Genomic DNA, 114,542 nt, shown 5'->3' on the forward strand with positions numbered 1-114,542 from the left:
CGTTCGTTCTCCCCCTTTTGTAAACGCTTTCGAATATCTCTGCTTGGGCGACCGCAACTCGGCCGCCCAATTCTCGCCAGGCACGTTGGTCCGGGGCTCCAGTCAGGCAGCCGACGTCACGTCCGCCTCTTTCGCCTTCGACCGGGCGGCTTCCATTCGGGCCGCGCCCAACGTGTTGGCGAGCAGACACGCGATGGTCATCGGCCCGACGCCGCCCGGGACAGGCGTGATCGCGCCGGCGACCTCAATCGCCTCGTCGAAAGCGACATCGCCGACAAGCCTCTGGGCTCCTGAACCGGACTTGATACGAGTGATGCCGACGTCGATGACCGTTGCGCCCGGCTTGATGAAATGACCGCGGATCAGGCCTGGAACGCCGGTTGCGACAACGAGGATGTCGGCTTCCCTGCAGCGCCGTTCCAGATCGGTGGTCCGAACGTGCGCGATGGAGACCGTGCACATCTCTTGCAACAGCAGCCGCGCCATCGGCCGGCCCACGACGTTCGATGCTCCCACGACCAGTGCTCCGAGGCCGGCGATGTTGTCGTGCACCGATTTGATCAAACGCAGGATGCCTAGAGGCGTGCACGGAACCAAGGCGCCTTCCATTCCGGCGGCCGTCCGCCCCACGTTCAACGGATTGAATCCATCGACATCCTTGTCGGGCCGGATAGCCGTCACGACGCGCGCGGCATCGATCTGAGGGGGCAACGGAAACTGAACCAATATCCCGCTCACCGCGGGATCGCGGTTCAACTGCTCGATCAAGTCGAGCAACAACCGCTCCGGCGTGTCCGCAGCGAGCACGAACCGGCGTGATCGCATGCCAACAGCTTCGGTCTGCCGCACCTTGTTCGAGACATAGACGTGGCTGGCGGGGTCGTCGCCGATCAGCACGACGGCCAACTCCGGGACCGCCGCGCCGCCGGCAACCAGGGCGGCGACGCCTTTGGCCACTTCATTCCGAACCTCGGCAGCGAGCGCCCTTCCATCGATGATGCGCGCGGACATGGGCAAGTCAGACCTTGGAGAGATCAGCGCGACGGTTGTCCTTCTTGTAGGGCGCCGGCGCCACCTTCGCGCGGATCTGCTTTTGCCGACGTCCGGGCTCGCCCCAGACCACGACGACCTCATTGCCAATCTCGGAATGATCGACGTCGATGGTGCAGAGCGACAACATTTCGCGGAAGAAGTAGCTATATCCCCGCGACGTCGTCACGCCGACGTCCTTTCCGCCACTCAGCACGCGGTCGGCGTACATGAAGCCGCGCTGGTCGCGAGGCATCTCCATGTACTGGTACGGGTCATGCTCCTTCTGAAAGAGGGAGGCGTGAACGTCGGCCACGTCGTCTCCGTTCCAGACGAGCGTGCGGATCACGCGCTTTGGATGGGCAACTTCGTCCTCGAGCGCCGCGCGTCCGATGAACTCATGATCGAACTTGATGTTCTTGGCCCAGCCCAGCTCGACCGGGCTCCGGTACCAGTCACGGACGTCGTCCGACTGGAAGCTGCCTGCGATGTTGAAGGTCGACGCGAACCCCGGCATCGCTGCGCGGAACTCATCCTCATACTCCTTCATGTCCTCGTCGAAGATCGCGGGCATGTAGTCGGTGACGATCGTCGGGAAGCAGGCCTCGAGATGGTTGATGAAGATCGCGCGGCCGCCTATCCGGCGCAGGCCGAACTCCTGGCCGGCGGCGACGATGGCGTCGTAGACGGCCGCCGCCTGCCCCATAGGCCCCTGAAGCTCGAAGCCGATCTCGCCAGACATGCCCTGTCGCAGCGCGAGCATCTTGCAACCGGCAATCTCGATCTCGCCCGAATGCATGAACTTGACGTCTCGCAGCGACTGCTTCGCGACTTTTTCAAGAAGCGCGAGCGACGTCGGCCCCTGGACCTGAAAATTGAACCAGTCATCGGCTGCGGACGTCACCCTGTAGTCGCCGTGCCGGCGGATGTAGTCGACCCAGAATGTGCCGCGCCCGAACAACATGAACTCGTCTTCGGACAACCGCGTCAGGATGCCCTCGGCGATGACTTTTCCCTGCTTTGTCGTATGGACGACGTGCTTGGACTGACGGATGTCGAACTTCTGGAAGCTGTTGACGGAAGTATCCGAGAAAAGCTTCAGGGCATCGGGTCCCTTGAAGCGCCGCTCCCAGAGGAACGACCAGTCGCCGATCGCGCAGGTCTCCTTCCACGACATGCTCTCGTCGATCCAGTCCGTGTATTCGGGAAGGCCCCAACGCGAGGTGAAATAGCCTTCGGGTGTCTTGCGCATGCCCTTGGGGGTCGACATCGTCGTGCTCCGTTTCTCAATTAGAGAAGACGATCGTTCGATCGCCGTTGATGATGACGCGGTCCTCGAGGAAGAGATGGACCGCGCGCGAAAGGACACGCCGTTCGATGTCGCGCCCCTTCCGGACCAGATCGTCCGGCGTATCGCGGTGGCTGACCCGTTCGACGTCCTGTTCGATGATCGGCCCCTCGTCCAGATCGCTCGTCGCGAAATGCGCGGTCGCTCCGATCAGCTTCACGCCGCGCGCGTGCGCCTGGTGATAGGGTTTTGCGCCCTTGAACCCCGGCAGGAAGCTATGGTGGATGTTGATGCAACGGCCATGGAGATGGCGCGAGAGATCATCCGAGAGGATCTGCATGTAACGCGCGAGAACGACGAGATCGGCATTCGTCATCGCGACAAGCGCCTTGATCTGCGCTTCCTGCTTCATCTTGGTTTCCTTCGTAACCGGAAGGTGATGGAAAGGGATGTCGCCGACGAGACTGACGGCAAGGGCCGAACGCGGATGGTTGGAAACGATTCCGACGACATCCATCTGAAGTTCGCCGAGCCTGTGGCGATAGAGGAGATCGCCCAGGCAGTGATCGAATTTGGAGACGAACAGGAGCACGCGCTTGCGTTCGGCCTGGGATCGGAGCTTCCACTCCATGCCGAACCTCCGGGCAATGACCTCAAGGCCTGCTCGCGCCTTCTGCGCGCCCCCTTCCGACAGTGTGACACCGACCCTCATGAAGAAGCGTTCGCTCATGATCTCGTCGACCTGCGCCGCCTCGATGATGTTGCCGCCGTTCTCGAACAGACAGCGCGAAACGTCGGCGACAATCCCCGGCACATCGCGGCACGACAGGGTCAGGATGTATTGAGAGCTTCCAGCAAGTTCAGGCTGCATCTACGGACGATTCCTCGCGCCACGCGCGGTCGTGGTCCGACGCACCGACGTGGTGAGCGGATGTGGGAAAGGTGAGAGTCTGACTGAGGCAGGGGACCGGACCAGCCTGTACGGCCGGCGACCTACGGCTTTGATTTCACTCCCAAAGTCGCCCCTGCGGGGGCGTTGCGGAGACCATCGCGCATAAAGCCGTCATTGAAAATCCGGTATTATTCAATACAAGCTATCAATGTGATGGATATCAGACGGCTCGACCTGAACCTTCTTCTGCTGCTCGACGGGCTCTTCCGCACCCAGAACCTGTCGGCGCTCTCCCGTGAGCTCGGAATGAGCCAGCCGATGGCCAGCACCGGTCTGCGAAAGCTGCGGGATTTCTTTGGCGATCCCCTGTTTCTCTCGACCGGGCGCGGCATGCGGCCAACGCCCTTCGCGGAATCAATCGCGGAGGCCGTGCGGACAGTGCTCTCCACCGTCGATCAGCAGATACTCCGCAAGCCGCGTTTCGTGCCGGAAGAGAGCGACCGCGTGTTCACGGTCACAACCTCGGATATTGGCGTCCTGATTTTCATCCCGCCGATCCTCCAACGCATTCGCAGCATGGCTCCCGGAGCGAGCTTGCGGTGCCTGCCGACGTCGCACGAGGATCTGGAAGACGCGCTCGAAAGCGGCGAGATCGATCTGGCGATAGGCTATTTTCCGGACCTCGTCGGTCCGAACATCGTGACAGAGGATCTGTTCGATCATCCCTTCACCAGCATCGTCCGAAAGGATCATCCAACGATCGGCGACACCCTCTCGCTCGAACAGTTTCTCGCCGCGGACCATATCGTCGTAAACCAGCAGGGGCGCAGTCAGGAGATCTTCGAAAGGCGCGTTCGCGAGCTCAAGCTGCAACGCCGCGTCGTGCTGCACCTGCCGCATTTCATGAGCGTGCCGCAATTGATTGCGACGAGCGACATGATCTCCACCGTGCCGTTCTCGCTCGGGGCCTGGTACGCGAACGCCGGGCTGAAGCTGCTGCCCCCGCCGGTCTCGATACCTCTCATCGAGTTGAAGCAGCACTGGCACCGGCGGATGGACAACGAACCCGCCGTGCGATGGCTTCAAACAATCGTGGCCGAGGAGCTCCGGGACCGCGACCCCGCGCTGGCGATGTCGGCCGATTATGCCAAGTCGCGCGCCAAAGCCGCGGCACCCGTCGCCGGGCGGTCTGCGACAACGATCGCCTCACGGCGGCGGTAACACCCCGCTGCCGAGCTGGACGATCTTCAACCCTCGCACGGTGGGACAGTGATCTCGTACATCAGCGGGGAAAATGCAGTGAACGCGGTCTTGGCATTTAACGCTGCTGGAAAGATCAAGACCCTGAGCTGTGGTCCGCCAGCACCAACTCATGCGTCATGTCGTCTTTGACGCGGTGCGGCGCCGGCGACCATTTCATCCATATTCCGGTGCCAGACGCCAGTTCGCGGTGCGGGTGGCCGGTTCGTCGACCCAGGCTTCCCGCGCGAACCACGCGTGATCGGTGCGGCAGATCGGACACCGGGTGCGGGAGAAAAACACCGCGCGGCGTCCAAAGCTCTCGCGATCAGTCTTGATGCCGGTGGGAATCGCGTGTCCGGTTTGTGGACATTTGACCATGACCATTCCCATGTTGCCCTCCCTTGCGATTTGTCTTTGTTGTGGTTTGCAGAAAAGCACCGACCGGTTGGAATGCGCCTCTCGTCGGTGCGAGGCCTGATAGGCATCGCGCACCTTGTTGGTCGAGCATGGGGCAGTGGGGCGTGCTCGCTCAGTTGGGCGTGATCCAACCAGCCGGATCTCCTCTTCAAACGAATCCGAATGTGAAATTGAACGCGCTTTTAGCCGCCTGGGTGGAGGACCCTGGTGAAGTGCTTCCTGATCGGCTCACCCGTTTCCGTCGCGAGCTTCTGGGCAAGCCCCCACAACTCCCTGTTCTGGTCAGAGGCGGTGTCGAAAGCCTTGCGCGCGTGCGCCGCCGACAATGTATAGGCATCGGTCGCGGACTTGCTGCCGAACAGATGGACGAAGAAATCGAGCGCAGAAGCGGCATTGGCGTTTGAGATTTCGAACACCTTGAGCCCGTAGTCGGTCGTGCATCTCGCATTGCTCGAATAGGTCTCACGCAGCGTCTGCGTCATCTCTTCCGATGCGGCCTTGATCTTCTCGCAGCCTTCCCGTGCGCGGGCGAGGCCCTGCTCGGCAAGCTCGCGCCCCACGCCAGGCAACATGACCTTCGAGAAATCCAACCATGGCATCGCGAAAACGTTCGTTCCGTTCGGCGGCAGTTTCGTTTGGCTTTCAGTCACGCAACATTTCCTTTCTCAAGCGAAAGCATTCCTCGCAACGCTCGCTTGCGTCACGAGAGCTCACGCTCCGTGTTCGATCAGATTTTGGATGAGCCTTGATCCAGCCCCGACCCGGCACGACTTTGTGCTGCGAGAAGCGGGAAGTCGGTTCGGTTTGTGACTCTCGCTCAAACTTTTTTTGGGATTGTCAACACAGACGAAGGTATGTCGCGGAGTGACTGTGCATAACAGGGAAATCGCAAGGGGCAGGAAGTTCCTTCCTTAGCGCAAGCCTTGCAAAGGAGCTTCGCGCTAGCTGCGTTGGGATGCGCTACGTTTGCGCAAGAACGGACATCACGCGACGTGCCGGCGACGGTAGCTTGCAAGCCTCGAGCCGCTACCCTTCTGCTTCACCCTGCCTATCGCTCACGGGCTACTTTCGGACCAAACGAAACCGGCGGAGTGTGCTGGCGGAGTTCCTGAACGGCCCCTTCAGTAGCTTGTGCTCATCATCGCGCCGATCGCGGTGAAGGGCATGGTTCGCGCAACTCTCTCACCGCAGCGTTTGCCGCGCCCCGGAAATTGGAACCCCTATGGTGTTACCCATACGCATTTTGCAATTGTGCCACACAGCGCTTGAATCTAAGTCCTGAATGATGGCGTAAGACAAAACGTCGCCTCGCGGCCGCGTGTGTTCGGAGTTTTATTTTTGAAACTGAGAGCTTACGCGGCTGGATTCGATTTCGGAGCGCGAGGCGTACGCGGTTTCAAACAAAGTTCGAGTTTGCCGTCCTGTGCCGCTCGAAATGCGGTTCGCGGTGGACTACGGTGACGCATCCCAGCGGAATTGGTAACCGACTTCTCGCAGCCCTACCGGTGGCAGATTTCGGTCTGCTTGCATCCGAGCTGGAGATGGTCGCGCTCGATCGGGACGCGGTCATCTCGCGGGCGGGTGACCAGACCGAGCACGTCCTCTTCCCTCATAGTGGGGCCATTTCGGTGATGATCGACATGGCGAACGGGCAGACGGTCGCCAGCGTTGCGATAGGGCGCGAGGGAGCAGTAGGCACCCTTTCCGTTCTGGGGCCGTCCCCTGCGGCCGTTACCGCCGTCGTTCGTGCAGCCGGCACCGCCTCGCGGATCCCCGTATCGCGATTCCACGCGGCTTTTAGCCGTAGCCCCGCGATCCGCCACGCTGTCCAGCTTCACTTCAAGGCGATGCTGATACAGCTACAAATCGGCGGAGCCTGCAATGCGCTGCATCCGGTCCAAGCCCGCATGGCACGCTGGCTGCTCCATCTTCACGACCGCGTCGACCACGACGTCCTCCCGCTCACGCAGGAGACGCTTTCGCAAATACTGGGTGTGCGACGGACGACGGTGACGCTCCTGATGCGCAATCTGCGTGCTTCCGGAGCGATCAGATCTGAACGGCGAGGCGAAATCGAGATCGACCCATCGCGGCTCGCAGCGGCGGCGTGCGAATGCCGCGACACCATGCGTCTCGAAGTCGACGATATCTTTTCTATCGATCCAGCCTGAACTCGCGTTTGGTTCTGCCGAGGCACATTTGAGCGTGACGATGACCGGTTTAGCCCGAAGTGCCGACGCCAAAGCGAGGATAGACATCCGGCGCCAGGGGCAGAGGTCGACAAGGCGCGCGGGCTGTTGCCGTCGCAGCGTCTGACTATCTCTCCTCGGTCGGATGCACCCATTTGTACGGCGTGATGCTTCGCGTGGCCGTCAGCTTGATCATGTGGACGGGCGGCGCGGAACGTCCCTTTCGGCATGACCGGCACTTGAGCGAGGCTTCCAGCTTCCAGATCGGCGTATCGCGGGGACGGCGGATTGCGTCGAGCGGCAGGCTCGCACGCGCCTTGCACCTGTTGCACTCGACCTCGAGCCAGCCCATGCCGCCGTTCAGGCATTGGCCGATCGTCGGCGAGGGCTGTGAGGGACCACCATAACCTTCCATGCGGACCGACCAGGCTTCGGCTTCGGCGCGGTCGGCCTCGCGAACGGCCTTTTTGGCCTCCTCGCGCGCGTGCTTGGCCGAAATTTCCGCACCCAGAATTCGGCCGCTCCAGATGACCTCGCGTGATTTGGTGCTCATGCCGTCATCAAAGCTGCGCCCGATGGCGCTGGCAAATTATCGATCGCTAGTAGGTTGAGCGCGCAATTCGATACTGCGGGTCGTGGGTGTGGAAAACTGAGGCTGAAGATCCCGTGGCGAAGCCGCGGCACCGGCGATGGCGGAGCGCCACCATCGAAAGTCGTCACGCCCGCGGGGAACAATCCGGCGTAGGGCTTCTATGCCGAAGCAAGTGGGCTCACGATGGCTGCTTGCCGGCATGGTCCCGCCGCGACCACAGCAACGCCAGCGGCCCCAGCGCGATTCCGGCTGCCAGAACGATAAACACCAGCAGCCAGCCGTTCGCGCTCTGCGGACCGCCGGCCATGTCGAGTGCGACGCCGGTTCCCCATGCGCCGGCGGCTGACAAGCCGAAGCCGACCGTGGAATGCAGGGCCAGCGTTGCACCGCGATGCTCGGCGATTGCCGCGGCCGACATCCCTGCGGTCAACGCACCCGAATCTGCCGGCACCGTCAGGCCGTAGAGCATCAGCAGCAGCGCGAGCACCCATGCCGGTGCCGTTGCGTTGAGGCCGATCACGAGCGCGACGCTGGCTGACGCGATCATCACCACCGTGATGGCGCGATGCCGTCCGAACTTCAGGGCTGCCTCGTTGCCGAGGATGCTTGCGGGCATCGAGATCACCGCGAAGCAGAAGCTCATCAGCACGGGCGTCATCCAGGACGGCCCGCCCTGATGCGCAACGACGAAGGTCCAGAACCCGACCAGCCAGGTGCGAATGCCATAGAGCTCGAAGCAGTGCGCGCCGTAACCGAGGATGTAGCCGAGCGCCTCGCGATTGGCGAAGACAGGCGCGAAATTCAGCAGCCGCCCCGTCTTCGGGACAGGCCGGCGGCCCTCGATCAGGAGGCACGCAACCACCATCGCGATGGGGCCGACGCCGGTGACGTAGAACGCGGTCCGCCATCCCCAGCGATCGGCGAGGACTTGCGCAACCAGGAACGACAGGCCGACGCCGACCGAGAAGCTCGAGGTGTACAGCGTCACCGCCCGCGAGGTGTCGCCGGCAGGCAACCGGTCCGTCAGCGCCTTCAGCCCCGGCATGTAGGCGCCGGCGAAGCCCAATCCTGCGAGCGACCAGATCAGTGTGCCCGACCAGAACCCCTGGGCAAAAATGCCGAAGGCCATGGTCGCAAGTCCGCTAACGATGGAGCCCCACAGCAGCACGATCCGCGCGTCGATGCGATCGGTCAGCGTCGTCAGCACCGGCACCGCCAGCATGTAGCCGAACGCATAGCCGCTCGCCATCAGCCCGCCTTCGGCGGCAGACAGCCCCCACGCCGGCATCAGATGCTGCGCCAAATTCGCCGACAGCGTGACGTGCGGCAGCAGATTGCCGAGCTGGCCGATACACATCACCGCAATCAGCGCCCGCCCGCTCAAGCTCCGAATGCTCGCCTCCCCTCAGTCCCTATCTCGTCTGGTCTGCACGCAGCAACAGAAGCGCAAAAAACGCGGAGATAGAAGCCAGCGCGCTGATCCATAGCGCGCTGCTGCCAAAATGCTCCACCATCAGCCCGAGTGCGAGTGGCGCGAGCGCGCCGGTGGCCCGCGACGGCAACGAGATCATGCCGACCCGTCTGCCAAAGCCCGCCGGCCCGAACAACGCCAGGGGAAGCGTACCGCGGGCAATGGTGATGATGCCGTTGCCCGCGCCATAGAGCACCGTGAAAGTCGATGCGAGGAAGGGGCCGCCCGCGACCAATGCAACAACCCCGATCGGATTCATGAGCATGGCGAGCCGCGCCGACAACAGCGGATGAAACCGGCCGAGCCATCCTGCTTCCAGCAGGCGGGCACCGACCTGCGCGGGCCCGACCAGGGCTCCTGCGAGCAAGGCCTGCGCCGGCGTCGCGCCGAACGCGACCAGCATGGTCGGCAGAATGGCCGAGACACCCGAGCTGACGAAGCTTGCCGCCGCGAACATGTAAGCCAGCAGCACCATCGCGAACGTCTCGCTCTGCCGTCCGGATCTTTGGCTCGCGCCAGGATCCGATCGCGGCTGCTGGTCCAATGGAACGGCGCGCGGCAGCGACAGATTGAGCGGCAACGCCAGGCAGAGATGGATCGCCGCCCACACCTGGCAGGCGACGCGCCAGTCATACTCGGAGGCCAGCCACGTCGTGAGGGGCCAGCCAAGCGTGCTGGCGAAACCCGCGATCAGGGTGATGCCGGTGATGGTTCGCCGCGCGTTGCTGCCGTAGATGCGCGCAAGCGTCGCGAAGGCCGCTTCGTAAAGGCCCATGCCCATGCCGATCCCGAGCAACACCCAGGCCGCAACCAGCACCGCAATGCCATGAGCCACAGACAGGAGGAGCAAGCCTGCGACGAAGACGAGGTTCGAAACGGCAAGCAGACCGCGCCCTCCGAACGTATCGATGGCATCCCCACGCGCGGCCCGAGCAGGCCGGAGATGACGAGCGCTCCCGACAGCGCGCCGAACACATAGGTCGGCGCAAGACCGAGATCGCGCGCAATCGGCGCGGCCAGGATGGCAGGGAGATAGTAGCTCGACGCCCACGCAATGGTCTGCGCGGTTCCGAGTGCGACGACAATGGCGAGCGGACCGGCCACCCGGTCCGCCGGGACCTGCGTCATGAGCAGCCGCACCCCGCGCGACCTGCCTTCTTGGCGGTTTCATCGTCAGCACAGCAGGCTGACGGCTCCTCCTTCGCCGGCCCGCCGCAGCATCCCGCTCCCGCCGTCTCGACACCGCCGCGCGTGCAGACGCCGGTCTCCGGCAGCACGAGCTCGACCCGTGCCGCAGCCGCCTTGTCGCCGGCGATGTCGGCGACGATCGAGCGGACCTGCTCGTATCCCGTCATCATCAGGAAGGTCGGCGCACGGCCGTAGGACTTCATGCCGGCGAGATAGAAGCCCGGCTCGTCATGCGCGAGCTCGCGCGCCCCGTGCGGCCGAACCGTGCCGCAGCTATGCTCGTTGGGATCGATCAGGGGCGCGAGCGCGGCCGGAGCCTCGATCGCCGGATCGAGCCGCAGCCGCAGCTCGGACAGGAACGAAAGATCGGGACGGAAGCCGGTAGAGACGATCAGTTCGTCGGCCACCACACTCTGCGCACCGCAGCAGCTGCCTGCCGAAATCCTGAGACGGCCTTCGGAGTCCGACAGATGCGTGACGCCGAAGTCTGTTTCGACCCTGATCTTTCCGGCTGCCACGAGCGCGGCGAAGGTGGAGCCCAGCTCGCCGCGCGCGGCAAGCTTGTCATTGCTGCCGCCCCCGAACGCCTTTGCGGGATCGGTGCCACGCAACAGCCAGATCGCTTGCGTGCCTGATACCTCGCCCGCGAGCCGCACGAGATCGATCAGAGTGCCCAAAGCGGAATGGCCGGCACCGAGCACGGCAACGGTCTTGCCGGCATATCTGGCGCGCTCAGTGCCCTGCACATCCGGCATGCCATAGGCGATGCGGCCGGCGCGTTCGCGTTCGCCGATCGCGGGCAAACCGTTGCTGCCGGCGGGGTTGGGAGAGAACCACGTGCCTGACACGTCGATGACGGCATCGGCGCGAAGCACCTCGGGGCCTTTGCCATTCTGATAGCGAATTTCGAACGGCGCCTGCTCCCTGCCCTTCGTCTTCGCCTTGTCGAAGCCGGCGCGGCTGATCGCCGTGACCCGGCTCGACGTCCGGATCGCCTCACGCAGCGGCGTGCGCGTTGCGAGCGGGGTGAGATATCGGTCGATCAGCTCGCCGCCGGTCGGATAGGCGTGAGGGTCCGGTGAATTCCACCCCGTCGGCGCGAGCAGCCGCGCCGCCGCCTTGTCGACATTGTATTCCCACGGCGAGAACAGCTGGACATGCTGCCACTGACGGACCGCGTGGGCGGCTTCGGGCCCGGCCTCGAGCACGATCGGAGACATACCGCGCTCGAGCACATGCGCAGCTGCAGCGAGGCCAACAGGCCCGGCTCCGATGATGGCAACCGTCTTGGCGTTCATTCCGACTTCTCCCATCTTTCTAGAATCATCGAATAATTCGCCCGAAAAATCAGGCCGCCGTTTGTGTATTCTTGCATCCGACTTCGTCCGCGCAGCACTCCGAGGCCAGGAAATCCACCAAGCCCCGCATCGCGTCAAAGTTCGCGTGGCAGATCAGGGTCGTCGATTCCCTGACCTGGCTGACGAGCCCGACCGCAACCAGGGTCTTGATGTGATGCGACAGCGTCGAGGCCGGGATCTTCAGCTTGTCCTGCAGGCGGCCGACGGGCATGCCCGAATGCCCGGCCCGAACCAGGGCCCGGTAGATTTGAAGCCGGGTTTGATTGCCCAGGGCCTCCAGACGTGCTGCTGCGTCGGCGATCTTCATGGTGCCAGGCTGCGCTCGTTCACGCCGGCTGTCAAACCATATTTCTAGAATATTCGAATTATGTTCTGACCGGCATGAATCAGATTCAGATTGACGGCCCCACTTGACGGCCCCACAACATTTCCATAAATCTGGATATATGGAAAACGAAGAAGCCGTCCTCGCCCTCGCCGCACTGGCCCAACCGACCCGCCTGGAGGCATTCCGGACGCTGGTCAGGCACGAGCCCGAAGGCCTTGCAGCGGGCGAGCTCGCCCGCCTGCTGGAAGTTCCCCAGAACACGCTGTCGGCGCATTTGGCGATCCTGACCCGGGCACGCCTCGTCTCCTCCGAGCGGCACAGCCGCTCGATCGTCTACCGCGCCAATCTCGGCGAATTCCGCGACGTCACGCTCTTCCTGCTGCGCGATTGCTGCGGCGGACGGCCGGAGGTCTGCGATCCCGTCGTCGAGACACTGCAAGCCTGCTGCTCGCCAAAACGGAAGGAGCGAAGCCGTGCCTGACCAAATCTACAATGTGCTGTTTCTGTGCACCGGCAATTCGGCGCGATCCATCCTGGCCGAGTCGATCCTTTGGAAAGACGGCGCCGGCCGCTTTCGGGCCTTCTCCGCCGGCAGCGCGCCAAAGGGCGCGGTGCATCCGCTTGCGCTGCGCACGCTTGAGAGCACGGACTACCCTGTCGACGGGCTACGCTCGAAAAGCTGGCTGGAATTCGCGAGCGCCGATGCGCCCGTGATGGATTTCGTCTTCACCGTTTGTGACAACGCGGCCGGAGAAGCCTGCCCGATCTGGCCGGGCCAGCCGATGACGGCGCATTGGGGCATTGAGGACCCTGCCGCGGCCGAAGGTTCCGAGCTGGAGAAGCAGGCGGCGTTCGTCACTGCGTTCCGATATCTCAAGAACCGGATCGACACCTTCGTGAACTTGCCGCTGAGGAGCATCGACAAGCTGTCGCTCGGCACCAGGCTGCGCGAGATCGGCCGCTCCGACGGCGCGACGTCAGGCAGAAGCGACGTGGCGTGACAATGAGCATCTTCGAACGATACCTCACTCTGTGGGTTGCACTGTGCATCGTCGTCGGCGTCGCACTGGGACACGTCATGCCCGGTTTCTTCGGCGCGATCGCAGCCGCCGAGGTCGCCAAGGTCAACCTGCCGGTGGCGGTGCTGATCTGGCTGATGATCGTGCCCATGCTGCTGAAGATCGACTTCGGCGCGTTGGGCGAGGTGCGGAAGCATTGGCGCGGCGTCGGCGTCACCCTTTTCATCAATTGGGCCGTAAAACCGTTCTCGATGGCGCTGCTGGGCTCTTTCTTCATCGGCCACCTCTTCGCACCGTGGCTGCCGTCCGGCCAGATCTCGTCCTACATCGCCGGCTTGATCCTGCTGGCGGCGGCGCCTTGCACCGCGATGGTGTTCGTGTGGTCCAATTTGTGCGAGGGGGAGCCTCACTACACGCTGAGCCAGGTCGCCCTGAACGACGTGATCATGGTGTTCCTGTTCGCGCCGCTGGTGGGACTGCTGCTTGGCGTGGCCTCGATCAGTGTCCCCTGGGGCACGCTGCTGCTCTCCGTTCTGCTCTATATCGTGGTTCCCGTAATCGTTGCTCAGCTGTGGCGCAAGGTGCTGCTGCGCGGAGGCGACGACGGCTTCAACCGCGCCATGCGGATGCTGCAGCCTGTGTCGCTAGTTGCGCTCCTCGCCACATTGGTGCTGCTGTTCGGCTTCCAGGGCGAGCAGATCGTCCGGCAGCCACTCGTCATTGCCATCCTTGCCGTGCCGATTCTGGTGCAGGTTTATTTCAATGCGGGCCTCGCCTATTGGCTGAGCCGGCGGTTCGGCGTGGCCTGGTGCGTTGCGGCTCCGGCCGCTCTCATCGGCGCGAGCAACTTCTTCGAGCTGGCGGTCGCCGCCGCGATCAGCTTGTTCGGCCTCGACTCCGGCGCTGCGCTGGCGACCGTGGTCGGCGTTCTCGTCGAGGTCCCGGTGATGCTGTCCGTCGTCCGCATCGTCAAGGCGACAAGGGGCTGGTACGAGGCCGGCGCTGGCAAAGTCCCGACGGCCTTGGAAGCCCACCGGTGAGGCATGGAGACCGACCATGAGCGTCACGATCTACCACAACCCCGACTGCGGCACCTCGCGCAACACGCTGGCGATGATCCGGCAGAGCGGCGCCGAGCCCGTCGTCATCGAATATCTGAAGACGCCGCCGTCCCGCGAGAAGCTGCTCGAGCTCGTCAAGGCTATGGGCATTTCCGTCCGCGCGCTGCTGCGCGAGAAGGGCACGCCGTTTCGCAATCTCGGCCTCGATGATCCCAAATGGACCGATGACGAGCTGATCGATCAGATGCTCGCGCATCCCATCCTGATCAACCGCCCGATCGTGGTGACGGCGAAGGGCACGCGATTGTGCCGGCCCTCGGAAGCGGTCATCGATCTGCTGGATCATCCGGTCGGCCGGTTCGTGAAGGAAGACGGCGAAGTGGTCGGAGCGCGCTGAGCCGGCTCCGATGGCAGCAGCTGTCAGGCGACAGTAGGACGCAACTTCAAATCGCTTGCAGCGTTGAAGCCGCACCTCTCGAGAGCTATCGATCGGCAAGATCGATCCATCGGGAGGAACGCATGAGCACCATCACCGGCGGCTGTCACTGCGGCGCAATCCGTTACGAGGTCGAGGGCGACGCGATCGTGCATGCGCTGTGCCACTGCCGCGACTGCCGGCTTCACGCCGGCGCTCCGGTCGTCGGCTGGACGATGTATCCGGAGAGCGCACTCAAGGTGACCAAGGGCGAGCCCAAGATCTACAATTCCTCGGAACACGGCCGGCGGCACTTTTGCGGCCATTGCGGCACCGGCCTGTTCTATATCAATGCCGACATGCTGCCGGGGGTCATCGACATCCAGAGTGCGACTTACGATGATCCCGAGGTCGTGCCGGCGACGATGCACATCCAGGTCGCCGAGCGGCTTCGCTGGATGGAGCATGCGCACGAACTGCCGGCGTTCGAGCGCTATCCTCCCCAGCCGTAGCGGCGAGAGGCGATGCCGGCACAGCTCCGCATCAGCTCCTCGTGCTGGCCGTCTTGTCCAGCGCGGCACGCAGGCCATTCGCCAGCTTGACCGCGTCGTCGTTGGCCCAGAAATGCATGAAGAACAGCCGCGGCTGCTCGTCCAGCATGTGGCTGTGCAGCGCCGTCACCTCGATGCCGTGCGTGCGCAGCGCCACGATGACCGGGTTCACCTCGTCGCTGGTCAGGACGAAATCGCCGATGATGGCGGCCTTGCCTCCTCCGGTCGGCTGGAAGTTGATGGCGATCGCAACGCCCATCGCACCGACGGGGGTCAGCAGCATGCCGTCCTCCGTGATCGGGTCGCGCCGCTTGACGTTGAACTGGTAGACGCCGCCGTTGGCCTGCCCCTTGACGCCGATGACCTGATCGAGCTTGGCGGTGTCGAGGTCGATGGCAGGCGGCGGGCCCGCCGGCGCCGCGACCGTCAAGGGAGTCTTGCTTTCGGCCAGCGCATCGTGGATCGCCGAGGCCAGCTTGACGGGATCGCCGTGTCCGGCGACGTGCATGTAAAACGTCGCCGGGCTCGCGCGCAGCAGATGATTGTGCACGGCGGTGATCTCCAGACCGCTCGCGATCATCTTCGCCATCACGGGATTGATCTCGGTCTCGAGGAGCACGAGATCGCCCATAACCATGGCACCGCCATGCGCGGGCTTGAACGCGAGCCAGCCGCCGAGCGCCAGCGCCGGCTTGATCGTCACCCCGTCCAGGGTCACGGTGAGATCGGTGCGGGGAAAGCCGTAGCGGTGGACATCGTCCGCAACGGCGGGCTTGCGGCCCAGCGTCTCGTCAACCTTATTCCAATCGAGATCCTGCGCATGAGCGCCCGCGATGAGGCAGGCACTGACGCCGATCAGCGCCGAGATGGTCTTTCGCATTGCTCTGCTCCTCAAGCTGGATTCAGCCGTCAGCGTCTCACTTCTGCTCCTTGATCTGGCCGGCACTGTCGACGACGAGCCGCACGTCCTTGCCGTTCTTCACGGCTTTTGCGGTCGTGCCCTCGGCGGTCGATTTGATGTCGCTGACCTGCGTGTAGCCGGCCGCCTGGATTTTGGCGACGACCTCCTCTCGTGTCAGAGCGCGTGCGCTCGACAGCCCGCTGGCGATCGCCAGAAAGAGGATTGTGTGAAAGATGACCTTTGTCCGCATGACATTCTCCTGGCGTCTCCTGCCCCAGGTGAAGTCGTTTTCGGCGCGGCGCGACGAGACGACGCCAACGCGCTTCGGCGCCGCCGCCGCGCACGAATGGAAAATTACGATTTGTCTGATGAGATTGGGAAACGATGACATGCTGCGCCCTTGGTGATCAGGACGCGATGCTTGGGCATGTCGCCTCGCGGGGAGATCGCAAATCCCCGTCACGTCGAATAGAAACCCGGGTGGCCCAGCTGTCAACACGCGCATGGCCGAGGCGCGTCACGAAGAGTTCACTCGGAACGGAACCGCACCAACCGGCATCTTGAAACGACCGGACGATCTCATTAGGGTTGGTCACGTGGGGACGAAGCAGACTCCCCGTGAGACCCCGGTCCAAGCTCTGCGCAGCACGCCATTCGTGGAGCTTGCGCATGGACACCGAACGACACCCTTCCCCCCGCCAAACACTGGCCATCCTCTCACGCGGCGATGCCGCCGCGTGCCGCGACACGACGGCGCAAAACAGCCGCTTCGTCCGCGTCTTCGAGGCCCTCGCCGCCCTCGGCATCGACGCGCACCCCGTGATCTACGACGAAAGCTTTGCCGACGCAGTCCGCGACCAATTGCTCGCGGCTGACGGCGTGCTGGTCTGGGTCGATCCGATCCACCAGGGCAAGACGCGCGCCGAGCTCGATCCCCTGCTGCGCGACGTCGCGGCGCAGGGACCGTGGGTGAGCGCCCATCCCGACGTGATCCTGAAGATGGGCGTCAAGGAGGTGCTCTACCGCACGCGTCACCTCGGCTGGGGCGCCGACACGCATCGCTATGACAGCGCCGCGGCGTTCCGCGCCGAATTTCCCTCGCGCCTTCGCGCGCACGGCCCTCGCGTGCTCAAGCAAAATCGCGGCAATGGCGGCCAGGGCGTCTGGAAGGTCGAAGCGCTTCCGCACACGAACGAGACGGTTCGTGTACTCCATGCCCAGCGCGGGAGCCGGCCCGAGGACATCAGGTTCGACGAGCTGGTGGCGCGCTGCGAGCCGTATTTCGGATGGGGCGGCTGCATCATCGACCAGGCGTTTCAACCTCGCCTGCCCGACGGGATGATCCGCTGCTACATGAGCGGCGCGAGGGTCGCGGGCTTTGGGCACCAAGTGATCAAGGCCCTGATCCCGCCGCCGCCGGAAGGCCCCGACGCGCCCGAGGCGCAACCGGGGCCGCGCATCATGCACGGGCCTGATGCTCCGCCGTTCCAGGCGCTGCGAAGGTCGATGGAGGACGAATGGACGCCGCAGATGATGGAAACGCTCGGTATCGATGAATTGTCACTGCCGGTGATCTGGGATGCGGATTTCCTGTACGGGCCGCCGGATGCGGCGGGCGCCGACACCTACGTGCTGTGCGAGATCAACGCGAGCTCCTGCTTTGCGATCCCCGAGGAAGCGCCGGCGGCGATCGCACGAACGGTGACGCACCGCCTGCTGCGGAGCCAGGAGGCACGGTCCGGCTGAGAGCCGGACGACGTCTCGCGATCCTATTCGGCGGCTTGCGGAGCGCGCATGCCGTTCTCCGTTTCAACGGCAGGCTGGTCGGCGAGCGCCGGTTGCTCGCCATCAGGCAGCCCCCGCCCCTTCACCAGCCCGAAGATCGCCGGGATCACGATCAGCGTCAGCAATGTCGACGAGATCATCCCGCCGATCATCGGCAGCGCGATGCGCTGCATGATTTCGGATCCCGCGCCGGTGCTCCACATGATCGGCAGCAGGCCCGCCATGATGGCGACCACCGTCATCATCTTGGGCCGGACGCGCTCGACCGCGCCCACCATGATGGCGTCATGGAGATCGCGCCGGGTGAAGACCCCGCCCTCGGCGTCGCGCCTCGCCTTCATCTCGGCCAGCGCGTGATCGAGGTAGATCAGCATCACGACCCCGGTCTCGGCAGCAACGCCGGCGAGCGCGATGAAGCCGACGGCGACCGCGACGGACAGGTTGAAGCCAAACCACCACATCATCCAGATGCCGCCGACCAGCGCGAAAGGCAGCGACAGCATCACGATCAGCGTCTCGGTCAGCGCCCTGAAGTTCAGGTAGAGCAGCAGGAAGATGATCGTGAGCGTGACGGGCACGACGATCTTGAGGCGCGCCGCCGCGCGCTGGAGATATTCGTACTGGCCGCTCCAGACGACATAGGTGCCGGCGGGAAACTGGATGCTCTCCGTCACCGCGCGTTGCGCGTCCGCGACGTAGCTGCCGATGTCGCGATCGCGGATGTCGACATAGATGTAGGTCGCCAGCTGGCCGTTCTCGGTCCGGATCGAGGTCGGCCCCCGCGCCGGCTCGACCTTGGCGACCTCGCCGAGCGGCACGGCGCCGCCCGCCGGCATCGGCACCAGGATATCGCTCGCGATCGCCTTGGGATTGTCGCGCAGGTCACGCGGATAGCGCATGTTCACCGTGAAGCGCTGGCGGCCTTCCACGGTCGTCGTGACCGTCTGGCCGCCGAGCGCGGCCGCGATGGTGTCCTGAACGTCCTGGATCAGGATGCCGTAGCGCGCGAGCGCCTCGCGGTCCGGGACGATCTCGAGATAGTAGCCGCCGATACCGCGCTCGGCGTAGGCCGACGACGTGCCCGGGACAGTCTTGATCACCCGCTCGACCTGCCGCGCCAGCCGGTCGATCTCGACGAGGTCGGTGCCCATGACCTTGACGCCGACAGGCGTGCGGATGCCCGTCGACAACATGTCGATGCGGGCCTTGATCGGCATGGTCCAGGCGTTCGAGACGCCGGGGAACTGCAGCGCCTTGTCCATCTCCGCGATCAGGCTGTCGAGGGTGACACCGGGACGCCACTGCTCTTTCGGCTTCAGATTGACCACCGTCTCGAACATTTCGGTCGGTGCCGGATCGGTCGCGGTCGCCGCCCGTCCCGCCTTGCCGTAGACGGAGGCGACCTCGGGGAACGACTTGATGATGCGATCCTGCGTCTGCATCAACTCGGCCGCCTTGGTCACGGAGATGCCGGGCAGCGTCGTCGGCATGTAGAGCAACGTGCCCTCGTTCAGCGCCGGCATGAACTCGGTGCCGAGCTGCCGCGCCGGCCATGTCGTGACGGCGAGGATTGCGAGGCAGGCCAGGATCACCAGCGTCCTGGCGCGAAGCACGCCCTTGATCACGGGCCGGTAGATCCAGATCAGGAAACGATTGATGACATTCCGGCTCTCCGGGACGATCCGGCCGCGGACGAAGATCACCATCAGCGCCGGCACCAGCGTGACGGACAAGAGGGCAGCGGCGGCCATCGAGAAGGTCTTGGTGAACGCCAGCGGGCTGAACAGCCGCCCCTCCTGCGATTCCAGCGTGAAGATCGGCATGAACGACACGGTGATGATCAGCAGGCTGAAGAACAGCGCAGGCCCCACTTCGGAGGCGGCATCGATCAGGATCTGCACGCGCGATTGGCCGGGCTCGGCGCGTTCGAGGTGCTTGTGGGCATTCTCGATCATGACGATCGCGGCATCGACCATGGCGCCGATCGCAATCGCGATGCCACCTAAGCTCATGATGTTGGAGCCGAGGCCGAGCAGCTTCATGGCGCCGAATGCCATCAGCACGCCGACCGGCAGCATCAGGATCGCGACCAGCGCGCTGCGGACGTGCAGCAGGAACACGATGCAGACCAGCGCGACGACGATGCTCTCCTCGAACAGCGTGTGCTTGAGCGTGTCGATGGCCGCGTAGATCAGGTTCGAGCGATCGTAGACCGGGACGATCTCGACCGATGCCGGCAGGCTGCTCGCGATCTCCTTGAAGCGCTTCTTGACGTTCTCGATGACGTCGAGCGCGTTGACGCCGAAGCGCTGCAGCACGATGCCGCTGGCGACTTCGCCCTCGCCGTTCAGCTCGGTGATGCCCCTGCGCTCGTCCGGTCCGAGCTCGACATTGGCGACGTCGCGGAGCAGCACCGGCGTTCCGCCGGAGGTCTTCAGCACGATGTTGCCGAGATCGTTGATGCTCTTGATATAGCCCTTGCCGCGGATGACGTATTCGAACTCGGCGAGCTCGACGGTGCGCCCGCCGACATCGGCGTTGCTGGCGCGGATCGCCTCACGAATTTTTTGCATGCTGATGCCGCGATCGCGCATCCGCTGCGGGTCGAGCACCACGTTGTACTGCTTGACGAAGCCGCCGATGCTGGCGACCTCGGCGACGCCTTCGGCCTTGGCCAGCGCGAACTTCAGATTCCAGTCCTGGATCGTGCGGGTGTCCGCCAGGTTCAATTCCTTCGACAGGACCGCATACTGGTAGACCCAGCCGACGCCGGTGGCGTCGGGACCGATGGTCGGGGTGACGCCGGCAGGAAGCCGCGAAGCCGCGCCGTTCAAAAATTCCAGGACGCGCGAGCGCGCCCAATAGATGTCGGTGCCGTCCTCGAAGATCACGTAGACGAACGAGGCGCCGAAGAAGGAGAAGCCGCGCACGACTTTCGATTTCGGCACGGTCAGCATCGCCGTCGTCAAGGGATAGGTGACCTGGTCCTCGATCACCTGCGGCGCCTGGCCGGGATATTCGGTGTAGACGATGACCTGGGTGTCGGAGAGATCAGGGATCGCATCCAGCGGCAGGTGGATCAGCGCATAGAGACCGGCGGCGGCCGCAAAACCGGTGCCGAACAGCACCAGCAGCAGATTGCGCGCCGACCAGGCGATGATGCGGGCGATCATTTGCGCTCTCCCGCCGCATGGCCCGCATCGGACGCCTGAGGCGCTCCTTCCGCAAAACCCTTGAGCGCGGCCTTCAGATTGCTTTCCGCATCGATCAGGAAGGTGGCGGATGTGACCACCGCCTCGCCGTCGGCAAGCCCGTCCCGCACCTCGATGTAGCCGCCGCCACGCCGGCCGAGCTTCACCTCGCGCGGCTCGAAGCGCCCTTTCCCCTTGTCCACGAGGACGGCCTGCCGCGTGCCGGTGTCGAGCACCGCGCTATCCTGGATCGCCAGCACGGGCGCGGCGTCGGCCGTGTCGATCTCGGCATCGACATACATGTCCGGCAGCAGCGCCGCATCGGGATTGGCAAGCTCGATCCGGACGCGAACCGTCCTCGTGTCGCGGTTCACCTGCGGATAGACGATTGCGATCTTGCCGCTGAAGATGCGGCCGGCAAAGCTCCGCGCGCGCACCGCCACGGACTGCCCCACCGCGATATGACCGAGATCGCGTTCGGCGATATCGACGAGGGCCCAGACGACCGAGGTATCCGCAATCCGGAACAGCACGTCGCCGGGATTGGCGCGCATGCCTTCGATCGCGTTGCGCTCGAGCACGATGCCGTCGCGCGGCGCCGACCAATGGATGGTGACGGGCGCGCGGCGCGTCTTCTCCATCTCGGCGATGACCTGCTCGGGCACGTCGAGATTGACCAGCCGTTGCCGCGAGCCGCGGCCATACATCTCGACGCCGCCCACCGTCTTGGAGGTGATCGTCGCAAGATATTCCGCCGCGGCGGACGCAACCGCCGAACTGTAGATCTCCATCAGCGGCTGGCCCGCCTTCACACGCGTGCCGGTGGTGACGTCGGCGACCTTCTGCACGAAGCTTTCGGCGCGCATCGCGATGACAGAGACGCGGCGCTCGTCGAGCTGGATCGTGCCGGGTGCCTTGACCGTGACGCGGATCGTCCGTCGTTCGACCGGCTCGGACTTCACGCCGGTGCGCTGGATCTTGCCCGGCGAGAGCTTGACCGTGCCGTCGTCGGCCTCGTCGCCTTCGTAGACGGGGACGTAGTTCATCCCCATCGGGTCCTTCTTCGGCACCGGCGAGGTGTCGGGCAGGCCCATGGGGTTGCGGTAGTACAGGATTTTTCGCCAGGAAGTCGCCTGCGGTGGCTTTGGTGCCGTCGCAGGCGCCTGACCGTCTTCATAGACCGGCAGATAATCCCGGCCACGGTCGTCCTGCTTCGGACTAGCGGACCAGAGTGGCGCGCCGCTGGGGTCACGATAGTAGAGCGGAGTTCGGTCCGCTTGAGCTGCAGCCGGGGTCGCCTCGGCATGAGCGGACCAGCGTCCGTGCGAGGACCAGTATGCGCCCACGGCCAGGCCACCGGCCAGCGCGAGAAGTGTCAGGAGACGCAGCGTCTTCATGGTGTGTCTTCGCGCGCTTGGCACGCGTCCATGTGAGGGGAAGGAGAAAATTCGGACGCCGCAAGCAGCGTCCGCACGCTCACTTGGTCGCCGTGACGATCACCTTGCCGGTGACGGTCTCGGGCTCGCCCTGCACTTTCGCCGACAGCGTCACCTGATAGCGGCCGGCCATCGGCAGGTCCGTCCGGAAGGCGTAGACGCCCGGCTCCTGCGACGGAAGCGGCGCGACCGCCGATTCCATCTCGGCCATCCCGTCCGGGGCCATGTCGACGCGGGTCTTGAAGATGACGGCGTCCGCCACCGGCTTGCCGGTTTGCTTGTTGGTCAGGCGAATCGAGAGCGTGACGTCGTCGCCCTTCTTCATTTGCGCAGTGACGGGCTCGAAGGCGTAGTCACTGGGGCCCGCCATCGCGGCGGAGGCGGCAAGCGAAAGGGTGGCGGCGAGCGCCGCGGTGCTGAATTTGGAAAGCATTGTCCTGTCCTCATGATCTGATTTTTCGCCGTGGCGCATGAAGCGCGCACGTCAGTTGTCGTCGCGCGCAAACGTGCTGCGCGCGTTCGGCTGTTGCGAGATCAGATTCGAGGAGGTCGGAAGGGAGGACTGCTGCCGCGGACGGAGACGACCTGATCCTCGGGGATGGCGATCGTGCTCACCGCTACGGCGAAATGCCCGAAGACGACGGGCCTGATGGCATCGAGCGCGATGGTGCCGCCGACGCAGCAGAAACCCATCCCGCATTTGTAGCCGATAGTCTGGGAGGGCGTCCCCTTCATGTCGGGGCAGCAATCGTCCATCGCCATCCCGGCGTCGCTGCCCATCTGCATGGTCGCCGGCATATCGTCCGACGACATGGCAAGCCCGGATGCGGACGCGCCAACGGGCAGCATCGCCAGGGATATGGCGATTGCGAATGCCAGGATGGTACGGACGAGGCGCATCTTTATCGAGTTACCTTATCAAGGTCGCAGCGTAACTCTCGTAGCATATCCCAGTGCCGGTGGCGCTTGTTGATCCGGATCAAGCATTCGTGACCAGGGCCGGCCGGTACCGACCCTGCCGCCGGCCCGGGTCAGATCTTCGGGATCTTCGCGCGCTCGACCACGCCGGTCCATTTGGCGATCTCGGTCTCGATCAGCTTCTTCATCTCCTCCGGCGAGCTGCCGCGGACCTCGCCGCCGACGGCGGTCTCCAGACGCTGCCTGAGCTCGGGATCCCCGAGTGCGTCCAGCGTCGCGGCATTGAGCGCGGCGATGATGGCGGACGGCGTTCCCTTGGGCGCCAGCAGGCCAGCCCAGGTGCGCACGTCGTAGCCCTTGATGCCGGCTTCCTGCACGGTCGGGACATCGGGCAGCAACGCAGTGCGCGTCGGCGAGGTCACCGCCAGGCCACGGATCGCGCCGCTCTGGATCTGCGGGGCCAGCAGCACGGGCGTGCCGACGATGACGGGAACGTCACCACCGAGCAGCGCGGTGGTGGACTGCGAATCGCCGCGATACGGCACGTGCACGATCTCGATGCCGGCTGTGGCGTTGAGCAATTCTCCCGCAAGATGATGCGTGCTGCCGAAGCCGACCGATCCGAAGCTGAGTGAACCCGGCTTGGCCTTGGCCATGGCGATGAGCTCACCCAGCGATTTTGCGGGATAGTCGCTGCGCACGGCGATGACGAGCGCGTAGTAGACCAGCGTCGAGATCATCTCGAAGCTTTCGGCCGGCTGATAGGCGAGGCTCTTGTAGGTCGCCGCGGAAATCGCGTGCGCGCCGGTGACGAGGCCGAGCGTATAACCGTCGGGCGCCGCCTTGGCGACCGCATCCGCCGCGATGTTGCCGCCGGCGCCCGGCTTGGCCTCGACGATGATCGGCTGCCCGAGCTTCTTCGACAGCCCGTCGGCGATGATTCGCGACAGCGTGTCGGCGGCGCCGCCGGCGGCAAAGCCATGCAGCAGGCGGATCGGACGCGACGGATAATTGTCCGCCCATGCAGGGCCGGTCACCAGACAACCGCCGAGAAAAACGCCAAGAAAGACGCCGAGCAGAAAAATGGCCGCAGCAAGCCGCTTCATCCCTCGCATGGATGCTTCTCCCTCAATTGTCATGTCGTTGGCCGCAACGCGCGCGGCGTCGTTCAGGTCGAATTGAATTCGCTAGCGCGCAAACTCCGTGCATTCAGGCGATGGCGGCATGCCCCAGACGTCGCGCGGCAGCCCGACCCATACCTTCGGCCGCTGCGGACGATCGCGATGCCAGGGACGCGGCTCGAAATAGCCGAGCTCCTCGTCCACCATCCGGTCGAGGTCATGAAACAACTCGACCAGATGCCCATCGGGATTGCGGTGATAGATCGCCGTGTTGTGCCCGGGGCCGTGACGCACCGGTCCCCAAAGCACCGGGAGCTTGTGACGCGCGAGATGGTCGCAGGCCCGATGCATGTGGTCGGGGCCCCGCAGCTCGAACGCGAAGTGATGAAGACTGCGGACCGGGGCGCGGGCGAAGTTGAGCGTGTGATGCTCGAAGCCGCTGCGCATGAAGACGAAGCGATCCTCGATCCAGTCTGAGACGCGCAGGCCCATGAATTTGGCATAGAACTCCGAGGCCGCGCGCGGATCGGGCGTGCGAAGCGCGACATGGCCGAGCTTGGCGACCGCGAGGGCGCCGATCCGCTCCTGCGCGGGCGTGGGCGTCCAGCTCTGGATCAGCTCGAAGCGCGTGCCCTCTGGATCCGTGAACGACAGCAGCCGGGACACACCAGGCAGGGGATCGCTCCGAAGCTCGGGCCGTAAGTCCGCCTGCTTCAGCGCGGCGCCCAGCGCCTCGATCTGGACCTCCGGGGAGATCTCAAAGGCGATGCTGCTAAGTAGCGCATCGCCGGGCTCGATCACGAGCGAGAGCTGCTCGGAATCGCTGGCGAGGAAAATGCGGTCTCCGTCGCGGGCAACGAGGCCAAGTCCGATCACGCCGCGATAATAGTCGAGCAGCCGCTCCGGATCGGGCGAGGTGAAGGTCGCGTGTCGCAGCCGGGTGAAGCGTGCAATGGGTGCTTGTGTCATCGTGCGGTCCATCCCCTCATGGAATCATGATGATCTTGCCGAGCGCGGAGCCCTGCTCCAGCAACGTATGCGCCTTGCTGACTTCGTCGAGCCTCAGTACCGCCGAGATCGCCGGCTTGATCGCATTGCGGCTCAAGGCCTCGATCACGCTGCGCATCAGGGCACGGCGTCCGTCACGATCGTGGTCGTAGATGTGGAAGGAGAAGCAGCGGATCGCCGGACAGATGTCGAGATGATCGCGCATCGCCGCCATCAGATTTTCTTCCGGCAAACCGGCGAAGGCGTTGTAGGACAGCAGCGTGCCCCATTTGCCGAGCGCGCCGAGATAAGAGGTGAACTCGGGCCCGCAGACGTGATCGAGCACGAGGCCGACGCCCTCGCCATCCGTCAGCTCGCGGGTGCGCGCCACGACATCCTCGCTCCGGTAGAAGATGACGTGATCGGCGCCGTTCGCCCTGGCGAACGCGGCCTTCTCTTCAGTCGAGACCGTGCCGATGACGGTCATCCCGGCAAGCTTGGCCAGCTGCACCAGCGCCGTGCCGACGCCGCCGGCAGCTCCAATCACCAGCGCGCTTGCGGGCGCGCGCGGATGGCGGCACTCGTGCAGCAGTGCGTAAGCGACCTGGTAGTTCGACAAGCACACGGCCGCTTGCAGATCGACATTGTCCGGCAGCGCGTGAACGGCATCCGCGGGCGCGACCACGACGTCGGCATAGCAGCCGCCGCGCTGGGACAGATCGCGCGCGCTCAGCAGCACCTTCTGGCCGATGGCAAAGCCCTCGACGCCGGACCCGAGCGCGGAAATGCGCCCCGCGACGTCGTTGCCGGGATTGGCCGGCAGCGGCGGCATCCATTTGTAGACGCCGCGCCGGATCAGCACGTCGGGTTGACCGACCCCGAACGCCTCGGCCCGGATTTGCACCTGGCCGGCTCCGGGCAGAGGCACCGGAAGCTCGACCAATTCGAGTGCATCCGGCCCACCCGGCTGACGCACCAGCACCGCCCTCATGACTTCACGCGCTCCCTGGGACCATATTTTCGAAAATCATACCGTTTACGAAAATTATTGCAAGATGGTCGTTAGCGCGGCATGTTGAGGCATCGATTCAGCGACAGGTCCCATGCCCGAGAGCGCCGTCCGCCCCCGCAAGGAATTCGGCAAGACCATCGCCGCCGACATCACGCATCGGCTGCGCGAGGAGATCATTGCCTGCGCCCTTCCGCCCGGCGAGCCGCTGCGCTTCGACGTGCTGCGCGAACGCTTCGGCGCCAGTTTTACCACGCTGCGCGAGGCGCTGACCGCGCTCGCCGCCGAAGGCCTGGTCGATGCCCAGGAGCAGCGCGGCTTTCGCGTGGCGCCGGTCAGCCGCCAGGATCTGGTGGAGGTCACCGATGCAAGGGTGCTGATCGAGGTGGAATTGATCCGCCGCTCGATCGAGCGGGGCGATGACGATTGGGAAATCGCCGTGATCTCCACACTGCACCGATTGAAGCGGATCGAGCAGCGCGATCCCGAGCATCCCCTGCGCGATCCCGAGTGGAAGATCGCGCATCGCCAGTTCCACCAGGCGCTGGTCTCCGCCTGCGGCTCGGCGACGCTGCTCGCCATTCGCGCCGAGCTGTTCGACCGTGCCGAACGCTACCGGCATCTCTCCGCCAATTTCAGGCCGCGCCCGCGCGACAAGGCCGGCGAGCACCAGGCGATCATGCAGGCCGCCATCTCACGCAACGCGGATCTCGCCGTGCAGTTGATCGAGACCCATATCCGCTCGACCTCCGACAACGTCGCCAAATACGCCGGCCATCTGCTCGACGCCGAATAGGAGACCTGCATCTTCACGCGGTGGGCTTGCGCCCGGCCTAATTTTCGAAAATAATACATCAGATCGAAAATCGAAACCGTTAGGGCGAAATCATGAAGCTGCTGTCGTTCTTGGATGGAAATCGGGAAAGCTGGGGCGCCGTTGTCGAAAACCGCGTGGTGGATCTGGGCCGCGCCCTGCCCCAGTACCCCACGCTCGCGGACTTTCTCGGCAGCGATGACTACGCCAGGCGCGAGGCGATCGTCGCCGGGCACAAGCCCACGCTGGCGCTGAGCGACGTCAAATACCTGCCGGTGATCCCGCGGCCTGAGAAGATCGTCTGCGCCGTGCGCAATTATCTCGACCACCACAACGAAGCCGTGGCGTTCGGCATGAAGCGCGAGATCACGGAATTTCCGCCGATCTTCCTGCGGGTCTGGCGTTCCCAGGTTGCGCACAACGCGCCGGTGATCCGGCCGAAGGTCTCGGACAATTTCGATTGGGAGGGCGAGCTCGCCGTCGTCATCGGCAAGGGCGGCCGTCATATCAGCCAGACCGATGCATGGAATCATGTCGCGGGCTATTCGATCTACAACGACGTCAGCGTGCGCGACTGGCAGCGCCACGCCCAGCAGATCGCCTCCGGCAAGAACTTCGTCGGCACCGGCCCGTTCGGACCGTGGCTGGTCACGCCGGACGAGATCGGCGATCCCACGAAGCTCAAGCTGGAGACGCGCGTCAACGGCGCGACCGTACAGTCCTCCGACACCTCGATGCTGATCTTCTCGATCCCGCGGCTGATCGAATATTGCTCGACGATCTTCGATCTCGTCCCCGGCGACGTCATCGCCACCGGCACGCCGGCCGGCGTCGGCTTCACCCGCAAGCCGCCGATCTTCCTCAAGCCCGGCGATTTGGTCGAGGTCGAGATCGAGAACATCGGCGTGCTCAGCAATCCCGTCGTGGACGAGGCCTAGCTTCAGCATGTCGTCCTACGATATTCGAAAGACCGCGCTCAGCGTCGAGACCATCTGGCATGAGCGCGGCCCACGGCTGGAGAAGCCGCTGCTGGTCGGAACCGCCGTCGCGGTGATCCGCAATCCCTTCGCCGGCCGCTATGAGCCCGATCTGATGCCGTTCCAGGCGGCCTTGCGTGAGCTCGGACGCGAGCTCGCTGGCGCGCTGATCGCACAGCTCGGCGGTGCGCCGCGGATCGAAGCCTATGGCAAGGGCATCATCGTCGGCGAAGACGGCGAGCTCGAGCATGGCGCCGTCTGGCATGAAGCCGGCGGTCACGGCATGCGCGAGGTGCTGGGTCAACCCAAAGCAATCGTGCCGGCGGCGAAGACCATCGGCGGTCCGGGCACGCGCCTGATGGTGCCGCTCGGCCACATCCACGCCGCCTATGTCCGCAGCCATTTCGGCACCGCGGAGATGACGCTGTGGGACGCGCCGCGGCGCGACGAGATCGCCTTCGGCCTCGTGATGGCGACCGGCGGCCGCCCGCATGCCCGCATCGGCGGCCTCGAGGCGTCGGAGATCTCCGTGCATGACGGGCAGCGCTGAGCGCCGCCCGTCTCCGCGTCACAGGAAGCCGGTCGAGATCCACGGGATCGCCGCGACGATCAGCGTGCCGATCAGCAGGGCCACGATATAGCCGACGATCGGCTTGATACCCTCGTCGGGACTGATGCGGCTGATGGCGCAGGCCGCGTAATAGCCGACCCCGAATGGCGGGGCGAACAGGCCGATACCCATCGCGAGCACGACGACCATCGCGTAGTGCACTTCGTGCACGCCGACCTGGCGGGCGATCGGAAACAATAGCGGCCCGAACAGGACGATGGCGGGGATGCCTTCCAGCACGCTGCCCAGAATGACGAAGGCGAGGATCGTCACGCCGAGAAAGACAGGCGTTCCGCCCGGCAGCGCCGTCATGAACTTTGCAAGCGAGGCCGAGAAACCCGATTGCGTCAGAGCCCACGCCATCCCTGTCGCAGCGCCGATGATCAGCAGGATCGCGCCGGACAATGACGCGGTCTCCACCAGCATTGGGTAGAGGCGGCGCCAGGAGAACTGACGATAAATCAGGAGCCCGGTGAGCACCGAGTAGACGATGCCGATGGTCGAAACTTCGGTCGCGGTGGCGACGCCCTCGACCACCGCGGCGCGGATGACGAAGGGCAGCGCCATTGCCGGGATGGCAATGACGAAGGCGCGGCCGATCTCCCTCCCCGTGGCCCGCTTCACATGCGACAGGTCCTCGCCCCGGTATCGCCACCAGACCACGGCGCAGAGACCGATGGCGAGCACGATGCCGGGCAGCAGCCCCCCGGTGAACAACGCCGCGATCGACACGCCCGTCACCGAGCCGATGGTGATCAAGACGAGCGACGGCGGAATGGTCTCGGTCTGGGCCCCGGTCGCCGCGAGCAGCGCCACGAGATCACCGGGCCTGGCGCCGCGCTTGGTCATCTCCGGAAACAGCACCGGCGCCACGGCGGCCATGTCCGCCGCCTTCGAGCCGGAGATGCCCGACACCAGGTACATTGCGCCGACCAGCACATAATGCAGGCCGCCGCGCACGTGGCCGAGCAGGCTGGCGAGAAAGCCGACCATGGCCCGCGCCATGCCGGTCATCTCGATCAGCAGGCCGAGGAACACGAAGAGCGGCACGGCCAGCAGGATCAGATGGCTCATGCCTTCGTCCATGCGACCAATGATGACCGCATCGGGCGTGTTCGTCGTCAGCGCCAGATATCCGACGGTGGCAAGACCGAAGGCAAAGGCGATCGGCACCGCCGCCAGCACCATGGCGCCGACGATGACCACGAAGAAGATCAGCAGGTTGAGATTGCCGAGCGGTTTCAACACCGGCGCGATGAGGACGAGCGCGGCGATGATGCCGGCGACGAGCGCCCCAGCCGCGAGCAGGCTGCGCAGGCTCGAGATGCGGGCGAGCCGCAGGACCGCCGCGACCAGCATCAATCCGATGCCAACGGGTAACGCGGCAGCCCGCCAGCTGTTGACGATTTCGAGCGCCGGCGTCGTGACGAACACCTCGTCGGCCGCGAACTCGTAGGCAGGGTGGACCACCAGCAGCAGGAATGCCAGCGATGCCGCGGCGGCAACGACGTCCAGGAAGGCACGTGCGTCGGGACGGAGCATGCCGATGATGGCCGTCATCCGCATGTGCTCACCGCGCTGGAACGCGATCACCGATCCCAGCATGGCGAGCCACAGGAACAGGATGCCGGCAAGCTCATCCACCCAGATGATCGGAGCGTGAAAGACATATCGTCCGACGATGCCGGCCGACAAAACGACGATCTCGGCGAGCACCAGGAGCGCCGCCGGGATCGCAACCACATGACCAAGCACCCTGTTGGCCGCGACGGCCCAGCGGTGCACACCGGATTGAGGCGCCGCACCCGCGGCGCCTTGATCGATCCCAGGCATATGGTTGATCGCGGTCATGACAGCTTGCCCGCCGCTTTCTCGAGCTGAGTCCAGGCCTCATCGCCGAACTTGGCCCTCCAGTCGGCGTAAAAGCTGGTCTTCGCCAGGGCCTGGCGGAATGCGCCGCGGTCGACGTCGATGAACTGCATGCCCTTGGCGGTCAGGTCGGAGCGCAAGGACTCGCTGAGCTTGGCGACGTCCGCACGCTCGTCCTTGGCCGAGCGATCCAGCTCGCGTGTCACGATCTGCTGCACATCCTTCGGCAGCTTTTCGAAGGCGCGCTTGTTGCCGAGGATCCAGTAATTGTCCCAGACATGCCCGGTCAGGGAACAGGTCTTCTGCACCTCGTACAGCCGGGCCGTCGCGATGATCGGCAGCGGATTTTCCTGACCGTCGACCACCTTGGTCTGGAGCGCGGAGTAAACCTCGTTGAAATTGATCGGCGCGGGGCCTGCCCCGAGCGCCTGGAACAACGACGTCAGATTGGGAGCGGCCGGCACGCGCAGCTTGAAGTTCTTGAGATCGTCCGGCGTCCTGATCTCGCGGCCGGACGACGTGACGTGGCGGAAGCCGTTATCCCAGGGGCTCGACACCGCCATGATCGGCGTGCGCGCGATCTGCGCGCGGATATAGGCGCCGAGCTCGCCATCCATCGCCTTCCAGACCGCGTCATAGTTCGTGAAGAGAAAGCCGAGGTTGACGATGCCTGCGGCCGGCACCAGCGTCGCGAGGATCAGCGAGGACAGGTTGAAGAACTCGACGCCGCCGTTGCGGACCTGCGTCAACAGGTCGGTATCCGATCCGAGCTGGTTCGCCGGGAACAGATTGATCTCGAGCCGGCCGCTCGTCGCCTCGCGAATGCGGTCGGCAGCTTCCTTGGCGCGGATGTTGACGGGATGCGTCGGATCCTGCCCCGTCGCAAGCTTGTAGGTGAATTCCGCGGCCGAGGCCGGGCGGGTGAGAATGGCACATAGCGGCACGGCGGCGCCGGCCATGAGCAACTTGCGGCGGCTGAGAGTTATCGGCTTGCGCAAGGTCATCGTTTCCTCCTGTCGAGCATGGATTGGTTGATGCAAAGGCGGCTCTTCACCGCCCGTGTTGCTGCTGGCCGGCTCTCGATGCGCCGGCATTGGACAGCAGCCGTCGTTCTTCGCAGCGGCGCGACGAAGCATGTCCGTCGTGGATCGGGAAGACGGGCTGCTAGCGCAGCCACTCCTTGATCTGCCGCTTCACTTCCGCGGTCGAGATGCCGTAGCGGTCGTGCAGCGTCGGCAGCGCGCCGGCGGCGAGAAACTCGTCGGGAAGTCCGATCTGCCGGAACGCGGGATGAACGCCCGCGCGCATCAGCAGCGTCGCCACGGCCTCGCCGAGCCCGCCGATCACTGTGTGATTCTCGGCGACGACGACGAGGCGGCCGGGCTTGCCCGCTTCGCGCAGGATCGCTTCGGTGTCGAGCGGCTTGATGGTCGGAACGTGCAGGACAGCCGCATCAATGCGGTCGTCCGACAAGGCCTGGGCCGCCTCCAGCGCGCGCATGGTCATGATGCCCGAGGAGATGATCAGGACGTCGCCACCGTCACGAAGCAACGCAGCCTTGCCGAGCTCGAACCGGTAATTGTACTCGTCGAGCACCAGCGGCACCTGTCCGCGCAGCAGGCGCATATAGACCGGTCCGCGATGCGCGGCGATCGCCGGCACGACCTGCTCGATCTCGTGCGCATCGCAGGGATCGATCACCGTCATGTTCGGCATCGCGCGGAACAGGGCGAGATCCTCGGCCGCCTGGTGGCTGGGTCCATAGCCCGAGGTCAGGCCGGGCAGCGCGCAGGCGATCTTCACGTTGCGGTCTTCTTCCGCAATGGTCTGGTGGATGAAGTCGTAAGCCCGGCGCGAGGCGAACACCGCGTAGGTCGTCGCGAACGGCATGAAGCCTTCGGCGGCGAGCCCCGAGGCTGCGGCGAACAGCAGCTGCTCGGCCATGCCCATCTGGTAGTAACGATCGGGAAAAGCCTGCGCGAAGATGTGCAGGTCGGTGTATTTGCCGAGATCGGCGGTCATGCCGACCACGTCCTCGCGGCTGCGGGCGAGCTCGACGAGCGCGTGGCCGAAGGGCGCGGGCTTGGTGCGCTGGCCCTCCGCTGCGATCGAGGCGATCATGGCCGACGTGGTCAGGCGCGGCTTTGCCGAGGGGGTCGATCCGGCGGACTTCATGACTGGTCTCCCGCGTTCAGTGCAGACAGCGCGAGCTGCCATTCATGCGGCTCGACGCGAATGAAATGGTTCTTCTCACGCTGCTCCAGGAAGGGAACGCCCTTGCCCATCAACGTGTCGGCGACGATCATGCGAGGCTTCGGCTCGGCATGCGCCGTCGCGGCATCGAAAGCCCCCACCACTGCGTCGAGATCGTTGCCATCGACGCGCTGCACGAACCAGCCGAAGGCTTCGAGCTTGTCGACCAGTGGCTCGAAGCCGAGCATCTGCTTGGAGGGACCGTCGGCCTGCTGATTGTTGACGTCGACGACTGCGATGATGTTGTCGAGCTTGTGATGGGCCGCCGACATGATGGCTTCCCATTTCGAGCCCTCGTCGAGCTCGCCGTCGGAGAACAGCGTGAAAATGCGCGCCGCCGATTTCTTGCGCTTCAGCCCGAGCGCCATGCCGACGGCAATGCCGAGGCCAAGGCCGAGCGAGCCGCCGGACATCTCCATGCCCGGGGTGTAGGAGGCCATGCCGGACATCGGCAGACGGCTCTCGTCGAAGCCATAGGTCGCGAGTTCCGCTTCCGGAATGATCCCGGCCTCGATCAGCGCCGCATAAAGTGCGATCGCATAGTGTCCGTTCGACAGCAGAAAGCGGTCGCGGCCTTCCCAGACCGGATCCTCGGCGCGAAAGCGCATCGCGTGGAAATAGGCCACCGCCAGCACGTCGGCGATGTCGAGCGCCTGGGCGATATAGCCCTGGCCCTGAACCTCGCCCATCAGCAAGGCGTTGCGGCGGATATTGCGGGCGCGCTGTGCCAGCGTCGGTGCGTTCGGGAGTGTCGGTTTTGCCATGTATATCTCCTCCTCGCCTAGTGGATCAGCATGCCGCCGTTCACGTCGATGACCGCACCGGTGACGTAGGCCGACAGGTCCGAGGCGAGGAAAGTGTAGATGCCCGCGACGTCGGCGGCCTCGCCGAGGCGGCCGAGCGGTATGCCCTCGAGGATCTTCGTCCGCATCTCGTCGGTGAGCTTGCCCGCGGTGATATCGGTGCCGATCAGGCCCGGCGTCACGCAGTTGACGCGGATACCGTCGGGCCCGAATTCGCGGGCCATCGCCTTGGCGAGGCCGAGCACGCCGGCCTTGGCTGCCGAGTAATGCGGTCCGCCGAAGATGCCGCCGCCGCGCTGGGCGGAGACCGACGACATGCACGCGATCGACCCGCTCCTGCGCTTGCGCATATGCGGGATCACCGCCTGCGACAGGAACAGGATGCCCTTCAAATTGACGTCCTGGATACGGTCCCAATCTTCAGGGGTGATGTCGAGAAGCTTCACCGGCTGCGTCACGCCCGCATTGTTGATGAGGATGTCGATCTGACCGAATTTCGCGATGACCGCTTCAACGGTCTTGATGCAGGCCTGCTTGTCGGTGACGTCCAAGGCGAGGCCAAGATGCGGCGCGCCAGTGCCGGATTCGAGTCCGCGCGCGGCGACTTCCGCGGCTGAACCGTCGATGTCGAGAATGGCGACCCGGGCGCCTTCGGCCGCAAAGCGGCGGGCCGTTGCAAGGCCGATGCCCCGCGGCGAGGCCGCTCCGGTGATGATGGCTGTCTTGCCGCGTAGCAGCATTGTGATCCTCCCTGAATGGCTGTTGCCGGCACCGACGGCGTCACTGTTCTTGACCCGTTGATTATGCCCCTGCCTCGTTTCCGACAAACGCGCTGTTGTCTTGCATAGGTGAATTTGGTTCACTCGTCGGATGCTGCTGTCCAGTATTCCGATATCATCCATCCGCGCGTTCGAGGCGGCCGCACGCACCGGCTCGTTCCGGGATGCGGCGAACGAACTTCATTTGACGCCGAGCGCGGTGAGCCACGCCATCCGCAAGCTCGAAAGCGCGATGGGCACGATATTGTTCGAGCGGAGCGCCCGCGCCGTCCGTCTGACGCCGGCGGGCGAGAACCTGATGCGTCATGCCGGCGCCGCCTTCGACAATCTGCGCCGCGGGATCGAAGAGGTCGCGGGCCGCGGCCCGCAATTGCTGAGAGTGCACTGCGCGCCGAGCTTTGCCGCGCAGTGGCTCGCCCCGCGCCTTGCCCGCTTCATGGCCGCAGAGCCCCAGCTCGAGGTCCGGCTCGCCGCCAGCACGGAATATGCCCGGTTCAGCAACGACGATTTCGACATCGACATCGTCTACGGGCAGCCGAGAGCCGAGGGAGTCGAGGTCATTCCGCTCGGCGAAGAGACCGTGACGCCGCTCTGCACGCCCGAGCTCGCGAAGAAAATCCGCAAGCCGAAGGACCTGCTCGATCAGGTGCTGATCCGCTCGGAAGTGAAGCAGGTGCAGTGGCACCAATGGTTCACCGCCAACGGGCTCGAGGCGCCTGCCATTCATGGCATGCGCTTCGATCGCAGCTTCCTGGCGATTGCGATGGCGTCGAGCGGCCTCGGCGTGACGCTGGAGTCAACCCGGCTTGCCGAACGCGAGATCGCCACAAGGCGGCTGGTTGCCCCCCTCGCCGGACGCTCCGTCGACATCCGCTATATCGGCCACCATCTGGTGTTCCCGCGCGCGAGCCAGCAGCGGCGACCGATCCGCGTCTTCGCCGAGTGGATCACGCGGGAGGTCGCGGTTGCCGGCCCGGCTTCAAGCCGATCGAGAGTCAAGTCGACGGGCTGACGGCTCCGACCGCTCAATACGTGCCGCCGAAGCGTCTTTTCTGCTCAGCCCTTCGAAACCACCGCGCGCCCATAGGGCGGTTGTGCCTGGACCGGCGGATTGGCGGTCTGGGCGGCGAGCTCGCCGATCAGGCGGTCGGCATCGGCGGCCATGCCGTCGGGGGCCTGGATCACCAGGCGCTCCAGTGCCCAGCGATAGGACGAGATGCGCTGCTCCAGACATTGCTGCACCCACTGCACGATCAGCGAGTTCTCCTGCATCCGCGCGACCGCGTCGTCCCTCTCTCTCGGCGAGAGCGCGGAGACGCGCGCCATGCTGGCGTTGCGCTTCCTGTCGAGGTCGATGACGCGGATCGCGGATGCGAAGAACGGCTCGAAGCGGGTGATGTCGTTGCGGACGTCCTCGATCAGCTGCGCATAGCGCGAGGAATGCGAGCGGTGCGGCTCGTCGATCAGCGTGCGGCCGTACATGGTGCGGTCGAACACGATCTTCTGCCGCCAGGGTGACGGCATCGCCTTGTAGTCGCCGAACACGCTCTTCCAGGCGGGGCGCGACAGCGGCGGCTCGATCATGGGATAGGCGAGGTCGCGCAGCTGGCGCTCCTCGTCGGTGAGCTGGAATTGCGAGGGTTTCAGACCGACGCTGGAGGTGACCTCCTCGCCGAGCCAGCGATGCATGTCGTCGCTGCGCATGTCGGCGCGGGTGCGGCCGAAATCGCCGCCGCTACAGGCACCGAGCGCAGCGCCAAGCATCGTGAGCAGCACGGCCGATCGGACAGACCGGATCTGGCGGATGGTGTCCGGCATTGCAAGAGCCCGGAATCAGCGACGGCGACGACGGCGCCCCGGCGCTGTGCCCTGCTCCGGCCCGTGATCGCCGCTGGTTTCGTCTGCCTCGCGCTCGATACGGATGACGGGAAGGATCAGGATCGTTCCCATGTCCGCGCGCGGAGCGACATCCCCCGACGAGCCCACCCGGCGACCGGCCGGAAATTCAATGATGGTCCCCATGTCAGCTCTCTTCAATTGCCGCGCGACCGAGCGCGCTCATGCAACATGCATTCATTAAGATCAGTTCATGGTTAACGGGGTGTAAACGTCGCGGTCGGACCGTAACCGCACGGGCCGCCCGCGACGTCCCGTTGCGGCACGAGATCGCTCCAAATCGAGCGTTCGGCTTCACGCCTCGTTTTCCTTAACGAGCCTTTAAAGGAGCCTGCGATAGGCTGGCGGGCAGTATCTCTTCCAGGTCGCGTATCTCTCCATGACCAAGTCGCTGTTTCCCGGATTCGACGGGCTGATGTCGCTCTCCCGTCGCGAAGGCGTCGATGTTCGGCCGACGCTGCTGCGCGTGCTGACCGACCTCTATGTGCAGACCCGCATCCACAGTGACGACGAGCAGCGCCAGTTCACCGAGCTTGCAACCCGGCTGATCGACCAGGTCGACGATGCGACCCGCGCGGCCATCAAGGCCAAGCTCGCGATCTATCCGTCGACGCCCGTCCCGGTTCTCCAGAAGCTCGGGCTGGTTGCCGCACATGAAGGCCGCAGGGTTCCACTGGCGCGTGAAATCCCCACGCCCGCACCCGCCCCCGCGCCGGCCCGCACGCCGACCGACGCCGAGCTGCGCATGGCCGCGAACATGGCGATGCAGCCGAAGGACGCCGCCGAGATCCACGACATGTTCTTCCGCGCCGGCGCCTCCGAGCGCGCGCTGATCCTGCACAACCTGGCGCAGACCCCGCTGAAGGCGGCGCCCCGCATTCCGACCGTGCGCGCCAAGCGCGCGATTCAGATCCTGGAGATGGCGGCGATCGCGGGCGACGTCGAGAATTTCACCCTCGAGCTCGGCGACAGCCTGATCCTGCCCTCGCGCGTCGCGGCCCAGATCGTCGACGATGCCGGCGGCGAGGCGCTCGCGGTCGCCGCGCGCGCGCTCGACATGCCGAGCCCCAACTTCCAGCGCATCCTGCTGTTCTTCAAGCCGGAGATCGGCACGTCCGTGAACGAGGTCTACCGGCTATCGCGGCTCTACGATCGTCTCAACGACCGCTCGGCGCTGGTGATGCTGGCAGCCTGGCGCGGCTCGACGCTCGCCGTCACCCGCGCAAAGTACCAGTCGTCACTGCATGACGGCGAACGCCAGCGCGCCCGCGCGGGCGCAAGCCAGACGCGGCCGGGCGTGCAGCCCGGCGCAATGCCGCCGCGCCGCACCGGCACCGACGGGTCGTCGGAGCGTTGAACGACTCGCGCTGAGGGAGATCCCGCGTCGTCCAAGCTCGTCATTGCGAGCGCAGCGCGCAGTCGTGCCCCGGACGCAGCGCAGCGCCCCTCCGGCGATGAGCTGCTGAGCCGGGGCCCATCTCTCCGCCTTCGTTGATGCAGCCTTATGGGTCTCGGCTCTGCACGGCAACGCTGGCGCGTCGCCGCTTGTCCGGGACACAGCTACGCCTTCGCAAGCTCGAGGAAATGCCGTCCGGCACGATCCTCGGTCTCGACGATCCAGGCGTCCGGATCGAAGCGGATTTCCTTCGTCAGCCGCTCCTCGATCGTGTGCTCGGGCAGAGGTTGCTGCGCGACCGGCACGAAGAAGCGATCGACGGGGCGACCGTCGTCGTAAGAGGTCTGCGGCGCCGGCGCGTACAGCATCGCATGGCCGTCGAGCAGCGACACTTTCACGAACACCGCGCCCGCCTCCTCGGCACCGCGACGGCGCACCGCGCCGAACACGCCTTCGGTCTGGCACCGGCGCAGGTAAGCCGCCACCCATATGTTGGATTTCAAACGCATGAGTCGAACGATAGGCCAGCGTGACGCGCGCCGCCAGTCTCAGCGTCCGATTGTCACGCCTTGCTTACACCTTGCCCGCCGTTGATCTGGCGTGCGACGAGGTATGACAGCGGCATCGCAAATGCGAATCCCACGGCGACCGCATAGGGGATGTTCCTGATCGCGTCGGCGGCGAAGCTCGGCACCATCAGCACGACGATCAGACTGACGCCCGCCAGCACCGTACCCAGCATGATCCAGACCAGAACCGAGACCTTGAACATGACAACCTCTCTTCTTCGTTGAAGATGAGCGATCATGTTCCCCGAAGCCGTCGGCCGTCATTGATCCCAAGCAAATCGCCCGCGCGCGGGCGCGGCGGCGCGCGATGCCCGGAATTGATCGGCGTCAATGACAGCGGGCGGTGGGGTTATTCGACGGGATGGCCGATCGCGGCGCCGAGCTCGCGCAGCAGCCGGTCGGACAACTGGCCGGTGACCTGCATCTTGTGCTCGCGCTCAAACTTCTGGATCGCGGACTGGGTTTCGCCGCTCATCGTGCCCGTGATCTTCAAATTCCCGTAGCCATATTCGGACAGCGCGCGCTGAACGCCGGCGATACGCCGTGCGGCGGGGCTCTGCGGCGCGGGAATCGGCGCGGGCGGACGCATGGCGGACGGCGGCGTCGAGGTCGTCGCCTTGACCAGATTGGTCATGGGATCACTGCCCGCGCGCGGCGTCGATGCGGTCGCCTCGACCGGTTTCTCCGGCGGCTTCTCGGCGGCTCGCTCGGCAGGTTTCGGCTCGGCGCGGAACTCCGTCGCGCGCGGCTCCAGCGGCGAGGTATCGGCGCCGACCGGGCGCGGACGCGGCATTGGGTTCGACAGCGCCACGGAGGACGGTGCGGGAAGATTGATCACGGTGCCGAACATCGGCGCCGGATGGCGGCCGGTCTGCAGGAACAGCGCATTGGCAACGATCGCGCCGATCGCGGCGACGGCGACGAGACCGGCCAGCGTGTCCTTGGGGCTGTGCAGCAGCACGCGCATCACGAGGTTGCGCTCGGTCTCGACATCGACAACCGCGGCCTTGGCGCCACGGCGGCGCGGAGCGGCTTCGTCCTTGGTAGACTTCCTAGGCACTTTTCTTCACCAGAGCGGGTTGGTCCTGAGACTGGTCGTGAGTTTGGTCCTGAAGATCCTGGCGCAGCACCGGCGTCAGCGTCGCGACCTTGCTTTCGACCGGCTTGACTTGCGGCGGCGTGTAGACGAGCGGCAGCCTGACGGTGACGGCTGTGCCCTCTCCCAAACTGCTTTGTACCGTCAATTCGCCGAGATGCAACGCCACGAGACTCTTCACGATCGAAAGTCCGAGGCCGGTTCCCTCGTGACGGCGCTGATAGGTCTTGCCCGCCTGGAAGAACGGCGCGCCGATGCGCTTGAGATCGTCGGGCGCGATGCCGACGCCGGTGTCGCTGATGCGCAGCGTCAGCTGCGAACCCAACACCGAAGCGGTCACGGAGACCTGACCGCCACGCTCGGTGAACTTGATGGCGTTGGCGACGAGATTGAGCACGATCTGCTTGAACGCCCTGGGATCGCCGGTCATGACGGGCAGATCCTGCGGCGCATCGGTGATGAGATCGATGCCGTTCTCCCGTGCCTTCAGCGCCAAGAGATTGCAGCAATGCAACAGCGAGGCCCGCGGCGCGAACGGCTCGGACGCGATCTCGAAATTGCCCGACTCCATCTTCGACATGTCCAGGATGCCGTTGACGACCGACAACAGGTGCTGGCCGGAATCGTTGATGAGCTGCGCGTATTCCTGGCGCTGGGCCGCACCCAGCATCAGGGTCTGCTCCTGCGCGATCATCTCGGAGAAGCCGATGATGGCGTTCAGCGGCGTGCGCAGCTCATGGCTCATGGTGGCGAGGAAGCGGGTCTTGGCGGCATCGGCAGCTTCCGCGGCGCTGCGCGCCTGATCCAGCGCCTGCTCGGACAGCTTGTGGTCGGTGACGTCGCGCATCACGGCGACGACCTCGGCCTCGCGCGTGACGTCACTGTGATAATTGTGGCCGATATCCCGGTCGAGCGGGCGGCAGCGCATCTCGACCCAGAGGAAATCGACCTGGCCGCGCTCCGAGCCGTCGGGCTCACGCCGCAGCCGGAACTCGATGCTGCGCACGTCGCCGCGCGCGGCATCGGAGAGCGCGGTGAGATAGGCCGGGCGATCGGCGACATGGACGCGGTCGAACAGGCCATGCCCCAGCAGTTGCGCCACCGGCATGCCGAGCATGGCTTCCGCCGCCGGCGAGATGAACTGCACCGCACCGTTGCGCTGATGCCGCGAGACGACGTCGCTCATGTTGCGGGCGAGCAGGCGATAGCGCTCCTCCTCGCGCGACAGCAGCGCAACGCTGGTGCGCGCCAGCGATTCCGCGCCGAAGGCAAGGCCGGCGGCATAGAGCGTCGCCGAGACGACGCCGCACGCCATCAGCACGCCGCGTTCAGCAGTGCTGGTGTCTGCAACCGGCAGCCAGCCGAGCTGGCCGACGAGAATCAGGAGTCCCGCACAGGACAGCGCGAGCAAGGAAGCAAAGGCCGCGACGCGGCGCGAGGCCGACAGCGCGGCTTCGAGGGGAACCACGACCAGCCAGACCGCGGCGAATGATTCGATGCCGCCCGTGGTGCCCGCGACCGCCATGATCAGGCCGGCGAGCGCCAGCGACGACAGCACATGGGCGCCTTCATAGCGGCCGGTGCGCGACAGGAACCAGGACAGCAGGATCGGCGCGATCAGCCAGGCGAACGCGGCGACCTCGACCGCGCTCGGTGCGCCGCGCATGGCGAGATAGACCGGGAATGCGGCAAAGGCGGCCAGGCTGCCGAGCAGCCGCGGCGCCATGAAGGCACGATGACGCGCCCGCATCAGCGCATCGTAACGCGCGGAGGGATGCAGCAGTGCATCGAGACAATCGCGGATGATACTCAAAACTGTCACGGGTCTCGCGCTTCGGCTCAATCGTCTTTGGAAGACGCGCCGCAACGCCTCCTTGTCGTTGAGCCACCGTGTCAGAGCGACCTTAAACGAGTGCTAAGGCGGCTCGGTGTGGGGCCGGACGCCGAGACATCGCGGGGCTTTTTAGACGATTTGGCGACGTCTTCGGCGAGGATGGTGAACACAGGGTTTCACACATCCCGGCATGGTTTCGAATTGGTGGATACGCATGCCAGCAGAATCACGGGCGCCGGCGTCAATCGAAAATTTACGACACCGTCGATCTCGAAGAATTTTGCGTAAATTTTCCGCGAATTAAGCTCAAGGCAATCACTTGCGATTTATCGAGAGTTGCTAGGTCGAAACGCGCGCGGACCATCGCCGCGGGCGGGATCTAACGAACAGGTCGATAAGATGCGCTTTCTGCTCCGCATCACATTCTGGCTCGGGCTGGTGCTGGTGCTCCTGCCCAGGGACAAGACGCCCGAATCGGAGAAGCTGCCCCAGATCGGTGCCGCCGACGCGGTGCAGGCTGCGACCGCGGCCGTCTCCGACATGACCCAGTTCTGCAAGCGCCAGCCGGCGGCCTGCGAGGTCGGCGGACAGGCCGCGACCATCATCGGCCAGCGCGCCCAGGACGGCGCGCGCAAGATCTACCAGATCATCAACGACAAGAAAGAACAGATCTCCAACGACAAGAACGAGAAGAACGACAAGAAGGCGCCCGACCATACCGGCTCGATCGCGATGGCCGGCGAAGGCGATGCCGCATCGACCGAGGCACCGCGCGATACCCTGAGCCAGGACGACCTCGCGCTGGAATGGCGCGGCCCGGCGGCGGCGAATTAGCGCCCAAACCCTATCGATTTCATCTCCTCGCATCCTTATATTGGCCCTAACGGGAACACGGGCCAACATGACGACGATCGACGAAATCAGGGACAATTTCGAGCTTCTGGACGAGTGGGACGACCGCTACCGGTACGTCATCGAGCTCGGCCGCACCCTGGAACCGATGCCGGAGGCGGAACACTCCGCCGAGAACAAGGTCAACGGCTGCGTCAGCCAGGTCTGGCTGCAGAAGCTGGTCGACCGCGGCCATGGCGCGCCGATCCTGAAATATCGCGGCGACAGCGACGCGCATATCGTGCGCGGGCTGGTCGCGATCGTGCTCTCGCTCTATTCCGGCCGCACGCCGCAGGAGATCATCGATACCGACGCGATCGCCGTGTTCAACGAGTTCGGCTTTCGCGATCATCTGACGCCGCAGCGCTCCAACGGCCTGCGCTCGATGGTCGAGCGCATCAAGACCGATGCGAAAGAGGCGCTCGCGGAAGCGTCGTGAGATGCTCTCGTAGGATGGGCAAAGCGGAGCGTGCCCACGATTGCGTGTGACTGGAGAGAATTCGTGGGCACGGCGCGCAAGCGCGCGCCTTTGCCCACTCTACGAGATCCGAAGCCTGGTCTACTTCCGCTTCCGCTGCTGCTGTCCGAGGCCCATCTGCTTGGCCAATTGCGAGCGCGCCACCGCATAGTTCGGCGCGACCATGGGGTAGTCGGCCGGCAGGCCCCATTTCTCGCGGTATTGCTCCGGCGTCATGTTGTACTGCGTGCGCAGATGGCGCTTCAGCGACTTGAAGCGCTTGCCGTCTTCCAGGCAGACCAGATAGTCGGGCGCGATCGACTTCTTCAGCGAGACGGCCGGCTTGGCCGGCTCGAGCGGCGCGGTCTCGGTGCGGCCTGACGACACCCGCACCAATGCGCCATGCACCTGGCTGATCAGGTTCGGAATCTCCGCCGCAGGCGTCGGATTGTTGCCGAGATAGGCCGACACGATGCTCGCCGTCAGCTCGATGAAATTCTTAGCCCCGGCATCCGACATGGGCCCGCCCTCTCTGCACCTTGCGCTTCACGGGATAGACGACGCCGAACCTTTCCGTGTCAACAATACGTTCGGCTGAAACAAGGGACTGACGAGGCGACGACGATTGCGGCGCTTGACTGCTGCGCGGCAGAGCTCAGGACCGCTGGTCGAGATGGGCACGCAACTCGTCGATCGACGCAAAGCGCATCATGCCCTCCGGCATCTGCGCTTCGATCGAGCCGTCGGAATAGAGCGAATAGGCCATGCCGTCGACGATGCCGGATTTGAGGACGGTCACGGGCGCCTGCTCGACGGGTGGTGGTGGGGGCGGCGGCTCGGGTGCAGGCGGCGGAGCGGCCTCCGCAAAGGTCGATGGCGAGCGCGGCGGCGGCCGGCGCAGGGCGGCCGGCGGCTCCGACGGACGCATGCGGTCCGGCTTCGGCCAGGCATCGTCAAAGCTTGCAGGCGGAGTATCCAGGGCCTCACCGGGCTCCGCAGGTAGCTGCGGCGGCGCGTCCTCGATGGCCTTCGCCTCCGCACGCTCCCGCTCCTTGCGCGAGGTCGAGGCGAACAACAGGTTGCGCCGGCGCGGCGCTTCCGGAGCCGCGGGCGGCGTTGGAGCTTCCGGCACCGGCGGAGCCTCGACGCGCGGACGCTCGCGCGCGGCAGCTTCGCTCTGCCACGGCGGCGGGCCTGCAGCAGGTGGCGGCGGCGGTGGCTGCTCGATCCTTCCTTCGGCCCTTCCCTCGATCCTTGCCGCCGCAGCGGCAGGCATCGACTCGGGCGCAGCGCCTGATGCAGCGAGGCCCGGCAGCACGGGCCTGACCCGAACCTCGGACGGCGCACCGGCCAGCCGACGCGCGAGGCCCTTCAGTTCCGTGACCACGACATAGAGGCCGGCCAGTAACATTCCGGAGCAGACGGCGATCGTGCCCGAGATTATGAGGGGGCTGCCGAGGCTGAACTCCCTGACGGAGAAGCCAAACAGGATCGAAAGGAAGCCCGCCACGACGGCGAAAATCCCCGCGATCAACAATGCCAGATTCATCGAACTCACCCCCGGTCGCCATCCACACGCGACAACCGCTACGCCACGATACCGTCATCCGGTGTTCCACGCCAACGAGGAATCGTCGGTAGCGTTCCTAAAGGGAAGGAAATCAGGGACTTATTCACATTCCCTTCAGCTACGGCTCGCTACTGCTTAGACTGCTCTCAAGTAACCGGAATTGCTGCGTCGCATCAGGAATTTAGCCATAATGCCCAATTACTTGGTAATGGAACTGCGCTATAGGGAGTCCGGGGAACAGGCCCGCGCGCACCAGCAGGGCCAAGAGGGGATTCCGGGGCACCGATAGCCATGACATCCATCACGACTTCGGCGATCGACACGCCTCTGCGGCGCTCGGTCGAACGGACTTGCGACGATCTCGCCATGCTGGTGCTGGCCGCGGTCGCGGTCGTTGCAGGCCTGACGTTCCGCGACTACGGCCTCGGCTGGGACGACTACACCCACGCTGAATATGCCGATTTGCTGCTGCGCATGTTCGGTTCCGGCTTCAAGGATACTGCGGCGCTCTCCTTCGCCAATCTCTACATGTATGGCGGCGGCTTCGACATGGTCGCGGCCCTCCTGCACAAAATCATTCCGCTCGAGCTGTTCGAGACGCGACGTCTGGTCGGCGCCATTGTCGGCGTGGTCGGACTTGCGGTGACGTGGCGGCTCGGCCGTCGCATCGGCGGGCCCCTTGCCGGTCTTGCCTCGCTGCTGCTGCTCGCGCTGTGCCCGATCTTCTACGGCCACATGTTCATGAATCCGAAGGATGCACCCTTCGCGGTGGCCATGATCATCCTGATGCTCGGCCTGGTCCGGCTCGCCGAGGAATATCCCAAGCCGTCGCCGCGCACGATCCTGATCGTCGGCCTGGGTGCCGGCCTTTCACTGGGCTGCCGCGTTCTCGGCGGGCTCGCGCTGGTCTACGCCGTGCTCGGCTTCGTCCCGCTGTTCCTGGAGGAACTGCGCAGCGAGGGCCTGCGCGAGTCGGTCCGCCGCTTCGCCCATGTCGTCTATGTGCTGCTGCCCGGCTTGGCGTTCGGCTACCTCGTGATGGGCCTGATTTGGCCGTGGTCGATCATGGAGCCCGGCAATCCCTTCGAGGCGCTGACCTACTTCTCGCACTTCTTCGAGAAGCCGTGGAAAGAGATGTTCGACGGCGCGATCGTGTCCGTGCCGGACATGCCCTGGTCCTATCTGCCGACGCTGTTCGCGCTGCAGCTGCCCGAGGTGATGCTGGTGCTGATGGCCGGCGCCGTGGTCAGCACCTTCGCCATGCTGCCGCGAAGCGAGGTGCCGGCGCGGCGCAAGACCATCATGCTGATGCTGACGCTGGCTGCGACCCTGCCGCTCGCGATCGCGATGGTGAAGCGGCCGGCGCTGTACAACGGCATCCGCCATTTCGTGTTCGTGATCCCGCCAATGGCGGTGCTCGGCGGCGTCGCTTTCGCGTGGGCCATGGAGCGCCTGCGCGCCAATCACCGCACCTGGCAGCCGGTCGTGCTCGCCACGTTCTGCTTTGGCCTTGCGCTCTCGCTCGCCGAGATGATCCGGCTGCATCCCTATCAGTACACCCACTTCAACCATATCGCCGGCACCGTGCGCGGCGCCGACGACCGCTTCATGCTGGACTATTGGGGTCTCGCGCTGAAGCAGGCTTCGGATGAGCTGCGCGAGCAGATCGTCGAACGCCAGGAAGTGCCGCCGACCAATCGCAAATGGAAGGTCGCGGTCTGCGGTCCGCAGCGCCCCGCCCAGGTCGCGCTCGGGCCCGACTTCACCATCGGCTGGGATTCCAACGCGGCCGATTTCGCGATGACGCTCGGCGAGTTCTACTGCAAGGGCCTCACCGCGCCCGTGATGGTCGAGATCAAGCGCGACGACGTCGTGTTCGCCCGCGTCTACGACATCCGCGGCCGCAGCATTTCCAGCCTGCTCTCGATCCCGGCGCCGTAATAATTTTCTCTAGGGCGAAACCCGGATGAGCGAAAGCGACATCCGGGATTTCTCTCTGAGCGGCCCCCATGTCGCTCCGCTCATGCGGGCTGCGCTTGACTGCCGCGCGCTTGTCGCGCCTTGCTGCTTGCCACGAGCGGTACTACGCTCCCTCCCCGCAACAACGATGTTCGGAGAGATCAGCCATGTCGCCAGCGGAAGCGCGCCTGAAGGAAGTGCCGTCTGATATGACGGAGGCTGAGTGGCAGCAACGGGTCAATCTCGCCGCCTGCTACCGCCTTGTCGCGCTGTACGGCTGGGACGATCTGGTCGATACCCACATCTCCGCGCGGGTGCCCGGCCCCGACCATCATTTTCTCATCAACCCCTACGGGCTGATGTTCGACGAGATCACCGCCTCGAGCCTCGTCAAGGTCGATTTGCACGGCAACCAGCTCTCCGAGAGCGAATACAGCATCAACCCGGCGGGCTTCACCATCCATTCGGCGATCCACGAGGTGCGCGAGGACGCGATCTGCGTGCTGCATCTCCACACCCTCGACGGCACCGCGGTGTCGAGCAGCGCGGAGGGCCTCTTGCCGCTGAACCAGACCGCCCAGCTCGTCACCCACGACCTCGCCTATCACGACTATGAAGGCATCGCGCTCGATCACGACGAGCGGCCGCGGCTGCAGAAGGATCTCGGCGACCACAACCACATGCTGCTGCGCAATCACGGCACGCTCACCGTCGGCCGCTCGGTCGCCTCCGCCTTCGAGCGCATGTATCACCTCGAGCGCGCCTGCTCGATGCAGGTGCGCACGCGCGCGCTCGGCACGCCGGTCTATCCGGTCGACGATATTGCTATCGACAAGAACACCGAGCTGCTCGCCAACCGCGACCGCGCCGAGCTGCGCGCCACCAACCTCGTGTGGCCGCCGCTGCTGCGCAAGCTCGACCGCGAGCTTCCGGGCTACCGGTCTTGAGATTTTCGGGATTTGGTGTAGGGTAGCGCCCAACGAACCTCTACGCCTTTTGGAATGAAACGCCGCCCAATTCCGGGCGGCGTTTTTATTTTGGGGCGGTGGTCGCCACGACAACAGAGCCGTAGGGTGGGCAAAGCGGAGCGTGCCCACGTTCTTTCATAATCACTGAGAGATTGGTGGGCACGGCGCTTCGCGCCTTTGCCCACCCTAATGCAGCTCCCTACGGCCCCGTGCCCTACTTCACCTCCGCCAGCGCCGCGAGGATGCGGGCCCAGGAGCGGATGCCCTTCTGGAAGCTGCGAAGATCGTACTTCTCGTTCGGCGAATGGATGTTGTCGTCGTCCAATCCGAATCCGACCAGCAGCGAGTCGAGGCCAAGCGTGCGCTTGAAGTCGGCGACGATCGGGATCGAGGCGCCGGAGCCCATCAGCACGGTCTCCTTGCCCCATTCCTCCGTCAGCGCCTTGCTGGCGGCGGCGAGCGGCTTCATGTTCCAGTCGAGCGCGACAGCGGGCGCGGCGGAATGGTCGCCGAACTCAACCTTGCAGTCGCCGGGAATGCGCGCCGTCACGTAGTCGCGGAACGCCTTGCGGATCTTTTGCGGGTCCTGCCCCTCGACCAGGCGGAACGAGACCTTGGCCGAAGCATGCGACGGGATCACCGTCTTGGAGCCCTCGCCGATATAGCCGCCCCAGATGCCGTTGACGTCGCAGGTCGGGCGCGATGAGGCCTGCTCGATCAGCAGGCGTCCCTTCTCGCCAGCGGGGATCGACAGGCCGATCGGCTTGAGGAACATCTCCGGCGTCAGATTGAGCTTCTTCCACTGCTCCAGGATATCGGGCGGCAGGTCCTTCACGCCGTCGTAGAAGCCGGGAATGGTGATGCGGTTGTCGTCGTCGAACAGGCCGCCCAGAATTTTGGTGAGCACCCGGATCGGGTTCATCGCGCTGCCGCCGAACACGCCGGAATGCAAATCGCGATTGGCGGCGGTGATCTTCAGCTCTTCGTAGAGCAGGCCGCGCAGCGAGGTCGTGATCGCCGGCGTGTTGCGGTCCCACATGCCGGTGTCGCAGACCAGCACGTAGTCGGCCTTGAACTCGTCCTTGTTGGCCTCAATGAAGGGCACGAAATTCTTCGAGCCGACCTCCTCCTCGCCTTCGATCAGGAAGGTGATGTCGACCGGCAGCGAGCCCGTCACCTTCTTCCAGGCGCGGCAGGCTTCGACGAAGGTCATCACCTGGCCCTTGTCGTCCTCGGCGCCGCGCGCGACGATGATCTTGCGGCCGTCGGCATGATCGGTGACGACGGGCTCGAACGGCGGACGGTGCCAGAGATCGAGCGGGTCGACCGGCTGCACGTCGTAATGGCCGTAAAAGATCACATGCGGCCGTCCACCGGCACCGGTCTTGCCGACGATGGCGGGATGCCCGGCCGTCGGCCTCACTTCAGTGGCGACGCCGAGGCTCGCGATGTCCTTGGCGAGATGCTCGGCCGCCGCCTTGCAATCCCCGGCGAAGGCCGGATCGGCGGAGATCGACTTGATCCGGAGCAGCGCGAACAGGCGCTCCAGGCTGTTGTCGAAATCCTTGTCGATGTGGTCGAGCACGGATTGAAGCTGCGCATTGGCCATGGTTGTGGGTCCTGACATTCGAGTCTCAAGAGGTACCGGGTTTTAGCGCCGTCGCAGGCTCGGAGCCAGCCGCAACGGGCGGATGCCGGATGTGCCATGCAAGACTACCTGCAAGTACGGCGGTCGCGAGGAGATTGTTGCCCCAGGCCTGGAGGACAGTTGGAAACCACGGCAGCGCCAGCAGCATGAGAATGCCGGCCGCGCCGAGCGCGAGCCAGGTTCCGAGACGCACATTCGCCCGCTCGTCGAAGGCGGCGCGATGCATCAGCACCGTCATCGGGAAGAACAGCCACATGAAGTAGTATTGCCGTGCCAAAGGCGAGGCCACCGTGATCAGGCAGAACAGGATGGCGAGCTCCTCCGCATCCGAGCGCGCCGTTCGCCGTGCTTGCTGCGGCATGATCGCGACGAAGCCGAGCCCGAGCAAGGCCGACAGCACCAGCACGATCCAGTTCGCCGTCCTGTAGTCGACGTCGATGATGTTCATCGTGCGCGGCGGCTTGCCGGGATCCTCCAGATTGAAGTTGATCGGACGGACCAGGCGGTGCGTGACGGCGATGAGGGACTGGTTGACCCACGACCAGTTCTGCTCGTCACGCTGGCCAAAGCCCTTTTCCGAGCTCGTTCCGACCATGCCCTGATACCAGGTCGCAAGCTCGGCCGCGTTGCGCTCGAAGCCGCGGATCGGCGCCGGCACCACATAGAGAAGGATGCCGGTGAAGGCGACCGTGGCGGCGGCCGCCGCCCATTTCCGCCGCCAGACCAGATACGGCAGGACCGCGATCGGAAACACCTTGATGGCAGCGGCGAGCGCGAACATGAAGCCCGCAAGCCAGGGACGTTGGTGCCGCAAGCTCCAGAAACCGTAGAGCATCATGGCCAGCAGGACGAGGTTCGGCTGGCCGAGGTCGAACATGTCGAACACGAAGGGCACGGTGACGACGGCGGGCAGCGCCTCCAGCCAGCGGCCGGGGCTGCGCCCCGAGCCGGCCATGACCTGGGAGAACGTCCCGGTGTACCACCACGCTACGGCGTTCAGGATCGACAGGACGACATAGAGCGGGATCTTGCCGAACCAGCTCGGGATCGCCAGCAGGATCGCCGGCAACGGCGGATAGATGAACTCGAAGTACTCGACGGCCGTGGCGGGATAGAGTGGCTCACCCTGCAGGACCTGCTGCCCGGCCCACAGCCACAGCGGGTAATCCTTGGTCTTGCCGCTGCCGAAGATCTCGGGAACGAGCACGTCAGCGGCGAGCAGGACGCAGCAGAACAGAAACAGCAGATCCAGCGGCGCGCGCAGCGACAGGTGTCGGGGCGCGTCAGGCTTGGCTAACGGGGCGGGCGGGGTCACGGAGTGGTCCTGTGCGGCGGCGAACAGGACGTAGCAGACCGGCGCAGGCTTGGAGAGCCCCTCACCTGAAATTGTACCGGTGGTGGCCTCGGGCAACGGCAAGCGGAATTGCCCAAAGCGGCCTGCCTACCGCCGCAGCAATCCGCCGAGCGCGCCGCGAACCAGCGTACGGCCGATCGAGCCGCCGAGCTGGCCACCGACCGACTTGCCGATATTGGCGGCCATCCCGCCGATCACCTGGTTGGTGACCGATCGCGTCACGTCCCGCGCAATGACCTGGCCGGTCGACAGGCGGCCGCGCTTGACGTTGGTGCCGAAGATGGTGCCGACGATCGAGCCGATCTGGCCGAGAAGGCCGCCGCCATTTCCGCCAGCCGGGCCGTCCGCGGTGGCCGCCGTGCCGGCAATGCGCTTCTGGATCATCTCGTAGGCGGATTCTTCGTCGACGGCGGTGTCGTATTTGCCCTTCACCGGGCTCGCAGCCATGATCGCCTTGCGCTCGTCCGGCGTGATCGGCCCGATGCGAGCCGACGGCGGCCGGATCATCACCCGCTCCACCATCGCCGGCGTGCCGTTGCCCTCGAGGAAGGACACCAGCGCCTCGCCCTTGCCGAGCTCCATGATCACCTTGGCAGTGTCGAGCTTCGGGTTGGGCCGGAAGGTCTGGGCCGCAGCGGCGACCGCCTTCTGGTCCCGCGGGGTGAAGGCGCGCAGTGCGTGCTGCACCCGGTTGCCGAGCTGTCCGAGCACGCGGTCGGGGACGTCGACCGGGTTTTGCGTCACGAAGTAGACGCCGACGCCCTTGGAGCGGATCAGGCGGACCACCTGCTCGATCTTGTCCATCAGCGCCTTGGGCGCATCGTTGAACAGCAGATGCGCCTCGTCGAAGAAGAACACGAGCTTCGGCTTGGGCAGATCGCCGGCCTCGGGCAGCTCCTCGAAAAGCTCCGACAACATCCACAGCAGGAATGTCGCGTAAAGCCTGGGGTTCTGGAGCAGCTTGTCGGCCACCAGAATGTTGACCATGCCGCGGCCGTCGCGGTCGGTCTTCATGAAGTCCTTCAGCGTCAGCGCCGGCTCGCCGAAGAATTTGGTGCCGCCCTGGTTCTCCAGCACCAGCAGCTGGCGCTGGATGGTGCCGACGGTGGCCTTGGTGACGTTGCCGAACCCCTGCGCGGCCTTGCGGATGGCTGCGAGCGGATCCTCCTCCGCGTCCGCCCCCTTCTTCCCGCTATCGGGCACGATGGCATCGAGCAGCGCGCGCAGATCCTTCATGTCGATCAGGGTCAGCCCGGCGTCGTCGGCGACGCGGAAGGCAACGTTGAGCACGCCTTCCTGCACGTCGTTGAGGTCGAGCATGCGTGCGAGCAGAAGCGGCCCCATTTCCGTGACGGTCGCGCGCACCGGATGGCCCTGCTCGCCGAACACGTCCCAGAACACCGTCGAGAACTGATCGGGCTGGAAATTCAGCCCCATTCCGGAGGCGCGCTTGACGATGAAGTCTTTGGCTTCGCCGACCTCGGAGATGCCGGAGAGGTCGCCCTTGATGTCGGCGGCGAAGACCGGAACACCGGCGCGCGCAAATCCTTCCGCCATCACCTGCAGCGTCACAGTCTTACCGGTTCCGGTTGCACCTGTGACGAGGCCGTGGCGATTGGCGAGCGCCAGCGTCAGCCAGGCCTGCTCCTCTCCCTTGCCGACGAAGATCTTGTCGTCGGTATCGCCGAGCTTGCTGTCCTGTGCGGTCATTATTCTCTCTGATCTCTTCTTGCCGGGTTTCGCGTACCGAAACTCGAATGCTCCAGTTCCGTAGTTTAACGCATGTCGCGCACCGATTAAAACGGTTCAACGCGCTCCAAGCATGCGACATTGTCGGAAACAGACGGACGGTATCAGCCGAAAGTAGGAACGAGCTGTTCGCAACGCGGCAATTTTTCGCCGATTCCATCTCCGCTCTTGCACCGCTGCAACACCTTTCGCGCGTTCGAAGGTGAATCGCCACGGCGCGTGCGTTCATCGCTTGAATTTCACATCACACCGGCTCAAGATCATTTTCGAAAGAAATACTCCGGCAAGCAAACCGGCTGAGGGGCGGGCCTTATGGACGAGCTGATCGGGCGGCTGGCGACAAACGCCAGCATAGATAGTGCTGTCGCTGAAAAGAGCGTCGGCATTATCCTGGGCTTCCTCCGCAACGAGGGTCCTTCCGATAGCGTGCAGGCCCTGATCGACCAGATCCCTGGAGCGGAAGCCGCGATCGAGGCATCCAGGAGCGGCGGCGGACTGTCGCGGCTGATGGGCGGCGGCTTGATGGCGGTCGGCACGCGCCTGATGGGCCTGGGGCTCGGCATGTCCGAAATTCAAAACGTCGCCCGTGAACTTTTCCGCTTCGGCCGAGACAAAATCGGAGCAGATCAGATGGGCAAGATCGTTGCGGGGACGCCAGGCCTCAGCCAGTTCGCCTGAAGCTTTGGCAATTCATATCGAGTATCATGACATATCCGATCTCCGAGATTGAGGGCCTGTCGGTCTTTGCCGCCAACAAGTTGAAGGCGCAAGGTATCCGCACCACCGACGGGCTGCTCGAGGCGGCCGGCACGGTGAAGGGCCGCAAAGCGCTTTCCGCCAAGACCGGCATCAGCGAGCAGCTGCTGCTGGAATGGGCCAACGTCTCCGACTACATGCGTATCCCCGGCATGGGCCGGGCCAAGGTCGGCCTGGTCCGCGCCGCCGGCGTCACCACCGTGCGCGAGCTCGCCTATCGGAATCCGGCAAGGCTCGCCCAGAGCATGCGCGACGCCAACGAGAAGAAGAAGCTGCTGCGCATCCTGCCTTCGGAGAAGTCGGTCGGCGACATCATCGCCAAGGCGAAGAAGCTGCCGCCGAAGATCACGTATTAGGGGTCTTTCGAGAACGGATTCCCGCGCCACCTTTTCGGTGTCGTCCCGGCGAACGCCGGGACCCATACCGCGGAATCTATCGGTCACAGACGGTGGCAGTACCGGACTACGAGTCTTCGCCAAACTTTACCCTGGGGGTATGGGTCCCGGCGTTCGCCGGGACGACAGCTGGGGTGATGCGCGAGAGTGCCACAATATCGATGCCGCCCGCCGACACCGCCATCCCGCCTTGACTCCCCCTCGCCGACCGCGCAAAGCCACCCACATGAATGCCTCGCCCTCCCCATCCGTCCCGCCGGCCGGCTCGGCCGGGCCAGATGCGCTGCGGAAACTGCTGGAACGACCGATCCCGGCGGTGATGGGCGTGCTCAACATCACCCCGGATTCCTTCTCCGACGGCGGCGAGTTCATCGGGCCCGAGCAGGCGCTCGCGCGGGCGCGGGCGATGATCGCGGATGGCGTCGACATCATCGATATCGGCGCCGAGTCCACCCGGCCCTACAAGGGTGCGAAGGCCGTCACGGCGGAAAGCGAGCTGGCCCGGCTCAAGCCGGTGCTGGCGGGCGTCGTGGCCCTCGGCGTGCCCGTGTCGATCGACAGCATGAAGGCGGAGGTGGTGGCCTATGCGCTCGACCAGGGCGCGGCGATCGCCAATGACGTCTGGGGTCTGCAACGCGACGCCGCGATGGCGCCGCTGGTGGCCGCAAGAGGCGTTCCCGTCATCGTCATGCACAACCGCGACGACGCCGATCCCGCCATCGACATCATCACGGACATGAAGACGTTCTTCCTGCGCTCGCTGGACATCGCCGCAAAGGCCGGCATCGCGCGCGAAAAAATCGTGCTCGATCCCGGCATCGGCTTCGGCAAGACCGCCGAGCAGAGCATGACCGCGCTGGCACGCTTGCGCGAATTCGAGATGTTCGGCCTGCCGATCCTCGTCGGTGCCTCGCGCAAACGCTTCATCGCCTCGGTGTCGCCGTCGGAGCCGAAGGAGCGGCTCGCCGGCTCGATCGCCGCGCATCTGATCGCCGCGCAACGCGGCGCGAAGATCATCCGGACTCATGACGTCGCCGAGACCCTGCAGGCGCTGCGGGTAGCGAACGCAATCGAGGGCAAGCAATGACCGATACGATCTTCGTCACCGGCCTGTCGATCCACGCCCGCCACGGCGTGATGGATCACGAGACCGAAGTCGGCCAGCGCTTCGTCATCGATCTCGAACTCTATACCGACCTGTCGGAGCCCTCGCGCAGCGACCGGCTCGCCGACACGGTGTCCTACGCCGACGTCGTGGCGACGACGACGGCGGCGTTCAAGAATACCAATTACAAGCTCCTGGAGCGCGCGGCCGGCGCGGTGGCCGACGCCATCCTGTCGCACTTCCCGCGCATCCGCGCCGTGAAGATCACCGTGCACAAGCCGCATGCGCCGATCGCCGCGATCTTCGACGACGTCGGCATCATGCTGACGCGCTCGCGGCACCCCTGATGGCAAGCGTGCTGATCGCACTCGGCGGCAATGTCGGCGATGTCCGCGCGACATTCGCCAAGGCGATCGCCCATATCTGCGGCATGGCGCAAGCTGCGCTAATCGCGCGATCCTCGGATTATGCGACGCCGCCGTGGGGCGACGAGGAGCAGGCTCCCTTCATCAATGCCTGCATCGAGATCGAGACCGGCCTCGATCCGCACGCTCTGCTGTTCGTGCTGCAGAAGGTCGAGCAGAAATTCGGCCGCACGCGGGACAAGGAGCGGCGCTGGGGCCCGCGCACGGTCGATCTCGACATGATCGCCTATGACGATGTCAGCTTGCAGAAGCCGGATCTGACCCTGCCGCATCCGCGCCTGTTCGAGCGCGCTTTCGTGCTGGTACCGCTGGCCGAAATCGCGCCGGACCGCGTGATCTCGGGCATTCCAGTGCGTGACGGGCTCGCCAGCGTCTCGACGCAAGGCATTGAGCGGCTTCCGGATACCGGTTAACCAAAAACAACCGTTTGCAGGGGCGGCCCGCCGTGGCAATTTCGCCTGCGAATAACGATACGTTTGGGAGCCCTTGGCCGCATGACCTCCGTGACCGACGACCTGCCGCTGGCGGCCGATTTTCCCAAGGCGAGCGTCGAGGACTGGCGCAAGCTGGTCGACGGCGTGCTGAAGGGCGCGCCGTTCGAGAAGCTGGTCGGCAAGACCTACGACGGAATCAAGATCGAACCGCTCTATCCGCGCGCCAAGGGCGTTGCGCCCGTGATGGGACGGCCGGCGGCGGCGCCCTGGCAAATCGTGCAGCGGATCGACCATCCCGATGCGGCGCTCGCGAATGCGCAGGCTTTGCAGGACCTGGAGAACGGCGCGACGGGGCTCGCGCTGGTGTTCGCCGGCGCCAATGGTGCTCGCGGTTTCGGTCTGGAACCGTCGGCCGAGGCCGTAGCAAAGGTGTTGAAGGACATCCATCTCGATGCCGGCATCGGCCTCGATCTCGAGATCGGTCCGCAATCGCGGATGGCCGCGATCCACGTCGCGGAATATGTGAAGAGCAATGGCCTCGATCCCGCCGCCTGCAACATTCGCTTCGGCCTCGATCCGCTCGCGGCCGGCGCGGTGTGGGGCCACAGCCCCTATACCTGGGAGGAGATCGCTCCCGCCGTCACCGGCGCGATCAAGGGCCTCGCCGGGCTCGGCTTCAAGGGACCGTTCGCGTCCGCCGACGGACGCGTGATCCACGATGCCGGCGGCTCCGAGGTGCAGGAGCTCGCCTTCGTGCTCGCCTGCGGCGTCGCTTATCTCCGCGCGATCGAAGGCGCCGGCATTCCGCTGGACGCCGCGCAAGGCATGGTCTATGCGCGGCTTGCCGCGGATGCCGACCAGTTTTTGACCATGGCCAAATTCCGCGCGCTGCGGCTGTTGTGGGCGCGTATCGAAACAGCGTGCGGGCTGACGCCCAAGCCATTGTTCATCGCCGCCGATACGGCCTGGCGCATGCTGACGCAGCGCGATCCCTATGTGAACATGCTGCGGGCGACCATCGCGACATTCGCGGCAGGGCTTGCCGGTGCCAACGCGATCACCGTGCTGCCGCACACGCTGGCGCTCGGCCTGCCCGACCCGTTCGCACGCCGCGTGGCGCGCAACACGCAAGCCCTGCTGCTGGAAGAGAGCAACCTCGCCAAGGTCTCTGATCCCGCCGCCGGCGCAGGCGGCATCGAGACGCTGAGCGCGCAGCTTTGCGAGGCGGCCTGGGCGCTGTTCCAGGAGAGCGAGACAGCCGGCGGCGCCTTCGCCGCGCTTCAGCAAGGCGTATTCCAGAGCAAGGTCGCGGCCGCGCGAAAAGCGCGTGACGCTAACATCGCAAAGCGCCGCGACGTGCTGACCGGCGCCAGCGAGTTTCCGAACCTGCACGAGAGCGAAGCCACGGTGCTGAAGGCAACGCCGGTTGCGCTCGCGCCTTACGGGGAACAGAAATACAAGTTCGATGCGCTGCCGCCGATCCGGCTGGCGGAACCGTTCGAGGCGCTGCGCGACAAGTCGGATGCAGCACTCAAGTCGCGTGGTGCGCGGCCAAAAGTGTTCCTGGCCAATCTCGGCACGGCCGCCGATTTCACGGCGCGCGCGACTTTCGCCAAGAGCTTCTTCGAGGCCGGCGGCATCCAGGCTGTCGACAGCGAGGGCTTTGCCGATCCGGCCAAGCTCGCCGCCGCCTTCAAGACTTCGGGCGCCGAGCTTGCCTGTCTTTGTTCCAGTGACAAGGTCTATGCGGAACACGCCGAAGCTGCAGCGAAGGCCCTGCAAACGGCCGGCGGGGGACATATCTATCTGGCAGGCCGCCCGAGCGAGACCGAGGCGGCGCTGCGGGCCGCCGGCGTCACGGGTTTTGTCTTCGCCGGAGGCGATGCGCTTGCGACATTGCAAGACGCCTATCGACGGATGGAGCAGAAATGACCGAACCAGGCAAACCAGTTCTCAGCGGCGGCTGCCAATGCGGGGCCGTGCGCTTTGGCGTCACGACGGCGCCAACCAGGATTTCGATCTGCCACTGCCGCATGTGCCAGAAGGCGGCCGGCGCGCCGTTCGCTTCCTTTGCCGACATCAACAAGACGGACTTTGCCTGGACCAAGGGGCAGCCGTCGTTCTTCCGCTCCTCGTCGATCGCCGAACGCGGCTTTTGCGCCGGCTGCGGCACGCCGCTTAGCTTCGGCCGCATCGGCAGCGACCGGATCGAGATCATGACCGGCGCCTTCGACCGTCCTGACCAGATCATTCCGACGCGACAGTTCGGCACCGAATCCCGTCTCGGCTGGGTGGTCGGCATCGCCAATTTGCCGAGCCAGACCACGCAACAGAATTACGGACCGGAGAAGATGGCGACCATCGTCAGCCATCAGCATCCGGATCACGATTGAGCGCCTAGGATATGGTTGAAACATGAGCCGCATTCCCAATTTCGCTGATGTCGCCTTCGAGCGCGCCACGACCGCCGCGCCGTCAGGCAGCGCCGAACCGTGGCTGACGCCCGAGGGCATCTTAGTGAAGCCCGCTTATGGCGAGGCCGATCTCGCCGGGCTCGATTTCCTCGAGACCTATCCGGGCATCGCGCCGTTCCTGCGCGGGCCCTACCCGACCATGTATGTCAACCAGCCCTGGACGGTCCGGCAGTATGCCGGCTTCTCCACGGCGGAGGATTCCAACGCGTTCTACCGCCGCAACCTGGCGGCCGGACAGAAGGGCCTCTCGGTGGCCTTCGATCTCGCCACCCATCGCGGCTATGACAGCGACCATCCGCGCGTCGGCGGCGATGTCGGCATGGCCGGCGTCGCCATCGATTCCATCTACGACATGCGCACGCTGTTCGCGGGGATTCCGCTCGACCGGATGAGCGTGTCCATGACCATGAACGGCGCGGTGCTGCCGATCCTCGCGCTCTACGTCGCGGCCGCCGAGGAACAGGGCGTGCCGCCGGAAAAGCTCTCAGGCACCATTCAGAACGACATTCTGAAAGAGTTCATGGTGCGCAACACCTACATCTACCCGCCCGCGCCCTCGATGCGGATCATCTCGGACATCTTCGCCTACACCTCGCAGAAGATGCCGAAATACAATTCGATCTCGATCTCCGGCTATCACATGCAGGAGGCCGGCGCGACGCAGGACCTCGAGCTCGCCTATACGCTCGCCGACGGCGTCGAATATCTGCGCGCCGGCCTTGCCGCGGGCCTGGATGTCGACCGCTTCGCGCCGCGGCTGTCGTTCTTCTGGGCGATCGGCATGAACTTCTTCATGGAAGTCGCCAAGCTGCGCGCCGCGCGCCTGCTCTGGGCAAAGCTTCTGAAGCCGTTCAACCCGAAGGACCCGCGCTCACTGTCGCTGCGCACGCATTCCCAGACCTCGGGCTGGTCGCTGACAGCGCAGGACGTCTTCAACAACGTGATGCGCACGACGGTGGAGGCGATGGCGGCGACACAAGGCCACACCCAGTCGCTGCACACCAACGCGCTCGACGAAGCGCTGGCGCTGCCGACCGATTTCTCGGCGCGCATCGCCCGCAACACCCAGCTGTTCCTGCAGCAGGAGAGCGGCACCACCCGCATCATCGACCCCTGGGGCGGCTCCTATTATGTCGAGCGTCTCACGCGCGACCTCGCGGCGAAAGCGTGGGGCCACATCCAGGAGGTCGAGGAACTCGGCGGCATGGCGAAGGCGATCGAGGCCGGCCTGCCGAAGCTGCGCATCGAGGAAGCCTCGGCCAAGACGCAGGCCCGGATCGACGCCGGCAAGCAGGCGGTGATCGGCGTCAACAAGTACAAGCCCACCGACGAGGACAAAATCGAAATTCTGAAGGTCGACAACACCAATGTTCGTCGGCTGCAGATCGACAAGCTGACGCGGCTGAAGTCCGAGCGCAACCAGAACGACGTCGATGCCGCCCTCGCTGCGATCACGCGCTCGGCCGGCGAAGGCAACGGCAATCTGCTGGCGCTCGCGATCGACGCGGCGCGAGCGAAAGCAACCGTCGGCGAGATTTCGGACGCGATGGAGAAGGTGTTCGGCCGGCACCGCGCCGAGATCAAATCCATCACCGGCGTCTACAAGCGGGAGGCGTCCAGCATGGGCAATCAGGTCGAGAAGGTTCAGGCGCTGATCGATGCCTTCGAGGAAGCCGAGGGTCGCCGTCCGCGCATCCTCGTCGCCAAGATCGGCCAGGACGGCCACGACCGCGGCCAGAAGGTGATCGCGTCGGCATTCGCAGACATCGGCTTCGACGTCGACATCGGGCCGCTGTTTGCGACCGCCGACGAGGCCGCGCGACAGGCCGTCGAGAACGACGTGCACATCCTTGGCGTCTCCTCGCTCGCCGCGGCCCATCTCACCGCCGTGCCGGAGCTGAAGGCCGCGCTGAAGAAGCAGGGCCGCGACGACATCATGATCATCGTCGGCGGCGTGGTGCCGCCGCAGGACTACGACGCGCTCTATGCCGCCGGCGCCGAAGCGATCTTCCCGCCGGGCACCGTGATTGCGGACGCCGCCGAGGAGCTGATCCGCAAGCTGAATGCGCGGCTCGGGCATAGCGAGGCGGCGGAATAGCTTCGCCGTCTACTTCCCGACAAGAAGGAATTTGCGTGATGTTTTTCGCGCCCACGTTCATGCGCGCGCTCGCTGCTGCCGCAGTTTGCAGCGCATTGTTCGGTCCCGCCCACGCCGCCGACCCCAAGCCAGACGCCGTCATCAAGACCAAGAGCATCGAGGCCCGCGTGTTCCTCGACGACAAGATCAAGGCGGATGCGGCGCTGGCGGCGGATTGCCTGGCCGAGGGCAAGAAATGGCTCGACAAGAACGCCGCCGAAGCGGCCGCCTCGCGCAAAGCCGATCCGCAGTTCTTCAAGGACGGCGGCTGGGATTTCGAGCGCAAATATGAGATCCGCTCGGTCGTCGCCGACCGCTATGTCAGCGTCCTCCGCAACGACTACATGAACACCCGCGGCGCCCATCCCAATTCGGACGTGAACACGATCCTGTGGGACAAGGCCGACAACAAGCGCATCTCGATCCGCCCGCTCTTCACCGAGACCGCCGATAACGGGGCGACGATGAAGGCGATGGTGAAGGCCATCATCGCCTCGCTCCGCACCGAGAAGAAAAAGCGCGATGCCGGCGAGACCGCGACTGACGAATGGTTCAAGGGCGTCGCGCCGAGCCTGCTCAAGGTCGGTGCGGTGACGCTCGCGCCCTCGACCGAGGCGGGCAAGAGCTCCGGGCTGACCTTCCACTATCCGCCCTACGCCGTCGGCCCCTACGTCGAGGGCGAGTATGTCGCCTTCGTACCGTGGGAAACGCTGAAGCCTTATTGGACCGCGGAAGGCGCGCGCATCTTCGGCGGCGCGCGGCCGAAGGGTGACGCCGAGGAGCCGTGAGCGGTCGCTAACTGGCCCGCGCCAGCGTCCGCGCAAGTGAGTCCGTCCAATCGGGAATCCAGGAGGCGAATAGCGCCTGCCAGCGATCGGCATCCGCCGGCTCGGTATCAAGGGAGACCGACCATTCGATGAGGGTACGATCGCCCTCGACGATCGGGCGCAGATGCATGGTGCCTTGATAGCGCGTCGGCGCCGGCGTCTGGCTTCCGTCATCTTGCGGATACGGCAGCGCTTCGAGACCGGCATAGGTCAGGGTATGCTGCCGGTCCGAGTGATCGACCAGGCGCTGGCGGATCCAGTTTCCGAGATAGCAGAAGCGTCTGACGGCGCCGACTTCATCGCCGCGCTTGTCGTCTTCGATCTCGCTCTCGCTCACGCCGTCGATGTAAGCGGGATAGTTGTTGAAGTCGCGGATCAGCGACCAGACTTCGTTCAGCGGGCGGTCCAGCACGGCGCTGTAATAGGCTTGGGTCATCGGTAGCTTGCCTTTGGATTTCGTTACGCGCAGAGGTTGGCGAATTGCGCGGGCGAAACCCACCCGATTTCCGACTGCCCATCCGATGGGCATGCTGTTTTCACACAACATGGCGATCTCGTTGGTAGCGCTACCTTGCGGGGGCGCTGCAAAGCCGACTAGAATGGCGCATTGAGAAGAGCACCCGACGTCACGGGCGCCGCTGGGAGGATTCAATGTCCAAGATTTCGCGCCGCACCTTTGCGGCTTCGACCGCCGCAGTTGCGGCATCCGCCGCTTTCGGCTTCAAGCCAGCGCTTGCGCAAGCCTATCCGGCCCGGCCGGTCACCGTGATCGTGCCATGGGGCGCGGGCGGCGGAACCGATGCGACCGCGCGCATTGTCGCAGCGCTGCTGGAAAAGGACCTCGGCCAGCCCTTCAACGTGGTCAACCGCACCGGCGGCTCCGGCGTGGTCGGCCATAGCGCGATCGCGACCGCACAGCCCGACGGCTACACCATCGGCATGCTCACCGTCGAAATCTCGATGATGCACTGGCAGGGCCTCACCGAGCTGACGCCGAAGAGTTACACGCCGCTGGCGCTGATGAACGAGGACCCCCCGGGCATCCAGGTCTCCTCCTCGTCGCCCTACAAGACGGTCAAGGAGCTCGCCGAGGCGATCAAGGCGGCGCCTCCCGGCAAGTTCAAGGCCTCCGGCACCGGCCAGGGCGGCATCTGGCATCTGGCGCTGGTCGGCTGGATGCAGGCGATGGGCCTGCCCGCCAACCAGGTCGCCTGGGTGCCCTCGAACGGCGCGGCGCCTGCAATGCAGGATCTCGCCGCCGGCGGCCTCGACCTCACCACCTGCTCGGTACCGGAAGCGCGCGCCATCATCGAGGCCGGCAAGGCCAGGAGCCTCGCCATCATGGCCCCCGCGCGCAACCCGATCTTCAAGGACGTGCCGACGCTGAAGGAAGCGATGGGCATCGACTATGCGACCGGCGCCTGGCGCGGCATCGGCGCCCCGAAGAACCTGCCGCCGGAGATCGCAACCAAGCTCACCGCGGCGCTGAAGAAGGTCTACGAGTCCGCCGAGTTCAAGGACTTCATGAGCAATCGCGGCTTCGGCACCGTGTGGGGCGATGCCGGCCAGTTCGCAGGCTTCATGGACAAGGGCGACGCCCAGATGGGCGAAGCGATGAAGGCGGCCGGCTTGAGCAAGGCGTGATGTTCACAGCTCACGCGTGAGATGACTTTGATTGATGGTCACGGCACTTCTTCAACCTCTCCCCGCTTGCGGGGAGAGGTCGGATCGCATCGCGGATGCGATCCGGTGAGGGGGAGTCTCCGCAAATCCAATTCTCACCTCCCCCGCGGAGAGCCCCCCACACCCCAGCCCTCTCCCCGCAAGCGGGGCGAGGGAGAACATCGTACGTAGGACTTCTCCCATGCGTCTTCCCGACTCCGTTACGGGATCGTTTCTCGTCGTGCTTGGTGCTGCGGCTGCCTATGGCGGCTGGATCTTGCCGCCGGTGCCGGGCCAGCCGGTCGGCCCCAACGTGTTTCCGCTCGTGATCGGCAGCGGCCTTGCGCTGTGCGGGCTCGCGATCGTGTTCGGGATCGGCCATTCCTTCGAGGAGGAGGAAGAGCTGATCCCGCTGGAGGACGGCCAGGCCGCCGCTCCACCGCCGCAGGGCAAGCTCTACGGCCTGCGCGCCTTGCTGCCGCCGGCTCTGCTGCTGTTCTACGTCGTCGCCGCCGACCGGCTCGGCTTCATCATCACTGCGGCGATCATGGTCTATGTGACGTCCACCGCGCTCGGTGCGAAGTGGAAGCTGGCGCTGCCGCTTGCCGCGCTGTCGCCGTTCGCCATCCACCTCATCTTCGGCAAGCTGCTGCGCGTGCCGCTGCCTGCCGGCCTGCTGCCGACGCCCTGGTAATCCCCCATGCTCAAGACCCTGATTGAGGCATTCGCGCTGATCTCCACCTGGGAGGTCATCATCGCGATGTTCGCAGCCTCCGTGTACGGCCTCGTGATCGGCTCGCTGCCCGGCCTGTCGGCGACGATGGCGACCGCCCTGCTCGTCCCCGTCACCTTCTACCTCTCGCCGATCGCGGCGATCGCAACCATCGTCGCGGCGTCCTCGATGGCGATCTTCTCCGGCGACATTCCGGGCGCATTGCTGCGCATTCCCGGTACGCCCGCCTCGGCCGCCTATGCCGACGAGGCCTATGCCATGACGCGCAAGGGCCAGGCCGAGCTCGCACTCGGAGCCGGCGTCTGGTTCTCCGCCGTCGGCGGCATCGCCGGCGTGCTGTCGCTGATGATCCTGGCGCCGCCGCTCGCCGAGATCGCGTTGTCGTTCTCGACCTTCGAGTATTTCTGGCTGGCTCTGCTCGGCCTGATGTGCGCCACCTTGGTGGCGCGCTCCTCCCCGGTGAAGGCGATCGCCGGCATGTTCCTCGGCCTGCTGGTGTCCTGCATCGGCATCGAGAATCCCGGCGGCGTGCCACGCTTCACCTTTGGCCTCACCGATCTCTTCGGCGGCATCGAGCCGATCCCGGCGCTGGTCGGCGTGTTCGCGGTGGCGCAGGTGATGCGCGCGATGCTGACGCCCGAGCCGCCGCCGCTGCCGCGGCGAAAATTCGGAAGCATCATGGCGGGACAGTGGAGGCTGACCAAGCTGTATCACTGGCAGATGACGCGCGGGAACATCGTCGGCATCATCATCGGCGTGCTGCCCGGCGCCGGTGCCGACATGGCCGCCTGGGTCTCCTACGCGATGTCGAAGCGCTTCTCCAAGGAGCCGGAAAAATTCGGCACCGGCCATGTCGAGGGCCTGGTCGAGGCCGGCGCCAGCAACAATGCCAGCATCGCTTCGGGCTGGGTGCCCTCGCTGCTGTTCGGCATCCCCGGCGACACCATCGCCGCGATCGCGATCGGCGTGCTCTACATGAAGGGCCTCAATCCGGGCCCGACGCTGTTCACCGAGAAGGCGTCGAGCATGTACGCGATCTACCTGATGTTCATCATCGCGAACATCATGATGATCCCGCTCGGCATCGCCATGATCCGGGTCGCGGCCTACATCCTGCTGGCGCCGCGCTCCGCGATCATGCCGGTCATCATGCTGTGCTGCGCGGTCGGCTCGTTCGCGATCGGCAACAACATGTTCGGCGTCGTCACCGTCGCCGCCTTCGGCGTGATCGGCTACGTGATGGAGGCGAACGGCTATCCCGTCGCCGCCATGGTGCTCGGCATCGTCATGGGGACCATGGTCGAACAGGCCTTCGTCACCTCGCTGATCAAGTCCGACGGCAGTATCCTGCCGTTCTTCGAGCGCCCGGTCGCGGCGATCCTCGCCGCGATGGCGATCGGCGCCCTGCTGTGGCCGGTGATGGTGTGGGTCTGGCGCAAGATGAAACCGGTGCAGACGGCGGTGGCGACAAGCAGGTGATTCCGGGCGAGCGGCCCTCGCCTGCCCCGCCTCGGCGTTGTAAAGCAGGGCATGACTGAGAAGAAGGCCTCGCTGGACATCAAATCCCTCGCCCGCGACTTGCGCGCCGGCAGCCGCGCGGCGCTGGCGCGGGCCATCACGCTGGTGGAGAGCCGGCGCGGCGACCACCAGGCGCTGGCGCGCGAGCTGGTGCAGATGCTGCTGCCCGACACCGGCAAAGCGTTCCGCGTCGGCATCACGGGGTCGCCCGGCGTCGGCAAGTCCACCACCATCGATGTGCTCGGGACCTATCTGATCGAGCAGGGCCACAAGGTCGCGGTGCTCGCGGTCGACCCGTCCTCGGCACGCAGCGGCGGCTCGATCCTCGGCGACAAGACGCGAATGGCGCGGCTATCAGCATCCGACGATGCCTTCATCCGCCCCTCGCCGTCCTCGGGCACGCTCGGCGGCGTCGCGGCAAAAACGCGCGAGGCGATGCTGCTCTGCGAGGCGGCGGGCTTCGACGTCGTGCTGGTCGAGACCGTCGGGATCGGCCAGTCCGAGACCGCGGTCTGCGACATGACGGATTTCTTCCTCGCACTGATGCTGCCGGGAGGCGGCGACGAACTGCAAGGCATCAAGAAGGGCCTGGTCGAGCTCGCCGACATGATCGCGATCAACAAGGCCGACGGCGACAATCTCAAGCGCGCCAAGATCACCGCCGCCGATTATCGCGGCGCGCTGCATATTTTGGCGCCGCGGTCCGAACATTGGCACCCACCCGTCGTCACCTATTCGGCGCTGGCCGGCACCGGCATCACCGAGCTCTGGCAGAAGGTTCTGGACCATCGCAAGGCGATGAACGCGTCCGGCGATTTCGCCGCGCGGCGGCGTCAGCAGCAGGTGAAATGGATGTGGTCGATGCTGGAGCAACGGATGCTGGCGCGGCTGCGCAGCGAGGCCCCGGTTCGCAGCAAGGTCCGGAAGATCGAAACCGAGGTCGCCGACGGCCATCTCACGCCGGCCCTCGCCGCCGAGCAGATCCTGGAGTTGCTGCAATGAGCGAAAAGCTCCGCATTCTCCTCACCGGTTTCGGCCCGTTTCCCGGCGCGCCCTTTAACCCGACCCGGCCGCTGGTCGCGCGGCTCGCGCAACTGCGCCGTCCGGCCCTCGATGATGTCGCGCTCTCCAGCCACATCTTCCCGGTCACCTATGCCGCAGTCGACCGGCAATTGCCGGAGGTGCTCGCGAAGGTGAAGCCGGATGCGCTGTTGATGTTCGGCCTCGCCGCGCGCACGCCTTACCTGCGCATCGAGACCCGCGCCCGCAACGCCGTCACCATGCTCTGGCCCGATGCCGCCAACACCCGATCGAGCAAGCGCGGCATCGCCGGCGATGCCGACGCGATGAATTTCGGTCCGCACACGGCAAGGCTGCTGCGCGCCGCGCGCCTCACCGGCATCGATGCGCGCGCCTCGCGCGATGCCGGCGCCTATCTCTGCAACTATCTGAGCTGGCGCGCGATCGAGAATGTGAAGGCGGGCGGGCCGCAGCTTGCGGCGTTCATCCACATTCCCCTGCTCGCGCGCGGCGGTGCAGTGCGGCGCAAGGGCGCGCCGCGGATCACGCTGGACGAGCTGGTGGATGCGGGGGAAGCGATGCTGATGGAGATGGTGGCGTTGGCACGGAAGGGGCGGAACGCACAGGTTTCGTAGGGTGGGCAAAGGCGCGTAGCGCGGTGCCCACCATCTCGTTCCAATTGCCGTCAAGTCGTGGGCACGCTTGCGCTTTGCCCACGCTGCGGCACCGTCTCTGCGTAAACATTTAACCCTACCGCGAACAATCCTCACGACCCCGGTCGCGCTGCGCTACCTAGTCGGCGCGGATGCCCTCCCGCGTCCGCCGGAGGACGCGTCATGGACCTCAATCGCCGCCATCTCATCGGAGCTTCGACCGCAGGCATCGCGGGCGCCCTCGCCATGCCGGCCGACGCCGCGCGCGCGGCGCCGCTGACATCCCTGCTGGGCCGCGATGCCACGCAATACGGCGTGCGGCCCGGCAGCAGCGAGGATCAGACCCGCGCGCTGCAACGCGCGATCGATGAGGCTGCACGCGCACAGCTGCCGCTCGCGCTGCCGCCCGGCGTCTATCGCAGCGGGCTGTTGCGGCTGCCCAACGGCGCGCAATTGATCGGTGTGCGCGGGGCAACGAAACTCGTCTTCACCGGCGGGGCTTCGGCGATCCAGAGCGACGGTTCGGACTCCCTTGGCCTCACCGGCATCACTTTCGACGGCGGCAACATCCCGCTGCCGGCGCGGCGCGGGCTGATCCATGTCCTCGGCGGGCGCGATACGCGCATCACTGATTGCGAGATCACGAATTCAGGCGGCAGCGGCATCTGGCTCGAGCAGGTGTCCGGCGACATCTCCGGTAACATCTTCACTGACATCGCGGTGACCGCGGTGGTCTCGTTCGACGCCAGGGGCCTCAGCGTCTCCCGCAATACGATCATCGGCACCAACGACAACGGCATCGAGATCCTGCGCACGGCGATCGGCGACGACGGCACGCTGGTTGCCGACAACCGCATCGAGAACATCAAGGCCGGCCCCGGCGGCTCCGGCCAGTACGGAAACGCCATCAATGCCTTCCGCGCCGGCAACGTGATCGTGCGCGGCAACCGCATCAGGAAATGCGATTACTCCGCCGTGCGCGGCAACTCCGCCTCCAACATCCACATATCAGGCAACAGCGTCAGCGACGTGCGCGAGGTCGCGCTCTATTCGGAGTTTGCGTTCGAGGCCGCGGTGATCGCCAACAACACGGTCGACGGCGCGGCTGTCGGCGTCTCCGTCTGCAATTTCAACGAAGGCGGCCGCATCGCGGTGGTCCAGGGCAACATCATCCGCAACCTGATCCCGAAGCGCCCGATCGGCACCGCGCCCGACGACGACGCCGGCGTCGGCATCTACATCGAGGCGGATACCTCGGTGACCGGGAATTTGATCGAGAACGCGCCGTCCTACGGCATCGTCGCCGGCTGGGGCAAATATCTGCGCGACGTCGCGATCACGGGCAACGTGATCCGCAAGGCCCTCGTCGGCGTCGGCGTCTCCGTCGTGCCGGGCGCCGGCATGGCGCTGGTCAACAACAACATGATCTCCGAGACCCCGCGCGGCGCCGTGGTCGGCCTCGATCACGCGCGGGCCGTAACCTCGGATCTGTCAGCCGACGGCGCGCAACGATTTGCGCAGGTGGTGCTCGGCGGCAATGCAGTGCGAAGGTAGGCATCGGCCTGCAGCTGGGCCGTTCATCCTTCGAGGCTCCCCACGCGGCGCGTTGCGCCACGTGTCTCGCACCTCAGGATGACGGAGCAAGAGAGCCGGCTGCCTCTCCTCCATCCCCACCTTAACGGCTAGAACGCGTTCCTGAGCAGCGGGTACTTGGCTTCAAGGCCGTCGAGGCTGAACGTGAATTCGACGACGCGCTCGGGGGCTGCGACGATTTCGGCGGCCGGCGGGGCGAACTGCGGCAGGAGCGATGCCATCGCGGCAGGCGCGGCCTTCGGCGGCTTCGCGGCAGACACAGCCAGCGGCGGCCTCACTTCAGGCGCAGCGCGCGGCGCCATTGCGGCAGGCGCGGCGAGCGGTGACCTCACGGCAGGTGCGGTCAGCGGCGCCCTCGCAGCCGGAGCCTTGAGCGGCGGCATCTCGGCAGGCGCGATGAACGACGCCATCGCAGCGGAGGCTGCGGGCGCGGCGAGTGGCGCGATCGGGGCTTCGGTGATCTCGGCGAGAACGTCCGGCTTCGGGTCGAGCCTGACCGGCACGGCGGTCTCGGGGGCGATGTGGACGGCCTTTGGGTGCAGGGTCTTGGGCTGCAAGATCTGCGCCTGCTGCTCGCGCGGAAACACACGGGGCATGGTCGCCGGCGACCAACCGAATGCCGGCGTCACGCTTGCAGCGGCCTCGGCGACGTCAGCACCGGTCGCAAGCGCGCGCCAGGTCTGGACCGCGCGCTTGGCTTCCTGGATATTTTCGAGGAATGCGATCTCTGAGTGATAACGGCGCCAGCGGCCGGTCTCGAACATTTCGGAGAGATGTTGCAGCCGCTGCTCGGCGAGAGCGCACCAGCGCGCCGCGACGTCGCGGCCAGCAACCACGGCACGCGCAGACGCGCAATCAGACTCTTGGCGATGTGTCATGAACCAGCCCGTCAGGGGAAAACACGGACGCGGGGGACGCAACGCACACGAATCAATTTAGACGCGACATGAATATTTTGTGGAAAAGTTTTGACTTGTCCAGCAACGACACGCCAGTCGTCGTCAATCACCGTAGTCGTGCGGAGATTTGCTGTGTTTTCGAGTCAAGCCTCGCACAAGCATAGCGGAGGTGCGACGCGCTGAGCGAACAGCCGACTCGAACACAGGGGCGTCCGATCAACCGCAAGCTGAACGAACGCGAGGCTTCGAAGAATCGGATGCCCAAAAGAAAAGACCCGTCCGGGGGGACAACCGGACGGGTCAAGCCATATGGGCGCTTGGGGTGGATGGGCGCTCGCGCCTGATATGACTGATGGGGAGGGATGACCGCTCCCACATAATTTGGTCGTGGCAGCTGGCTGAACGTTCAATGCGGGGTTCGCTTTTTTGAGCTTGGACGTGCGCGCATCTTTGTCGCAGCCGCTATCGCGTCGCCGGCCTATCCGCCTGAGAAATCGTGGATTTATCGTCCGCACTCGACAGCGAGGGTTGTTCGATCGCGCGGGTGCCAGGCTCATCGCGACGCTTCCCGGCATCTTCACGTTTTGTTGTACCGGACGCAGCCGCAACCGGCGTCGCGCTGTCGGCGGGAACAGCCATGACCGCGGCAAACGCATCGGTCTGGCCGTCGCCGAAAAGCTCGTCACGCCCGGGGGAGCCGAGGTCGCGCGCGGTCTTCGCCAGCGTCATGCGCAGCGCCTCCGGCTTCAAGGTGTAATTGCGCTCGAGCAGCAACGCCGCGACGCCGGAGACATAGGCAGCCGAGAACGAGGTTCCCGACGTCATCTGGTACTTGCCGTCCGGCGCCGGCAGGAAGATGTCGACCCCGGGCGCCGAGACGGCGATGTAATTGCCGCGGTTGGATGCCGTAAACAGCCTGTCCTGCTGATCGGTCGCGCTGACCGCGATCACGTTGGGATTGGCGGCCGGATAGAGCGGCGGCGATTTTGCCCCGGCATTGCCGGCGGCGGCGATCAGCACGAGGCCGCGCGCGGCGGTCGCCGCGATGGCGCGCTCGATCACCGCGTCCTTCGGACCGGCAAAGCTCATATTGACGATCTGCGCGCCGTGCTCGGCGGCGTAATTCAGCGACCGCAGGATGATGTAGGACGAACTCTCGGCGCCGCCATTGCTGCCACCGAAGGCACGGATCGCGATGATGCGCGCCTGGGGGGCGCTGCCCATCAGCCGGTCATGCGCCACGATGGCGCCGGCGATGCCGGTGCCGTGGACGTGCGGCCCCTCCGCGCTGCCGAGCGCATCGAAATTGTCGGCGACGGAATTGGCCAGCTCTGGATGCTTGGTGTCGATGCCGGAGTCGATCACGGCGACCGTGACGTTGGCGCCGTGCGCCAGCGTATGCGCCTGCGGCAGGCGGAGCTTTGTCAGTGCATATTGCGCAGGATCGCCTTCGCTGGGCGGCGTCGATTTCTGGTCCTGCAGCACATAGCGGAAGTTCGGCTGGAGCGAGCGCACGCTGCCGTCGGCCGCGAATTCGCGCCGCACCGCCTCGTACGGCCGGCCATCTGTGACACGAAACAGACCGAACGTAGCCCCGATCAGCGGGAAGCTCTCCGACGAGATCCGCGTCAAGCCGTGCCGGCGGGCCAACGCGTCAGCATCATCGGGCGACAATGTGCCGTCGATCTCGGCCACGAATTCGTTGGCGAAGCTGCGAAGATTGGCGGCGGCCGGCGTGGCGTTGCCGCGGCCCTTGCCGGCGCTCTTCTTGGCGGGTTTGCCCGAGCCACCGCCGCCGGCATTCGGCTGCGCCAGGCATTCGCCGTCGGCATCGCGATAGGGCGCGGTGCAGGCCGGATACAGGTTCGGCGAGTAGCGCGCATAGGGCAGCACCGTCGTCGTCGGCCGCAGGCGCGACGTCGTGGTGTGGGGAATGGTCGCCATCGTCCGCGGGCCGCGGTCGACGGACACGGCCCTGGCCGAGATGGTCGGAGCGATGCGCGGGGCGATGCTCGGAGAGATGGTCGGCGTTCGCGTAGGCACGCTGATCGTCGGCGTGCGCATGATCGCCTGCGCCTGCGCAACCTCGACGCCGAGACAGGCGGCGATCAAAAGCGCCGCGCCGACCGATGAAGCGTAGGCCCCGGCGCGCACCCTGCTCTCGGACTTGCCTGTCATCGGATCAGCGGCGCGCTTAAGGCGCCGCGACGGCGAGGTTGACGAACTTCTCGCGCTGCATCTTGCCGAGCAGCGAGGCGAGTTCGTCCTGGCTCATCGCCTTGTCGAACTGGAGGCGGAACATGCCGCCCTTGGCATCGCCGATGATCGAGGCCTGGTAGCTGTCGAGCAGCGCGGTGATGTCGGCGACGCGGGCCTCGGGCGTGAAGCGCACCAGCGCGCGCGCCGGCGGAACAGTCGTACCGAGTTCGCGTGTGATCGGACCGCTGGTCGAGAGCGAAGCGGTCTGGAAGGTCGCGGGCTGGTTCTTCATCAGCACGGCGCCGATGATTCCGGCTTGCAGCATCAGCGCGATGGCGCCGAGGCTCGCCGACCACGCCAGCGTGCGCGGCGACAGGCTCGCGAAGAAGGTCGAGATGCGCGCCGACAGCGGCAGCGAGCCGCTTGCCCGCGCCGGCTCGGCGTCGATCGAGGCGAACAGCTTCTGCAGCGCGCGCGCCGACGGAGCCCCCAAGCTCTCGTTCAGATGAATGGTCTCTTCGTACTCGCCGCGGATTGCCGCATATTGCCTGGCAAGCCCGGGATCGCGCGCCAGCGCTTCCTCGACCCGCCGCGCATCGCGTGCGTTCAGCGTGCCGGCCGCGTGCCACGGCAGCAGCAGTTCAATTTCACTGGGCTCTTGCTCCAGCATCTTCTTGCTCAAAGCCATCATGGCCAGCCTCGCTCAACGCCGGCTGCCTTCAGCAGTTCGGCCAGTTTCTTGCGCGCATAGAACAAGCGCGTCTTCACAGTGTTCTCCGGTATTCCGACGATTTCGGCCACCTCTTCCACGGACTTCTCGTGGTAGTAGACGAGATCGACGATTTCCCGATGGTCCGGCGAGAGGCCCGTCAGACACTCCCGCAACGCTTCACTGGTATCCTTTTTCTGCACCACCGTTTCCGGATTGTCGGACGTATCCTCGATCGCGTTGGCGGCGTCTTCGTCCAGCTCGAAATCCTTCCTGCGCCGGAGCGCAGACAGGGCCTTGAAACGGGTGATTGCCAGCAGCCAGGTAGAAACGGCGGATCGGCCCTCGAACTTGCCGGCTTGACGCCAGACGTCGAGAAACACCTCGCTGATGAGGTCTTCCGCCGCCTGCTCGTCCCGCACGAGCCTCAGCCCGAACCTGTAGACCCTGACATGGTGCCGCCCGTACAGCACCTGCATGGCGAGCCGGTCACCTTGGGCGATCCTGGCGATCAGGACCTCGTCCGAAGCCGCCTGTGTCACGCTCAATGCCCGTCTCGCAAAGTTGGTCGGGTCGGCGCGGCGGACGGTTCGACCGGGGGTGCAAAATTGTTCAGCGTACCGCAGTCATACGGTGGCCTATGTGACCTACCCCACATACGCGTATTTTTCTTGTCCCAGCCGCGGCCATCGGCCGCCTTCATCCAGATCGGTAACATAATACTGCGATACTTCCCTGCGGAATGCCTGTCCGGCACAGGCGGCCCGGCCTCGTCCGGTTCCATAGCAGCCCTGCACGACATATGTCTCGCCAAGCCCGGCTTAGGCTCGATCGCATCGCAAACGGATACCTGATCGCCGGCAAAATTTCTCCCGCCAGCCGACCGCCTTGTTCCGCGCTGCACGGTTCGGATTCGGTTTCCAAGGATACCAAACCTAAAGGCTTGCCACGTAGATTTTTACGCTGACATCACCATTGGCGGGACCATGAGCACGGCCGCGACGTCCTTTCCCGAGAGGAATGCCGCTGAGGTCGCGGATCTCGTGCTCACGCCCGAGGCGGCGGCTTCCGAAGTGCTGGCGCGCCGGGCCCGGCAGCGCCGCCAGATGTATATCGGCCAGGTGGCGAGCTATTCGCTGGGCGCCTCGGTCCTGCTGCTCTACGCCTATGGCGGCGCCGTCTCCATGGCCGTTCCATCGCTGTTCTGGCTCGGCGGCCTCCTGATCATCGGTACGTTTACCGTGCTCTCGGAAGCCGGCTTCGGCGACCGGTTCGAGGATCATTACCTCACCGTCTTCCAGATCTCGGCGCATATGGCGTTGCAGCTGCTGTTCCTGCTCGCAGTGCCGACGGTCGGGGTCGCGTTCATCGCCGTGCTGTTTCTGATCTTCGCGTTTGGCACGCTGCGGATGACCTCGAGCCAGGCGATGGTGACCTGGGGCCTTGCCACCTGCGGGCTCGCCCTGGTCTTCCTGGGCTCGGACCTGCCGATCGGACTGCCGGTTGCAACCCGCCTGGAGCGAACCGCCTCGATGCTCTGCTTCGTGCTGGTGATCGGCCAGTGCGCCTTCCTCGGCCTGTTCGGCGCCACCCTGCGCAAGATCCTGTACCGGCGCAGCATCGAGCTGAAGGCCGCCTATCAGCGCATCGAGGAGCTGGCCGAGCTCGACGAGCTCACCGGCTCCTACAACCGCCGCTGCATCATGCGCCTGCTCGACGCCGAGATCGAAAAGTCGCGGCAGACATCGATGCCCTGCGCGATCGCACTGATCGATCTCGACTGGTTCAAGCGCATCAACGACGCCCACGGCCATCCCGTCGGCGACGAGGTGCTGCGCACCTTCGCGATCACCATGTTCGCCAACATCCGCCCGGCCGACTGCTTCGGCCGCTACGGCGGCGAGGAATTCCTCCTGCTGCTGCCGGACACGTCGGACGACGCCGCACAGCGCATGCTCGAGCGCTTGCGCGGTATCATCGCCGATCTCGACTGGAGCGCATTCTCCCTGAATATGCGGGTGACCATTTCCGCGGGCGTGGTGACGCTGCGCGACGTCGATACTGCCGACACGTTTCTCGCGCGCGCCGATCGCGCGCTCTATTCCGCCAAGGCGCAAGGGCGCAACCGCATTGCAACGAGCTGACCAATCCATTTTTTCCCGCTGCGACAGAACCCGCCGCCGGACCGAGCGCTCCAGGACAGGGCCATGAGATCCAGATCCGCAAAAACATCCGAGAATCTGCTCGAGGAACTGCAGGCTGCGCTCTCGCACGGCACGGTCGCGCGCCGGGTCGAGACGCTGCGCCGCGTCACCGATCTGTTCGTGGGCAATTCGGTGGACTATTCCGATGACCACATCCGCGTGTTCGACGACGTGTTCCAGTGCCTGATTGAGCAGATCGAGACGTCGGCCAAGGCGCTGCTCGCCGACCGCCTCGCACCGATCGCGGCCGCGCCACCGAAAATCATGCGCACGCTCGCGCTCGACGAAGTCATCGAGGTCTCCGGCCCCGTGCTGTCGAAATCGGAACGGCTGGACGAGACGACCCTGATCGAGATCGCGCGCACGAGGGGCCAAGCCCATCTCAAGGCGATCTCGCTGCGGCGGGTGCTGTCGGAAGCGCTGACCGACGTGCTGGTGACGCGCGGCAACGAGGACGTGGTGCAGTCGACCGTCGGCAATCCGGGCGCACGGCTCTCCGAGGGAAGCCTCACCGATCTCGTCACCCGCGCCGAACGCGACGACGACCTCGCCACCTGCATCGGTCAGCGGCCGGACCTGCCGCGCCATCACTATTTGAAGCTGGTTGCGAAGGCGTCCTTGAGCGTGCGCAGGAAGCTCGAGGCCGCGCATCCGGAGCTCGTGGACGAGGTGTCGAGCGTGGTGCAGGAAGTGGCCCAGAGGGTCCGCGCTGCCACCATGACGAAGCAGACCGAGATGGCGCGCGCGCTGGTGAAGTCACTGCACGAGGACGGCCGCCTCAACGAATTCCAGGTCACCAGTTTCGCCGAGCAGGGCAAGTTCGACGAAACCAATGCGGGGCTCGCGGCGCTCGCCGGCGTCGCGGTCGAGACCGCCGAGACCATGATGATCGAAAGCCGCACCGAGGGCGTGATGATCCTCGCCAAGGTCGCCGGCATGTCCTGGCCGAGCGTGCGCGCCATCATCGCGATGCGCGAGAAGCTCTCCGGCGGCTCGCAGACCGACATGCTGACGCTGCGCGACGTTTACGAGGCGCTGCGCTCATCGACCGCGCAGCAGGTGCTGCGCTTCCACCGCATGCAGCTGGGCACGACGCCGGCGGCGTGAGGCCCGGCGCGTCAGTATCTCAGGACCCTCGCCCCGACCGCCGCGCCGATCGCCGTCACCAGCGCGGTCGCGAGCGTGTACCAGGTCGCGACGAACAGGGGCGAATCGTCGGTGCAGTGCGAGGCATAGAGCGTCGCGGCAAGGCCGGCCGACACCAGTCCGGCGAGCGCGCCGGCAAGCGCCGGCCGCGACGGCGCGCCATGGCGCAGGCCGAACAGCGCCCCCGCAAGCAGCGGCAGCGACATCGCCGGAATTGCGACCAGGCACACCCTTGAGTTCTTACCCATCAAGCGCATCGTCGTCGGCATGGCCGGCGCCATCATCGCCTCACTGCCGATCGCGACCGCGAGCAGCCCGACAGGAAGCAGCAGCAGCCAGCCCCAGCCACGCAGCAGGGCCTCGGGACGCGACAGATGCAGGCTGACGATGATGGCGGGAATCGCGAGCGACAGCGTCACCGCGAATTTCATGTCGAAGAACGGGTTGCGCATCGCGCTCATCACGTCGTGACGCACGCCGAGGAACGTCGCGAAGATCAGGATCGACAAGGGCGCGGCCACCAGGAGCGCCATGGTCAGCACCGCGCCGACGCGCGGCGCGCGATGCGCATTGTCGGCTGCGAGCGAACGGATGAGTTGATCGGTGTCCATGACTACTGGTCCCGCAGTTTAGTCGTCAGCGCCGCAAGTCCGCGATGCAGCGCGACGCGCACCGCGCCCTCGCTCATCGAAAACTTCGCCGCCGTATCCTTGATCGAGGCGCTCTCGACCGCGATCGACTGCAGCACGTCGCGCTGGCGCTGCGGCAGGGTGTTGAGCTGGGCTGCGACCTCGCCCGCGGAGGCGGTTTCCTCGGGCGCCTCGCCCGGAAGGGTTTCGGCGAAATCGTCGATATTGACGAAGACGCGCCTGCCGCGCCGGCGCAGCGAGTCGATCAGCTTGTTGCGGCCGATGGCAAACAGCCAGGGCGCGAAGGGGGCTTCGCTGTCCCAGGTGTGCCGCTTCAGATGCACCGCCAACAGAATCTCCTGCACGATATCCTCAGCCTGGTCGGGAGGCTGGCCTGCCCGTGCCAGGCCTCGCCTCGCTGCAGCGCGCAGCACCGGCGTGACCGCCCTCAACAGGCGATGATAGGCCGCATCATCGCCAGCCATGGCCGACCGCATCAGGCCGGTCCATTCGTCCTCACGTCCGCGCACGCGCGCCCCTCACCAATGCAATTCGGCCGTCCGTTCAATTTGTTACGCGGGCCCGGCGCGATCACGAATTCGTGATATGCTCCGGACCGCGCGACCGGTCCGGCCGTAAACGTCTGCGACGGCTCATAACACCGATCGGCCCGTCCCGCACCCGGCGGCTGGCTTCAGGGGGGCCGGTCTGCCCCGGTTTTGCCCGTTGTGGCCCGAAGATTCCCATTTTCTGCCCCGCTGTCGTCACGCCCCGGGGTCTCTGTTCGTTTCCGGGACGGGCGGAATTGGGGAGATCATCACCATGATGAAAGCCAGCGGGCGCGCGGCCCTGATTGTTCTTGCCGGCCTTTTGTTGCTGTTCGGAGGCCTTGCACAGGCGGCCCCAAACTCGGCCACAAGCAATTCGGACAGCGCGGGCAAGCAGGCCGACGCGGCCAAGCCGAGCAAGCACCGGCGCCATGAGTCACGCCGCACCACCACCAGCGGCAAGACAGCACAGAAATCCGACGACAAGGCCGACAAGAACGCCGCTCCGGCCAAGGCCGACAACAAGGCCGACGAAACGAAGGCCGACAGCACGGCCGACAATAACGTCCCGGCCTCGACCCAGATGCCGCCGGCGGTCGCCAACGCCAATGCGCAGCTCGCCACCACCGACACCCCGACTGCGGCAGCGGCCTCGGCAATGACAGACCGCGCCAACACCAATGTCCAGGCAGCGGCCGATAATACCAACGCTGCGAACGCCGAGAGCCAGGTGGTCGCCCCCGATCAGCTCAACGACATCGACCGCGCCGCGCAACAGGACAACCCGCCGGCGCAGAAGGCGGTGATTGCCGCAACCGAGGCCCAGCCCCGGCCGGCACCGGTGATGGCAAGCACCCAGCAGAGCTCTGCCTGGGACCAGAGCTCCCTGATCGGCAAGATCTTCATCGGCGTCGGCACGCTGCTGACGCTGGCGTCCGCCGCCCGCATGTTCATGGCGTGATTGCGGGCCCGATCCTGGCCCGAGAGACCTCCCCGGAACGCGCATCTTGCTGCGTGTTCCGGCCGCCGTTAGCCCCTTGAAGCTCACCGCGCCAGCGGGCACATTGCCCGCCCAATCAAAAGCGTGGGTGGAGCATGAGCACGTTCGAACACATCATCGTCGAAAGCAAAGGCGCGGTCGGCATCATCAAGCTGAACCGGCCGAAGTTGCTCAACGCGCTCTCCTTCGGCGTCTTACGCGAGATCGCAGCTGCCGTCGACGATCTCGAGGCCGATGACGCCATCGGCTGCATCGTCGTGACCGGCAGCGAGAAGGCCTTTGCCGCCGGCGCCGACATCAAGGAGATGCAGCCGAAGGGCTTCATCGACATGTTCTCCGAGGATTTCGCCGCGATCGGCGGCGACCGTATCGCGCGTTGCCGCAAGCCGACGGTTGCCGCGGTTGCCGGCTATGCGCTCGGCGGCGGCTGCGAGCTCGCCATGATGTGCGATTTCATCATCGCCGCCGACACCGCAAAGTTCGGCCAGCCCGAGATCACGCTCGGCACCATTCCCGGCATCGGCGGTACCCAGCGCCTGACACGCGCGATCGGCAAGTCCAAGGCGATGGACCTGTGCCTCACCGGCCGCATGATGGATGCGGCGGAAGCCGAGAGAAGCGGCCTCGTCAGCCGCATCGTGCCTGCCGACAAGCTGATGGACGAAGTGATGGCGGCGGCCGAGAAGATCGCCGCGATGTCGCGCCCTGCGGCCGCGATGGCCAAGGAAGCGGTGAACCGCGCCTTCGAGACCACGCTCGCCGAGGGCATGAGCGTCGAGCGCAACCTGTTCCACTCGACCTTCGCGCTGGAGGACCGCTCCGAGGGCATGGCGGCGTTCATCGAGAAGCGCAAGCCGGTGAACAAGAATCGGTAACGTCAGGGAACGGGTCAGGCTGGTGTAAGGCTCGGCCGCGTTCCCTCAGAACTCCTGTGACGCACCTGCAACAAGCACGGATTTCATGGGGGTTTCCCCCGCGGCAGTTTGCCTGCGGGACCTCGGCTGGTTAAACAGTTAAGAGGCCACCGTCGGCGGGGGCGGACAGCCGGGGTAAGCGGGATTACATGATTGGGCGTACCGCCAGAGCTGGTCGCGAGATGACGCGGCATCGATCGGGCGTGGGTCCTGTGCTTGCGACATGGACCACGCTGGCGCTGTGTTGCGCCCTGCCCTCCGCCGCCTGGGCCGAAGCCCTGCCGGAGGCGCTCGCCAAGGCCTACCAGACCAATCCACAGCTCAATGCCGAACGTGCGCGACAACGCGCCACGGACGAGAACGTGCCGCAGGCCCTCGCCGGTTACCGGCCGCAGATCGTGGCGAGCCTCAGCGCCGGCCTGCAATCGGTGCGCAATCTGCTGCCCGACAACACCATCCAGACCGGCAATTTGAAGCCATGGATCATCGGCGTCACCGTGACGCAGACCCTGTTCAACGGCTTCCGCACCGCCAACAACGTGCGGGCCGCCGAGCTCCAGGTGCAGTCGGGCCGCGAGGCGCTGCGCAATGTCGGCCAGGGCGTGCTGCTCGACGCGGTCACCGCCTACACCAACGTGCTCGCCAACCAGTCGCTGGTCGAAGCGCAGCGTTCCAACGTCGCCTTCCTGCGCGAGACGCTCTCGGTCACCCAGCGCCGTCTCAACGCCGGCGATGTCACGCCGACCGACAGCGCGCAGGCCGAAGCGCGCCTTAACCGCGGCCTTGCCGATCTCAACGCCGCCGAGGTCGCGCTTGCCGTCAGCCAGGCGACCTATGCGCAAGTGATCGGCAATGCTCCATCGCAGCTTCGGGCCGCCGAGGCCGTCGATCGCTATCTGCCGAAGAGCCGCGAAGACGCCATGACCATGGCAATCCGCCAGCATCCGGCGGTGATGGCCGCCAGCTTCGACGTCGATGTCGCCTCCACCAACATCCGCATCGCCGAAGGCTCATTGCTGCCGAGCGCCACCATCCAGGGCAACGCCAGCAAGAGCCGCAACAACGACCCGACGCTCGGCACCTTCGCCGAGGACCAGGCCTCGATCGTCGCCAATGTCACCGCGCCGATCTACGACGGCGGCCAGGCCGCCGCGCAGACCCGGCAGGCCAAGGAGATCACGGCGCAGAGCCGGCTCGTGCTCGACCAGGTCCGCAACCAGGCTCGCACGGCGGCAGTGAGCGCCTGGGTCGCCAATGAAGGCGCCAAGATCACCGTGTCGGCCTCGGAATCCGAAGTGAAGGCTGCGACCGTCGCACTCCAGGGCGTGCAGCGCGAGGCCGCCGGCGGACAACGCACCACGGTCGACGTCTTGAACTCGCAGGCCGATTTGATCCAGGCCAAGGCCCGCCTGATCGGCGCCAACCGCGACCGCGTCATCGCATCCTACACGCTGCTCAGCGCCATCGGCCATCTCGACGTCAAGACGCTCAGCCTGAACACGCCGGATTATTTGCCCGAGGTTCACTACCACCAGGTCCGCGACGCCTGGCACGGGCTGCGCACGCCGTCGGGGCAGTAGTTTCAATCTATCGGGCCGGTGCCCATGAAAAGCCGCCGCATCCATCTGACGGGCGCTTCGGGCTCCGGCGTGACGACGCTCGGCCGGGCGCTCGCGGGCCGGCTTCGTGACCGCGCCGCGCGAGATCCGGATGAAGCGATTGCGCGCCCGCGAGGCCGCCCATTTCGGCGCTGACGCCGTCGCGCCGGGCGGCTGGCGCCACGACGAGACCGAAGACTTCGTCGAATGGGCCTCTCATTACGAAGCGGGGGATCGCGAAGGTCGCAGTCTCGCCAAGCATGAAGCATGGCTCGCGGGCCTGCCCTGCCCGGTCGTGCGCGCGGACGGCTCACGTCTGCTTGCGGACATTGTCGAGCAGCTATGCAACGAAGCGCAGCTTCGATCCGGCTGATGTGGTACCGTCCCGGCACACTGCCAAATAAAACAACCAGGGAGAGAAACCGTGCTCGATCGACGCAGCGTCCTGCTTGCCTCCCTCGCCGCCGGAGTAGCCATGACCAACAGAGCCCACGCCCGCGCGGCGCAGCCTGCGACGCCGGTCAATTTCGACGTCCCCGCGCATGCCTGCGACTGCCACACTCACATTCATGGCGACGTCGAGAAGTTTCCGTTCTTCGCCGGGCGCGTCTACACGCCCGAGCCGGCAAGCCCCGAAGAAATGGCTGCACTGCACAAGGCGCTGCATATCGAGCGCGTGGTGATCGTCACCCCCAGCGTCTACGGCACCGACAATTCGTCGACCTTGTTCGGCATGAAGGCACGCGGCGCCAATGCGCGCGGCGTCGCCGTGATCGACGACAAGACGACCGAGGTACAGCTCGATGCGATGCAGGCGGACGGTTTCCGCGGCATGCGCCTCAATCTCGCAACCGGCGGCGTCAACGACCCCAATGTCGGCAGGTCACGCTTCACCACCGCCGTCGAGCGCATGAAGGCGCGCGGCTGGCACGTGCAGCTCTACACCACGCTTCCTATGATCTCGGCGATCAAGGACCTCGTCGAGACGGCGCCGGTACCTGTCGTGTTCGACCATTTCGGCGGGCTGGAAGCTTCGCTCGGCCTGGAGCAGCCGGGTTTCTCCGATCTCGCTGCGCTGGTGAAGTCCGGCAAGGCCTATGTGAAGATCTCCGGCGCCTATCGCTCGTCAAAGCTCGCGCCCGACTATCAGGACATGGCGCCTTATGCACGTGCGCTGATCGCGGCGAATCCGGACCGCATCGTCTGGGGCACCGACTGGCCGCATCCGGATTCGAGCCGTGTCGAGGGACGCAAGCCGACCGACATCGCGCCGCTCTATCAGATCGACGACGCCCGCCTGCTCAACCAGCTTCCGGTGTGGGCACCGGATGCCGATGTGCGCAAGAAGATCCTGGTCGACAACCCGGCACGACTCTACGGATTCTGACGGTCAGCGCGCGCGGCGCGAGAAGAACGAGATCAGGACCGGCAGCGTGACGAGGATCACGACCGGCGCCAGCATCATGCCGGTGACGACGACGACCGCGAGCGGCTTCTGCACCTGCGAGCCGATTCCTTCCGACAGCGCCGCCGGCAGCAGCCCGACGCCGGCGACGACGCAGGTCATCAGCACCGGCCGGAGCTGAAGCTCGCCGGTGCGCACCACCGCACTCATGCGGTCCATGCCCTCTTCGATGAGCTGGTTGAACTGCGACAGGATGATGATCCCGTCCATCACGGCGATGCCGAACAGCGCGATGAAGCCGATCGCCGCGGAAACGCTGAATGCCGTGCCCGATATCAAAAGTCCCAGCACGCCGCCGAAGATCGCCATCGGGATCACGCTCATCGCGAGCAGCGTGTCGGTCATCGAGCCGAAATTGAACCAGAGCAGCACGCCGATCAGCGCCAGCGAGATCGGCACCACGATCGACAGCCGCCGGATTGCGTCCTGAAGGTTGCCGAACTCGCCGACCCAGTCCATGTGCGAACCGGGCGGCAGCTGCACCTGCTCGGCAATCTTCTGCTGCGCCTCGCGGATCGCACTGCCGAGGTCGCGCTCGCGCACCGAGAACTTGATCGGCAGATAGCGTTCCTGCTGCTCGCGATAGATGTAGGCCGCGCCCGAGACGAGGCTGATGGTGGCGACCTCGCTCAGGGGAATCTGCGTGACGGTGCCGTTCGGCCCGGGTGCGCCGATGCGCAAATTCTGGATCGCCTCGGCACTCCTGCGGTATTCCGGCGCGAGGCGGACGATGATCGGGAAGTGACGATCGGAGCCGGACTCGTAGAGATCGCCCGCCGTGTCGCCGCCGATCGCGACCTTGATCGTGGCGTTGATGTCGCCCGGCGCAAGGCCGTAGCGCGCGGCCTTGGCGCGGTCGATGTCGATCTGGACGGTCGGTTGGCCGAGCGAGGTGAACACCGCAAGGTCGGTGACGCCCTGCACCGTGGCCAGCACCGACTTGATCTTGTTGGCGGTGTCGGTCAGCGCCTGCAGGTCGCTGCCGAACAGCTTGATCGAGTTCTCGCCCTTCACGCCGGAGACGGCCTCGGAGACGTTGTCCTGGAGATATTGCGAGAAGTTGAACTCGACACCGGGGAAGCGATCGTCGAGCTGCTTGAGCAGTTGCGCGGTCAGCTCTTCCTTGTCGCGGGTCCCGGGCCACTGACTGATCGGTTTGAGCGGCGCGAAGAACTCGGCATTGAAGAAGCCGGCGGCGTCGGTGCCGTCGTCGGGACGGCCGTGCTGAGACACGACGGACTCGACCTCGGGCCGGGCGCGGATCACCTTGCGCATCTCGTTGACGTAGCTGTTGCCTTCCTGGAGCGAGATGGTCGGCGGCAGCGTGGCGCGAATCCAGAGATTGCCCTCTTCCAGCTTCGGCAGGAATTCGAGGCCGAGCATCCGGCTGAGCGCCACCGTCATCAGCACGAGGCCGACCGCACCGCCGAGCACGATGTTGCGGTTGGCGACCGCCCACTGCAGCAACGGCGAGTACAACCGGTGCAGGATCCGCATCACCCTGGTCTCGGTTTCCTCGACATGCGCGGGCAGGATGATCGCGGACAGCGCCGGCGTGACGGTGAAGGTCGCAAGCAGCCCGCCGGCCAGCGCATAGGCATAGGTGCGGGCCATCGGCCCGAAGATGTTGCCCTCGACGCCCGACAGCGTGAACAGCGGCAGGAAGGCCGCGATGATGATCGCCGCGGCGAAGAAGATCGAGCGCGAGACGTCGGCGGCCGCGCTGAGGATGGCGTGGCTCTTCATGCCGAACAGAGTCTCATTGGACATATGTTCGGTCTCGGACATCGGCGTCGTCTGGGTCAGACGGCGGAAGATCGCCTCCACCATGATGACGGTGGCATCGACGATCAGGCCGAAATCGATCGCGCCGACCGACAGCAAATTGGCCGATTCCCCCCGCAGCACCAGGATGATGACGGCGAAGAACAGCGCGAACGGAATGGTGGCGCCGACGATCAGCGCGCTGCGCAGGTCGCCGAGGAAGATCCACTGCAACAGCACGATCAAGAGAATGCCGACCACCATGTTGTGCAGCACGGTGTGGGTGGTGAGCTCGATCAGGTCGCCGCGGTCGTAGATGCGTTCGATGCGCACGCCGGGCGGCAGGATGCTGGAATTGTTGATGGTCTGAACGAGCTGGTGGACACGCTTGATGGTCGGCGAGCTCTGCTCGCCGCGGCGCATCAGGACGATGCCCTGCACGATGTCGTCGGACTCGTCGAGGCCGGCAATGCCGAGGCGCGGCTTCTGGCCGACGGTGACGGTGGCGACGTCCTTGACCAGCACCGGATTGCCGCCGGTCTGCGCCACCATGGTATTGGCGAGATCGTCGATCGACCGGATCAGGCCGACGCCGCGCACGACCGCCGATTGCTGGCCGATATTGACGGTATTGCCGCCGACATTGACGTTGGAATTGCCGACCGCCTGGAGCAATTGCGGCAGCGTCAGACCGTTGGCGACCAGCTTGTTGAAGTCGACCTGGAGCTCATAGGTCTTGCTCTTGCCGCCCCAGCCGGTGACGTCGATGACACCAGGCACGGCGCGGAAGCGGCGCTGCAGGATCCAGTCCTGGATGGTCTTGAGATCGAGCACGCTGTAGTTCGGCGGACCCACGAGACGGTAGCGGAAGATCTCGCCGATCGGGCTGAGCGGCGAGATCTGCGGCTGCACGTTGCCCGGCAGCGGCGCGAGCTGCGCCAGGCGGTTCAATACCTGCTGCAACGCCTCGTCATAGGTGTAGGCGAAGGAGAACTGGAGTTTGACGTCGGAGAGGCCGTAAAGCGAGATCGTGCGGATGGTCGTCAGGTTCTTCAGACCTGCGACCTGGGTCTCGATCGGGATCGTGATGTAGCGCTCGATCTCCTCCGCCGACAGCCCCGGGCTCTGCGTCACGATGTCGACCATCGGCGGGGTCGGATCGGGATAGGCCTCGATGTTGAGCTGGTTGAACGCGATGACGCCGCCGATCAGCACGGCGACGAACATCCCGACCATCAGGAAGCGCCGGTTGACGGCAAGGGCGACGAGACGATCCATCAGGTCTTCAATTTGTCTTCAGTTTTTTGGGTCGTCGATCAGCTGCCGGACGCCGCGCGGTCGATGAACAGGCTGCCTTTGGTGACGATCTGCTCGCCGGGTTTCAGATTGCTGGTGACCTCGACGAGGTTGCCGTTGATGAGGCCGATCTTGATCTGGCGCAGCTCGACCGACTTGTCCTCGCGCGCGACCCAGATGCGGACCTTGTCGGCTTCATAGATCAACGCCTGCTTCGGCACAGCGGGCGCGGCGCGATCGCCGGCCGAGTAGATCGTGACGTTGGCGAACATCTCGGGCTTGAGCAGCCCGTCCTTGTTGTCGATGGTGGCGCGGACCTGCAGGCGGCGGGTGTTGGGGTCGATCGCGGCAGCGACGTAATTGATCTTGGCGGTCAAGGGGCGGCCCGGCAGCGCCATCACGTTGACGGTGATGTCCTGGCCGATGCAGACCGCGGCGGCGTCGCTCTCGCGCACGAAGGCGGTGAGCCAGACCGTGGAGAGATCGCCGACCACGAAGACTGGATCGCTGGCGCCGGAATTGACGTACTGGCCGGGGCCGATCTTGCGCTGCACGACCGTGCCGGAGATCGGCGAATAGATCGTGACTTCCGGATTGATGGCGCCTTTGTCCTGGAACGCCTTGATGGTCTCGTCGGTGAAGCCGAGGATGCGCAGCTTGTTGCGCGCGGCTTCCAGCGCGGTCCCCGAGGAGCGCATGTCGTTGCGCGCCTGAACCTGGGTCGCTTCGGCCTGCTGATAATCCTTCAGCGGAATGGCATGGCCCTCGTAGAGGTCCTTGGCGCGCTTGAACTGGATGTCGGAGAGCTCGAGCGCCGACTTCGCCTTGTTCTGCGAGGTCATCGCCGCGATGAAATCGTTCTGGGCCTGCACGGTGTCGGCGGCCTCGATCGTGAACAGCGGTTGGCCCTGCTTCAGCATCTCACCCGGCTTGGCCAGCAGCTTGGTGACGCGGCCGGCATAGGGCGAGAACACCGGTGTCGAGCGGTCCTCGTCGACGGCGACCTTGCCTTCCGTGACATATTCGGCGCGGAAGGCCTTGGCCTTGACCGGCTCGATCGTCAGCGTCGCCCATTCGGACGGCGTCGGCGTGAAGTTCTGCGCATTCCTGCGCGACTGGCTGGAGATCTCGGAGTGCTTCTTTTCCTTGGACCCGGAAGAGAGGAAGCCGTAGGCACCGGCGCCGACACCGGCAAGAGCTAGTAGAACTACGGATGTGATCACCCGTTGTTTTGTAAACACCTGCAATCGCTTGGTATTTTCAACTACCATGGAGCCCGGTCGTGTCTGCGACGATCTCGGCAGATGCCTGCCTTATCGGTTGCGCTAATAGTGCCGAATTGGGAGTTCAAACAACCTAAAAAACGCCGGGCGCCTTTCGGTTTGCGTTAAAATTTCGCGACATGTCAGCTTCACGTCAGCTTCGCGCCGGCCACTGTGCCGGATGACTGCCGAGCGGCATTGCCGGACGGCTCCATTGCGCCGGCGTCTTCGACAGCATCGCCGAATGGCGCACCGCCTTCAACATGCCGAAGCCAGATGGCACGCTCTCGATGAACGCAGCATGTACAGCGTCGCCCGTAAGATCCGGGGTGTTCAGTCCGCCATCGAGCCGGCCGAGATTCCAAAGCCAGCGCCCGGTCTGCGCCAGCGACACACGCACGTGCCAGCTGCCGCCTTCGCGCGCCTGACGCGCCTTGGCCATCATCGCGCCGAACGCCATCAGATAGCCGGTGGCGTGATCGAGCATCTGCGCCGGCAATTCCTTGGGGCCATCGAGACCGGCAGCGCGTCCCTCGGCGTGATTGAATCCGGTCGTGGTCTGCACGAGGGAATCGAAACCGCGCCGCTCGGCCCAGGGGCCGGCGTGGCCATAGGCCGACAGCGTCACATAGACGATGCCGGGATTGATCTGCGCTGCATCCTCGGGCGCAAAGCCGAGGGCGGCGAGCGCGCGCGGGCGATAGCCCTGCGAGAAGATGTCGGCGTCCCGCAACAGTTCGCGCAATTGCGCCCTGCCCGTCTCGCTCTTCAGTTCGATGAAGGTGGTGAGCTTGCCGCGGCCGGTGTCGATGGTGAGCCAGGGAATGGCGGGCAGCTCCGGCCCTGACACCAGCAGCACATCCGCACCATGCGCAGCGAGCGTGCGGCCGGCGACGGGCCCCGCGATGACTCGAGAGAGATCGAGCACGCGCAGGGCTGCAAGCGGACGATCGCCTTTTGGCCACGGCTTTGGCGGGGCCTCGCCGATCTTCTCGATCGAGAGCAGCGGCAACCCGGCGAGCGCACGCGCCTGCGGCAGCGCGGACCATTCGTCGTGGGAGCGCATGAGCGCGACGACGCCGCCCGCCGCGTAAGCCGCAGTCTCGAAATCCTCGCCCTTCCATTGCATCAGCGCGGCCTGCACCTTGTCGCGCTCCGCCTCGCAGCCGAGCACCTTGCAGACGGCGTCGCGATGATGCGGGAAATTGGTGTGGCAGCGAACGAAGCGATTGTCGCCGGTCCTGTAGACGCCGGCGATGGCGTCCCAGGCCGGGGGCGGCGGCTTGTCGTCGAGAAGCAGATAGCGCTCGGAGCGGCATTCGGCAACGGCGTGGCGCATGTCGACGGAGACATCCTGCGTCTGCCCGCTGCGCAGTCGCCAGATCTCCGCGGCGGCGAGGCCGGCCGCGGCGATGGTCGTCTGTCCGGCAATTGCGACGCGGAACGAGGACGGAAGCTGAGGCTCTTCGCCGCTCAGCCGTACGCGTTCGAGCGCTGGTGCATCGCCCCCGGCGGAGGTCCAGATGTCCTTGAGAATGTCGGCAGGGCTTTGCATGGCCGCTTCTCTCCCTTAGTTTTTCAAGCGACCATCCATTAGCCCATAAGGAAATGCAATGGCCGCCATCGACCCCCTTACCGCAGGCGCCGTGTTCATCGCAACGGCGGCCACAGACGCGGTCTATGTCATGTTCACCTCGGCCGTGATCGCGCGAAAACGCGTGCCGGCCGCGAACTGGAGTGCGGTCTGGTACCTGCTCTCCTCCTACGCCGTGATCAGCTACACCGAAAACGCCTTTTACGTTGCCTTCGCCGCGATCGGCTCCTGGGCCGGCGCTTATGCCTCGCTGACCTTCCTGCACCGCCCGCCCGGCGGCCCGCCGGTGGGCGCCGCGCCGGAGTGAGGAGGCCCCACCTCTCTCCACGTCATTGCGAGGAGCTCGCGACAAGATTGCGTGGCAATTTTGTGCTGATGCGACCAAGCCAGTCTATTTCCGCAGATGCATTTCCGGATTGCTTCGCTGCGCCCGCAATGACCATGTGGAGGCTTCTGGGCGTCTTCCGAAACAGCTACACTCCCGCGACCAACAAAAAGGAAACCCAACAATGGATCTCGGTCTCAAAGGCAAGAACGCCATCGTGCTCGGCGGCACGCGCGGCATCGGGCGGGCGATTGCGGAGACGCTCGCCGGTGAAGGCACCAATGTCGCGGTGTGCGCGCGCAATGCAGATCAGGTTGCGGCTACCGTTGCCGAGCTGAAGGCGAAGGGCGCCAACGCCACCGGCGGCCCGGTCGACGTGACCGACGGCGCAGCGCTGAAATCCTGGATCGAGGGTGCCGCAAAAGAGCTCGGCGGCGTCGACCTGTTGTTCTCCAACGCCGGCGCGATGGCGCAAGGCCACGATCCCGCATCGTGGGAGCAGAACTTCCGGCTCGACCTGCTTGGCGCCGTGCACGCGTTCGACGCCGCGCGGCCGTTCCTCGAAGCGAGCGGCGAGAGAAGCGGCGACGCCGCCTTCGTCATCATCTCCTCGATCTCGGCGGCGCAGGCGGACACGGCCAGTTCCTACGGCCCGATCAAGGCGGCGCTGATCCACATGGCCAAGGGGCTGGCGCGGCAATATGCAAAGAAGAAGATCCGCGTGAATGTCGTGTCGCCCGGCACGGTCTATTTCAAGGGCGGCGTCTGGGAGATGGTCGAGAAGAACATGCCCGAGCGTTACGCCGACGCGATGAAGCGCAATCCGACCGGCCGGATGGCCACGCCGCAGGAAATCGCGAGCGCCGCGGTGTTTCTGGCAAGCCCGGTGTCGGGGTTCACGACGGGATCGAATCTCGTCGTGGACGGCGCGATCTCGAACCGGGTGAATTTTTAAGGCGCGACGTCATCATCGAGGAGCTCGTAGGGTAAACAAAGCAAAGCGTGCCCACGTCTTCGCGACGAGCCGCAAAAGGAGGTGGGCACGGCGCTTACGCGCCTTTGCCCACCCTACGGCAGCCGTGCGTGTGGCAGCACTTCGCCCCGCCCCTCAATGAAAATCCCGCGACGGCGGCAGGATGCGGACGTTGCGGGGGTGGCGGATTTTCTGCGCCGGCATGTCCGCAAGCGCGCGAGAGTCTTCGTTGAGCGGCTCGACCACGGTGGCACCTGCCGGCACCGGATGCTTGCGGCTCAGCGCGTCGTTGGCGAGGCCGACCAGATCATGCGAGCGATCGATCATGCGTTGGGCGATGAGATGCGTCACCTTCTCGGGACTGCTCTGGATATAGCCTTCGACCAGGATGAGGCGCGCGCCCATGACTTCTTTCCGGTACTGCTCCATGATCTTGGGCCACACCACGACATTGGCGATGCCGGTTTCGTCCTCCAGCGTCATGAACACGACGCCGCTGGCGCTGCCCGGCCGTTGCCGCACCAGCACCACGCCGGCGCAGCGGACGCGGCGACGCTCGTTCTCGTGACTGATATCCTTGCAGGCGACGACGCGCTCGCGCGAAAACATTTCGCGCAAGAATTCCATCGGGTGCCCCTTCAGCGATAGCCGGATGGTCTGGTAGTCCGCGACCACCTGCTCGGAACGCGGCATCACCGGCAGCGGTTGCGCGTGCTCGTCCGGCTGCTCGCGCGCGGTCGCCGCCTCGAACAGCGGCAGCGGCACGTCGTCGGGCAGCCGCCGCACCTGCCACAGCGCCTCGCGGCGGTCGAGCCCGAGCGAGCGAAACGCGTCGGCATCGGCCAGCAGGATCAGCGCGCGCTTGGGCAGGCCGGTGTCGCGGGCGAAATCCTCCAGCGAGGTAAAGGGGCGGCGGTTGCGGGCGGCGATGATGCGGTCGCCCCAGTCTTCCTGAGTGACATAGATCTTGCCTTGCCGCTTCGCCTGCTCCTTCTTGAGGGCCTCCTCATCGGGATCGAGCCAGTGGAAGCCGTCGATCTGGCGAAAGCCAAGGCGGACGGCACAATACCTGCCGTCAGTATTCTCCAGCGTGTTCTGCGCAAAACTACAGGACACGTCGATGTCGCGCACCTCGACGCCGTTCTTGCGGGCGTCGCTGACGATCTGTGCGGGCGCATAAAAGCCCATCGGCTGCGAGTTCAGGAGGCCACAGCAGAAAGCGTCGGGGTGATGATATTTCAGCCATGACGAGATGTAGACGAGCTGGGCGAAGCTCGCGGCGTGGCTCTCCGGGAAACCGTAGGAGCCAAAGCCCTTGATCTGGTCAAAGCAGCTTCTGGCAAAATTGGCATCGTAACCGCGCGCGACCATGTTGCCGATCAGCTTCTCCTCGTATTGGCCAATGGTGCCTACATTGCGGAAGGTCGCCATCGAGCGGCGCAGGCCGTTGGCTTCCTCGGACGTGAATTTTGCCGCCTCGATCGCGATGCGCATGGCCTGCTCCTGGAACAGAGGCACGCCCTTCGTCTTGTGCAGCACCTTGTAGAGTTCGTCCGCGGGACCATGCTCGGGCGATGGCGAGGGATAGGTCACCTTCTCCAGGCCGTTCCGCCGACGCAAATACGGATGCACCATGTCGCCCTGGATCGGACCCGGCCGCACGATCGCGACTTCGATGACGAGGTCGTAGAAGGTCCGCGGCTTCAGGCGCGGCAGCATGTTCATCTGGGCGCGGCTCTCGACCTGGAACACGCCGAGCGATTCCCCATCACACAGCATGTCGTAAACCTTGGGATCGTCCTGTGGAACGCTCGCCAGCACAAAACGCTCGCCTTTGTGGTCTGCGATCAGATCAAAACATTTCCGGATGCAGGTCAGCATGCCCAGCGCGAGCACGTCGACCTTCATCATGTTGAGCGCGTCGACGTCGTCCTTGTCCCACTCGATGAAGGTGCGGTCGTCCATCGCCGCGTTGCCGATGGGGACATAGGTGTCGAGCCGGTCCTGGGTCAGCACATAACCGCCGACATGCTGGGAGAGATGGCGGGGGAATTCGATCAGCTCGGTTGCAAGCTCGACCGCAAGGTTGATCATGGGATTTTGCGGATCGAGCCCGGCCTGCCTGACCTGCATGTCGTTGAGGCCCTTGCCCCAACTGCCCCAGACGGTGTCGGCGAGCGCGGCGGTGACGTCCTCGGTCAGGCCCAGCGCCTTGCCGACGTCGCGGATGGCGCTGCGCGGGCGATAGTGGATGACCGTTGCGATGATCGCGGCACGATGGCGGCCGTAGCGGCGATAGACATATTGCATCACCTCCTCGCGCCGGGAATGCTCGAAATCGACGTCGATGTCAGGCGGCTCCAGCCGCTCCTTGGAGATGAAGCGCTCGAACAACAGATCGACCTTGGTCGGATCGACCGAGGTGATGCCGAGCACGTAGCACACGGCCGAGTTCGCTGCCGACCCCCGCCCCTGGCACAGGATGCTCTGGCTGCGCGCGTAATGCACGATGTCGTGCACGGTGAGGAAATAATGCGCGTATTTCAGCTCGGCGATCAGCGCGAGTTCTTTGTTCAACGTCGCGCGCAGCTTGTCGTCAATGTTCTCGATGCCGCCAAAGTATTTATCGACGCCCGCCCAGGTCAAATCCTCCAGATGTCCTTGCGCGGTCTTGCCCGGCGGCACCGGCTCATCCGGATACTGGTATTTGAGCTGGTCGAGCGAGAAGTCGATCTTCCCCGCAAAACGCATGGTCTCCGCGATCGCCTCGGGGACATCGCGGAACAGCCGCGCCATCTCCCTAGGTGTTTTCAGAAAACGCTCGGCATTGGCTTCCAGCTTACGCCCCACAGCCTCGATCGTGGTCTTTTCCCGGATGCAGGTCAGCACGTCCTGAAGCGGACGGCGGCCGGGATCGTGATAGAGCACCTCGTTGGTCGCGAGCAGCGGCACTTTTGCTTTGGCCGCGAGGTCATCGAGCCGTGCCAGGCGGCGCCGGTCGTCGCCGCGATAGACCAGGCTCGCTGCCAGCCACACGCCCTCGGCGCGGCTCGCCCTCAGCTTTGCAAGCACATCCAGCGCCTGCGCCGGCTCGAAGCGATGCGGCAACGTCAGGACCAAAAGCTGCCCCTCGGAGAATTCCAGGAGATCGGCAAAGGTGAGACGGCACTCGCCCTTCTCGATCCGCGTGATGTCGTCGCCGCGCTTGCCTTTGGTCAGGAGCTGGCACAGCCGGCCATAGGCGGCGCGGTCGCGCGGGTAGACAAAAATGTCGGGCGTGCCGTCGATGAAGACGATGCGCGCACCGATCAGCAGTTTCGGCTTGTGCAGCACCTTGTCATTGTCGAGCTCATTCCAGGCCCGCACCACGCCGGCGAGCGTGTTGTGGTCGGCGATTCCGATCGCGGGAATGCCGAGCTTGCTCGCCTGATGCACATAGGCGCGCGGATCCGAGCCGCCGCGCAGGAAGGAGAAATTGGTGGTGATGCCGATCTCGGCATAAGCGGGGCTATTCATGCGAAGAGACCGTGCACATACCAGCCGGGAGAAGCAGGCTCGCCGTCGCCGTCGAACACCTCCCCCTCGTAAAGTCCGTCGCGAAAAATCCAGAAGCGCAGGCCCTCGGCATCCTCGATGCGAAAGTAATCCCGGGTCAGCTGCTTGCCGTCCTGCCGCCACCATTCCATCGCGATACGCTCGGGTCCTTCCACCCGCACCACGGCATGCAGCGCGCGGCGCCAGGTGAACTGATGCGGCGGACCATCCGGCACGGCCGCGAATGGCACCTTGATCGGCTCCGGCTTGTCGAACAGCCTTAAGGGACGCAGCGGTGGCTCGCTTTCGGTCCGTGCCGGCCATTCGGCCTGCATGGCGGCGGCGAGATGATGCTGCGCCGGGGCGGCCAGCACCGCACATTCGGGGATATGGGTATCCTCAGGCAGGTGCACGACGACGCGCTTTCCGCCGATGCGCGCGGCAATGCGGTCGATCAGGGCGGCAAGCTCGTCATTGTCGTGGACATGGGCGTCGAGATCGCGCTGCTCCTGCACCACGATCTCGGTGCGGCTCGCCGACAGGCGAACCATATCGAAGCCAAAACCGGGATCGAGGGGATCGGCGAGCGCATCGAGACGCTCGCGGAACAGCCGGTCGATCACCGCGCTTCGCGTCACCGGACGTCCGGTCTCGACCATGATCGCGCGCACCACGCCGTCGGTGCGGAAGAACGCGGCTTCCAGCCGGCGCGCGCCCTTGCCCTGCTTCTCCATGGAGGCAATCAGCGTGTCCGCCAGCCGCGACAGCGTCATCGCGATCATGGTGTCGGTCGCGATCGGCTCGGCGAAACGCTTCTCCACGATATAATCAGGCAGCGGTTTTCGCGGATTGATCGGCGCATCGCCCTGCCCCAGCGCATGCGCCAGCAGCGTGGAGAACCGCGCTCCGAACCGCGCCGTGATCTCGCTCGGCGAGCGCGTGGCGACGTCGCCGATGGTCTTGAGGCCGGCGCGGCGCAGGCCGGTGGTGATGGCCTCGCCCGCACCGAGCGCGGACACCGGAAACCGGCTGATCGCCTCCGCCTCGCCGCCATCGGCAACGATGGTGCCCGTGGTCTGCCGCGTCAGCGTGCGCGCGCAGACCGAGGTGCCGGCGATTGCCGCGCTGACGGCAAAGCCTTGTCGGCCGAGCGCCCGAACCAGCGCTTGCAACAGCGCAGCCTCGCCGCCGAACAGATGCGCACAGCCGGTGATGTCGAGGAACAGCCCGTGCGGCGGATCGAGCGCGACCAGCGGCGTGAAGCGGTCGCACCAGTCGGCGATGTCGCTAAGCGTCTTCGCATCGGCCGCGACATCGGCGTCGAACACGCGCAAATCCGGGCACATCGCCCGCGCATTGGCGAGCGGCTGACCTACGTACAGGCCGAGACGCTCGGCAGCCTCGTCCAGCGCATGGATCACCAGCGCATTGTTGTCCTTGATGACGACGATGCTCGGCTCATTATTGGTTTTACCCAGCCCGGAGCTGTTGAAGAACCGCTGGATCCGGTCGATGGGCAGGCGTGGCAGCCACAGGCTGAGAATACGTCGACGGTTCACTGAACTGGCACTCATCACAATTCCATTCCATGATCCACCGGCCGCAGGGGCCATGACGATTACGCAAGAGTTCGGCATCGAAGCGCGGCGCGCCCCATGCGTCCCACACCGACCCCGGCGGCGAATGCGCCGCGCGCAGCATCCACCTGGTCTCCGCGGTCGAAGGCAGCGGCTGCGCCGCCATCCGCAGCATCAGGCCGGTGACGCCGGAGCCTTGCGCGGCCAGCGTCAGCTTGCGGCTCGCCACGAGATCGAACTGCCTGGTTTCGCCCCAGAGCTCGAGCACGACGGCGCCCAGCGCATCGCAGGCGAGCGCATCGGCCGAGGTACGCAGCGCGCTCTCGACATCGGCGGCGCGCACCATCACCACGCGGCGCGGATCGAGGCCGAGCTCGGCGAGCCCGCTCATCGACAGCGCGCCTGCCTCTATCTCTGAAAAATCCTGCCGTACCCACAGCAGCGGCCGCTGCACCGAGACGCGCCCGGCAAGCCCCATGACGAAGCCGGTCGCGGCCGTCCCCTGAGACCCAGTGCAAAACACCTCGTGGATCGCCGCGCGCGCGAGCCCGCCCTTCAACGCGTTGTCGGCTTCGCTGTGACCGAGCGCGACGCGATCGTGCGGATGCACGACCGTCGCCGTCTCGATGCGCTCGATCTGGCCGCGCAAGGTCGCAAGCGCGCTTGTCCGTGCGCCGCTCATGCTCGCCGCTCCTTCAGGGGTGATTGCCGATGGCTCTCAAAAAGAGAACCAGCGGCTGGCTCATTTGTTCATGATATGTTCTAATATAAAGCTAACGGCGCGTAGAGAGTCAATCGAATTGGCGCGCAAGCGGATTCATGAGCTGAATCAAAGGGATTCCAAGATGGACGTACAACGCAAGCTGGAAATCCTGGCGGACGCCGCCAAATACGACGCGTCCTGCGCCTCCAGCGGCACGGAGAAGCGGGATTCCAGCGACGGCAAGGGCATGGGGTCGACCGCACCCGGCATGGGCATCTGCCATTCCTATGCGCCGGATGGACGCTGCATCTCGCTGCTCAAGGTGCTGCTGACTAACGCCTGCAATTACGATTGCCTCTATTGCGTCAACCGCGCCTCCTCCAACGTGCCGCGCGCCCGCTTCACCGTCGACGAGGTGGTGAAGCTCACGCTCGACTTTTACCGGCGCAATTACATCGAGGGTCTGTTTCTCTCCTCAGGCATCATCCGCAGCCCCGACTACACCATGGAGCAGGTCGTGAGCGTCGCGCGAAAGCTGCGCGAGGATCATCACTTCCGCGGCTATATCCATCTCAAGACCATTCCCGAGGCCGACGATGCGCTGATCGCGGAAGCCGGCAAATATGCCGATCGTCTCTCCATCAACATCGAGATGCCCGAGGAAACGAGCCTGCAGCAATTCGCGCCGGAGAAGGACGTGCGCGCGATCCGCCGCACCATGGGCCGGCTGCGGCTGAAGCTGGACGAGGCCGAGGAAGGCCGCAGCGCGAAGACCAAGGCAAAGCCGCAGCGCTTCGCGCCGGCGGGCCAAAGCACGCAGATGATCGTCGGTGCTGATGCAGCCTCCGACCACACCATTCTCCACACCAGCGCCAATCTCTACGGCGCCTACCGTCTGCGGCGCGTCTACTACTCCGCCTTCAGCCCGATCCCCGACGCCAGCCGCGCCTTGCCTCTGGTGCAGCCGCCGCTGCTGCGCGAGCACCGGCTCTACCAGGCCGACTGGCTGATGCGGTTCTACGGTTTCGACGTTGCGGAGATCGTCGACGACAGCGCGATGCTGCCGCTCGACATCGATCCGAAGCTGGCCTGGGCGCTGCGTCATCGCGACCGCTTCCCGCTCGACGTCAACCGCGCCAGCCGCGAGGAGCTGCTGCGCGTGCCGGGCTTCGGCACCAAGGCGGTCGAGCGCATCATTGCAACACGGCGCACCACCACGATCCGCCTCGCCGATCTCGCCCGCCTGCACGTGCCCCGCAACAAGGCGCTGCCGTTCATCGTCCTCAGCGATCACCGGCCCTCGCCGCACCGTCTTGATGCGGCCGGGCTGATCGAACGGTTCAAGCCGAAAGCAACGCAACTGGGATTTGGCTTCTGATGCAGTACATCACCCTCGACACCGAAACCGATTTCGACGGCTGGCGCAAAGCCGCGCGCAGCCTCGTGCTTCATCACGTGCAGCCCACCGATGTCACCTGGACCGTGCAGGGCGGCGAGGCGGAGTTGTTCGCGCCGCAAGCACCGTCTCCGATCCTCGAGGCGAACGAAGGCACCTTCAACGTATCAGGCAAATTCGTCGAGCTAGCCCAGGCCGCAATCCTGCACCGCGATATCCAGCGCTTTGCGATCCTCTATCGCCTGCTCTGGCGGCTGAAGGACAACCACGATCTCATCGAGGTCGCGACCGACCCTGACGTCGCGCAGGTCACGGCGATGGCTCGCGCGGTCCATCGCGACGAGCACAAGATGCACGCCTTCGTCCGCTTCCGCGAGATCGGACGCGAGCGCGCAGCACATTACGTCGCCTGGTTCGAGCCGGAGCATCACATCGTCGAGCTCGCCGCCCCGTTCTTCGCAAGACGCTTTGCCGACATGCCCTGGTCGATCCTGACGCCGGACCTCTGCGCGCATTGGGATGGCCACGCGCTCGCGTTCACGCCGGGCGTCAGCAAGAGCGAAGCACCGGGCGAAGACCGGCTGGAGGAAACCTGGCGGCGCTATTACGCCAGCATCTTCAATCCGGCCCGGCTCAAGGTGAAGGCGATGCAGGCCGAGATGCCGAAGAAATATTGGAGGAACCTGCCCGAGGCCTCGATCATTAAGCCCTTGATCGAGGACGCCGAACGCATGACCGGCGCCATGATCGCCAATGCGGCAACCGATCCGCACAAGCCTCAGAAGCGGCCGGAGGCTCCGATGAAACGCAAGCCAGCTGCCGACGATCTCGAAGCGCTCCGCGCGGAGGCCGCGCATTGCCGGGCCTGCCATCTCTACAAAGACGCGACCCAGACCGTGTTCGGCGAGGGCCCGAGATCCGCCAACATCATGCTGGTCGGCGAGCAGCCCGGCGACAAGGAAGACCTCGCCGGCCATCCCTTCGTCGGCCCGGCCGGCCAGATGCTCGACCGTGCGCTGGAGGAGGCCGGTGTCGACCGCAAGAAGGTCTATGTCACCAACGCGGTGAAGCACTTCAAATTCGTGCCGCGCGGAAAGATCCGCCTGCACCAGAAGCCGAATACGCCGGAGATCAAAGCGTGCCGGCAATGGTTCGAACGGGAAGTTTCGGCAATCCAGCCTGATCTGATCGTGGCGATGGGCGCCACCGCCGCGCAAAGCGTGTTCGGCAAGATCACTCCGATCGGCAAGACCCGCGGCCGGCTCATCGACCTTCCCGACGGACGCAAGGCTTTGGTGACGGTGCACCCGTCCTATCTGCTGCGGCTGCCCGATCCGGAAGCCAAGGTTCTGGAATATCAGCGCTTTGTCGACGATTTGAAGATCGTGGCCGGCTTGCAGAAGAAAGCCGCGCGGGCCGCCTAAATACTGGCAGGAAAACGGTTTTCAACCGCCGCTTGTCATCCAGCCTTCAAATCCATCGCGGACAATACCCTTACTTCAAAGTTAAGGGGCGTCCAGACATGACCGATGTTGCATTCGACCGCGCGGTAGCCGATCCCGCGCCGATCCAGCCGGCCTCGCGGCCAAATCTCGACAAGGGCTTCAATCCGCTGACGATGATCCTGTTCTTCGGCATCCTCGCCGCGGGGCTGCTGTTCGTCGCCTACAGCATCTATGTCGACGTCAACGCGACCGGCGCACGCGTGACGAGCTACCTGCCCTACATCCTGTTGTTCGTCGCGCTCCTGATCGCGCTCGGCTTCGAATTCGTCAACGGCTTCCACGACACCGCCAATGCGGTGGCGACCGTGATCTACACCCATTCGCTGCCGGCCGAAGTCGCGGTGATGTGGTCGGGCTTCTTCAACTTCCTCGGCGTGCTCATGTCCTCCGGCGCGGTCGCCTTCGGCATCGTCTCGCTGCTGCCGGTCGAGCTGATCCTGCAGGTCGGCTCCAGCGCCGGCTTCGCGATGGTGTTCGCGCTGCTGATCGCCGCGATCCTGTGGAATCTCGGCACCTGGTTCTTCGGCCTGCCCGCCTCCTCCTCGCACACGCTGATCGGCTCGATCATCGGCGTCGGCGTCGCCAACGCCGTCATGCGCGGCCGCGACGGCACCTCGGGCGTGGACTGGACCAAGGCGACCGAGATCGGCTACGCGCTGCTGCTGTCGCCGCTGTTCGGCTTCATCTGCGCCGCGACGCTGCTGCTGCTGCTCAAGTTCATCGTGCGCAACCCGGCCCTGTATGCTGCGCCCGAAGGCAACAAGGCGCCGCCGCTCTGGATCCGCGGCCTGCTGATCGCGACCTGCACCGGCGTCAGCTTCGCGCACGGTTCGAACGACGGCCAGAAGGGCATGGGCCTGATCATGCTGATCCTGATCGGTACCGTGCCGACCGCCTACGCGCTCAACCGCGCACTGCCGGAATCCCAGGTCGCCCAGTTCCAGAAGGTCTCGGATGCCGCCTCCAAGGTGATCGCGGCCAAGGGTGCCGGTCACTCGATCATCGGCGATCCCCGTCCTGCGGTGACGCAGTACATCACCTCGCACCACATCAGCGAAGGCACCTACCCCTCGCTGTCGGTGCTGGTGAAGGATGTCGGCGACCAGGTCGCGAAATACGGCTCGCTCAACAAGGTGCCGGCGGAAGTGGTCGGCAACACCCGTAACGACATGTACCTGACCTCCGAAGCGATCCGCTTCCTGATGAAGGACAAGGAAAACGAGCTCAACAAGGAAGAGGTCGCGACCTTGAACGCCTACAAGGGCGGGCTCGACAGCGCCACGAAGTTCATCCCGACCTGGGTGAAGGTCGCCGTCGCCATCGCGCTCGGCCTCGGCACCATGATCGGCTGGAAGCGCATCGTCATCACGGTCGGCGAGAAGATCGGCAAGAGCCATTTGACCTACGCACAAGGCGCCTCGGCCGAGCTGGTGGCCGCCGCTACGATCGGCGCCGCCGACGTGTTCGGCCTGCCGGTTTCGACCACGCATGTGCTGTCGTCGGGCGTCGCCGGCACCATGGCGGCCAACGGCTCGGGCTTGCAAATGGCGACCATCCGCAATTTGCTGATGGCCTGGGTGCTGACGCTGCCCTGCGCGATCATGCTGTCGGCCACGCTCTACGTGATCTTCTCGCGGATGTTCTGAGAAGAACGACACTCATCAACGCGAATGGCCGGGCTTGTCCCGGCCATTTGCATTCCAGGTTGTCATTCCGGGGTGGTCCGCAGGACCGAACCCGGAATCTCGAGATCCCGGGTTCGCCTCTGCGAGGCGCTCCGGGATGACGTCGGTAGTCACGCCGCCAGCGATTCCTCGACCAGCTTCACCCAGTAGGACGTGCCGAACACGATCGCCTCGTCGTTGAAATTGTAGGCGGGGTGATGCAGGCCGGCGCTGTCGCCGTTGCCGCAGAAGATGAAGGCGCCGGGTCGCGCTTCCAGCATGTAGGCGAAATCCTCGCCGCCCATCAGCGGCGGCATTTCGTGCACGTTGGCATCGCCAGCAACCTGCTTTGCAATGCGGCGCGCAACCTCGGTCTCCGCGGCGTGGTTGTTCACCACGGGGTAATTGCGGTGATAACGCAGGTCGATCTTCGCGCCGGTGATCTGCGCGACGCCCGCCACCACTTCATGCACGCGCTTCTCGACCAGCTTGCGCACCTCGGGCGAGAGCGTGCGGATGGTGCCCTTCAGTGTCGCGGTCTGCGGAATGACGTTGCGGGCGTTGCCGGCGTGGAATTCGCAAATCGAGATCACGGCCGATTCCAGCGGATCGACGCTGCGCGCGACGATCGACTGCAGCGCGGTAATCACCTGCGCACCGACCAGGACGGAATCCACGCATTTGTGCGGACGCGCAGCATGACCGCCGAGGCCCTCGATCATGATGTCGACCTCGTCGGTCGCCGCCATGATCGGGCCCGGCCGGATCGCGAACGAGCCGATCGGAATACCGGGGCCATTGTGCATGCCGTAGACCTGCTCGATGCCGAAGCGCTCCATCAGGCCGTCCTTGACCATGGCTGCGCCGCCGGCGCCGCCCTCCTCGGCGGGCTGGAAGATCACGACCGCATCGCCGGCGAAATTGCGGGTTTCGGCGAGGTAGCGGGCGGCCCCCAGCAGCATCGCGGTGTGGCCGTCATGGCCGCAGGCGTGCATCTTGCCCGGGGTCTTGGAGGCGTAAGACAGGTTGGTCTGCTCCTCGACGGGCAGCGCATCCATGTCGGCGCGCAGGCCGATCGTCTTCAGCCCCTCGCCGGCCGGCTTGCTGCCCTTGATCACGCCGACCACGCCGGTCTGGCCGAGCCCGGTCACGACCTCGTCGCAGCCGAACTCACGCAGCCGGTCCGCAACGAATGCTGCAGTGCGATGAACATCGTACAGCAGCTCGGGATGCTCGTGGATGTCCCGGCGCCAGGCCTGAATATCGGGTTGAAGGTCGGCGACGCGGTTCACGATGGGCATGGAGGGTCTCGAGCTTTGTTGAAAATGCAGGACTGTCTACCATGCAAGCGCCAGTCCACCCAACTGCCGCGGGCCGAGGGTAACCCCTGTCCTCTCGTCATGGCCGGGCTTGGCGCCAGCTTGTCTTGGCCATCCACGTCTGACTATTAGGATAGAAAGTGCGTGGATGCCCGGGACAAGCCCGGACATGACGCGCTGGTTGGGTGGAAGCAGAATGCCGAGACGGCTCGAAGGTGAATTTGACTACATTGTCGTCGGGGCAGGTACGGCGGGCTGCATCGTCGCCAATCGGCTGTCGGCGGATCCCGGCAATCGCGTCCTCGTCCTCGAAGCTGGCGGCGACGACAACTGGATCTGGTTCCACATCCCGGTCGGCTATCTCTTTGCGATCGGCAATCCGCGCTCGGACTGGATGTTCAAGACCGAGGCCGAGCCCGGCCTGAACGGCCGCTCGCTCGCCTATCCCCGCGGCAAGGTGATCGGCGGCTGCTCGGCGATCAATGCCATGATCTCGATGCGCGGCCAGGCCGCCGATTATGATCACTGGCGGCAACTCGGCATGACCGGCTGGGGCTATGACGACGTGCTGCCGCTGTTCAAGAAGCTCGAGGATCACTTCCTCGGCGCCAGCGAGCATCACGGCGCCGGGGGCGGCTGGCGCATCGAGGCGCCGCGGCTGTCATGGGACGTTCTCGATGCCGTCGGCGATGCCGCCGAGGAGATGGGCATCAAGCGCATCCCGGATTTCAACACCGGCGACAATGAAGGCACCAGCTATTTCCACGTCAACCAGAAGCGCGGCCGGCGCTGGTCGTCGGCACGCGGCTTCCTCAAGCCCGCCTTGAGGCGCCCGAACCTGCGGCTCGAGAAGCATGTGCTGGTCGACCGCGTCATCATCGAGCGGGGCCGCGCCGTCGGCGTGCGCTTCATCCAGAACGGCGAGATGATCGAAGCGCGTGCGAAACGCGAAGTGATCCTGTCGGCCGGCTCGATCGGCTCGGTGCAGGTGCTGCATCGCTCCGGTATCGGCCCCGCCGACTGGCTGTCGCCGCTCGGCATCGACATCGTCATGGACAAGCCCGGTGTGGGGCGCAATCTGCAGGACCACCTCCAGCAGCGTGCGATCTACAAGGTCGAGGGCGTGCGCACGCTGAACGAGACCTATTACAATCTGTTCCGCCGCGGCCTGATGGGGCTCGACTACGCCTTCCGCCGCCGCGGTCCCCTGACCATGGCGCCGTCGCAGCTCGGCATCTTCACGCGCTCCGATGCGACACGCGCACGCGCCAACATCCAGTTCCACGTGCAACCGCTGTCGCTCGACAAGTTCGGTGATCCCCTGCACCGTTTCCCCGCCATCACGGTCAGCGCCTGCAATCTGCAGCCGACCTCGCGCGGCACCGTGCGGCTGCGTTCGGCGAGCCCTGACGAGAAGCCGATCATCGCGCCGAATTATCTGTCGACCGACGACGACCGCCAGGTCGGCGCCGACGCCATCCGCACCACGCGCCGCCTGATGCAGCAGAAGGCGCTGGCACGATATCGCCCGAGCGAATATCTGCCGGGTCCCTCCGTCGGCGATGACGACGCCTCGCTCGCAAAGGCTGCCGGCGATATCGGCACCACCATCTTCCACCCCGTCGGCACGGCGAAGATGGGCGCCGTGAGCGATCCGATGGCCGTGGTCGACGAGCGGCTGCGCTTCTATGGCCTCAGCGGCTTGCGCATTGTCGACGCCTCGATCATGCCGACCATCACGTCGGGCAACACCAACACGCCGACGGCGATGATCGCCGAGAAAGGCGCGGCGATGATCTTGGAGGATGCGAAGTAGCATCCTGTCGCCATGATCAATCCCCACCGCTTTTCAATCGGCCCGGCCGCCGCAGAGATCGCCATGCTGCAATGGGGCGAGAGCGGCAAGCCACCTGCCCTGCTCGTTCATGGCACTGGCTTCGTCGCCGACGTCTGGGACGAAGTCGCGCGCGAGCTTGCATCGACCTACACCGTCTATGCACTCGACCGCCGCGGCCACGGCGCCAGCCACAAGCCCGGCGCCTATCATTTCCTGGACTATGCGGAGGATGTTTGCCGGGTGGTCGATGCGATCGGCCTGCGAGACGTCTACGGCATCGGCCACAGTGCGGGCGCGACCGATCTCCTGCTCGCGGCAAAACTCTTGCCCGGACGCTTCACACGCCTGTTCGTGATGGAGCCGACCATCATGGACCCGCGCGCGGCGCGGGCCGGAGGGTTGGACGAGGAATCCTTATCGCGAGTAGAGGGCACGCTACGTCGACGCGCCGAGTTCGACAGTGCCGATGCCGTCTTCGAACGCTATCGCACCGCGCCAGCGTTTGCAGATTGGACCGTGACCTCGCTTCGAGCCTATGTGCGCCACGGCTTCGTGCCGCTGGAGAATGGCCGGGTGCGGCTCTGCTGTACACCGGAGACCGAGGCGGCGATCCTGCGCCCGATCTACGAAGCGATGGCGCAGGTTTACGTTGGCGATGCCCGCGGTAATCCGTTTGGGTTGCTCGCCGAGATCGACTGTCCCGTGCGCGTCACGACCGCTGCGAAGTCGGGGCCGATCTATTGGGAGATGGCGCGGCGCGCGGTGTCGCTGATTCCGCAGGTCAGCACGATGGTGTTCGAGGACGCCGGGCATTGTGTGGCGCAGGAAGCGCCCACGGCCGTGGTGGAGGCTGTGCGAGAATTCGCGAAGTAGGTCTCGTGCCCCGGACGCGGCGCGCCACGCAGTGGTGCGCCGCTGAGCCGGGGCCCATCTCACCGCGTAACGTGAGGCCTTCCGGGTCCCGGCTCCGCAACGCATCACCAAGAGGTGCTGCGTTGCGTCCGGGACACGAGCCGCCCTCACGAAATCGTCATCACCTCCCGCGAATAAGTCCCCTCCTCCCCCAATCACCTCTCCGACGCCCAATTCCGGGCAAGCGGAGATGCGCGATGAGCGGACATGATCACGGCGACGACGGCGTCAGCCGCCGCAAGGTGCTGGAATGCATGACCTGGGCCGGCACCGGGGTGCTCTGGACGGTCACCGGCGGCGTGCCGCGCTCGCTCGGCATCATCGATTCCGCGCAGGCCGCGACCGCGGCCGTGCCCGGCATGAGCTTCCTCCAGATCAGCGACAGCCATGTCGGCTTCGACAAGCCGGCCAATCCCAACGCACTCGGCACGCTGGAGGAGGCTGTGGGCAAGATCAACGCGATGCCGGCCAAACCGTCCTTCATGATCCACACTGGCGACATCACCCATCTGTCCAAGGCCGCCGAATTCGACAATGCCGAGCGCATCATCTCGCAGAGCAAGCTCGACGTGCACTACGTACCGGGCGAACACGACTTCCTCGACGAGGAGGTGAAATTTTATCGCGAGCGTTACGGGCGCGGCACCAAGGGCCAGGGTTGGTACTCGTTCGACGCCGGCGGCGTGCACTTCATCGGCCTCGTCAACGTCGTCGACCTCAAGGCCGGGGGTCTTGGCAATCTCGGCGCCGAGCAGCTCGCCTGGCTCCAGGACGATCTGCGCGGCAAGTCGAAATCGACACCGATCGTGCTGTTCGCGCACATCCCGCTCTGGACCGTCTATCCGGAATGGGGCTGGGGCACCGAAGACGGCGGCCGCGCGCTGGAACAGGTGAAAGGCTTCGGCTCGGTCACCGTGCTGAACGGCCACATCCACCAGGTGATGCAGAAGGTCGAGGGCAACGTCACCTTCCACACCGCGCGCTCGACTGCCTTTCCGCAGCCAGCGCCGGGAGCTGCCCCCTCGCCCGGACCGATGAAGGTTGAGGACACAAGACTGCGCTCCATGCTCGGCGTTGCCAGCATCAACTTCAAGCAGAACGAGCAGCGGCTCGCGATCATCGACACGCCGCTCCAGGGCTAGGGTGGAAGCTGACAATGAAGACACTCAACCGCCGCGACTTCGGCGTCGATCTCGGACTTGCTCTGGCCGCGGCCATCCTGCTGCCCGCAACAAAGGCCCGTGCCGACGACATGGACATTCATATCGACAATTTCGTGTTCCAGCCGGCCGAGCTCAAGATCAAGACCGGCACCACCGTGACCTGGACCAACCGGGACGACATTCCGCACACCATCGTGTCGGCCGGCAAGTTCAGGTCCAAGACCCTGGACACCGACGACAAGTTCTCGTTCACCTTCACCGATGCGGGCGAGTACAAGTATTTTTGTTCGCTGCACCCGCATATGACGGGGATGATCAAGGTTGAGTAACGTCTCCAACCAAGGCATCAACGTCTTGCCCGGCCGGTGGTCCCACGCCGGCCGGGCTCCTGCGTCCCCGGCGACATCAGGCGAAACGGCAAAGCGAGCGGCGATGCCACCGACAAGCGACGATCCAGACAAGGCCCGGCGTTTTCGCGAAGCGGCACTACCCCATCTCGACGACGTCTACACCCTCGCGCGCTATCTGCTGCGCGACGCCTCCGATGCGGAAGATGCGGTGCAGGAGTGCTATCTGCGCGCGCTGAAGCACTTCGACAGCTATCGCGGGCCGGCGATGAAGCCATGGCTGTTCGCGATCCTGCGCAACGTCTGCAACGCAGAATACGCCCGTCGTGCGCACAGGCCCAGCGCGTTCGAGGATACGCCCGGCGCCGCCGAGCAGACGCCGATCTGGCAGGAGAGCGAGGCGAGCCCGGAGACCGAAGTGCTGCGCAGCCGCGATGCCGGCGCCATCCGCAAGCTGATCGAGGCGCTCGCCGAACCGTTCAAGGAAACCTTCGTGCTGCGCGAGATCAACAACCTGTCCTATCGTGAAATCGCAGAAGCCGTCGGCGCGCCCATCGGCACCGTGATGTCCCGCCTCGCTCGCGCCCGTGCCCTGCTGCGCGCGGCCTGGACGGCGGAAGAGGAGCAAGCGAAATGACCTGCGACGAAGCAAGGATCATGCTTCACGCGCTGCTGGACGGCGAGCTCGACGCCGGCCATGCGCGCGAGGTCGAAGCCCATATCGCGGGCTGCCCCGGGTGCGCTGCGGAATTGGCCGCACAGCGCGAAATGCAGCGCGTGCTTGCCGACACCAATTTGCGCTACGTCGCGCCCACCAGCCTGCGCAACAAGATCGAGGCCTCGCTGCCGAAGCCGCAGCCCCAGCCGAGCCGCCGCTCCGTGCTGCGTGGCTTTGCGATGGGCTCGGCGGTCTCCGCGCTCGCGGCAACCGGAATCGTCGCCATCGTGCTGCGCCAGGACGACCAGCAGCGCATCCTCTCGGAGGTCGTCTCCGCGCATCTGCGCTCGCTGCAGGCCGGCCACCTCACCGACGTGGTCTCGACCGACCAGCACACCGTCAAGCCGTGGTTCAACGGCAAGCTCGACGTCGCCCCGCCCGTGATCGACCTCACCGCGCAGGGTTTTACTCTGGTCGGAGGCCGGCTCGACTATATCGACGCCCGCGCCATCGGCGCCGTCGTCTACAAGCGTCGCCAGCACGTGATCAACCTGTTCGTGGCACAGACATCGAGCACCGAGCACCAGCCGCCGAAGACCCAGACCATGCAGGGCTTCAATTGCCGCCGCTGGGGCGAGCGCGGCCTGAACTTCTGGGCCGTCAGCGACATCGGCGCCGACGAGCTCGCCGAGTTCGTCGACAAGTTCGAGGCGGCGATGAAGTCGAATGTGGAGGGGTAGATCTTGCTACACCGTCATTGCGAGGAGCTCGCGACAAAATTGCGAAGCAATTTTGCGCTGGAGCGACGAAGCAATCCCCAGGTTGCCTTCGCAGAGACAGTCTGGATTGCTTCGCCTCGCTCGCAATGACGATTGCCGAAATGGCTCGGCCGAAGTCAGGCCGACCTTCGCACTGCGTTGTCCACCAACGTCTTGCCGAGCGACCAGATCGCGCCGGGGACCTTGTGGCTGCCGGCGATGACGTCGTCGAACGCCTTCTCGATCCAGCTGCAGTCTTCCTCGGTGATGGTGAGAGGCGGCAGCAGCTTGATGGTGTGGCTGCCGTGACCGGCGACCTGGGTCAGGATCTTGTGATCCTTGAACAGCGGCACGGTGATGAGCTGGCAGAACAGGCCCTTGTTGGCGGTCTCCAGCACGTTCCAGGAGGCGCGCAGCCGCAGCGATTTCGGCGGGCCGAACTCGACGCCGATCATCAGACCCTTGCCGCGCACTTCCTTCATCAGCTCATAGCCGGGCACCATGCGCGTCAGTGCGAGGCGCAGCTCGGCGCCGCGCTTGGCGGCAGACTCGATCAGCTTCTCGGATTCCATCACGTCCAGCGTGGCGATGCCCGCGGCCATCGCGAGGTCGTTCTTGGAGAAGGTGGAGCCGTGCACCACCGCGCGGTCCATCTGGTTGAAGATCTTGTCGAAGATGGCCTTGCGCGTCAGCACCGCGCCAACCGGCACGTGGCCACCCGACAGCGACTTCGACAGCAGCACCATGTCGGGCTCGACGTTCCAGTGCTCGACCGCGAGGAAACGGCCGGTACGGCCCATGCCGGTCTGGATTTCGTCGGCGACGAACAGCGTGCCGTATTTCTTGCATAGTGCGGCCGCGCCCGGCAGGAACTCGTCGGTGGGCATGTTGACGCCCTTGCCCTGGATCGGCTCGACCACGAAGGCTGCGACCTCACGCGAGGCCAGTGCCTTTTCCAGCGCGGCCAGATCGTTGAACGGGATCGAGGTGCAGCCGGGCAGCAGCGGCTCGAAGCCGGTGCGGAAATTCGAATCGCCCGTCAGCGACAGCGCGCCATAGGTCAGGCCATGATAGCCGTGGGCGCAGTAGACGATGCCCGGGCGGCCGGTGGCGCCGCGCGCGAACTTGATCGCAGCTTCGACGCATTCGGCGCCGGAATTGGCGAAGAACGCCTTGTCCAGATAGGGGACATATTTCAGCAGCCGCTCGGCGAGCACGCCGGCGAGCACGGAGACGTCGAACTGGACGAGGTTGGGCAGGTCGGCATCGAGCACGCTCTTGAGCGCGTCGCGCATGACCGGGTGATTGCGCCCGATCGCGAACACGCCAAAGCCGGACAGCAAGTCGAGATATCGCGCGCCGTCGCGATCGTACAGATACTGCCCCTGCCCCTTCTGGAAGCCGACATCGTAGCCGATGGTCTTGAGGACCCGAACGAACTGCTCGTTCAGATACCGATTATGCAGGGTGCTGCGCTGGGCCTGACGGTCCGCGAAAAGCTCAGACATGTCTGGATTTGGGCTGTGCATCCGTTACATACTTCGGTTGAGGGCCGTCTCGTCAACTGAAAAGGGACCGTTACTGAAAACGGTCTGTGCGGCCTTTTGCCCTTTTTCGGACCATCTTCGCAAGCACAGCTTTAGCCCATGTTGCACTGCCAAGGAACTATCATGCGTTTAGCCCTTTACACCGGACTAATACTGGCTGGCGGTTACACCTGCCTGACCCCGGCGCTCGCCGCCGATCCCACCGGCGACTGGCGGGTTGCCGACGGCGTCGCCAACATTCGCGTCGCCCAATGCAATGGCAGCATGTGGGGCGCCGTTTCCTGGGAAAAGCAGCCCGGCGGCCGCGACGAGAACAATCCGGATGCCTCGAAAAAGACCAGGCCGACACTGGGCATGGCGACGCTGATCGACATGAAGAAGAAACCCGGCGCCGATCAGTGGGAAGGGCAGGTCTACAACGCCAAGGACGGCCAGCTCTATAGCGCGACCATCACGCCGGCCGGCGCCGACCAGCTCGAAATCAAGGGCTGCGTAATGGGCTTCCTCTGCGGCGGCGAGACCTGGACGCGAGTCGGCCCGCCGATCCCCTCGAGCACCGCCAATGCCATGGCCAAGGGTGCGCCCAAGTCCACCGGCGCGGCACCGAAGGCTCAGGGCACGATGGGCGCGACAGCGGCGCCTGCTCCCGCTGCGGCGGCCCCGAAGAGCGCCACCGCCCCCGCAAAGCCGAGTCAGAAGGGTTCCGCCGACCCGGTCGGCGACATCTGCCTACTCCCTGAGATTGCGGGGTTTGCCCATTAGGGCCGGCTGGAACAGCAACACGGCGGCGAGCGTCGTCACCAGCGAAAGTGCCAGCAGCTTGCCCATGCTTGACGTGCCGGGATGGCTCGACAGCCACAGGCTGCCGAACGCGGTCGCCGTCGTCAGTGCGCTGAAAAAGATCGCGCGCGTCAGGCTGGTCTGGAGCAGATTTGTCCTGCCCGAGCGCCAGGCCACGACATAGTAGATCTTGAAGGCGACGCCCACGCCGAGCAGCAGCGGGAACGCGACGATGTTGGCGAAGTTGAGCGGCAGGCCGATCAACACGCAGATCTCGAGCGTCACCGCGCCGGCAACCAGGAGCGGCACCAGCGTCATCAGCACGTCGACGAAGCGGCGCAGCGTGATCCACAGCAAGAGGCCGATCACCAGCAGCGCGTAGATGCCGGCGTGGATGAATGCCTTCACCACGGTGTCGCCGGATTTCAGGATCGAGACCGGCCCGCCGATCGCGGTCGGCTCGGCAACGAGCACCGCCGCCGCAAATCTGCGCAGCGTGTCGTTGTCGTTGGGATCGCCCTTGGGCAGCGCCTCGACGCGGATGATGCCGTCCTTGCTCTTCCAGGCGCTGACGAGATCGGATGGCAGTGAACTCAGGGTGACGGGCCCGGCCTGCATCGCGTTCCTGAGCTGGTCAAACACGACCTTCATCGGCGTGACGAACACGTCCTGCGCCTTGTTGCGCGTGGCCTCGTCGCCATTGGCGAGCTTTTCGAGCGCGTCTGCCAGACGGCGCGAGGCGATCGAGCCCGGCCCCTTCGCATCGCCCGCGGTCCGGCGCAGATTGTCGACCGAGGATTTCAGCGCCTCGACGTTTTCCTTGTCGGTCGGCGCCGCATCGATCTGATCAGGGTTGAGTGCGGGGTTCAGCACCTTGGCGCCCTGCGCGAGCAGCTTCAGCTTCGGCGGCTGATCCTGGGGCACGAAGCTGTTGAGCGACATCACCCGGAGCACCTCGGGGACCTTCTCGAGCTTCGCCTCGACCTGCCTTGCCTGCTCCTCGGACGTGGTCATCACGTTGATGGCATTGGCGCCGGTGTTGGGATCCTTGCGCAGGTCGAGGAAGGTCGCGATCGATTCCGCCCTCGGGTTGCGCAGGTTCATCGGATTGAAGTCGAACTTCATGAAATAGAGCAGCGGCAGGCCGGCGAGCGCCAGCAGCAGCGTGCCGCCCACGACCAGCACGCGGTGCTTCTCCAGAAAGTGATCGAGCGGCGCCAGGAAGGCGTAGCCGACCGGCTCCTTCTCGCCGGGCGGGTTCAGCAGCTTCAGCATGGCCGGCAGAACGGTGATCGAGGAGAGGAACGCCACCAGCATGCCGACGCCGGCGATCTGGCCCAGCTCCGCGATGCCCTTGTAGTCGGTCGGCATGAAGCAAAGGAAGCCAGCCGCAGTCGCCATCGCCGCGAGCGACAGCGGCACCGCCGAGCGCTTCGCCGCCAGCACCAGCGCGCCCGAAAGGTCGTTGTGCTTGAAGCGCTCCGAGCGGTAGCGGACGCTGTACTGGATGCCGAAATCGACGCCGAGGCCGACGAAGAGCACAGCGAACGCGATCGACAGCAGATTGAACGATCCGACCATCATCAGGCCGGCCGCGGTCGTCAGCGCGAGGCCGACGAAGAGATTGACGAACACCGCGAAGATGATCTTCGCCGAATGCAGCGCCAGCCACAGGATCAGCAGCACGACGAGAACCGTGCCGACGCCGTTGACGACGGCGCCTTCCTGAACCGTGGCGTATTCCTCGTTGGCGATCGGGATTGGGCCGGTCAGCCGCACCCGCGCCTGGTATTTGGTCGGAAAATCGAGATCGGCCGCGGCCTTGCGGATCGCGTCGGTGGCATCCTTGCCGGGCTCCAGCGCGTTGTAGTCGAGGATCGGCTTGAACTCGATGAAGGCGCGCTTGTCCGAATCCTTCAGCGGCTCGTCGCTGACGAGCTCGCGCCAGGAGAAGCTCGCATTGCCCTTGTTGAGCACGGTCTCGACCGTCTGCGCGATCAGGTTGAACGGACGCTCGGTGTTGTCGAGCTTGATCTGGCCGCGCTTGACGCCGGCAAGTCCCGTCTCCAGCGCGCCGGTCAGGCCGCGGATCGAGGGATCGCCAGCCATGATCTCGATCAGGGGCGCTGCAGATTCGAATTGGCTGGTGATCTTGCCGACCTCTTCGGTCGGCAGGAACAACAGTCCGTTCTTTTCGAAGAACTCGCCGCTGCCGAGTTGCTGCAGAGACTGGAAGTTGGTCTTGTCGTCCTTCAGCCTGGCATAGAGCGCGTCGGCCGCTGCGCTCGTCATCTCCGGGGTCCGGGCCTCGACCACAGCGAGGATCGTTTCGTTTTGATCGAACGCCTTGTCGAACTGCTGGTCACGCTTGCGCCAGTCGAGATTCTGGGAAATCAGCGAATTGATGTCGGTGTTGATGGCGAAGTGGCGCGCAGCGTAATAGCCCGCTCCCACCGACAGCAGGAGCCCGAGAACGACGACGAGGGAGGCAAACCGGGTGCAGGCCCTGACGATGGCAACGACTACGCTTTGCAGCACTTCTTTTCTTTCTGCGGTTAACAGCTTTGCCGGAAACGCCCGCTGTTTATCGGAGTTCCCGGGCGAAACCTATTGCTGTTTTGAGAGGCTCTCGCCGCCAAAGGTTCGAGGTAAACGGCGGAAGACCGTGGCAAAATCATGCGGGGCGGTCGGTATAGCCGGGGAGTTGAGGCGGGAACGTGACCAAGGGCTGGTCACTGATGTCGCTGGCTTGCATACACCCCCATCTCTACTATAATACCGTAAAATTGGCCTAGCGGGGAACCCGGGGCCATTCGGACTTTCCTTATCGCCGATTTTTTGACACAAAGTATTGCGCCTCCATGCGCCGGAGCCCCGACGGGGGTGGGTGGCTACCGCGTGCGCGGACCGATGGTGCGGATATTGCAACGCATTGGTCAGTATCGGGGTGCCGCCGGGAACTTGCGAAGCGGATTGGTGCAACTTGCGTGATGGACGTCCAATGGAAGTTTATCTGGCGCAGCCGCGCGGCTTCTGCGCGGGCGTGGTGCGTGCGATCGAGATCGTGGAACGGGCGCTGGAGAAGTATGGCCCGCCCGTCTACGTGCGCCATGAGATCGTGCACAACAAATACGTCGTCGAGAGCCTGAAGAACAAAGGGGCAATCTTCGTCGAGGAGCTGTCCGAGGTCCCGCCGAAGGCGGTGACGGTCTTCAGCGCTCACGGCGTCGCCCGCAGCGTCGAGGAAGAGGCCGCCGCGCGCGACCTTCCCGTGCTCAATGCCACCTGCCCGCTGGTCACGAAAGTTCACAATCAGGGGAAGCGCTACATCACCAGGGGCCGCACGCTGATCCTGATCGGCCATGCCGGCCACCCCGAGGTCGAGGGCACGATGGGCCAGGTTCCCGCCCCCGTGCTGCTTGTTCAAAGCGTTCAAGAGGTTACGGCATTGACGCTGCCGGCGGATACGCCAGTGGCCTACATCACCCAGACCACCCTGTCGGTCGACGACACCAAGGATATCATCGCGGCCCTTCAGACCCGCTTTACAGATATTCAAGGTCCGGATATCCGGGATATCTGCTATGCGACACAGAACCGCCAATCTGCGGTAAGGGACTTGAGCAAGCTGGTCGACGTGATCTTGGTGGTGGGCGCTGCCAATAGCTCGAATTCGAACCGGCTTCGCGAAATCGGCACCGAAGCCGGCGTCGCGAGTTATTTGATTGCCGACGGCAGCGAGCTCAATCCGGAGTGGTTGAAAAATGCCAGGACCGTCGGCATCACGGCCGGCGCTTCGGCGCCCGAGGTACTCGTGGATGACGTGATCGAAGCGATGCGGCGGATCGGACCGGTCAAGGTCCAGGTACTGCCGGGCCGCGAGGAAAACATCGAATTCCGGCTTCCGGCCCAATTGGCTGCGAGCTGACCCACCCGAATTCCAAGCCCAGAAAGAAACTTTGTAATGGCTATCCCCTTCTTCAAGGAAATGCGTATCGGCGCCTATCTGCTCAAGCAGAAAATGCTTGGCCGCAAACGCTATCCGCTCGTGCTGATGCTGGAGCCGCTGTTTCGCTGCAACCTCGCCTGCGTCGGCTGCGGCAAGATCGATTATCCCGATGCGATCCTCAACCGCCGCATGACGGCGCAGGAGTGCTGGGACGCGGCCGACGAGTGCGGCGCGCCGATGGTCGCCATTCCCGGCGGCGAGCCGCTGATCCACAAGGAGATCGGCGAGATCGTACGCGGCCTCGTTGAGCGCAAGAAGTTCGTCTCGCTCTGCACCAACGCGCTGCTGCTCGAGAAGAAGCTCGACCTGTTCGAGCCCTCCCCTTACCTGTTCTTCTCCGTGCATCTCGACGGCCTGAAGGACCACCACGACAAGGCGGTGTCGCAGAAGGGCGTGTTCGATCGCGCCGTCTCCGCGATCAAGGCCGCCAAGGCGCGCGGCTTCACCGTCAACGTCAACGCCACCATCTTCGACGGCCATCCGGCCGAGGAGATCGCGAAGTTCCTGGACCTCACCGTCGAGCTCGGTGTCGGCGTCTCGATGTCGCCGGGCTACGCCTATGAGCGGGCGCCGGACCAGGAGCACTTCCTCAACCGCACCAAGACCAAGAAGCTGTTCCGCGACGTCTTCGCGATGGGCAAGGGCAAGAAGTGGAACTTCATGCATTCCGGCCTGTTCCTGGACTTCCTCGCCGGCAACCAGGAATACGAGTGCACGCCGTGGGGCATGCCCGCGCGCAACATCTTCGGCTGGCAGAAGCCCTGCTATCTGCTCGGTGAAGGCTACGCAAAGACCTTCAAGGAGCTGATGGACACCACCGACTGGGAAACCTACGGCACCGGCAAGTACGAGAAGTGCGCCGACTGTATGGCCCATTGCGGCTACGAGCCGACGGCGGCCACCGCAGCCCTCAACAACCCGCTGAAGGCGATGTGGGTGTCGCTGCGCGGCATCAGGACCTCCGGTCCGATGGCGCCGGAGATCGACATGAGCAAGCAGCGCCCGGCGCAGTACATCTTCTCGGCGGAAGTGCAGAAGCGCCTGTCGGAGATCCGCAAGGACGAGGCCGACGCTGCACAGGCCAAGGCGGCGCAGAAGGCTTCGACCGCGGCGTAAGCGGGACAATCAACTCTCACCACGAAGGCCCGGCCGCGATCGCGACCGGGCCTTCTCTTTTGTGGGTCGTTGTGCCGGCGGTCCGTGTCCCGGACGCGCAGCAGCGCTCTTTGCGCTGCTGCGCAGAGCCGGGACCCAGCAGCCGCGTGCCGTGTCGACGCATGGGCCCCGGCTCTGCAGCGCACCGCCCAGGGGCGCTGCGCAGCGTCCGGGGCACGAGACCTTTGCGACGAAATCCATATGGCCTCAGGCGACTCTTCACGCAGACACACCTTCGCAACCTCGCGGCGCATTTCGCCCGAGTCTTGCTGATCGTTGCCGCCCTCAACTGGACCAGAGGGCGCAGGGAAGGCCGGGCGCCGGCGGCACCCGCGGTCCGCGTGCATCGAAAACGCACACGGGGTGGACTACAGGTGTTGCCGGTCGCCCGGCCTTCCCTGCGCGGATGGTTTTAACGGTGTCCTTCGTGCTCTCCTCGGGGAGCGTTGCACTATTGCCCCCGTCGTCTTCGCGGCTGATCGATGTGCGCACCCGGTCGGGCCGCGGCATCACCGCAAGACTTGACGCCAGCCTGCGGGCGTCGGGACCACACGACTTCTCCGTCCGCGGACGGCCTCGCCGAAAGCATCGGACGCTCGCGTGTGCTCGCCCCCGATATCCAGCGCGGCCGCTGTTACGGCGCCGTGTCGTATCGCGTCGCGCATGACTCACGGGTTGCCCGCCCTGTCATCGCCTCCGCGCCGGCGCTGCCGCGTCCACCGCACCCCGGCCCGCATCTCGTGACGATCGCGAAGCGCCCCTCTGGCAGGGCCGGGATGACCGCTCTATGCCACAAATCCGAAATTCTGAAAAGTGGAATATTTTTGCCGGAAGGGGTTGGCGGGTGGTCTGGTGTTTTGCCCGACGGGTCATTTTGACAGCCGCCTGCCGCCCTCTCGCCGTCATTCCGGGGCGCGCACAGCGCGAACCCGGAATCCATCGCGCGGCCGATCCTGCGGCCCAATGGGATTCCCTCCTGCAACAATCGGGAAAACAACCCCATGCACAGTAGAAGCGCGGCTCGGTCGAAGACAGCGCTCGCCTCATTGCTTCCGCCTACGACCACACGGAAGGAGCAAGGAAGCACGGTCTCGCATGCTTCGACCTGAAGGTGTATATTTGTGGCAGTGTCTACAGGAGGCTTCCCTGCCCCATGTCGCCAAGATGTTCAAGTTCGGCAACATCCAGTTCGTCCGATTGCCGACGCAATTTCATTTCTCGTGCGATGAGATCGAAGTGGCGCGGCAAGGTGACGCCGTCATTCTACGCCCTCAGCGGAGTGCCGCCAGAGCTTGGGCATCGCTTCGAGCAGCCGTCGCGCAGGGCTTCAGCCCTGACTTCACAACCGAGTAGCCGCCTCCTTTGGCATTTTGAAGATGAAATGGGTCAGTCTTAGACTTCGAATGCTGGACCTCGAACGGATACCGAACTGCATTGCAATGCACATGCGCGTCTTGTTTCTCATGCTCGCACTACTGTTCGCGGGCACATCCGTAGAAGCGGATGCTCAGCCGTTTCATGCGGGTGTCACGCGCATCACA

The 114,542-nt window shown here is 65.1% G+C and carries 106 protein-coding genes and 1 pseudogene (2 of these 107 cut by a window edge); 55 read left to right on the top strand and 52 right to left on the bottom strand.

Going from position 1 to position 114,542, the window contains the following annotated elements; genetic code table 11:
• The 4 genes from GDN70_RS35715 to purU form a co-directional block, all read right to left on the bottom strand.
• Position 1 carries a 1-nt sliver of an MFS transporter gene (locus tag GDN70_RS35715; RefSeq protein ID WP_173015873.1) on the bottom strand. 644 nt of this gene lie to the left of the window's left edge, so only 1 of the gene's 645 nt is visible here; its start codon straddles the left edge of the window (only 1 of its three bases is visible, at position 1); its stop codon lies beyond the left edge, outside the window.
• Between the two features lie 101 nt (positions 2–102).
• Positions 103–1,011, bottom strand: a complete 909-nt coding sequence (locus GDN70_RS26690; RefSeq protein ID WP_038947858.1) for a bifunctional 5,10-methylenetetrahydrofolate dehydrogenase/5,10-methenyltetrahydrofolate cyclohydrolase — start codon at positions 1,009–1,011, stop codon at positions 103–105.
• Positions 1,012–1,018: 7 nt separating this feature from the next.
• A complete protein-coding gene (locus GDN70_RS26695; RefSeq protein WP_173015874.1) occupies positions 1,019–2,299 on the bottom strand; it encodes an aminomethyltransferase family protein in 1,281 nt (426 codons plus the stop codon).
• A 16-nt stretch (positions 2,300–2,315) separates the two neighbouring features.
• Positions 2,316–3,188 (bottom strand): formyltetrahydrofolate deformylase, encoded by an 873-nt coding sequence (purU, locus tag GDN70_RS26700; RefSeq protein WP_038974267.1) that lies wholly within the window; start codon positions 3,186–3,188, stop codon positions 2,316–2,318.
• A 234-nt stretch (positions 3,189–3,422) separates the two neighbouring features.
• On the opposite strand from purU, the gene GDN70_RS26705 reads away from it, so the two are divergent.
• Positions 3,423–4,430, top strand: a complete 1,008-nt coding sequence (locus GDN70_RS26705) for a LysR family transcriptional regulator (RefSeq protein WP_038971510.1) — start codon at positions 3,423–3,425, stop codon at positions 4,428–4,430.
• Positions 4,431–4,625: 195 nt separating this feature from the next.
• Here the strand turns inward: GDN70_RS26705 and GDN70_RS26710 are convergent, their stop codons facing one another.
• Positions 4,626–4,841 (bottom strand): hypothetical protein, encoded by a 216-nt coding sequence (locus GDN70_RS26710; RefSeq protein ID WP_028142988.1) that lies wholly within the window; start codon positions 4,839–4,841, stop codon positions 4,626–4,628.
• 209 nt (positions 4,842–5,050) lie between these two features.
• Positions 5,051–5,518: a phasin family protein gene (locus tag GDN70_RS26715; protein ID WP_240536376.1), complete on the bottom strand. Its 468-nt coding sequence runs from the start codon at positions 5,516–5,518 to the stop codon at positions 5,051–5,053.
• A gap of 807 nt (positions 5,519–6,325) precedes the next feature.
• Between GDN70_RS26715 and GDN70_RS26720 the strand changes: the two genes are divergently transcribed.
• A complete protein-coding gene (locus GDN70_RS26720; RefSeq protein WP_028142986.1) occupies positions 6,326–7,039 on the top strand; it encodes a Crp/Fnr family transcriptional regulator in 714 nt (237 codons plus the stop codon).
• Positions 7,040–7,184: 145 nt separating this feature from the next.
• On the opposite strand, the gene GDN70_RS26725 is transcribed toward GDN70_RS26720, so the two are convergent.
• The 5 genes and pseudogenes from GDN70_RS26725 to GDN70_RS26745 form a co-directional block, all read right to left on the bottom strand.
• Positions 7,185–7,610, bottom strand: coding sequence for a hypothetical protein (locus GDN70_RS26725; protein ID WP_028142985.1), 426 nt, complete (start codon positions 7,608–7,610; stop codon positions 7,185–7,187).
• A gap of 217 nt (positions 7,611–7,827) precedes the next feature.
• On the bottom strand, positions 7,828–9,006 hold the full coding sequence (locus GDN70_RS26730; RefSeq protein WP_038971511.1) for an MFS transporter: 1,179 nt from the start codon (positions 9,004–9,006) through the stop codon (positions 7,828–7,830).
• Positions 9,007–9,061: 55 nt separating this feature from the next.
• Positions 9,062–10,248, bottom strand: a pseudogene (locus tag GDN70_RS26735) (MFS transporter).
• A complete protein-coding gene (locus GDN70_RS26740; protein WP_152103265.1) occupies positions 10,245–11,606 on the bottom strand; it encodes an NAD(P)-binding domain-containing protein in 1,362 nt (453 codons plus the stop codon). The pseudogene GDN70_RS26735 and the gene GDN70_RS26740 overlap by 4 nt, the downstream one beginning before the upstream one ends.
• Before the next feature lie 49 nt (positions 11,607–11,655).
• Positions 11,656–11,973, bottom strand: a complete 318-nt coding sequence (locus GDN70_RS26745) for a helix-turn-helix transcriptional regulator (RefSeq protein ID WP_028142981.1) — start codon at positions 11,971–11,973, stop codon at positions 11,656–11,658.
• Between the two features lie 139 nt (positions 11,974–12,112).
• Here GDN70_RS26745 and GDN70_RS26750 point away from each other — a divergent pair, with 139 nt between their 5' ends.
• From GDN70_RS26750 to GDN70_RS26770, 5 genes are all read left to right on the top strand, one after another.
• Positions 12,113–12,475: a helix-turn-helix transcriptional regulator gene (locus GDN70_RS26750; protein WP_028142980.1), complete on the top strand. Its 363-nt coding sequence runs from the start codon at positions 12,113–12,115 to the stop codon at positions 12,473–12,475.
• The gene (locus GDN70_RS26755) at positions 12,468–12,995 is read left to right on the top strand and encodes an arsenate reductase ArsC (RefSeq protein ID WP_028142979.1); all 528 of its coding nucleotides are present in this window, start codon (positions 12,468–12,470) and stop codon (positions 12,993–12,995) included. Before GDN70_RS26750 ends, GDN70_RS26755 begins: the two co-directional genes overlap by 8 nt.
• A 2-nt stretch (positions 12,996–12,997) precedes the next feature.
• Positions 12,998–14,053 (top strand): ACR3 family arsenite efflux transporter, encoded by a 1,056-nt coding sequence (gene arsB / locus GDN70_RS26760; protein WP_028142978.1) that lies wholly within the window; start codon positions 12,998–13,000, stop codon positions 14,051–14,053.
• A gap of 16 nt (positions 14,054–14,069) precedes the next feature.
• Positions 14,070–14,471, top strand: coding sequence for an arsenate reductase (glutaredoxin) (arsC, locus tag GDN70_RS26765; protein ID WP_028142977.1), 402 nt, complete (start codon positions 14,070–14,072; stop codon positions 14,469–14,471).
• Positions 14,472–14,593: 122 nt separating this feature from the next.
• Entirely contained in the window at positions 14,594–15,001 is a 408-nt protein-coding gene (locus GDN70_RS26770; RefSeq protein ID WP_028142976.1) for a GFA family protein, read from the top strand.
• Between the two features lie 31 nt (positions 15,002–15,032).
• Here the strand turns inward: GDN70_RS26770 and GDN70_RS26775 are convergent, their stop codons facing one another.
• Positions 15,033–15,920 (bottom strand): DUF1259 domain-containing protein, encoded by an 888-nt coding sequence (locus tag GDN70_RS26775; protein ID WP_028142975.1) that lies wholly within the window; start codon positions 15,918–15,920, stop codon positions 15,033–15,035.
• 37 nt (positions 15,921–15,957) lie between these two features.
• On the bottom strand, positions 15,958–16,191 hold the full coding sequence (locus GDN70_RS26780; RefSeq protein ID WP_028142974.1) for a hypothetical protein: 234 nt from the start codon (positions 16,189–16,191) through the stop codon (positions 15,958–15,960).
• Between GDN70_RS26780 and GDN70_RS35200 the strand changes: the two genes are divergently transcribed.
• On the top strand, positions 16,175–16,348 hold the full coding sequence (locus GDN70_RS35200; RefSeq protein WP_157158374.1) for a hypothetical protein: 174 nt from the start codon (positions 16,175–16,177) through the stop codon (positions 16,346–16,348). The two genes, GDN70_RS26780 and GDN70_RS35200, sit on opposite strands and share 17 nt — an antisense overlap.
• Positions 16,349–16,610: 262 nt before the next feature.
• On the top strand, positions 16,611–17,687 hold the full coding sequence (locus GDN70_RS26785; RefSeq protein WP_028142973.1) for a Cj0069 family protein: 1,077 nt from the start codon (positions 16,611–16,613) through the stop codon (positions 17,685–17,687).
• 23 nt (positions 17,688–17,710) lie between these two features.
• On the opposite strand, the gene GDN70_RS26790 is transcribed toward GDN70_RS26785, so the two are convergent.
• The 7 genes from GDN70_RS26790 to GDN70_RS26820 form a co-directional block, all read right to left on the bottom strand.
• Positions 17,711–20,899, bottom strand: coding sequence for an efflux RND transporter permease subunit (locus GDN70_RS26790; protein ID WP_028142972.1), 3,189 nt, complete (start codon positions 20,897–20,899; stop codon positions 17,711–17,713).
• Complete coding sequence (locus GDN70_RS26795) at positions 20,896–22,314, bottom strand: efflux RND transporter periplasmic adaptor subunit (RefSeq protein ID WP_038947845.1); 1,419 nt, start codon at positions 22,312–22,314, stop codon at positions 20,896–20,898. Before GDN70_RS26795 ends, GDN70_RS26790 begins: the two co-directional genes overlap by 4 nt.
• 79 nt (positions 22,315–22,393) lie before the next feature.
• Positions 22,394–22,786, bottom strand: coding sequence for a FixH family protein (locus GDN70_RS26800; protein ID WP_038947844.1), 393 nt, complete (start codon positions 22,784–22,786; stop codon positions 22,394–22,396).
• 101 nt (positions 22,787–22,887) lie between these two features.
• On the bottom strand, positions 22,888–23,253 hold the full coding sequence (locus tag GDN70_RS26805) for a hypothetical protein (RefSeq protein WP_028142969.1): 366 nt from the start codon (positions 23,251–23,253) through the stop codon (positions 22,888–22,890).
• 131 nt (positions 23,254–23,384) lie between these two features.
• Complete coding sequence (locus GDN70_RS26810) at positions 23,385–24,386, bottom strand: tripartite tricarboxylate transporter substrate binding protein (RefSeq protein ID WP_038947843.1); 1,002 nt, start codon at positions 24,384–24,386, stop codon at positions 23,385–23,387.
• A 72-nt stretch (positions 24,387–24,458) separates the two neighbouring features.
• Positions 24,459–25,361: a VOC family protein gene (locus GDN70_RS26815; RefSeq protein ID WP_038947842.1), complete on the bottom strand. Its 903-nt coding sequence runs from the start codon at positions 25,359–25,361 to the stop codon at positions 24,459–24,461.
• Between the two features lie 16 nt (positions 25,362–25,377).
• Positions 25,378–26,370, bottom strand: coding sequence for a zinc-dependent alcohol dehydrogenase family protein (locus GDN70_RS26820; RefSeq protein WP_038971521.1), 993 nt, complete (start codon positions 26,368–26,370; stop codon positions 25,378–25,380).
• 112 nt (positions 26,371–26,482) lie between these two features.
• Between GDN70_RS26820 and GDN70_RS26825 the strand changes: the two genes are divergently transcribed.
• From GDN70_RS26825 to GDN70_RS26835, 3 genes are all read left to right on the top strand, one after another.
• Positions 26,483–27,184 carry a GntR family transcriptional regulator gene (locus tag GDN70_RS26825; RefSeq protein WP_028142965.1) on the top strand — a complete coding sequence of 234 codons (702 nt, stop codon included), beginning with the start codon at positions 26,483–26,485 and terminating at the stop codon, positions 27,182–27,184.
• A gap of 92 nt (positions 27,185–27,276) precedes the next feature.
• The gene (locus GDN70_RS26830) at positions 27,277–28,140 is read left to right on the top strand and encodes a fumarylacetoacetate hydrolase family protein (protein ID WP_038971522.1); all 864 of its coding nucleotides are present in this window, start codon (positions 27,277–27,279) and stop codon (positions 28,138–28,140) included.
• Positions 28,141–28,147: 7 nt separating this feature from the next.
• Complete coding sequence (locus GDN70_RS26835; protein WP_038947838.1) at positions 28,148–28,729, top strand: amino acid synthesis family protein; 582 nt, start codon at positions 28,148–28,150, stop codon at positions 28,727–28,729.
• A gap of 18 nt (positions 28,730–28,747) precedes the next feature.
• Here the strand turns inward: GDN70_RS26835 and GDN70_RS26840 are convergent, their stop codons facing one another.
• The 5 genes from GDN70_RS26840 to GDN70_RS26860 form a co-directional block, all read right to left on the bottom strand.
• Positions 28,748–30,640 (bottom strand): TRAP transporter large permease subunit, encoded by a 1,893-nt coding sequence (locus tag GDN70_RS26840; RefSeq protein WP_038947837.1) that lies wholly within the window; start codon positions 30,638–30,640, stop codon positions 28,748–28,750.
• Positions 30,637–31,662, bottom strand: coding sequence for a TRAP transporter substrate-binding protein (locus GDN70_RS26845; RefSeq protein ID WP_095426450.1), 1,026 nt, complete (start codon positions 31,660–31,662; stop codon positions 30,637–30,639). The genes GDN70_RS26840 and GDN70_RS26845 overlap by 4 nt, the downstream gene beginning before the upstream one ends.
• A gap of 160 nt (positions 31,663–31,822) precedes the next feature.
• Entirely contained in the window at positions 31,823–32,833 is a 1,011-nt protein-coding gene (locus tag GDN70_RS26850; protein WP_152103266.1) for a transketolase family protein, read from the bottom strand.
• The gene (locus GDN70_RS26855) at positions 32,830–33,675 is read right to left on the bottom strand and encodes a transketolase (protein WP_152103267.1); all 846 of its coding nucleotides are present in this window, start codon (positions 33,673–33,675) and stop codon (positions 32,830–32,832) included. The genes GDN70_RS26850 and GDN70_RS26855 overlap by 4 nt, the downstream gene beginning before the upstream one ends.
• Positions 33,676–33,692: 17 nt before the next feature.
• Positions 33,693–34,454, bottom strand: a complete 762-nt coding sequence (locus GDN70_RS26860; RefSeq protein ID WP_152103268.1) for an SDR family NAD(P)-dependent oxidoreductase — start codon at positions 34,452–34,454, stop codon at positions 33,693–33,695.
• Between the two features lie 133 nt (positions 34,455–34,587).
• Between GDN70_RS26860 and GDN70_RS26865 the strand changes: the two genes are divergently transcribed.
• Positions 34,588–35,505, top strand: coding sequence for a LysR substrate-binding domain-containing protein (locus tag GDN70_RS26865; RefSeq protein ID WP_049801714.1), 918 nt, complete (start codon positions 34,588–34,590; stop codon positions 35,503–35,505).
• 44 nt (positions 35,506–35,549) lie between these two features.
• On the opposite strand, the gene GDN70_RS26870 is transcribed toward GDN70_RS26865, so the two are convergent.
• Together GDN70_RS26870 and GDN70_RS26875 are read right to left on the bottom strand one after the other, a co-directional pair.
• The gene (locus GDN70_RS26870) at positions 35,550–36,311 is read right to left on the bottom strand and encodes a hypothetical protein (RefSeq protein WP_038947832.1); all 762 of its coding nucleotides are present in this window, start codon (positions 36,309–36,311) and stop codon (positions 35,550–35,552) included.
• A gap of 15 nt (positions 36,312–36,326) precedes the next feature.
• Positions 36,327–36,515: a hypothetical protein gene (locus GDN70_RS26875; protein ID WP_018315770.1), complete on the bottom strand. Its 189-nt coding sequence runs from the start codon at positions 36,513–36,515 to the stop codon at positions 36,327–36,329.
• Positions 36,516–36,768: 253 nt separating this feature from the next.
• Here GDN70_RS26875 and GDN70_RS26880 point away from each other — a divergent pair, with 253 nt between their 5' ends.
• A complete protein-coding gene (locus GDN70_RS26880) occupies positions 36,769–37,746 on the top strand; it encodes a DUF2336 domain-containing protein (RefSeq protein WP_095426447.1) in 978 nt (325 codons plus the stop codon).
• Between the two features lie 203 nt (positions 37,747–37,949).
• On the opposite strand, the gene GDN70_RS26885 is transcribed toward GDN70_RS26880, so the two are convergent.
• The 4 genes from GDN70_RS26885 to GDN70_RS26900 all read right to left on the bottom strand — a co-directional run bounded on the left by GDN70_RS26885 (position 37,950) and on the right by GDN70_RS26900 (position 41,272).
• A complete protein-coding gene (locus GDN70_RS26885; RefSeq protein ID WP_028142953.1) occupies positions 37,950–38,294 on the bottom strand; it encodes a DUF1491 family protein in 345 nt (114 codons plus the stop codon).
• A 53-nt stretch (positions 38,295–38,347) separates the two neighbouring features.
• The gene (locus GDN70_RS26890; RefSeq protein WP_173015875.1) at positions 38,348–38,557 is read right to left on the bottom strand and encodes a hypothetical protein; all 210 of its coding nucleotides are present in this window, start codon (positions 38,555–38,557) and stop codon (positions 38,348–38,350) included.
• A gap of 146 nt (positions 38,558–38,703) precedes the next feature.
• The gene (locus GDN70_RS26895; RefSeq protein WP_152103270.1) at positions 38,704–39,414 is read right to left on the bottom strand and encodes a peptidoglycan-binding domain-containing protein; all 711 of its coding nucleotides are present in this window, start codon (positions 39,412–39,414) and stop codon (positions 38,704–38,706) included.
• Positions 39,407–41,272 (bottom strand): PAS domain-containing sensor histidine kinase, encoded by a 1,866-nt coding sequence (locus GDN70_RS26900; protein ID WP_173015876.1) that lies wholly within the window; start codon positions 41,270–41,272, stop codon positions 39,407–39,409. Before GDN70_RS26900 ends, GDN70_RS26895 begins: the two co-directional genes overlap by 8 nt.
• A gap of 411 nt (positions 41,273–41,683) precedes the next feature.
• On the opposite strand from GDN70_RS26900, the gene GDN70_RS26905 reads away from it, so the two are divergent.
• Both GDN70_RS26905 and GDN70_RS26910 read left to right on the top strand, forming a co-directional pair.
• A complete protein-coding gene (locus GDN70_RS26905) occupies positions 41,684–42,118 on the top strand; it encodes a DUF5330 domain-containing protein (protein WP_038947827.1) in 435 nt (144 codons plus the stop codon).
• Between the two features lie 67 nt (positions 42,119–42,185).
• Entirely contained in the window at positions 42,186–42,614 is a 429-nt protein-coding gene (locus tag GDN70_RS26910; RefSeq protein WP_028142948.1) for a SufE family protein, read from the top strand.
• A gap of 120 nt (positions 42,615–42,734) precedes the next feature.
• Here GDN70_RS26910 and GDN70_RS26915 read toward each other — a convergent pair whose 3' ends face one another.
• Together GDN70_RS26915 and GDN70_RS26920 are read right to left on the bottom strand one after the other, a co-directional pair.
• A complete protein-coding gene (locus GDN70_RS26915; RefSeq protein ID WP_028142947.1) occupies positions 42,735–43,151 on the bottom strand; it encodes a MucR family transcriptional regulator in 417 nt (138 codons plus the stop codon).
• Between the two features lie 136 nt (positions 43,152–43,287).
• Entirely contained in the window at positions 43,288–44,181 is an 894-nt protein-coding gene (locus GDN70_RS26920) for a hypothetical protein (RefSeq protein ID WP_028142946.1), read from the bottom strand.
• Positions 44,182–44,493: 312 nt separating this feature from the next.
• Between GDN70_RS26920 and GDN70_RS26925 the strand changes: the two genes are divergently transcribed.
• Both GDN70_RS26925 and GDN70_RS26930 read left to right on the top strand, forming a co-directional pair.
• The gene (locus GDN70_RS26925) at positions 44,494–46,143 is read left to right on the top strand and encodes a glycosyltransferase family 39 protein (RefSeq protein WP_028142945.1); all 1,650 of its coding nucleotides are present in this window, start codon (positions 44,494–44,496) and stop codon (positions 46,141–46,143) included.
• 185 nt (positions 46,144–46,328) lie between these two features.
• Complete coding sequence (locus GDN70_RS26930) at positions 46,329–47,108, top strand: class II aldolase/adducin family protein (RefSeq protein WP_028142944.1); 780 nt, start codon at positions 46,329–46,331, stop codon at positions 47,106–47,108.
• Positions 47,109–47,343: 235 nt separating this feature from the next.
• On the opposite strand, the gene GDN70_RS26935 is transcribed toward GDN70_RS26930, so the two are convergent.
• From GDN70_RS26935 to GDN70_RS26945, 3 genes are all read right to left on the bottom strand, one after another.
• Entirely contained in the window at positions 47,344–48,738 is a 1,395-nt protein-coding gene (locus GDN70_RS26935; RefSeq protein WP_028142943.1) for a M20/M25/M40 family metallo-hydrolase, read from the bottom strand.
• A 25-nt stretch (positions 48,739–48,763) separates the two neighbouring features.
• Positions 48,764–50,092, bottom strand: coding sequence for a glycosyltransferase family 87 protein (locus GDN70_RS26940; protein ID WP_028142942.1), 1,329 nt, complete (start codon positions 50,090–50,092; stop codon positions 48,764–48,766).
• Between the two features lie 126 nt (positions 50,093–50,218).
• Positions 50,219–51,841, bottom strand: coding sequence for a helicase HerA-like domain-containing protein (locus tag GDN70_RS26945; RefSeq protein WP_028142941.1), 1,623 nt, complete (start codon positions 51,839–51,841; stop codon positions 50,219–50,221).
• Positions 51,842–52,192: 351 nt separating this feature from the next.
• Between GDN70_RS26945 and GDN70_RS26950 the strand changes: the two genes are divergently transcribed.
• The 9 genes from GDN70_RS26950 (at position 52,193) to GDN70_RS26990 (ending at position 60,394) form a co-directional block, all read left to right on the top strand.
• On the top strand, positions 52,193–52,558 hold the full coding sequence (locus tag GDN70_RS26950) for a hypothetical protein (protein ID WP_018315753.1): 366 nt from the start codon (positions 52,193–52,195) through the stop codon (positions 52,556–52,558).
• A gap of 26 nt (positions 52,559–52,584) precedes the next feature.
• On the top strand, positions 52,585–52,992 hold the full coding sequence (locus GDN70_RS26955; RefSeq protein WP_028142940.1) for a DUF4332 domain-containing protein: 408 nt from the start codon (positions 52,585–52,587) through the stop codon (positions 52,990–52,992).
• A 265-nt stretch (positions 52,993–53,257) separates the two neighbouring features.
• Positions 53,258–54,118 carry a dihydropteroate synthase gene (folP, locus tag GDN70_RS26960; protein ID WP_028142939.1) on the top strand — a complete coding sequence of 287 codons (861 nt, stop codon included), beginning with the start codon at positions 53,258–53,260 and terminating at the stop codon, positions 54,116–54,118.
• Positions 54,115–54,483 (top strand): dihydroneopterin aldolase, encoded by a 369-nt coding sequence (gene folB / locus GDN70_RS26965; RefSeq protein WP_027533885.1) that lies wholly within the window; start codon positions 54,115–54,117, stop codon positions 54,481–54,483. Before folP ends, folB begins: the two co-directional genes overlap by 4 nt.
• Positions 54,483–54,974 (top strand): 2-amino-4-hydroxy-6-hydroxymethyldihydropteridine diphosphokinase, encoded by a 492-nt coding sequence (gene folK, locus GDN70_RS26970; protein ID WP_028142938.1) that lies wholly within the window; start codon positions 54,483–54,485, stop codon positions 54,972–54,974. The genes folB and folK overlap by 1 nt, the downstream gene beginning before the upstream one ends.
• An 81-nt stretch (positions 54,975–55,055) precedes the next feature.
• Entirely contained in the window at positions 55,056–56,927 is a 1,872-nt protein-coding gene (locus tag GDN70_RS26975) for a methylmalonyl-CoA mutase family protein (protein WP_038971533.1), read from the top strand.
• A complete protein-coding gene (locus tag GDN70_RS26980; protein ID WP_152103272.1) occupies positions 56,924–57,388 on the top strand; it encodes a GFA family protein in 465 nt (154 codons plus the stop codon). Before GDN70_RS26975 ends, GDN70_RS26980 begins: the two co-directional genes overlap by 4 nt.
• Positions 57,389–57,410: 22 nt before the next feature.
• The gene (gene scpA / locus GDN70_RS26985) at positions 57,411–59,567 is read left to right on the top strand and encodes a methylmalonyl-CoA mutase (protein WP_038947823.1); all 2,157 of its coding nucleotides are present in this window, start codon (positions 57,411–57,413) and stop codon (positions 59,565–59,567) included.
• Between the two features lie 38 nt (positions 59,568–59,605).
• Positions 59,606–60,394, top strand: a complete 789-nt coding sequence (locus GDN70_RS26990; RefSeq protein ID WP_173015877.1) for an RsiV family protein — start codon at positions 59,606–59,608, stop codon at positions 60,392–60,394.
• 7 nt (positions 60,395–60,401) lie between these two features.
• Here GDN70_RS26990 and GDN70_RS26995 read toward each other — a convergent pair whose 3' ends face one another.
• Complete coding sequence (locus GDN70_RS26995) at positions 60,402–60,869, bottom strand: SRPBCC family protein (RefSeq protein ID WP_152103273.1); 468 nt, start codon at positions 60,867–60,869, stop codon at positions 60,402–60,404.
• Between the two features lie 215 nt (positions 60,870–61,084).
• On the opposite strand from GDN70_RS26995, the gene GDN70_RS27000 reads away from it, so the two are divergent.
• The 6 genes from GDN70_RS27000 to GDN70_RS27025 all read left to right on the top strand — a co-directional run bounded on the left by GDN70_RS27000 (position 61,085) and on the right by GDN70_RS27025 (position 67,573).
• Complete coding sequence (locus GDN70_RS27000; protein WP_152103274.1) at positions 61,085–62,077, top strand: tripartite tricarboxylate transporter substrate binding protein; 993 nt, start codon at positions 61,085–61,087, stop codon at positions 62,075–62,077.
• A gap of 220 nt (positions 62,078–62,297) precedes the next feature.
• Positions 62,298–62,789, top strand: a complete 492-nt coding sequence (locus GDN70_RS27005; RefSeq protein WP_152103275.1) for a tripartite tricarboxylate transporter TctB family protein — start codon at positions 62,298–62,300, stop codon at positions 62,787–62,789.
• A 6-nt stretch (positions 62,790–62,795) separates the two neighbouring features.
• Positions 62,796–64,307 carry a tripartite tricarboxylate transporter permease gene (locus GDN70_RS27010; protein ID WP_028143175.1) on the top strand — a complete coding sequence of 504 codons (1,512 nt, stop codon included), beginning with the start codon at positions 62,796–62,798 and terminating at the stop codon, positions 64,305–64,307.
• A gap of 51 nt (positions 64,308–64,358) precedes the next feature.
• Positions 64,359–65,348, top strand: coding sequence for a methylmalonyl Co-A mutase-associated GTPase MeaB (gene meaB, locus GDN70_RS27015; RefSeq protein ID WP_095424613.1), 990 nt, complete (start codon positions 64,359–64,361; stop codon positions 65,346–65,348).
• On the top strand, positions 65,345–66,001 hold the full coding sequence (locus tag GDN70_RS27020) for a pyroglutamyl-peptidase I (RefSeq protein ID WP_152103276.1): 657 nt from the start codon (positions 65,345–65,347) through the stop codon (positions 65,999–66,001). The genes meaB and GDN70_RS27020 overlap by 4 nt, the downstream gene beginning before the upstream one ends.
• A gap of 201 nt (positions 66,002–66,202) precedes the next feature.
• On the top strand, positions 66,203–67,573 hold the full coding sequence (locus tag GDN70_RS27025; protein WP_038971538.1) for a TIGR03808 family TAT-translocated repetitive protein: 1,371 nt from the start codon (positions 66,203–66,205) through the stop codon (positions 67,571–67,573).
• 128 nt (positions 67,574–67,701) lie between these two features.
• Here the strand turns inward: GDN70_RS27025 and GDN70_RS27030 are convergent, their stop codons facing one another.
• From GDN70_RS27030 to GDN70_RS27045, 4 genes are all read right to left on the bottom strand, one after another.
• The gene (locus tag GDN70_RS27030) at positions 67,702–68,448 is read right to left on the bottom strand and encodes a TIGR03809 family protein (protein ID WP_028143179.1); all 747 of its coding nucleotides are present in this window, start codon (positions 68,446–68,448) and stop codon (positions 67,702–67,704) included.
• A gap of 525 nt (positions 68,449–68,973) precedes the next feature.
• Positions 68,974–70,689: a S8 family serine peptidase gene (locus tag GDN70_RS27035; protein WP_028143180.1), complete on the bottom strand. Its 1,716-nt coding sequence runs from the start codon at positions 70,687–70,689 to the stop codon at positions 68,974–68,976.
• Between the two features lie 16 nt (positions 70,690–70,705).
• Positions 70,706–71,401, bottom strand: coding sequence for a hypothetical protein (locus GDN70_RS27040; protein WP_028143181.1), 696 nt, complete (start codon positions 71,399–71,401; stop codon positions 70,706–70,708).
• Positions 71,398–71,967 carry a sigma-70 family RNA polymerase sigma factor gene (locus GDN70_RS27045; protein WP_018315733.1) on the bottom strand — a complete coding sequence of 190 codons (570 nt, stop codon included), beginning with the start codon at positions 71,965–71,967 and terminating at the stop codon, positions 71,398–71,400. The genes GDN70_RS27040 and GDN70_RS27045 overlap by 4 nt, the downstream gene beginning before the upstream one ends.
• 438 nt (positions 71,968–72,405) lie before the next feature.
• Here GDN70_RS27045 and GDN70_RS27050 point away from each other — a divergent pair, with 438 nt between their 5' ends.
• Positions 72,406–73,563 (top strand): GGDEF domain-containing protein, encoded by a 1,158-nt coding sequence (locus GDN70_RS27050; RefSeq protein WP_028143182.1) that lies wholly within the window; start codon positions 72,406–72,408, stop codon positions 73,561–73,563.
• 63 nt (positions 73,564–73,626) lie between these two features.
• Positions 73,627–74,730, top strand: a complete 1,104-nt coding sequence (locus tag GDN70_RS27055; protein ID WP_038947809.1) for a DUF2336 domain-containing protein — start codon at positions 73,627–73,629, stop codon at positions 74,728–74,730.
• A gap of 11 nt (positions 74,731–74,741) precedes the next feature.
• Here GDN70_RS27055 and GDN70_RS27060 read toward each other — a convergent pair whose 3' ends face one another.
• Entirely contained in the window at positions 74,742–75,380 is a 639-nt protein-coding gene (locus GDN70_RS27060) for an NrsF family protein (RefSeq protein WP_028143184.1), read from the bottom strand.
• A 2-nt stretch (positions 75,381–75,382) separates the two neighbouring features.
• A complete protein-coding gene (locus GDN70_RS27065; RefSeq protein WP_028143185.1) occupies positions 75,383–75,928 on the bottom strand; it encodes a sigma-70 family RNA polymerase sigma factor in 546 nt (181 codons plus the stop codon).
• Between the two features lie 292 nt (positions 75,929–76,220).
• Between GDN70_RS27065 and GDN70_RS27070 the strand changes: the two genes are divergently transcribed.
• The 5 genes from GDN70_RS27070 (at position 76,221) to GDN70_RS27090 (ending at position 80,845) form a co-directional block, all read left to right on the top strand.
• Positions 76,221–76,907 (top strand): hypothetical protein, encoded by a 687-nt coding sequence (locus tag GDN70_RS27070; RefSeq protein WP_038971539.1) that lies wholly within the window; start codon positions 76,221–76,223, stop codon positions 76,905–76,907.
• 134 nt (positions 76,908–77,041) lie between these two features.
• Positions 77,042–77,821, top strand: coding sequence for an enoyl-CoA hydratase (locus GDN70_RS27075; protein ID WP_152103277.1), 780 nt, complete (start codon positions 77,042–77,044; stop codon positions 77,819–77,821).
• A gap of 221 nt (positions 77,822–78,042) precedes the next feature.
• On the top strand, positions 78,043–79,440 hold the full coding sequence (locus GDN70_RS27080; protein ID WP_038971540.1) for a TolC family outer membrane protein: 1,398 nt from the start codon (positions 78,043–78,045) through the stop codon (positions 79,438–79,440).
• A 106-nt stretch (positions 79,441–79,546) separates the two neighbouring features.
• Entirely contained in the window at positions 79,547–79,831 is a 285-nt protein-coding gene (locus GDN70_RS27085; protein WP_370091933.1) for a hypothetical protein, read from the top strand.
• A gap of 51 nt (positions 79,832–79,882) precedes the next feature.
• On the top strand, positions 79,883–80,845 hold the full coding sequence (locus GDN70_RS27090; protein WP_038971541.1) for an amidohydrolase: 963 nt from the start codon (positions 79,883–79,885) through the stop codon (positions 80,843–80,845).
• 3 nt (positions 80,846–80,848) lie between these two features.
• Here the strand turns inward: GDN70_RS27090 and GDN70_RS27095 are convergent, their stop codons facing one another.
• From GDN70_RS27095 to GDN70_RS27105, 3 genes are all read right to left on the bottom strand, one after another.
• Positions 80,849–83,965 carry an efflux RND transporter permease subunit gene (locus GDN70_RS27095; RefSeq protein ID WP_028143190.1) on the bottom strand — a complete coding sequence of 1,039 codons (3,117 nt, stop codon included), beginning with the start codon at positions 83,963–83,965 and terminating at the stop codon, positions 80,849–80,851.
• 38 nt (positions 83,966–84,003) lie between these two features.
• Complete coding sequence (locus GDN70_RS27100) at positions 84,004–85,254, bottom strand: efflux RND transporter periplasmic adaptor subunit (RefSeq protein WP_038947806.1); 1,251 nt, start codon at positions 85,252–85,254, stop codon at positions 84,004–84,006.
• 145 nt (positions 85,255–85,399) lie between these two features.
• Positions 85,400–86,800, bottom strand: a complete 1,401-nt coding sequence (locus tag GDN70_RS27105) for a CoA transferase (RefSeq protein WP_038971542.1) — start codon at positions 86,798–86,800, stop codon at positions 85,400–85,402.
• Between the two features lie 58 nt (positions 86,801–86,858).
• On the opposite strand from GDN70_RS27105, the gene GDN70_RS27110 reads away from it, so the two are divergent.
• A complete protein-coding gene (locus GDN70_RS27110; RefSeq protein WP_008136644.1) occupies positions 86,859–87,146 on the top strand; it encodes a hypothetical protein in 288 nt (95 codons plus the stop codon).
• Between the two features lie 202 nt (positions 87,147–87,348).
• Complete coding sequence (locus GDN70_RS27115; RefSeq protein ID WP_028143193.1) at positions 87,349–88,119, top strand: SDR family NAD(P)-dependent oxidoreductase; 771 nt, start codon at positions 87,349–87,351, stop codon at positions 88,117–88,119.
• A 153-nt stretch (positions 88,120–88,272) separates the two neighbouring features.
• On the opposite strand, the gene GDN70_RS27120 is transcribed toward GDN70_RS27115, so the two are convergent.
• From GDN70_RS27120 to GDN70_RS27130, 3 genes are read right to left on the bottom strand one after another with little or no spacing between them, the layout of a single operon-like run.
• Complete coding sequence (locus GDN70_RS27120) at positions 88,273–91,653, bottom strand: error-prone DNA polymerase (protein WP_095424625.1); 3,381 nt, start codon at positions 91,651–91,653, stop codon at positions 88,273–88,275.
• Positions 91,650–93,245, bottom strand: coding sequence for a DNA polymerase Y family protein (locus GDN70_RS27125; RefSeq protein ID WP_038971545.1), 1,596 nt, complete (start codon positions 93,243–93,245; stop codon positions 91,650–91,652). The genes GDN70_RS27120 and GDN70_RS27125 overlap by 4 nt, the downstream gene beginning before the upstream one ends.
• On the bottom strand, positions 93,142–93,930 hold the full coding sequence (locus GDN70_RS27130; protein ID WP_038971546.1) for an ImuA family protein: 789 nt from the start codon (positions 93,928–93,930) through the stop codon (positions 93,142–93,144). The genes GDN70_RS27125 and GDN70_RS27130 overlap by 104 nt, the downstream gene beginning before the upstream one ends.
• A gap of 163 nt (positions 93,931–94,093) precedes the next feature.
• Between GDN70_RS27130 and GDN70_RS27135 the strand changes: the two genes are divergently transcribed.
• The 3 genes from GDN70_RS27135 to GDN70_RS27145 all read left to right on the top strand — a co-directional run bounded on the left by GDN70_RS27135 (position 94,094) and on the right by GDN70_RS27145 (position 98,498).
• Positions 94,094–95,329, top strand: coding sequence for a putative DNA modification/repair radical SAM protein (locus GDN70_RS27135; protein WP_038971568.1), 1,236 nt, complete (start codon positions 94,094–94,096; stop codon positions 95,327–95,329).
• Entirely contained in the window at positions 95,329–96,771 is a 1,443-nt protein-coding gene (locus GDN70_RS27140; protein WP_038971547.1) for a UdgX family uracil-DNA binding protein, read from the top strand. The genes GDN70_RS27135 and GDN70_RS27140 overlap by 1 nt, the downstream gene beginning before the upstream one ends.
• A gap of 98 nt (positions 96,772–96,869) precedes the next feature.
• Positions 96,870–98,498, top strand: coding sequence for an inorganic phosphate transporter (locus tag GDN70_RS27145; protein ID WP_038971548.1), 1,629 nt, complete (start codon positions 96,870–96,872; stop codon positions 98,496–98,498).
• A 149-nt stretch (positions 98,499–98,647) separates the two neighbouring features.
• Here the strand turns inward: GDN70_RS27145 and GDN70_RS27150 are convergent, their stop codons facing one another.
• Positions 98,648–99,817, bottom strand: a complete 1,170-nt coding sequence (locus GDN70_RS27150) for a M20 aminoacylase family protein (RefSeq protein WP_152103278.1) — start codon at positions 99,815–99,817, stop codon at positions 98,648–98,650.
• Between the two features lie 214 nt (positions 99,818–100,031).
• On the opposite strand from GDN70_RS27150, the gene GDN70_RS27155 reads away from it, so the two are divergent.
• From GDN70_RS27155 to GDN70_RS27180, 6 genes are all read left to right on the top strand, one after another.
• A complete protein-coding gene (locus GDN70_RS27155) occupies positions 100,032–101,651 on the top strand; it encodes a GMC family oxidoreductase (RefSeq protein ID WP_028143201.1) in 1,620 nt (539 codons plus the stop codon).
• Positions 101,652–101,663: 12 nt separating this feature from the next.
• Complete coding sequence (locus GDN70_RS27160; protein ID WP_038947795.1) at positions 101,664–102,545, top strand: alpha/beta fold hydrolase; 882 nt, start codon at positions 101,664–101,666, stop codon at positions 102,543–102,545.
• Positions 102,546–102,781: 236 nt separating this feature from the next.
• On the top strand, positions 102,782–103,726 hold the full coding sequence (locus GDN70_RS27165) for a metallophosphoesterase (RefSeq protein ID WP_038971550.1): 945 nt from the start codon (positions 102,782–102,784) through the stop codon (positions 103,724–103,726).
• Between the two features lie 14 nt (positions 103,727–103,740).
• Complete coding sequence (locus GDN70_RS27170; RefSeq protein ID WP_152103279.1) at positions 103,741–104,076, top strand: cupredoxin family copper-binding protein; 336 nt, start codon at positions 103,741–103,743, stop codon at positions 104,074–104,076.
• Between the two features lie 103 nt (positions 104,077–104,179).
• A complete protein-coding gene (locus GDN70_RS27175) occupies positions 104,180–104,731 on the top strand; it encodes a sigma-70 family RNA polymerase sigma factor (RefSeq protein WP_028143205.1) in 552 nt (183 codons plus the stop codon).
• A complete protein-coding gene (locus GDN70_RS27180; protein WP_152103280.1) occupies positions 104,728–105,492 on the top strand; it encodes an anti-sigma factor in 765 nt (254 codons plus the stop codon). Before GDN70_RS27175 ends, GDN70_RS27180 begins: the two co-directional genes overlap by 4 nt.
• Positions 105,493–105,647: 155 nt before the next feature.
• Here GDN70_RS27180 and hpnO read toward each other — a convergent pair whose 3' ends face one another.
• Entirely contained in the window at positions 105,648–107,039 is a 1,392-nt protein-coding gene (gene hpnO / locus GDN70_RS27185; RefSeq protein ID WP_018315705.1) for an aminobacteriohopanetriol synthase HpnO, read from the bottom strand.
• 141 nt (positions 107,040–107,180) lie between these two features.
• On the opposite strand from hpnO, the gene GDN70_RS27190 reads away from it, so the two are divergent.
• Complete coding sequence (locus GDN70_RS27190; protein ID WP_028143207.1) at positions 107,181–107,819, top strand: DUF2147 domain-containing protein; 639 nt, start codon at positions 107,181–107,183, stop codon at positions 107,817–107,819.
• Here GDN70_RS27190 and GDN70_RS27195 read toward each other — a convergent pair.
• On the bottom strand, positions 107,787–110,375 hold the full coding sequence (locus tag GDN70_RS27195; protein ID WP_095424631.1) for an MMPL family transporter: 2,589 nt from the start codon (positions 110,373–110,375) through the stop codon (positions 107,787–107,789). The two genes, GDN70_RS27190 and GDN70_RS27195, sit on opposite strands and share 33 nt — an antisense overlap.
• Before the next feature lie 463 nt (positions 110,376–110,838).
• Here GDN70_RS27195 and ispH point away from each other — a divergent pair, with 463 nt between their 5' ends.
• The 3 genes from ispH to GDN70_RS27220 all read left to right on the top strand — a co-directional run.
• Positions 110,839–111,765 carry a 4-hydroxy-3-methylbut-2-enyl diphosphate reductase gene (ispH, locus tag GDN70_RS27200; protein WP_028143209.1) on the top strand — a complete coding sequence of 309 codons (927 nt, stop codon included), beginning with the start codon at positions 110,839–110,841 and terminating at the stop codon, positions 111,763–111,765.
• Positions 111,766–111,801: 36 nt separating this feature from the next.
• Positions 111,802–112,962 (top strand): adenosyl-hopene transferase HpnH, encoded by a 1,161-nt coding sequence (gene hpnH, locus GDN70_RS27205; protein ID WP_028143210.1) that lies wholly within the window; start codon positions 111,802–111,804, stop codon positions 112,960–112,962.
• A 1,415-nt stretch (positions 112,963–114,377) separates the two neighbouring features.
• Positions 114,378–114,542 carry the beginning of a dienelactone hydrolase gene (locus tag GDN70_RS27220; RefSeq protein ID WP_152103281.1) on the top strand. The gene runs 879 nt beyond the window's last position, so only the first 165 of its 1,044 coding nucleotides appear in the window; the start codon lies at positions 114,378–114,380; its stop codon lies off the right edge, out of view.

Source organism: Bradyrhizobium sp. TM102, assembly GCF_009176685.1.
In the GTDB taxonomy this organism is placed as follows: Bacteria; Pseudomonadota; Alphaproteobacteria; order Rhizobiales; family Xanthobacteraceae; genus Bradyrhizobium; species Bradyrhizobium ottawaense.

Coding starts and splice junctions, on each gene's coding strand:
- GDN70_RS26690 (WP_038947858.1), bottom strand. CDS start 1,011: ATGTCCGCGCGCATCATCGATGGAAGGGCGCTCGCTGCCGAGGTTCGG.
- GDN70_RS26695 (WP_173015874.1), bottom strand. CDS start 2,299: ATGTCGACCCCCAAGGGCATGCGCAAGACACCCGAAGGCTATTTCACC.
- purU (WP_038974267.1), bottom strand. CDS start 3,188: ATGCAGCCTGAACTTGCTGGAAGCTCTCAATACATCCTGACCCTGTCG.
- GDN70_RS26705 (WP_038971510.1), top strand. CDS start 3,423: ATGGATATCAGACGGCTCGACCTGAACCTTCTTCTGCTGCTCGACGGG.
- GDN70_RS26710 (WP_028142988.1), bottom strand. CDS start 4,841: ATGGGAATGGTCATGGTCAAATGTCCACAAACCGGACACGCGATTCCC.
- GDN70_RS26725 (WP_028142985.1), bottom strand. CDS start 7,610: ATGAGCACCAAATCACGCGAGGTCATCTGGAGCGGCCGAATTCTGGGT.
- GDN70_RS26730 (WP_038971511.1), bottom strand. CDS start 9,006: ATGTGTATCGGCCAGCTCGGCAATCTGCTGCCGCACGTCACGCTGTCG.
- GDN70_RS26740 (WP_152103265.1), bottom strand. CDS start 11,606: ATGAACGCCAAGACGGTTGCCATCATCGGAGCCGGGCCTGTTGGCCTC.
- GDN70_RS26745 (WP_028142981.1), bottom strand. CDS start 11,973: ATGAAGATCGCCGACGCAGCAGCACGTCTGGAGGCCCTGGGCAATCAA.
- GDN70_RS26750 (WP_028142980.1), top strand. CDS start 12,113: ATGGAAAACGAAGAAGCCGTCCTCGCCCTCGCCGCACTGGCCCAACCG.
- arsB (WP_028142978.1), top strand. CDS start 12,998: ATGAGCATCTTCGAACGATACCTCACTCTGTGGGTTGCACTGTGCATC.
- arsC (WP_028142977.1), top strand. CDS start 14,070: ATGAGCGTCACGATCTACCACAACCCCGACTGCGGCACCTCGCGCAAC.
- GDN70_RS26770 (WP_028142976.1), top strand. CDS start 14,594: ATGAGCACCATCACCGGCGGCTGTCACTGCGGCGCAATCCGTTACGAG.
- GDN70_RS26775 (WP_028142975.1), bottom strand. CDS start 15,920: ATGCGAAAGACCATCTCGGCGCTGATCGGCGTCAGTGCCTGCCTCATC.
- GDN70_RS35200 (WP_157158374.1), top strand. CDS start 16,175: ATGACCTTTGTCCGCATGACATTCTCCTGGCGTCTCCTGCCCCAGGTG.
- GDN70_RS26780 (WP_028142974.1), bottom strand. CDS start 16,191: ATGCGGACAAAGGTCATCTTTCACACAATCCTCTTTCTGGCGATCGCC.
- GDN70_RS26785 (WP_028142973.1), top strand. CDS start 16,611: ATGGACACCGAACGACACCCTTCCCCCCGCCAAACACTGGCCATCCTC.
- GDN70_RS26790 (WP_028142972.1), bottom strand. CDS start 20,899: ATGATCGCCCGCATCATCGCCTGGTCGGCGCGCAATCTGCTGCTGGTG.
- GDN70_RS26795 (WP_038947845.1), bottom strand. CDS start 22,314: ATGAAGACGCTGCGTCTCCTGACACTTCTCGCGCTGGCCGGTGGCCTG.
- GDN70_RS26800 (WP_038947844.1), bottom strand. CDS start 22,786: ATGCTTTCCAAATTCAGCACCGCGGCGCTCGCCGCCACCCTTTCGCTT.
- GDN70_RS26805 (WP_028142969.1), bottom strand. CDS start 23,253: ATGCGCCTCGTCCGTACCATCCTGGCATTCGCAATCGCCATATCCCTG.
- GDN70_RS26810 (WP_038947843.1), bottom strand. CDS start 24,386: ATGCGAGGGATGAAGCGGCTTGCTGCGGCCATTTTTCTGCTCGGCGTC.
- GDN70_RS26815 (WP_038947842.1), bottom strand. CDS start 25,361: ATGACACAAGCACCCATTGCACGCTTCACCCGGCTGCGACACGCGACC.
- GDN70_RS26820 (WP_038971521.1), bottom strand. CDS start 26,370: ATGAGGGCGGTGCTGGTGCGTCAGCCGGGTGGGCCGGATGCACTCGAA.
- GDN70_RS26825 (WP_028142965.1), top strand. CDS start 26,483: ATGCCCGAGAGCGCCGTCCGCCCCCGCAAGGAATTCGGCAAGACCATC.
- GDN70_RS26830 (WP_038971522.1), top strand. CDS start 27,277: ATGAAGCTGCTGTCGTTCTTGGATGGAAATCGGGAAAGCTGGGGCGCC.
- GDN70_RS26835 (WP_038947838.1), top strand. CDS start 28,148: ATGTCGTCCTACGATATTCGAAAGACCGCGCTCAGCGTCGAGACCATC.
- GDN70_RS26840 (WP_038947837.1), bottom strand. CDS start 30,640: ATGACCGCGATCAACCATATGCCTGGGATCGATCAAGGCGCCGCGGGT.
- GDN70_RS26845 (WP_095426450.1), bottom strand. CDS start 31,662: ATGACCTTGCGCAAGCCGATAACTCTCAGCCGCCGCAAGTTGCTCATG.
- GDN70_RS26850 (WP_152103266.1), bottom strand. CDS start 32,833: ATGAAGTCCGCCGGATCGACCCCCTCGGCAAAGCCGCGCCTGACCACG.
- GDN70_RS26855 (WP_152103267.1), bottom strand. CDS start 33,675: ATGGCAAAACCGACACTCCCGAACGCACCGACGCTGGCACAGCGCGCC.
- GDN70_RS26860 (WP_152103268.1), bottom strand. CDS start 34,454: ATGCTGCTACGCGGCAAGACAGCCATCATCACCGGAGCGGCCTCGCCG.
- GDN70_RS26870 (WP_038947832.1), bottom strand. CDS start 36,311: ATGCCGGACACCATCCGCCAGATCCGGTCTGTCCGATCGGCCGTGCTG.
- GDN70_RS26875 (WP_018315770.1), bottom strand. CDS start 36,515: ATGGGGACCATCATTGAATTTCCGGCCGGTCGCCGGGTGGGCTCGTCG.
- GDN70_RS26880 (WP_095426447.1), top strand. CDS start 36,769: ATGACCAAGTCGCTGTTTCCCGGATTCGACGGGCTGATGTCGCTCTCC.
- GDN70_RS26885 (WP_028142953.1), bottom strand. CDS start 38,294: ATGCGTTTGAAATCCAACATATGGGTGGCGGCTTACCTGCGCCGGTGC.
- GDN70_RS26890 (WP_173015875.1), bottom strand. CDS start 38,557: ATGTTCAAGGTCTCGGTTCTGGTCTGGATCATGCTGGGTACGGTGCTG.
- GDN70_RS26905 (WP_038947827.1), top strand. CDS start 41,684: ATGCGCTTTCTGCTCCGCATCACATTCTGGCTCGGGCTGGTGCTGGTG.
- GDN70_RS26910 (WP_028142948.1), top strand. CDS start 42,186: ATGACGACGATCGACGAAATCAGGGACAATTTCGAGCTTCTGGACGAG.
- GDN70_RS26915 (WP_028142947.1), bottom strand. CDS start 43,151: ATGTCGGATGCCGGGGCTAAGAATTTCATCGAGCTGACGGCGAGCATC.
- GDN70_RS26920 (WP_028142946.1), bottom strand. CDS start 44,181: ATGAATCTGGCATTGTTGATCGCGGGGATTTTCGCCGTCGTGGCGGGC.
- GDN70_RS26925 (WP_028142945.1), top strand. CDS start 44,494: ATGACATCCATCACGACTTCGGCGATCGACACGCCTCTGCGGCGCTCG.
- GDN70_RS26930 (WP_028142944.1), top strand. CDS start 46,329: ATGTCGCCAGCGGAAGCGCGCCTGAAGGAAGTGCCGTCTGATATGACG.
- GDN70_RS26935 (WP_028142943.1), bottom strand. CDS start 48,738: ATGGCCAATGCGCAGCTTCAATCCGTGCTCGACCACATCGACAAGGAT.
- GDN70_RS26945 (WP_028142941.1), bottom strand. CDS start 51,841: ATGACCGCACAGGACAGCAAGCTCGGCGATACCGACGACAAGATCTTC.
- GDN70_RS26950 (WP_018315753.1), top strand. CDS start 52,193: ATGGACGAGCTGATCGGGCGGCTGGCGACAAACGCCAGCATAGATAGT.
- GDN70_RS26955 (WP_028142940.1), top strand. CDS start 52,585: ATGACATATCCGATCTCCGAGATTGAGGGCCTGTCGGTCTTTGCCGCC.
- folP (WP_028142939.1), top strand. CDS start 53,258: ATGAATGCCTCGCCCTCCCCATCCGTCCCGCCGGCCGGCTCGGCCGGG.
- folB (WP_027533885.1), top strand. CDS start 54,115: ATGACCGATACGATCTTCGTCACCGGCCTGTCGATCCACGCCCGCCAC.
- folK (WP_028142938.1), top strand. CDS start 54,483: ATGGCAAGCGTGCTGATCGCACTCGGCGGCAATGTCGGCGATGTCCGC.
- GDN70_RS26975 (WP_038971533.1), top strand. CDS start 55,056: ATGACCTCCGTGACCGACGACCTGCCGCTGGCGGCCGATTTTCCCAAG.
- GDN70_RS26980 (WP_152103272.1), top strand. CDS start 56,924: ATGACCGAACCAGGCAAACCAGTTCTCAGCGGCGGCTGCCAATGCGGG.
- scpA (WP_038947823.1), top strand. CDS start 57,411: ATGAGCCGCATTCCCAATTTCGCTGATGTCGCCTTCGAGCGCGCCACG.
- GDN70_RS26990 (WP_173015877.1), top strand. CDS start 59,606: ATGTTTTTCGCGCCCACGTTCATGCGCGCGCTCGCTGCTGCCGCAGTT.
- GDN70_RS26995 (WP_152103273.1), bottom strand. CDS start 60,869: ATGACCCAAGCCTATTACAGCGCCGTGCTGGACCGCCCGCTGAACGAA.
- GDN70_RS27000 (WP_152103274.1), top strand. CDS start 61,085: ATGTCCAAGATTTCGCGCCGCACCTTTGCGGCTTCGACCGCCGCAGTT.
- GDN70_RS27005 (WP_152103275.1), top strand. CDS start 62,298: ATGCGTCTTCCCGACTCCGTTACGGGATCGTTTCTCGTCGTGCTTGGT.
- GDN70_RS27010 (WP_028143175.1), top strand. CDS start 62,796: ATGCTCAAGACCCTGATTGAGGCATTCGCGCTGATCTCCACCTGGGAG.
- meaB (WP_095424613.1), top strand. CDS start 64,359: ATGACTGAGAAGAAGGCCTCGCTGGACATCAAATCCCTCGCCCGCGAC.
- GDN70_RS27020 (WP_152103276.1), top strand. CDS start 65,345: ATGAGCGAAAAGCTCCGCATTCTCCTCACCGGTTTCGGCCCGTTTCCC.
- GDN70_RS27025 (WP_038971538.1), top strand. CDS start 66,203: ATGGACCTCAATCGCCGCCATCTCATCGGAGCTTCGACCGCAGGCATC.
- GDN70_RS27035 (WP_028143180.1), bottom strand. CDS start 70,689: ATGACAGGCAAGTCCGAGAGCAGGGTGCGCGCCGGGGCCTACGCTTCA.
- GDN70_RS27040 (WP_028143181.1), bottom strand. CDS start 71,401: ATGATGGCTTTGAGCAAGAAGATGCTGGAGCAAGAGCCCAGTGAAATT.
- GDN70_RS27050 (WP_028143182.1), top strand. CDS start 72,406: ATGAGCACGGCCGCGACGTCCTTTCCCGAGAGGAATGCCGCTGAGGTC.
- GDN70_RS27055 (WP_038947809.1), top strand. CDS start 73,627: ATGAGATCCAGATCCGCAAAAACATCCGAGAATCTGCTCGAGGAACTG.
- GDN70_RS27060 (WP_028143184.1), bottom strand. CDS start 75,380: ATGGACACCGATCAACTCATCCGTTCGCTCGCAGCCGACAATGCGCAT.
- GDN70_RS27070 (WP_038971539.1), top strand. CDS start 76,221: ATGATGAAAGCCAGCGGGCGCGCGGCCCTGATTGTTCTTGCCGGCCTT.
- GDN70_RS27075 (WP_152103277.1), top strand. CDS start 77,042: ATGAGCACGTTCGAACACATCATCGTCGAAAGCAAAGGCGCGGTCGGC.
- GDN70_RS27080 (WP_038971540.1), top strand. CDS start 78,043: ATGACGCGGCATCGATCGGGCGTGGGTCCTGTGCTTGCGACATGGACC.
- GDN70_RS27095 (WP_028143190.1), bottom strand. CDS start 83,965: ATGGATCGTCTCGTCGCCCTTGCCGTCAACCGGCGCTTCCTGATGGTC.
- GDN70_RS27100 (WP_038947806.1), bottom strand. CDS start 85,254: ATGGTAGTTGAAAATACCAAGCGATTGCAGGTGTTTACAAAACAACGG.
- GDN70_RS27105 (WP_038971542.1), bottom strand. CDS start 86,800: ATGCAAAGCCCTGCCGACATTCTCAAGGACATCTGGACCTCCGCCGGG.
- GDN70_RS27110 (WP_008136644.1), top strand. CDS start 86,859: ATGGCCGCCATCGACCCCCTTACCGCAGGCGCCGTGTTCATCGCAACG.
- GDN70_RS27115 (WP_028143193.1), top strand. CDS start 87,349: ATGGATCTCGGTCTCAAAGGCAAGAACGCCATCGTGCTCGGCGGCACG.
- GDN70_RS27120 (WP_095424625.1), bottom strand. CDS start 91,653: ATGAATAGCCCCGCTTATGCCGAGATCGGCATCACCACCAATTTCTCC.
- GDN70_RS27125 (WP_038971545.1), bottom strand. CDS start 93,245: ATGAGTGCCAGTTCAGTGAACCGTCGACGTATTCTCAGCCTGTGGCTG.
- GDN70_RS27130 (WP_038971546.1), bottom strand. CDS start 93,930: ATGAGCGGCGCACGGACAAGCGCGCTTGCGACCTTGCGCGGCCAGATC.
- GDN70_RS27135 (WP_038971568.1), top strand. CDS start 94,094: ATGGACGTACAACGCAAGCTGGAAATCCTGGCGGACGCCGCCAAATAC.
- GDN70_RS27140 (WP_038971547.1), top strand. CDS start 95,329: ATGCAGTACATCACCCTCGACACCGAAACCGATTTCGACGGCTGGCGC.
- GDN70_RS27145 (WP_038971548.1), top strand. CDS start 96,870: ATGACCGATGTTGCATTCGACCGCGCGGTAGCCGATCCCGCGCCGATC.
- GDN70_RS27150 (WP_152103278.1), bottom strand. CDS start 99,817: ATGCCCATCGTGAACCGCGTCGCCGACCTTCAACCCGATATTCAGGCC.
- GDN70_RS27155 (WP_028143201.1), top strand. CDS start 100,032: ATGCCGAGACGGCTCGAAGGTGAATTTGACTACATTGTCGTCGGGGCA.
- GDN70_RS27160 (WP_038947795.1), top strand. CDS start 101,664: ATGATCAATCCCCACCGCTTTTCAATCGGCCCGGCCGCCGCAGAGATC.
- GDN70_RS27165 (WP_038971550.1), top strand. CDS start 102,782: ATGAGCGGACATGATCACGGCGACGACGGCGTCAGCCGCCGCAAGGTG.
- GDN70_RS27170 (WP_152103279.1), top strand. CDS start 103,741: ATGAAGACACTCAACCGCCGCGACTTCGGCGTCGATCTCGGACTTGCT.
- GDN70_RS27175 (WP_028143205.1), top strand. CDS start 104,180: ATGCCACCGACAAGCGACGATCCAGACAAGGCCCGGCGTTTTCGCGAA.
- GDN70_RS27180 (WP_152103280.1), top strand. CDS start 104,728: ATGACCTGCGACGAAGCAAGGATCATGCTTCACGCGCTGCTGGACGGC.
- hpnO (WP_018315705.1), bottom strand. CDS start 107,039: ATGCACAGCCCAAATCCAGACATGTCTGAGCTTTTCGCGGACCGTCAG.
- GDN70_RS27190 (WP_028143207.1), top strand. CDS start 107,181: ATGCGTTTAGCCCTTTACACCGGACTAATACTGGCTGGCGGTTACACC.
- ispH (WP_028143209.1), top strand. CDS start 110,839: ATGGAAGTTTATCTGGCGCAGCCGCGCGGCTTCTGCGCGGGCGTGGTG.
- hpnH (WP_028143210.1), top strand. CDS start 111,802: ATGGCTATCCCCTTCTTCAAGGAAATGCGTATCGGCGCCTATCTGCTC.